The organism is Actinoplanes sp. M2I2 (assembly GCF_023544445.1).
Lineage (GTDB): Bacteria > Actinomycetota > Actinomycetes > Mycobacteriales > Micromonosporaceae > Actinoplanes.
The window spans coordinates 1-114,765 of sequence record NZ_JALPVJ010000004.1 but is presented as its reverse complement, the minus strand read 5'-3'; the positions used below and the strand labels follow the sequence as shown (position 1 = coordinate 114,765).

General features: G+C 71.3%; 105 protein-coding genes, 1 tRNA gene and 1 pseudogene (1 of these 107 only partly in view). 66 read left to right on the top strand and 41 right to left on the bottom strand.

Annotated elements, in window-relative coordinates; genetic code table 11:
* The 5 genes from HJC40_RS08430 to HJC40_RS08410 all read right to left on the bottom strand — a co-directional run.
* Positions 1–582 carry the start of a calcium-binding protein gene (locus HJC40_RS08430; RefSeq protein WP_249999920.1) on the bottom strand. The gene continues 822 nt to the left of window position 1, outside the view, so 582 of the gene's 1,404 nt are visible here — the first part of the coding sequence; it begins with the start codon at positions 580–582; its stop codon lies off the left edge, out of view.
* An 84-nt stretch (positions 583–666) separates the two neighbouring features.
* A complete protein-coding gene (locus HJC40_RS08425) occupies positions 667–1,116 on the bottom strand; it encodes a hypothetical protein (protein ID WP_249999918.1) in 450 nt (149 codons plus the stop codon).
* Positions 1,116–1,751, bottom strand: a complete 636-nt coding sequence (locus HJC40_RS08420; protein ID WP_249999914.1) for an HNH endonuclease family protein — start codon at positions 1,749–1,751, stop codon at positions 1,116–1,118. Before HJC40_RS08420 ends, HJC40_RS08425 begins: the two co-directional genes overlap by 1 nt.
* A 105-nt stretch (positions 1,752–1,856) precedes the next feature.
* The gene (gene leuA / locus HJC40_RS08415; protein ID WP_249999910.1) at positions 1,857–3,545 is read right to left on the bottom strand and encodes a 2-isopropylmalate synthase; all 1,689 of its coding nucleotides are present in this window, start codon (positions 3,543–3,545) and stop codon (positions 1,857–1,859) included.
* A gap of 254 nt (positions 3,546–3,799) precedes the next feature.
* Positions 3,800–4,591: a hypothetical protein gene (locus HJC40_RS08410; protein ID WP_249999907.1), complete on the bottom strand. Its 792-nt coding sequence runs from the start codon at positions 4,589–4,591 to the stop codon at positions 3,800–3,802.
* 206 nt (positions 4,592–4,797) lie between these two features.
* Here HJC40_RS08410 and HJC40_RS08405 point away from each other — a divergent pair, with 206 nt between their 5' ends.
* The 4 genes from HJC40_RS08405 to HJC40_RS46075 all read left to right on the top strand — a co-directional run bounded on the left by HJC40_RS08405 (position 4,798) and on the right by HJC40_RS46075 (position 8,692).
* Positions 4,798–6,063, top strand: coding sequence for an aspartate kinase (locus HJC40_RS08405; RefSeq protein WP_249999904.1), 1,266 nt, complete (start codon positions 4,798–4,800; stop codon positions 6,061–6,063).
* Positions 6,064–6,071: 8 nt separating this feature from the next.
* Positions 6,072–7,127, top strand: coding sequence for an aspartate-semialdehyde dehydrogenase (locus HJC40_RS08400; RefSeq protein WP_249999901.1), 1,056 nt, complete (start codon positions 6,072–6,074; stop codon positions 7,125–7,127).
* On the top strand, positions 7,124–7,447 hold the full coding sequence (cutA, locus tag HJC40_RS08395) for a divalent-cation tolerance protein CutA (protein ID WP_249999899.1): 324 nt from the start codon (positions 7,124–7,126) through the stop codon (positions 7,445–7,447). Before HJC40_RS08400 ends, cutA begins: the two co-directional genes overlap by 4 nt.
* Before the next feature lie 141 nt (positions 7,448–7,588).
* On the top strand, positions 7,589–8,692 hold the full coding sequence (locus HJC40_RS46075; protein WP_249999896.1) for an NADAR family protein: 1,104 nt from the start codon (positions 7,589–7,591) through the stop codon (positions 8,690–8,692).
* 157 nt (positions 8,693–8,849) lie between these two features.
* On the opposite strand, the gene HJC40_RS08385 is transcribed toward HJC40_RS46075, so the two are convergent.
* Positions 8,850–8,926 (bottom strand) — tRNA-Pro (locus HJC40_RS08385).
* Between the two features lie 72 nt (positions 8,927–8,998).
* Positions 8,999–9,895 (bottom strand): metallophosphoesterase, encoded by an 897-nt coding sequence (locus HJC40_RS08380; protein ID WP_249999893.1) that lies wholly within the window; start codon positions 9,893–9,895, stop codon positions 8,999–9,001.
* Positions 9,896–9,921: 26 nt separating this feature from the next.
* Between HJC40_RS08380 and HJC40_RS08375 the strand changes: the two genes are divergently transcribed.
* Both HJC40_RS08375 and HJC40_RS08370 read left to right on the top strand, forming a co-directional pair.
* On the top strand, positions 9,922–10,374 hold the full coding sequence (locus HJC40_RS08375; RefSeq protein WP_249999891.1) for a GatB/YqeY domain-containing protein: 453 nt from the start codon (positions 9,922–9,924) through the stop codon (positions 10,372–10,374).
* 161 nt (positions 10,375–10,535) lie between these two features.
* On the top strand, positions 10,536–11,159 hold the full coding sequence (locus HJC40_RS08370; RefSeq protein WP_249999888.1) for a hypothetical protein: 624 nt from the start codon (positions 10,536–10,538) through the stop codon (positions 11,157–11,159).
* Between the two features lie 110 nt (positions 11,160–11,269).
* Here the strand turns inward: HJC40_RS08370 and HJC40_RS08365 are convergent, their stop codons facing one another.
* From HJC40_RS08365 to HJC40_RS08355, 3 genes are read right to left on the bottom strand one after another with little or no spacing between them, the layout of a single operon-like run.
* On the bottom strand, positions 11,270–11,569 hold the full coding sequence (locus HJC40_RS08365; RefSeq protein WP_249999886.1) for a hypothetical protein: 300 nt from the start codon (positions 11,567–11,569) through the stop codon (positions 11,270–11,272).
* A gap of 60 nt (positions 11,570–11,629) precedes the next feature.
* Positions 11,630–13,837: a bifunctional diguanylate cyclase/phosphodiesterase gene (locus HJC40_RS08360; protein WP_249999883.1), complete on the bottom strand. Its 2,208-nt coding sequence runs from the start codon at positions 13,835–13,837 to the stop codon at positions 11,630–11,632.
* 3 nt (positions 13,838–13,840) lie between these two features.
* Positions 13,841–15,001 (bottom strand): FIST signal transduction protein, encoded by a 1,161-nt coding sequence (locus HJC40_RS08355; RefSeq protein ID WP_249999881.1) that lies wholly within the window; start codon positions 14,999–15,001, stop codon positions 13,841–13,843.
* A 92-nt stretch (positions 15,002–15,093) separates the two neighbouring features.
* Between HJC40_RS08355 and pyrE the strand changes: the two genes are divergently transcribed.
* From pyrE to HJC40_RS08330, 5 genes are all read left to right on the top strand, one after another.
* Positions 15,094–15,618, top strand: a complete 525-nt coding sequence (pyrE, locus tag HJC40_RS08350; RefSeq protein WP_249999877.1) for an orotate phosphoribosyltransferase — start codon at positions 15,094–15,096, stop codon at positions 15,616–15,618.
* A 39-nt stretch (positions 15,619–15,657) separates the two neighbouring features.
* Entirely contained in the window at positions 15,658–15,972 is a 315-nt protein-coding gene (locus HJC40_RS08345; protein ID WP_249999874.1) for a PadR family transcriptional regulator, read from the top strand.
* Positions 15,969–16,721 (top strand): hypothetical protein, encoded by a 753-nt coding sequence (locus HJC40_RS08340; RefSeq protein ID WP_249999872.1) that lies wholly within the window; start codon positions 15,969–15,971, stop codon positions 16,719–16,721. Before HJC40_RS08345 ends, HJC40_RS08340 begins: the two co-directional genes overlap by 4 nt.
* Positions 16,722–16,785: 64 nt before the next feature.
* Positions 16,786–17,856, top strand: a complete 1,071-nt coding sequence (locus HJC40_RS08335) for a Gfo/Idh/MocA family protein (protein ID WP_249999870.1) — start codon at positions 16,786–16,788, stop codon at positions 17,854–17,856.
* On the top strand, positions 17,853–18,113 hold the full coding sequence (locus HJC40_RS08330; protein ID WP_249999868.1) for a hypothetical protein: 261 nt from the start codon (positions 17,853–17,855) through the stop codon (positions 18,111–18,113). Before HJC40_RS08335 ends, HJC40_RS08330 begins: the two co-directional genes overlap by 4 nt.
* A 49-nt stretch (positions 18,114–18,162) precedes the next feature.
* On the opposite strand, the gene HJC40_RS08325 is transcribed toward HJC40_RS08330, so the two are convergent.
* A complete protein-coding gene (locus HJC40_RS08325; protein WP_249999865.1) occupies positions 18,163–20,565 on the bottom strand; it encodes a transglycosylase domain-containing protein in 2,403 nt (800 codons plus the stop codon).
* 347 nt (positions 20,566–20,912) lie between these two features.
* Here HJC40_RS08325 and HJC40_RS08320 point away from each other — a divergent pair, with 347 nt between their 5' ends.
* Positions 20,913–21,215 (top strand): WhiB family transcriptional regulator, encoded by a 303-nt coding sequence (locus HJC40_RS08320; protein ID WP_249999862.1) that lies wholly within the window; start codon positions 20,913–20,915, stop codon positions 21,213–21,215.
* 9 nt (positions 21,216–21,224) lie between these two features.
* On the opposite strand, the gene HJC40_RS08315 is transcribed toward HJC40_RS08320, so the two are convergent.
* The 3 genes from HJC40_RS08315 to HJC40_RS08305 are packed head-to-tail and all read right to left on the bottom strand — an operon-like array spanning position 21,225 to position 24,191.
* Positions 21,225–22,391: an ArsA family ATPase gene (locus HJC40_RS08315; RefSeq protein ID WP_249999859.1), complete on the bottom strand. Its 1,167-nt coding sequence runs from the start codon at positions 22,389–22,391 to the stop codon at positions 21,225–21,227.
* A gap of 49 nt (positions 22,392–22,440) precedes the next feature.
* Entirely contained in the window at positions 22,441–23,394 is a 954-nt protein-coding gene (locus HJC40_RS08310) for an ArsA-related P-loop ATPase (RefSeq protein ID WP_249999857.1), read from the bottom strand.
* A 23-nt stretch (positions 23,395–23,417) separates the two neighbouring features.
* A complete protein-coding gene (locus HJC40_RS08305; protein WP_249999854.1) occupies positions 23,418–24,191 on the bottom strand; it encodes a hypothetical protein in 774 nt (257 codons plus the stop codon).
* A 343-nt stretch (positions 24,192–24,534) separates the two neighbouring features.
* Here HJC40_RS08305 and HJC40_RS08300 point away from each other — a divergent pair, with 343 nt between their 5' ends.
* From HJC40_RS08300 to HJC40_RS08280, 5 genes and pseudogenes are all read left to right on the top strand, one after another.
* Positions 24,535–24,690, top strand: a complete 156-nt coding sequence (locus HJC40_RS08300) for a DUF4177 domain-containing protein (protein WP_249999851.1) — start codon at positions 24,535–24,537, stop codon at positions 24,688–24,690.
* Positions 24,687–25,172: a RidA family protein gene (locus HJC40_RS08295; RefSeq protein WP_249999849.1), complete on the top strand. Its 486-nt coding sequence runs from the start codon at positions 24,687–24,689 to the stop codon at positions 25,170–25,172. Before HJC40_RS08300 ends, HJC40_RS08295 begins: the two co-directional genes overlap by 4 nt.
* Positions 25,173–25,281: 109 nt before the next feature.
* On the top strand, positions 25,282–26,088 hold the full coding sequence (locus tag HJC40_RS08290; RefSeq protein WP_249999847.1) for an MBL fold metallo-hydrolase: 807 nt from the start codon (positions 25,282–25,284) through the stop codon (positions 26,086–26,088).
* Positions 26,085–29,735 (top strand): adenylate/guanylate cyclase domain-containing protein, encoded by a 3,651-nt coding sequence (locus tag HJC40_RS08285; protein WP_249999844.1) that lies wholly within the window; start codon positions 26,085–26,087, stop codon positions 29,733–29,735. The genes HJC40_RS08290 and HJC40_RS08285 overlap by 4 nt, the downstream gene beginning before the upstream one ends.
* Before the next feature lie 31 nt (positions 29,736–29,766).
* Positions 29,767–30,574: pseudogene (locus tag HJC40_RS08280) on the top strand (serine/threonine-protein kinase); the annotation flags it as partial.
* 110 nt (positions 30,575–30,684) lie between these two features.
* Here HJC40_RS08280 and HJC40_RS08275 read toward each other — a convergent pair.
* From HJC40_RS08275 to HJC40_RS08265, 3 genes are all read right to left on the bottom strand, one after another.
* On the bottom strand, positions 30,685–32,691 hold the full coding sequence (locus HJC40_RS08275) for a biotin carboxylase N-terminal domain-containing protein (protein WP_249999838.1): 2,007 nt from the start codon (positions 32,689–32,691) through the stop codon (positions 30,685–30,687).
* Positions 32,688–34,019, bottom strand: a complete 1,332-nt coding sequence (locus tag HJC40_RS08270) for a carboxyl transferase domain-containing protein (RefSeq protein WP_249999835.1) — start codon at positions 34,017–34,019, stop codon at positions 32,688–32,690. Before HJC40_RS08270 ends, HJC40_RS08275 begins: the two co-directional genes overlap by 4 nt.
* Positions 34,020–34,240: 221 nt before the next feature.
* On the bottom strand, positions 34,241–34,918 hold the full coding sequence (locus tag HJC40_RS08265) for a Crp/Fnr family transcriptional regulator (RefSeq protein ID WP_020515203.1): 678 nt from the start codon (positions 34,916–34,918) through the stop codon (positions 34,241–34,243).
* Between the two features lie 205 nt (positions 34,919–35,123).
* On the opposite strand from HJC40_RS08265, the gene HJC40_RS08260 reads away from it, so the two are divergent.
* The 5 genes from HJC40_RS08260 (at position 35,124) to HJC40_RS08240 (ending at position 40,049) form a co-directional block, all read left to right on the top strand.
* Positions 35,124–36,329, top strand: coding sequence for a CapA family protein (locus HJC40_RS08260; RefSeq protein ID WP_284042892.1), 1,206 nt, complete (start codon positions 35,124–35,126; stop codon positions 36,327–36,329).
* A 44-nt stretch (positions 36,330–36,373) separates the two neighbouring features.
* Entirely contained in the window at positions 36,374–37,171 is a 798-nt protein-coding gene (gene nth / locus HJC40_RS08255; protein ID WP_284042921.1) for an endonuclease III, read from the top strand.
* Positions 37,172–37,212: 41 nt separating this feature from the next.
* Positions 37,213–37,860, top strand: coding sequence for a TlpA disulfide reductase family protein (locus tag HJC40_RS08250; RefSeq protein ID WP_249999829.1), 648 nt, complete (start codon positions 37,213–37,215; stop codon positions 37,858–37,860).
* 217 nt (positions 37,861–38,077) lie between these two features.
* The gene (locus HJC40_RS08245; RefSeq protein ID WP_249999826.1) at positions 38,078–38,803 is read left to right on the top strand and encodes a CoA pyrophosphatase; all 726 of its coding nucleotides are present in this window, start codon (positions 38,078–38,080) and stop codon (positions 38,801–38,803) included.
* Between the two features lie 64 nt (positions 38,804–38,867).
* A complete protein-coding gene (locus HJC40_RS08240; protein ID WP_249999823.1) occupies positions 38,868–40,049 on the top strand; it encodes a MarP family serine protease in 1,182 nt (393 codons plus the stop codon).
* 363 nt (positions 40,050–40,412) lie between these two features.
* On the opposite strand, the gene mycP is transcribed toward HJC40_RS08240, so the two are convergent.
* Both mycP and eccCa read right to left on the bottom strand, forming a co-directional pair.
* A complete protein-coding gene (gene mycP, locus HJC40_RS08235; RefSeq protein WP_374271323.1) occupies positions 40,413–41,726 on the bottom strand; it encodes a type VII secretion-associated serine protease mycosin in 1,314 nt (437 codons plus the stop codon).
* A gap of 130 nt (positions 41,727–41,856) precedes the next feature.
* Positions 41,857–45,825 (bottom strand): type VII secretion protein EccCa, encoded by a 3,969-nt coding sequence (gene eccCa, locus HJC40_RS08230; RefSeq protein WP_249999821.1) that lies wholly within the window; start codon positions 45,823–45,825, stop codon positions 41,857–41,859.
* A 161-nt stretch (positions 45,826–45,986) separates the two neighbouring features.
* On the opposite strand from eccCa, the gene eccD reads away from it, so the two are divergent.
* Entirely contained in the window at positions 45,987–47,423 is a 1,437-nt protein-coding gene (gene eccD, locus HJC40_RS08225; protein ID WP_249999819.1) for a type VII secretion integral membrane protein EccD, read from the top strand.
* A gap of 125 nt (positions 47,424–47,548) precedes the next feature.
* Here eccD and HJC40_RS08220 read toward each other — a convergent pair whose 3' ends face one another.
* Entirely contained in the window at positions 47,549–48,052 is a 504-nt protein-coding gene (locus tag HJC40_RS08220; RefSeq protein WP_249999816.1) for an inorganic diphosphatase, read from the bottom strand.
* Between the two features lie 471 nt (positions 48,053–48,523).
* Between HJC40_RS08220 and dacB the strand changes: the two genes are divergently transcribed.
* The 6 genes from dacB (at position 48,524) to folE (ending at position 56,058) form a co-directional block, all read left to right on the top strand.
* Positions 48,524–50,323, top strand: coding sequence for a D-alanyl-D-alanine carboxypeptidase/D-alanyl-D-alanine-endopeptidase (gene dacB / locus HJC40_RS08215; RefSeq protein ID WP_249999812.1), 1,800 nt, complete (start codon positions 48,524–48,526; stop codon positions 50,321–50,323).
* 53 nt (positions 50,324–50,376) lie between these two features.
* A complete protein-coding gene (locus HJC40_RS08210; RefSeq protein ID WP_249999810.1) occupies positions 50,377–51,438 on the top strand; it encodes a zinc-dependent metalloprotease in 1,062 nt (353 codons plus the stop codon).
* The gene (gene tilS / locus HJC40_RS08205) at positions 51,438–52,379 is read left to right on the top strand and encodes a tRNA lysidine(34) synthetase TilS (RefSeq protein ID WP_249999807.1); all 942 of its coding nucleotides are present in this window, start codon (positions 51,438–51,440) and stop codon (positions 52,377–52,379) included. Before HJC40_RS08210 ends, tilS begins: the two co-directional genes overlap by 1 nt.
* 138 nt (positions 52,380–52,517) lie before the next feature.
* Positions 52,518–53,093: a hypoxanthine phosphoribosyltransferase gene (gene hpt, locus HJC40_RS08200; protein WP_249999805.1), complete on the top strand. Its 576-nt coding sequence runs from the start codon at positions 52,518–52,520 to the stop codon at positions 53,091–53,093.
* Between the two features lie 305 nt (positions 53,094–53,398).
* Positions 53,399–55,414 (top strand): ATP-dependent zinc metalloprotease FtsH, encoded by a 2,016-nt coding sequence (gene ftsH, locus HJC40_RS08195; RefSeq protein WP_249999803.1) that lies wholly within the window; start codon positions 53,399–53,401, stop codon positions 55,412–55,414.
* Positions 55,411–56,058 carry a GTP cyclohydrolase I FolE gene (folE, locus tag HJC40_RS08190; protein WP_250000733.1) on the top strand — a complete coding sequence of 216 codons (648 nt, stop codon included), beginning with the start codon at positions 55,411–55,413 and terminating at the stop codon, positions 56,056–56,058. The genes ftsH and folE overlap by 4 nt, the downstream gene beginning before the upstream one ends.
* Here folE and HJC40_RS08185 read toward each other — a convergent pair whose 3' ends face one another.
* Positions 56,059–56,511 (bottom strand): carboxymuconolactone decarboxylase family protein, encoded by a 453-nt coding sequence (locus tag HJC40_RS08185; protein WP_249999800.1) that lies wholly within the window; start codon positions 56,509–56,511, stop codon positions 56,059–56,061. It abuts the gene before it with no gap.
* 179 nt (positions 56,512–56,690) lie between these two features.
* Here HJC40_RS08185 and HJC40_RS08180 point away from each other — a divergent pair, with 179 nt between their 5' ends.
* Together HJC40_RS08180 and HJC40_RS08175 are read left to right on the top strand one after the other, a co-directional pair.
* Positions 56,691–57,158, top strand: a complete 468-nt coding sequence (locus tag HJC40_RS08180) for a MarR family winged helix-turn-helix transcriptional regulator (protein WP_249999797.1) — start codon at positions 56,691–56,693, stop codon at positions 57,156–57,158.
* Positions 57,159–57,341: 183 nt separating this feature from the next.
* On the top strand, positions 57,342–57,743 hold the full coding sequence (locus tag HJC40_RS08175; protein ID WP_249999795.1) for a RidA family protein: 402 nt from the start codon (positions 57,342–57,344) through the stop codon (positions 57,741–57,743).
* Here HJC40_RS08175 and HJC40_RS08170 read toward each other — a convergent pair.
* Together HJC40_RS08170 and HJC40_RS08165 are read right to left on the bottom strand one after the other, a co-directional pair.
* Positions 57,736–58,419 carry a hypothetical protein gene (locus tag HJC40_RS08170; protein WP_249999792.1) on the bottom strand — a complete coding sequence of 228 codons (684 nt, stop codon included), beginning with the start codon at positions 58,417–58,419 and terminating at the stop codon, positions 57,736–57,738. The genes HJC40_RS08175 and HJC40_RS08170 overlap by 8 nt on opposite strands.
* Positions 58,416–61,004, bottom strand: a complete 2,589-nt coding sequence (locus HJC40_RS08165; protein WP_374271509.1) for an FtsK/SpoIIIE domain-containing protein — start codon at positions 61,002–61,004, stop codon at positions 58,416–58,418. The genes HJC40_RS08170 and HJC40_RS08165 overlap by 4 nt, the downstream gene beginning before the upstream one ends.
* 154 nt (positions 61,005–61,158) lie before the next feature.
* Here HJC40_RS08165 and HJC40_RS08160 point away from each other — a divergent pair, with 154 nt between their 5' ends.
* Entirely contained in the window at positions 61,159–61,704 is a 546-nt protein-coding gene (locus HJC40_RS08160; protein WP_249999787.1) for a hypothetical protein, read from the top strand.
* 2 nt (positions 61,705–61,706) lie between these two features.
* Here the strand turns inward: HJC40_RS08160 and HJC40_RS08155 are convergent, their stop codons facing one another.
* From HJC40_RS08155 to HJC40_RS08125, 7 genes are all read right to left on the bottom strand, one after another.
* A complete protein-coding gene (locus HJC40_RS08155) occupies positions 61,707–62,312 on the bottom strand; it encodes a hypothetical protein (protein WP_249999785.1) in 606 nt (201 codons plus the stop codon).
* Positions 62,309–63,424, bottom strand: coding sequence for a M23 family metallopeptidase (locus tag HJC40_RS08150; protein ID WP_249999782.1), 1,116 nt, complete (start codon positions 63,422–63,424; stop codon positions 62,309–62,311). The genes HJC40_RS08155 and HJC40_RS08150 overlap by 4 nt, the downstream gene beginning before the upstream one ends.
* Positions 63,421–63,966, bottom strand: a complete 546-nt coding sequence (locus HJC40_RS08145) for a hypothetical protein (protein ID WP_249999779.1) — start codon at positions 63,964–63,966, stop codon at positions 63,421–63,423. The genes HJC40_RS08150 and HJC40_RS08145 overlap by 4 nt, the downstream gene beginning before the upstream one ends.
* Before the next feature lie 4 nt (positions 63,967–63,970).
* Positions 63,971–65,956 carry an MFS transporter gene (locus tag HJC40_RS08140; RefSeq protein WP_249999776.1) on the bottom strand — a complete coding sequence of 662 codons (1,986 nt, stop codon included), beginning with the start codon at positions 65,954–65,956 and terminating at the stop codon, positions 63,971–63,973.
* A 1-nt stretch (position 65,957) separates the two neighbouring features.
* Positions 65,958–69,749: an ATP-binding protein gene (locus HJC40_RS08135; RefSeq protein WP_374271313.1), complete on the bottom strand. Its 3,792-nt coding sequence runs from the start codon at positions 69,747–69,749 to the stop codon at positions 65,958–65,960.
* A gap of 103 nt (positions 69,750–69,852) precedes the next feature.
* Complete coding sequence (locus tag HJC40_RS08130; protein ID WP_249999774.1) at positions 69,853–70,215, bottom strand: hypothetical protein; 363 nt, start codon at positions 70,213–70,215, stop codon at positions 69,853–69,855.
* A gap of 1 nt (position 70,216) precedes the next feature.
* The gene (locus HJC40_RS08125) at positions 70,217–70,510 is read right to left on the bottom strand and encodes a hypothetical protein (RefSeq protein ID WP_249999772.1); all 294 of its coding nucleotides are present in this window, start codon (positions 70,508–70,510) and stop codon (positions 70,217–70,219) included.
* Positions 70,511–70,851: 341 nt separating this feature from the next.
* Between HJC40_RS08125 and folP the strand changes: the two genes are divergently transcribed.
* From folP to HJC40_RS08095, 6 genes are all read left to right on the top strand, one after another.
* Positions 70,852–71,703 (top strand): dihydropteroate synthase, encoded by an 852-nt coding sequence (gene folP, locus HJC40_RS08120; RefSeq protein WP_250000731.1) that lies wholly within the window; start codon positions 70,852–70,854, stop codon positions 71,701–71,703.
* A gap of 5 nt (positions 71,704–71,708) precedes the next feature.
* The gene (gene folB / locus HJC40_RS08115; RefSeq protein WP_249999769.1) at positions 71,709–72,071 is read left to right on the top strand and encodes a dihydroneopterin aldolase; all 363 of its coding nucleotides are present in this window, start codon (positions 71,709–71,711) and stop codon (positions 72,069–72,071) included.
* On the top strand, positions 72,068–72,595 hold the full coding sequence (gene folK, locus HJC40_RS08110; protein WP_249999766.1) for a 2-amino-4-hydroxy-6-hydroxymethyldihydropteridine diphosphokinase: 528 nt from the start codon (positions 72,068–72,070) through the stop codon (positions 72,593–72,595). Before folB ends, folK begins: the two co-directional genes overlap by 4 nt.
* A gap of 35 nt (positions 72,596–72,630) precedes the next feature.
* A complete protein-coding gene (locus HJC40_RS08105) occupies positions 72,631–73,110 on the top strand; it encodes a DUF3180 domain-containing protein (RefSeq protein WP_250000730.1) in 480 nt (159 codons plus the stop codon).
* A 137-nt stretch (positions 73,111–73,247) separates the two neighbouring features.
* On the top strand, positions 73,248–74,486 hold the full coding sequence (locus HJC40_RS08100) for an ABC transporter permease (protein ID WP_249999763.1): 1,239 nt from the start codon (positions 73,248–73,250) through the stop codon (positions 74,484–74,486).
* A gap of 31 nt (positions 74,487–74,517) precedes the next feature.
* Positions 74,518–74,802, top strand: coding sequence for a hypothetical protein (locus HJC40_RS08095; protein WP_249999760.1), 285 nt, complete (start codon positions 74,518–74,520; stop codon positions 74,800–74,802).
* A 49-nt stretch (positions 74,803–74,851) separates the two neighbouring features.
* On the opposite strand, the gene HJC40_RS08090 is transcribed toward HJC40_RS08095, so the two are convergent.
* Positions 74,852–75,856, bottom strand: a complete 1,005-nt coding sequence (locus HJC40_RS08090) for an ATP-binding cassette domain-containing protein (protein ID WP_308200869.1) — start codon at positions 75,854–75,856, stop codon at positions 74,852–74,854.
* Between the two features lie 2 nt (positions 75,857–75,858).
* On the opposite strand from HJC40_RS08090, the gene HJC40_RS08085 reads away from it, so the two are divergent.
* From HJC40_RS08085 to HJC40_RS08070, 4 genes are all read left to right on the top strand, one after another.
* Positions 75,859–76,596 (top strand): ABC transporter permease subunit, encoded by a 738-nt coding sequence (locus HJC40_RS08085; RefSeq protein ID WP_249999758.1) that lies wholly within the window; start codon positions 75,859–75,861, stop codon positions 76,594–76,596.
* Positions 76,572–77,306 (top strand): ABC transporter permease, encoded by a 735-nt coding sequence (locus HJC40_RS08080; RefSeq protein ID WP_249999756.1) that lies wholly within the window; start codon positions 76,572–76,574, stop codon positions 77,304–77,306. Before HJC40_RS08085 ends, HJC40_RS08080 begins: the two co-directional genes overlap by 25 nt.
* 138 nt (positions 77,307–77,444) lie before the next feature.
* A complete protein-coding gene (locus HJC40_RS08075; protein WP_249999754.1) occupies positions 77,445–78,443 on the top strand; it encodes a glycine betaine ABC transporter substrate-binding protein in 999 nt (332 codons plus the stop codon).
* Between the two features lie 116 nt (positions 78,444–78,559).
* Positions 78,560–80,434: a hypothetical protein gene (locus HJC40_RS08070; protein ID WP_249999752.1), complete on the top strand. Its 1,875-nt coding sequence runs from the start codon at positions 78,560–78,562 to the stop codon at positions 80,432–80,434.
* Positions 80,435–80,619: 185 nt separating this feature from the next.
* Here HJC40_RS08070 and HJC40_RS08065 read toward each other — a convergent pair whose 3' ends face one another.
* Positions 80,620–81,762, bottom strand: a complete 1,143-nt coding sequence (locus HJC40_RS08065) for an NADH-quinone oxidoreductase subunit D (protein WP_249999750.1) — start codon at positions 81,760–81,762, stop codon at positions 80,620–80,622.
* A complete protein-coding gene (locus tag HJC40_RS08060; RefSeq protein WP_308200868.1) occupies positions 81,762–82,727 on the bottom strand; it encodes an SAM-dependent methyltransferase in 966 nt (321 codons plus the stop codon). Before HJC40_RS08060 ends, HJC40_RS08065 begins: the two co-directional genes overlap by 1 nt.
* Positions 82,728–83,143: 416 nt before the next feature.
* On the opposite strand from HJC40_RS08060, the gene HJC40_RS08055 reads away from it, so the two are divergent.
* The 10 genes from HJC40_RS08055 to HJC40_RS08010 all read left to right on the top strand — a co-directional run bounded on the left by HJC40_RS08055 (position 83,144) and on the right by HJC40_RS08010 (position 94,853).
* Positions 83,144–84,010 (top strand): Rossmann-like and DUF2520 domain-containing protein, encoded by an 867-nt coding sequence (locus HJC40_RS08055; RefSeq protein ID WP_249999745.1) that lies wholly within the window; start codon positions 83,144–83,146, stop codon positions 84,008–84,010.
* Complete coding sequence (gene panC, locus HJC40_RS08050) at positions 84,007–84,849, top strand: pantoate--beta-alanine ligase (RefSeq protein WP_249999743.1); 843 nt, start codon at positions 84,007–84,009, stop codon at positions 84,847–84,849. The genes HJC40_RS08055 and panC overlap by 4 nt, the downstream gene beginning before the upstream one ends.
* Entirely contained in the window at positions 84,849–85,277 is a 429-nt protein-coding gene (gene panD / locus HJC40_RS08045; RefSeq protein WP_249999741.1) for an aspartate 1-decarboxylase, read from the top strand. The genes panC and panD overlap by 1 nt, the downstream gene beginning before the upstream one ends.
* 165 nt (positions 85,278–85,442) lie before the next feature.
* Complete coding sequence (locus tag HJC40_RS08040; RefSeq protein WP_249999738.1) at positions 85,443–86,360, top strand: septum formation family protein; 918 nt, start codon at positions 85,443–85,445, stop codon at positions 86,358–86,360.
* A gap of 62 nt (positions 86,361–86,422) precedes the next feature.
* On the top strand, positions 86,423–88,072 hold the full coding sequence (locus HJC40_RS08035; protein WP_249999736.1) for an L-aspartate oxidase: 1,650 nt from the start codon (positions 86,423–86,425) through the stop codon (positions 88,070–88,072).
* A 14-nt stretch (positions 88,073–88,086) separates the two neighbouring features.
* The gene (gene nadC, locus HJC40_RS08030) at positions 88,087–88,938 is read left to right on the top strand and encodes a carboxylating nicotinate-nucleotide diphosphorylase (RefSeq protein ID WP_249999734.1); all 852 of its coding nucleotides are present in this window, start codon (positions 88,087–88,089) and stop codon (positions 88,936–88,938) included.
* Between the two features lie 62 nt (positions 88,939–89,000).
* Positions 89,001–89,759 carry a type III pantothenate kinase gene (locus HJC40_RS08025; RefSeq protein ID WP_250000728.1) on the top strand — a complete coding sequence of 253 codons (759 nt, stop codon included), beginning with the start codon at positions 89,001–89,003 and terminating at the stop codon, positions 89,757–89,759.
* Between the two features lie 72 nt (positions 89,760–89,831).
* Complete coding sequence (gene lysS / locus HJC40_RS08020; RefSeq protein WP_249999732.1) at positions 89,832–91,337, top strand: lysine--tRNA ligase; 1,506 nt, start codon at positions 89,832–89,834, stop codon at positions 91,335–91,337.
* A gap of 163 nt (positions 91,338–91,500) precedes the next feature.
* Positions 91,501–91,857: an Lsr2 family protein gene (locus HJC40_RS08015; RefSeq protein ID WP_249999730.1), complete on the top strand. Its 357-nt coding sequence runs from the start codon at positions 91,501–91,503 to the stop codon at positions 91,855–91,857.
* Positions 91,858–92,330: 473 nt separating this feature from the next.
* The gene (locus HJC40_RS08010) at positions 92,331–94,853 is read left to right on the top strand and encodes an ATP-dependent Clp protease ATP-binding subunit (RefSeq protein WP_249999728.1); all 2,523 of its coding nucleotides are present in this window, start codon (positions 92,331–92,333) and stop codon (positions 94,851–94,853) included.
* Between the two features lie 66 nt (positions 94,854–94,919).
* Here the strand turns inward: HJC40_RS08010 and HJC40_RS08005 are convergent, their stop codons facing one another.
* On the bottom strand, positions 94,920–95,816 hold the full coding sequence (locus HJC40_RS08005) for an A/G-specific adenine glycosylase (protein WP_249999726.1): 897 nt from the start codon (positions 95,814–95,816) through the stop codon (positions 94,920–94,922).
* A 21-nt stretch (positions 95,817–95,837) separates the two neighbouring features.
* Here HJC40_RS08005 and HJC40_RS08000 point away from each other — a divergent pair, with 21 nt between their 5' ends.
* The 5 genes from HJC40_RS08000 to HJC40_RS07985 all read left to right on the top strand — a co-directional run bounded on the left by HJC40_RS08000 (position 95,838) and on the right by HJC40_RS07985 (position 98,257).
* Positions 95,838–96,341, top strand: a complete 504-nt coding sequence (locus HJC40_RS08000) for an ACT domain-containing protein (RefSeq protein ID WP_249999723.1) — start codon at positions 95,838–95,840, stop codon at positions 96,339–96,341.
* Entirely contained in the window at positions 96,338–96,874 is a 537-nt protein-coding gene (gene def, locus HJC40_RS07995; RefSeq protein ID WP_249999721.1) for a peptide deformylase, read from the top strand. Before HJC40_RS08000 ends, def begins: the two co-directional genes overlap by 4 nt.
* 82 nt (positions 96,875–96,956) lie before the next feature.
* Entirely contained in the window at positions 96,957–97,739 is a 783-nt protein-coding gene (locus tag HJC40_RS07990) for an adhesin (RefSeq protein WP_249999719.1), read from the top strand.
* The gene (locus HJC40_RS46070) at positions 97,740–97,949 is read left to right on the top strand and encodes a hypothetical protein (protein WP_308200867.1); all 210 of its coding nucleotides are present in this window, start codon (positions 97,740–97,742) and stop codon (positions 97,947–97,949) included.
* Positions 97,880–98,257, top strand: a complete 378-nt coding sequence (locus HJC40_RS07985) for a 2'-5' RNA ligase family protein (protein WP_308200865.1) — start codon at positions 97,880–97,882, stop codon at positions 98,255–98,257. The genes HJC40_RS46070 and HJC40_RS07985 overlap by 70 nt, the downstream gene beginning before the upstream one ends.
* An 871-nt stretch (positions 98,258–99,128) precedes the next feature.
* Here the strand turns inward: HJC40_RS07985 and HJC40_RS07980 are convergent.
* The 5 genes from HJC40_RS07980 to HJC40_RS07960 form a co-directional block, all read right to left on the bottom strand.
* Complete coding sequence (locus tag HJC40_RS07980; protein WP_249999716.1) at positions 99,129–99,746, bottom strand: DUF6518 family protein; 618 nt, start codon at positions 99,744–99,746, stop codon at positions 99,129–99,131.
* Between the two features lie 91 nt (positions 99,747–99,837).
* Positions 99,838–101,028, bottom strand: coding sequence for a DNA integrity scanning diadenylate cyclase DisA (gene disA / locus HJC40_RS07975; protein ID WP_249999714.1), 1,191 nt, complete (start codon positions 101,026–101,028; stop codon positions 99,838–99,840).
* Positions 101,029–101,101: 73 nt separating this feature from the next.
* Complete coding sequence (gene radA, locus HJC40_RS07970; RefSeq protein ID WP_249999712.1) at positions 101,102–102,520, bottom strand: DNA repair protein RadA; 1,419 nt, start codon at positions 102,518–102,520, stop codon at positions 101,102–101,104.
* Positions 102,521–102,561: 41 nt separating this feature from the next.
* Positions 102,562–103,344: a hypothetical protein gene (locus tag HJC40_RS07965; protein WP_249999710.1), complete on the bottom strand. Its 783-nt coding sequence runs from the start codon at positions 103,342–103,344 to the stop codon at positions 102,562–102,564.
* A 116-nt stretch (positions 103,345–103,460) separates the two neighbouring features.
* Complete coding sequence (locus tag HJC40_RS07960; RefSeq protein WP_249999707.1) at positions 103,461–104,288, bottom strand: UbiA family prenyltransferase; 828 nt, start codon at positions 104,286–104,288, stop codon at positions 103,461–103,463.
* 46 nt (positions 104,289–104,334) lie between these two features.
* Between HJC40_RS07960 and HJC40_RS07955 the strand changes: the two genes are divergently transcribed.
* The 4 genes from HJC40_RS07955 (at position 104,335) to HJC40_RS07940 (ending at position 107,812) form a co-directional block, all read left to right on the top strand.
* Complete coding sequence (locus HJC40_RS07955; RefSeq protein ID WP_249999705.1) at positions 104,335–105,060, top strand: methyltransferase domain-containing protein; 726 nt, start codon at positions 104,335–104,337, stop codon at positions 105,058–105,060.
* Positions 105,057–106,211, top strand: coding sequence for an acyl-CoA dehydrogenase family protein (locus HJC40_RS07950; protein WP_249999702.1), 1,155 nt, complete (start codon positions 105,057–105,059; stop codon positions 106,209–106,211). The genes HJC40_RS07955 and HJC40_RS07950 overlap by 4 nt, the downstream gene beginning before the upstream one ends.
* An 81-nt stretch (positions 106,212–106,292) precedes the next feature.
* Positions 106,293–107,357 carry a type III polyketide synthase gene (locus HJC40_RS07945; RefSeq protein ID WP_249999699.1) on the top strand — a complete coding sequence of 355 codons (1,065 nt, stop codon included), beginning with the start codon at positions 106,293–106,295 and terminating at the stop codon, positions 107,355–107,357.
* Positions 107,354–107,812: a DUF6023 family protein gene (locus HJC40_RS07940; protein ID WP_249999696.1), complete on the top strand. Its 459-nt coding sequence runs from the start codon at positions 107,354–107,356 to the stop codon at positions 107,810–107,812. Before HJC40_RS07945 ends, HJC40_RS07940 begins: the two co-directional genes overlap by 4 nt.
* A gap of 60 nt (positions 107,813–107,872) precedes the next feature.
* On the opposite strand, the gene HJC40_RS07935 is transcribed toward HJC40_RS07940, so the two are convergent.
* The gene (locus HJC40_RS07935) at positions 107,873–108,643 is read right to left on the bottom strand and encodes a hypothetical protein (protein WP_249999691.1); all 771 of its coding nucleotides are present in this window, start codon (positions 108,641–108,643) and stop codon (positions 107,873–107,875) included.
* Between the two features lie 336 nt (positions 108,644–108,979).
* On the opposite strand from HJC40_RS07935, the gene HJC40_RS07930 reads away from it, so the two are divergent.
* The 4 genes from HJC40_RS07930 to HJC40_RS07915 all read left to right on the top strand — a co-directional run bounded on the left by HJC40_RS07930 (position 108,980) and on the right by HJC40_RS07915 (position 111,955).
* Positions 108,980–109,465, top strand: a complete 486-nt coding sequence (locus tag HJC40_RS07930; RefSeq protein WP_026206027.1) for a CarD family transcriptional regulator — start codon at positions 108,980–108,982, stop codon at positions 109,463–109,465.
* Between the two features lie 51 nt (positions 109,466–109,516).
* Positions 109,517–110,221, top strand: coding sequence for a 2-C-methyl-D-erythritol 4-phosphate cytidylyltransferase (ispD, locus tag HJC40_RS07925; protein WP_249999688.1), 705 nt, complete (start codon positions 109,517–109,519; stop codon positions 110,219–110,221).
* Positions 110,222–110,230: 9 nt separating this feature from the next.
* Positions 110,231–110,704, top strand: coding sequence for a 2-C-methyl-D-erythritol 2,4-cyclodiphosphate synthase (gene ispF / locus HJC40_RS07920; protein WP_249999686.1), 474 nt, complete (start codon positions 110,231–110,233; stop codon positions 110,702–110,704).
* A 75-nt stretch (positions 110,705–110,779) separates the two neighbouring features.
* A complete protein-coding gene (locus tag HJC40_RS07915) occupies positions 110,780–111,955 on the top strand; it encodes a hypothetical protein (protein WP_249999682.1) in 1,176 nt (391 codons plus the stop codon).
* 34 nt (positions 111,956–111,989) lie between these two features.
* Here the strand turns inward: HJC40_RS07915 and HJC40_RS07910 are convergent, their stop codons facing one another.
* Entirely contained in the window at positions 111,990–113,171 is a 1,182-nt protein-coding gene (locus HJC40_RS07910; RefSeq protein ID WP_249999680.1) for an ROK family transcriptional regulator, read from the bottom strand.
* Positions 113,172–113,387: 216 nt separating this feature from the next.
* On the opposite strand from HJC40_RS07910, the gene HJC40_RS07900 reads away from it, so the two are divergent.
* The gene (locus HJC40_RS07900) at positions 113,388–114,599 is read left to right on the top strand and encodes a chitosanase (RefSeq protein ID WP_284042890.1); all 1,212 of its coding nucleotides are present in this window, start codon (positions 113,388–113,390) and stop codon (positions 114,597–114,599) included.
* The last annotated feature ends 166 nt before the right edge of the window (positions 114,600–114,765 follow it).

Genomic DNA, 114,765 nt, shown 5'->3' with positions numbered 1-114,765 from the left:
GCCGTCGTTGCCGGTCCCGCCGTCCAGCGTGTCGTTGCCGGTGCTGCCGGAGAGGGCGTCGTTGCCGTCGCCACCGGTCACGGTGTCGGTGCCGGCATCGCCCCGCAGGTGGTCGTTGCCGCCGAGGCCCGACACGATGTCGTTGCCGTCGCCGGCGTAGACGTCGTCCTTCTTCGCCCCGCCGGTGATCTTGTCGTTGCCGGCCCGGGTGCGTGCGGTCATGCCCTGGTTGGACTGGTTGACCACGCTGTCGTTGCCGTCACCGAGGTCGACCCGGATCCAGTTGACGGGGACCTTGGGCGTACAGCGGATCTTGGTGACGTCGCCGCTGACCGCGGCGCAGCCCGCTCCGGCCTTGACGGCGGTGGTGTCGTCGACCGTGATCGTGTTGCCCGACTGGGTGAGGACGACGTTGTTGACCCGGCCCGGGTTGGCCGTGTAGGTGACGACATTCGTCTCGACGACGGACACGATCCCGGTGGTCGCGGCCTCGGCCGGCAGGGCGATCCAGGCGGTGCCCGCGACGGCGGCACCGCCGATCGCGACCGTGGCGACCCGGACTGAGCGCTGACGGAAATTCACGGTCGTTCCTCCCCTAAGGACACGAAGCCTCAGGAGTTTAGGACGGTACGGGGGCGTTCCGCTGCCCCGTACCGTCCTCGCGGATCAGCCTTCCGGACGGTTCAGGAGGCCCACGACGACGGCGTGGATCGCGCCGGCGTCCTTGGGGTCGTGCAGCGGAGCCTTGGCGCCGGTCACCGTGTACCACTCGTCGGCGTCCTTGTACTGCACCCGGACGGCGACGTCGTAACCGTCGACCTCGGTGCGCAGCGTCAGGTCGCCGGTCACCACGCCGACCTCGTCGGTCATGACGCCACCGGGACCGGCCACGATGTCGGTGGCGGGCGGTGCGGGCGCCTCCGTGGGGCTCGCCGGGGACTCGGCGGCGGACTCGGCCGGAGCGGCGCCGGACTCGGCTGCGGCGGACTCGACCGCAGCGGCCTGAGCTGCGGCAGATTCGGCAGGCGGTTCGGCGGCGGGCGGGGTGGTGGCGGGCTCGGTGTCCGCAGGCTCGGTGGCGGCTGCGGGCACGGGCTCGGCGGGGGAGGTGGTCATCAGCACTTCTCCAACATGTCCTCGAGCGCGGTCTTCTCCTTGGTGGTGACCGTCAGCTTCCACTTGGTCTTCACCGCGACCCAGTCTTTCGCATAGTCGCACCAGCTGCCGGTTTCCGTGGGTTTCCAGGTGGACGGGTCCTGGTCGCCCTTCGATCGGTTGGAGGAGGCCGACACGGCGATCAGCTGCGGGTCGTCGAGATCGTTGGCGAAGTCCCCGCGCTTGGCGTCGGTCCATTTCGCGGCGCCCGAACGCCACGCGTTGGCCAGCGGCACCATGTGGTCGATGTCGACCTTGGTCGGCGAGTTGAGCACCTGACCGTCGTAGAGGCTGGTCCAGCTGCCGGCGACGACGTTGCAGCCGGAGTACTTGACGTTCTTGCCGTCGCGCTTGAGCACGGAGTCGCGGACGTCGCAGTTCTCCCCGGTCGTACGCCAGTGCGGGAACCGGTCGCGGCTGTACTTCGCCATCGAGCCGGCCTTGGCGACGGTCAGGGCGTCCAGTTGCTTCTGCGTGGTGGTGACGTCCTGAGTGGAACGCGTGGAGGGCGGCTCGGTGGGCTCCAGGGAGACGCCCTCACACCCGGTCAGGGCGAGCAGGGCGGCGGCGAGGACCAGCGGGATACGAGGGGGCACATGCCCAGAGTAGGAGGGCTACGCCCGTTCTGCCCGAGTCGTGCCCCGTGAGTGGATCATCCCGCGTGCCGCCGCTCGTACGGGAGGCGGCACGCGGGTGAAAACTCAGCGGGCGCGGTTGACCGCGCTGGTGACTGCCTTGATCGAGGCGCTCACGATGTTCTCGTCGATGCCGACGCCCCACACCGCCTGATCGCCGACCTGCACCTCGACGTACGCCGCGGCCTGCGCGTCGCCGCCCGAGGTGAGCGCGTGCTCGTTGTAGTCGAGCACCCGCGCGGTGATCCCCAGCGGCTCGATGGCCTGGGTGAACGCGTCGATCGGGCCGTTGCCGACGCCGACCAGCGGACGCCGCTGACCCCGGTGGAAGATCTCCACGTCGACCTCGACCTTGCCGTCGCGGATCGAGGTGGAGTAGGTCTCGATGGTGAACGCCTTGGACGCCTGGTGCTCGACCAGGTACTCGCCGGCGAAGATGTCCCACATCTCCTGCGGGCTGACCTCGCCGCCCTCGACGTCGGTGTGGTGCTGCACCACTCCGGAGAACTCGATCTGCAGCCGTCGCGGCAGGTCGAGCTTGTGCTCCTCCTTCATGATGTACGCGACGCCGCCCTTGCCGGACTGCGAGTTGACCCGGATGACGGCCTCGTAGTTGCGGCCCAGGTCCTTCGGGTCGATCGGCAGGTAGGGCACACCCCAGGTGAACTTGTCGATGTCGACCCCGGCCGCGTCCGCGTCGGCCTGCAGCGCGGCGAAGCCCTTCTTGATCGCGTCCTGGTGCGAGCCCGAGAACGCGGTGTAGACCAGGTCACCGACGTACGGGTGGCGCTCGTGCACGGGCAGCTGGTTGCAGTACTCGACGGCCCGCTTGATCTCGTCGATGTCCGAGAAATCGATCATCGGGTCGATGCCCTGGGAGAAGATGTTGAGCCCCAGGGTCACCAGGTCGACGTTGCCGGTGCGCTCGCCGTTGCCGAACAGGCAGCCCTCGATGCGGTCGGCCCCGGCCAGCAGGCCCAGCTCGGCCGCGGCGACCGCGGTGCCGCGGTCGTTGTGCGGGTGCAGCGACAGCACGACCGACTCGCGCCGGGGCAGGTTGCGGTGCATCCACTCGATCGAGTCGGCGTAGACGTTGGGGGTGGCCATCTCGACCGTGGCCGGCAGGTTGATGATCAGCGGCCGGTCGGGCGTCGGGTCGATCACGTCGATGACGGCCGAGCAGATCTCGAGCGCGTACTCCAGCTCGGTGCCCGTGTAGGACTCCGGCGAATACTCGTAGAAGATCTCGGTGTCCGGGGTGTGGATCTCGGCGTACTTCTGGCAGAGCCGCGCCCCGGTGGTCGCGATGTCGGTGATGCCGTCCTTGTCGAGGCCGAACACCACCCGGCGCTGCAGCGTGGACGTCGAGTTGTAGAAGTGCACGATCGCGCGCTTGGCGCCGCGGATCGACTCGAACGTGCGGTCGATCAGGTGTTCCCGGCACTGCACCAGGACCTGGATGGTGACGTCGTCGGGGATCAGATCCTGCTCGATGAGCTGACGGACGAAGTCGAAGTCGGTCTGGCTGGCCGCCGGGAAGCCGACCTCGATCTCCTTGTAGCCCATCTGCACCAGCAGCATGAACATGCGCCGCTTGCGCTCGGGGGACATCGGGTCGATCAGGGCCTGGTTGCCGTCGCGCAGGTCGACCGCACACCACCGCGGGGCGGCCTCGACGTGCCGGGCCGGCCACTGCCGGTCGGGCAGGTCGATGGCGAACTGCTTCTGGTACGGGACGTAGCGCTCGAACGGCATCGAGCTGGCGCGCTGGGTCGCGAACGGGCCGGCAGAGTTTGCTACTGAGGCTGAGTCTTCTACAGACATGTGGAACTGCTCCAAGAAAAAGGACGAGGCGAGAAGGCGGCGCGCGTCAACTCCGCGACGAGGTGCCGGCCTGGGATGGGGCCTCGTCGCGGCAGCGAAGAAGAAGGAATGCCTGCCACATGTCGAAATGACCCTACGTGAAGGGTTGGACCGTTGCCAGCCGTACGCCCGGATGGTGGGAAGGGTCAGGCCGAGGGGGCGAGCCCGGACGGCTGAAGCGGCTGGACCGGCTGGACCGGCGGCGCGACCGGGGTGTCCATGCCCATCGGCGGCCCCGCCACCTCGGGTCCGGGCAGCGGCACGGTGGCCGGACCCTCGACCTGGCTGATCACCTTGATCATCCCGAAGCCGACCCGGGCCGCGCTCAGCACCCCGTCCTCGGCGTAGCAGTAGACGCCGATGTCGACCGGGTCGGCCAGCGAGGCCGAGATGGAGTCGATGGAGTAGCAGTTGCCTTTCGCGCCGGCCAGCGGCTGGACCTCGGTGACGGCCAGCGCGGCCTGCCGATCGGTGAAGACACTGAGCCACTGGCGGAACAGGCGCTCGACCTTGGGGTCGTACTCGTCGGGAACCGGCTTGCCCGGCTTGGCGACCTTTACGCAGGTCGAGGCGATCGGGTTGGACTGCGACCCGAGGGTGCACTGGAAGACGCCGGCCGCCGTCGAGGCGATCGTCACGTCGGCCGTGCCGCCGAGCGCGCCGCCGCTGACGTCCACCCGCCAGGTGCCGTCCCGGCCGACGGTGGCCACCACGTTGCGGGGCTGCCCCCGGCCGTCGTCCAGGGAGTAGAGAGCCGCGTACGCCTTGTCCATCGCCAGCGCGGCCCGGGCGGCCAGGCTTTCGCGGGCGTCGGAGGCGGCCGGGCCGGTCGGGGCGCTCGACGAGGGCGGCGCCGCCGCTTCCGGGGCGCCGCCGCAGGCCGCCACGCCCGTCAGGAGAAGGGCGGCGGTGGACAGAAGGATCGAGCGAGGGCGCACCGAGACATTCTCGCCTCCAACGGCCGTATCGCCCTGGCATCGAGCGCGATCGGCTTCGGCGTGTCGCGCGTGTCCGGTCAGCGGCCGGGCCCGTGGCGGCCGGATTCTGGGATCGCCTGTCGGGGCCGGGCCCCACCGCGGCTACTGTGGTGGCGATTGTCCTGACCGGCGTCGCCGGTACGCACAGCCGAAGGATTGGTTTCGCCGTGGCACTGGTGGTGCAGAAATACGGTGGCTCGTCGGTCGCGACCGCCGAGCGCATCAAGCGCGTCGCCGAGCGCATCGTCGCCGCCCGCAAGGCCGGCGACGACGTGGTCGTCGTGGTCTCCGCGATGGGCGACACCACCGATGAGCTGATGGATCTGGCCAACCAGGTCAGCCCGCTGCCGCCCGGCCGCGAACTCGACATGCTGCTCACCTCGGGCGAGCGCATCTCGATGGCCCTGCTCGCGATGGCGATCCACAATCTCGGGTACGAGGCCCGGTCGTACACGGGCTCGCAGGCCGGCGTGCTGACCACCTCGACGCACGGCCGGGCTCGCATCATCGACGTCACGCCGGGCCGGCTGCGCAGCGCGCTCGACGAGGGCGCGATCGCCATCGTGGCCGGCTTCCAGGGCGTCTCGCAGGACACCAAGGACATCACCACGCTCGGCCGCGGCGGCTCCGACACCACGGCCGTGGCCCTGGCCGCCGCCCTGCACGCCGACGTCTGTGAGATCTACACCGACGTCGACGGGGTCTTCACGGCCGACCCGCGGATCGTGCCCGACGCCAAGCACATCAAGCAGATCACGTACGAGGAGATGCTCGAGCTCGCCGCCGGCGGAGCGAAGGTGCTGATGTTGCGATGCGTGGAGTACGCGCGCCGCTTCAAGGTGCCCATCCACGTACGCTCTTCGTATTCACAGAAGCCCGGCACCCTGGTCACCGGATCGATGGAGGACCCTGACGTGGAACAAGCGATGATCACCGGGGTCGCTCACGACCGCAGCGAAGCCAAGATCACCATCGTCGGCGTGCCCGACGAGCCGGGCGCCGCGGGCCGCATCTTCGACACCGTCGCCCAGGCCGAGATCAACATCGACATGATCGTGCAGAACGTGTCGACCGAGGGCACCGGGCGCACCGACATCTCGTTCACGCTGCCCAAGGCCGACGGCCCGACCGCGATGACCGCGCTCGACAAGATCAAAGACCAGATCAAGTTCAAGAGCCTGCTCTTCGACGACCACGTCGGCAAGGTCTCGCTGGTCGGCGCGGGCATGCGCTCGCACCCGGGGGTCGCCGCGTCGTTCTTCGCCTGCATCGGCGAGGCCGGCGTCAACATCGAGATGATCTCCACGTCCGAGATCCGGGTGTCGGTCGTCTGCCGCGACAGCGACCTCGACACCGCGGTCCGTGCCGTGCACGACCAGTTCGAGCTGGGTGGCGGCGACCAAGCGGTGGTTTACGCGGGCACCGGGCGGTAAGCCCACTCATGGCGCAGCCCACGCTCGCCGTCGTCGGGGCCACCGGCTCCGTCGGCACGGTCATGCTCGAGCTGCTGTCCTCGCGGCGCAACGTCTGGGGCGAGATCCGGCTGATCGCGTCCTCGCGGTCGGTCGGCAAGCAGCTGAGCTGCCGGGGCGACCAGCTCACGGTGGCCGAGCTGACCCCCGAGGCGTTCGACGGCGTCGACGTCGCGATGTTCGACGTGCCCGACGAGGTCTCGCTGCAGTGGGCGCCGATCATCGCCGCCCGCGGCGTCACCGTGGTCGACAACTCGGCCGCGTTCCGCATGGACCAGGACGTGCCGCTCGTGGTGCCCGAGGTCAACCCCGAGGCGCTGAGCTACCGTCCGCGCGGCATCATCGCCAACGCCAACTGCACGGTGATGGCCATGATCATGGCGATCGCGCCGCTGCACCGTGAGTACGGCCTGCGCGAGCTCGTGCTGGCGTCGTACCAGGCCGCCTCGGGGGCCGGGCAGATCGGCGTCGACACCCTGCACGACCAGCTCAGCAAGGTGGCCGGCGACCGGCTCCTGGGCTCCCGGCCGGGCAACGTGCGCCAGGCCGTCGGCGACGATCTCGGCCCCTTCCCGGCGCCGCTCGCGCTCAACGTGGTGCCCTGGTCGGGCGCGCTGGAACCGCTCGGCTGGTCGTCCGAGGAGCTCAAGCTGCGCAACGAGTCCCGCAAGATCCTGGCCCTCCCGGCGCTCAAGGTCTCGGCCACCTGCGTCCGGGTCCCGGTGGTCACCGCCCACTCGATCGCCGTCCACGCCGTCTTCGGCTCCGAGGTCACCGCCGAGGGCGCCCGGCAGGAGCTGCGCAACGCGCCCGGCGTGATCCTGGTCGACGACCCCGAGGCCGGCGAGTTCCCGATGCCGATCGACGCGGTCGGCACCGACCCGTTTTGGGTCGGCCGCATCCGCCGGGCGATGGACGACCCCCGCGCGCTCGACCTGTTCGTGACCGGCGACAACATGCGCAAGGGCGCCGCGCTCAACACGGTGCAGATCGCCGAGCTGATCGCCAAAGAACTCACCCGGTGACCGGCGTCGTCGAGGTGGTCGTCACCGCCGCCGATGCCGACTGGCTGGCCGCGTTCACCCGCCGCCTGGTCGACGACCGCCTGGCCGCCTGCGGTCACCAGACCACCGCGATCCGTTCGATCTACCGCTGGGCCGGCGAGGTCCACGACGACAGCGAGGCGCGGGTCGCCCTGCACACCCGGGCCGCCCTGGTCGATCGCATCGTCGAGCGGGCCAACGCCGAGCACCCGTACGACGTACCGTGCGTCCTGGCCCTGCCGGTCTCGGCCGGCAACCCGGCGTACCTGGAATGGGTGCTGGCCGAGACGGCCGACCCCTGACCCGGATGGCACGATCCGTGGGTAAGGCGTCATGGCGCCACAGCGGGCCGGCCGCCACACTCGGGCCATCGGAGAAGGGGCTGGCCCGTTGACTGCGGTCTGCCCGGGTTCAGTGCTCCAGGAGCGACCTACACTGCGCCGGTGGCATCCAACAAGAGGACGTATCGGGTTGTCGATGGTGAACAGATCGAGGGCACCTGGCGGCCGATTTTCATCCGCAACGGTCCGACCTACTTCCTGACCGATCTGCTGATCTTCGCTGACGGAGCGATCAACTGCTGGGACTGGGTCGATCTCGACGGCCTACGGCAGAAGCTGGAATCGGGATGGGTCGCCACACACCTCGAACCTGGCGTGGAAGTCTCGGCTCACGACCTCGCGAACTGGCGCTTCGACGAGCCGCAGATCTGGGTCACAGCCGACGAACTCCTCGGAGAGGTTGCCGACGGGATCGATCAGCTCAACGGCCGGCCCGATTCGACCGGCCGCTGCCTACAGGCCTTGAACCGATACCTCGAGACACGGACGGAAGCCGACCGGCAGCTACTTCGCGCGGCCTACTTGGCCGTTCCCGAACACGTACGGCTCTATGCGCTCGGCGACATGGACGCGAAAGACCAGCCCCTGCGAGTGCTGTGCACACCGATCGGGGAACACACGACTCACGACGAGCTCGTAACCGAAGGGATGCACACTCACGCCCACGAGTATTTCGAGGAACGTCGGAGGTCGGTCGAGGAGTGGCGCGAATCCCGGCCCGCTGACGGCCCGGAGCAGGCACAGGATCCCACGGTCAAGCTGGCATCGATTCCCGGCACGTGGCGAACAGAGCCAGGGATCGAGTGCCTGCGCAACGAGTACCCGACCACGATCTCCATCGGCGGTGACACCTACGCCAGCGCGGTGCACGCCTACTGGGCTCTGGCCGCCACCGACGAGAGCACCCGTGCAGCGATCCACCGCGCCGCGACTGCCCTTGCCGTCGAGCGTGCTGTCGGCCAGGCGCCGCTCCGGCCGGATTGGCCTCACCTTCGCCTGGCCGCTATGCGCGCAGTTCTGCATGCCAAGTTCAGTCAGCACCCGGAACTCGCGGACGTCCTCGTGGCGACCGGCGATGCCCGCATCGAGTACAACATCAGCTCGGCGTACTGGAGCGGTGGCACGAAGGGCCGCAATTGGCTCGGCCGGCTACTGGAACTTGTCCGGTCCGAGATCGCGGCCGAACGAGCGGGCTTCGCCCCGTAGCCGGCCGGCCGAGCGCCAGAAGGCCGGGCCTGCGGGCGCGAAGACCCTCGCCGGGCGCCGTGCTCGACCGAACGCTGAGTCGTCTCCCGAACGGCCGTGGAAACAGTTGAGGGCCGGGCATCGTCTCCGATGCACCGGCCCTCAACTGGCCAAACTCTGGTCGGGGTGGCCGGATTTGAACCGACGGCCTCTTCGTCCCGAACGAAGCGCGCTACCAAGCTGCGCCACACCCCGAGCTGCCTGGAAATACTATCCGACGCCGGGGCGGACGCGAAATCGGTATCCCCAGAAGCGTAAAACCGCAGGTCAGCGCGGTATCAGCGTGAGGACCGAGGCCTCCGGGCGGCAGGCGAAGCGGATCGGGGCGGTGGGGTGGGTGCCCAGGCCGGCCGAGACGTGGAGCCAGGAGTCGGAGGTGGGCCAGCGGTGCAGGCCCTTGGCCATGTGGTGGGGCAGGTCGCAGTTGGTGGTCAGGGCGCCGTAGAACGGGACGCACACCTGGCCGCCGTGGGTGTGGCCGGCCAGCAGGAGCTCGAAGCCGTCGGCGGCCATGGCGTTCAGCACCCGGGAGGCGGGGGTGTGGGTGACGCCCAGGTGCACGTCGGCGGCGGGGGAGACCGGGCCGGCCACGGCGGCGTACTCGTCGCGGTTGATGTGGGGGTCGTCCACGCCGGCCAGCTCGATCGAGCGGCCGCCGGCCTTGAGCACCGTGCGGGCGTTGTTCAGGTCGGCCCAGCCGGCGTCGGTGAGCGCGTGGCGCAGGTCCTCGGCCGGCAGGTCGGCGTCGCCCTGGACGTACTCGCGTTCGGGCATCAGGTAGAGCAGCGGGTTCTTCCAGCGGGGGCCGCGGTAGTCGTTCGAGCCGAACACGAACGCGCCGGGCACCGACAGCAGCGGGTCGAGGGCGCGCAGCACGCCGGGCAGGGACTCCGGGTCGGCCATGTTGTCGCCGGTGACCACGACCAGGTCGGGGTCGACGCCGGCCAGCGCGGCCACCCACGCCTGTTTGCGGCGCTGGTCGGGCATCATGTGCAGGTCCGACAGGTGCAGGATGCGCAGCGGCTCGGCGTCGGGTTCGAGCACCGGCACGTCGAAGCGGCGGAGCGCGAACAGGTTGCGTTCGATCAGCGAGGCGTAGGCGAACGTGGCGGCCCCTGTGGCGAGCACCGCGGAACCGAGGGTGAAAACAGAGCGCTTGCGCATGGGTAGCAAGGGTAGTTTCTCCGTCCATGGGAACGCTGAAGGACCGCCTGAACGATGACCTGCACACGGCGATGAAGAGCCGCGACGAGCTCACCACGGCGACGCTGCGGATGGCGCTGGCCGCCGTGCGCAACGCCGAGGTCGCCGGTTCCGCGGCTCGTGACCTCTCCGACGACGAGGTCCTCGCCGTCCTCAACAAGGAGTCGAAGAAGCGTCGCGAGGCGGCTACGGCGTTCGGCGACGCGGGGCGGACCGAGCAGGCGGCCAAGGAGCGGTCCGAGGGCGAGGTGCTCGAGCGTTACCTGCCGCAGCAGCTCGGCGACGACGAGATCGCCGAGCTGGTGGCCGGGGCGCTCGCGGCGGGTGGCTTCACCGGCAAGGCGCAGATGGGTCCCGCGATGAAGGCCGCGCAGGCCGCGGTCGCGGGCCGGGCCGAGGGTGGCCGGGTCGCCGCCGAGGTGCGCAGGCAGCTCGGCTGAGGGTGCGGGCCGTCGGTCGCCGGCGGCTCCTTTCCCACCCTTTCTCGTACGTGGTGAGCTGTTCAGCCGGGGGCGGGGGTCACCGGGCGATTCGCTCAGGTCGGTGGGTTGCGAGTCGATTGCGGAGATCGACCCCGACACCCCCCGGAAGAAGAACATCGATGACCTGCGTGAACTGCGGCTCGACGGCGATACAGCCGAACGGCTGGTGCAGCGCCTGCGGCCGCCCGGCCTCCCCTTATCCGCCGCCGGACCCGGCCGCCGCGGGGTGGCCCCCGGCCCAGGGCGAGCAGCAGTCATGGCCGCCGGCACCGGCTCAGCAGCAGTCCTGGCCGCCGCCGCAGCAGGGGCAGCAGCCGTCGTGGGCGACCGATGCGACGACGACGTTCGGCGTTCCCGGTCAGGTCCCGTCGAGCGCCCCGCCCGCGAACGCCTATCAGCAGCCGGCCGCCTATCCGCCGCCGATGGACGCCACGGCCGTGCAGGGCTACCCGGCCTACCCGCAAGGCCCGGCCGGGCCCGGCTTCGCGCCCCCGCCCTATCCGAACAGCCCGTACCCCGCCCCGGCGCGGGCCGCGAACACGTTCAGCATCATCGCCTTCGTGCTGGCCGGCCTGGCCGTCCTGATCCTGCCGATCGTGCTCTCCCCGCTGGCCGCGATTTTGGCGTTCGTCGGCATCCGGCGGCACGAGCGCCTCGGCCGGCTGGCCCTGATCCTCGCGGTGGTCGGCGGGCTGGCCGGCGCGTTCCTCGGCATCGTCTTCCGCTCGCTGATCACCGGCTGACCGGCGTACGGGTCGCTGATCACCGGCTGACCGGCGTACGAGACCCGCGTACACAAGCAAAGCGGGGGTGCGGCCACCGGCCGTACCCCCGCGGTCCGGACCTGGAGTAGTCAGAGGGCGAGCTGGGGCCGCACCGGGACAGCCGTGACCGCGGGGCTCGAGCTGCGCCCGGGCAATTGCTGCTGTGGCACCGCGTAGGGACCGAGCATGGATTCGATCGCCGGTGCGATGGCCGGCCGGTCGTTGAGCTGGATGAGCCGCGCGGCGCGGGCCAGGGAGCCGGTCTCCCCGTCGCGGAACCCCTCGCGGTAGCCCTTCTCGTAGCGCTCCCCGCGGCCGAGGGCCCGGCCGAGAGCGAAGCAGGAGGAGCCGGCGAGGGCGAGGAGGAAGAGCAACGCGAAGGGTGTCACCGTTATTTTCCTTCCGGGGTAAATGTCTTAATTAGGCGAAAAGTACCCCTAGAGCATGGCTCATGCGGTAGAGCGGTGATCAAGTACGCCAACGGGTGACTCCCCTTGCGCCTCGGCGAGTCGCGCGGGAATCTCTTCCGGGTCGACCGGCCGGCACAGGTGAAAGCCCTGCCCGTAGCCGCAACCGAGCCCGCGCAACGCGGCCAGTTGCGCGGCGTTCTCGATCCCTTCGGCCACCACTCGCAGACCGAGAATCTGGGCCAGCTGGACGATCGTGCGAACCAGGGCGAGGTCCTCGGCGGTCAGCTCGGCGCGCGCGATGAACGCCCGGTCCACCTTGAGCTCGTCCACCGGCAGCTCGCGCAGGTAGGCCAGCGACGAATAGCCCGTGCCGAAGTCGTCGATCGAGAGCTGGACGCCGAGCTCGCGCAGCACCTGCAACGCCGACCTACCCAGATCCGGCTCGCTGACCAGCACCGATTCGGTCAGCTCGAGGGTGACCGCGCTCGACGGCAGGCCGGCCATGCCCAGCGCCCGCATCACGTTGTCGGCGAAGCGCGGATGCACCAGCTGGTGTCCCGAGACGTTGACGTTGAGTCCCAGCTCGGGGAAGTCCCGCCGCCATCGGGCCACCTGGGCCGCGCTCGTCTCCAGCACCCACTGCCCGATGTCGACAATCAACCCGAACTCCTCGGCGATCGGGATGAAGTCGACCGGCGAGACGAAGCCGCGGGTCGGGCTGTGCCACCGGATCAGCGCCTCGACGCCGGCCGGCCGACCGTCGGCCAGCCGGATCAGCGGCTGGTACTGCAGCCGGAACTCGCCCTCGCGCAACGCCCGCTGCAGATCGCCCCGCAGGCTCAGGTGGTCGAGCGCCTCGGCGTGCATGTAGGGCTGATAGAGCAGCACCCGGCCCGGACCCTCCTTCTTGGCCCGGTACATCGCCACGTCGGCGTTGTGCAGCAGCTCTTCGGATTTCTCGTCGTCCTCGCGCGAGATCGCGATCCCGACGCTGGCGCCGATGAAGACCTCACGCCCGGCCACCCGGAACGGCTCCTTGAGGGTGGCGACGATGCGCGCGCCGACGACCTCGGCCGCCTCGGCCGGGGAGTCGTGCAGCAGCGCCGCGAACTCGTCGCCGCCGAGCCGGGCGGTGGTGTCGCTGGCCCGGACGCAGCCTCGCAGCCGCCGGGCGACGAGCGCGAGCAACTGGTCGCCGGCGTCGTGCCCCAGGCTGTCGTTGACCGCCTTGAACCGGTCGAGGTCGATGAACAGCACGCTCGTGGGGTCGGCCGTCGTGTCGCGGGAGGCCAGCACCCGGTTGAGGATCTTGAGGAACAGCGCGCGGTTGGGCAGTCCGGTGATCAGGTCGTGATGGGCCTCGCGGACCGCCTCGACCGTGCGCGCGTCGGTCAGCGCCAGGCTCACCTGCTGGGCGAAGGCGGCCAGCTGGTCGCGCTGCTCGTTCTGCCCGGACGTCGTCGCGGGCAGCCGGGCGACCAGGCTGCCGGCCATCTCGCCGGTGACCCGTACCGGGGCGGCGATCAGGCAGCCGCCGTTGTCGGGTCGTATCAGCGCGGCCCCGCCGGCCATCGCCGCCCGGGCCAGACTCTCCGGCGGCGCGGCGGCGTCGCCGCAGGTCGAGGCGACCGTCAGCCGCCGGTCCGGTCCGCCCTCGGCGAGCATCAGCGTCACCGTGGCCCCGGCCAGCAGCTCGGCCGCCCCGCCGGTCACCGCGTCGAGGATCTCGGGCAGCGGGCGCCGCGCCGAGATCGCCCGCTGGATGGTCAGCAGCGACTCGACCAGCCGCTGCCGGGTCTGCGCGCTGGTCGCCTGCTGCTCCTTCTCGGTCCGCAGACGGCGTTCCGCGGCGAGCACCCGGATGCTGCGCAGGGCCAGCCCGAGCACCTGGCCCATGCCCTGCAGCATCTGCCGTTCCGAGGGCTCGAACGGCTCGCCCATCCGGGCCACGATGAGCGCGTCGCCGCTCTCCGCGCCGAGCGGGTTGCTGATCGCGTGCATTTCACCGACGTACGGGACGACGAGGATCGGTTGCCCGGCGGCCACCTCGTGCAACGCCGCCTCGGGCACCACCGGCCCGAAGCCGTACGCGCCGGAGATGCGACCCTCGCGCACGACCGCGCCCACCTCGGCCTCGACCATCTCGGTGGCCCGCTCGACCGCGCCCGCGATCGCCGTCGCCTCGTCCTCCGCCGCGTTCACCGCGGTGAAGTACTCCGTGAGCTGATGCGTCGACCACGACTCCATCGGTCAGGCCAGGGCCAGCGTGACGAGGGTCAGCGCGTGGGTGCCGAGCGCGCCACGGACCCGGGCTATCTCGCCGAGCGTGTAGAAGCCGGCGAACGGCGCGTCGCTCAACGCCGTCCGCATCGCCTGGATCTCCTGGTCCAGCCCGCCCTCGACGAGCCCGGCCCAGCGGCCCCCGCAGTCGAAGGCGAGCACGCCGAGCGGCGGCAGCCCGTCGAGCCGGGCGATCGCCTCGGTGCACGACCACGCCGCACCGTCCAGCATCGACTGCCGGTCACCCTCCATCAGCCAGACCAGCGCGCCCTGCGGCACGTCGGCGGTGCCCCAGATCGAGCGGGCCTCGTCGTCACCGGCGTGGATCACCCGGATGTCCTCGCCGCTGCGGCGGGACAGGCCGAGGGGCTGCAGCGCCCGGCCACGGTCGAAGAGGTCCTCGGCCGAGCCCTCCAGCTCGTTGCGGCGCAGCAGCACGTCCAGCGCCGGTTCGCCGTCGAGCTGGTAGATGTGCGGGCCGCTGGCCTTGGTCACCACCATCGGCGGTTCCTTGCGGCGCCAGCCGTGCGCGACCCCGATGCCGATCGGCCCGTCCGAGCCGAGCGCCAGTCCGACGACCGCGCCCGTGAGCACCTCGTCGCCGAGGAACTGGTAGGTCTGCCGGAACCGCCGGTCGTCCGCCGCGAACCCGCCGACCAGCGGGACGCTCGCGCCGATCGACGAGTACGCCCCCCGGACGATCTCGTGCTGCTGCCCCGACAGCCCGTCGGCCAGGAGGACGAGCACCTGATTCTCGTCGTCCAGGCCGTGCAGCGCCTCGGCCGCCGCCGCTCCCGCGGCTCGTGGATCGGACCGGTGGATCTGGGCGGCCCGGACCTGCACCGTGAAGCCGTCGCCGCCGAGGGCCGCTACGGCGATGCCGCCGTCGGTGGTCCCGGCGCTGCCCAGCTCGCCCATGGTGGTGGCGCCGACGATCTCGGCATCCGGCCCGGCTTCCATCCGTACGCCCTTGAGCAGCGCCGGAAGGTCGTGAGCGACCGACGCGAAGACGAAGACGGCCTTGCTCTCTCGCCCGCCGATCGCCTCGGCCGCGGCCTCGGCTCCCGCCTTGCGGGAATCGGGCGCGCTGCTCTGGCCCACGCCGAACCACCGGTGCGGGGTGCTTTGCATGATCCTCTGATCGGCACCGCTTGTCGGTTGCTGAGAGGTTGCTTGTGGGGTGCCGTCCGGTGTCCGCGGGCGGCCTGACAGGCTTTGTCCTTGTGACTGACTCTGACCTTGCGCGGCAGGTCCGCGCCGTGAGCCGGCTGACCGGCGAGTTCACCCTGCGATCGGGCCGCGTCGCGAACGAGTACTTCGACAAGTACCAGTTCGAGGCCGATCCGGAGCTCCTGGACAGGCTGGCCGAGGAGATGGCCGTGCTGATCCCGGAGGGCACCGAGGTGCTGGCCGGCCTGGAGATGGGTGGCATCGCCGTCGTGACCGCGGTCGCCCGGCACGCCAAGCTGCCCACCGCCTTCGTCCGCAAGCAGGCCAAGCAGTACGGCACCGCGCGGCTCGCCGAGGGCGCCGAGGTGGCCGGCCGGCGCGTGCTGGTCGTCGAGGACGTGGTGACCTCGGGTGGACAGGTCGTCATCTCGACCAAGGACCTGCGCAACCTGGGCGCGCACGTGGATCACGCCCTGTGCGTGATCGACCGCCAGGAGGGCGGCGCCCAGGCGCTGTCGGCCGAGGGCATCCAGCTGCGCGCGCTGCTGACCAGGGCCGACCTCGAGGCCGTCGCCTGACCTGTTTACATATGTAACTCAACAACATATGTTGGCTCCGTGAGGGAGCCGACGTACTTCATCCTGGCCGCGCTGCAGGACGAGCCGGGTCACGGTTACGCGATCATGAGCCGGGTGGCCGCCCTGTCCGGCGACCGGGTGCGGCTGGCCACCGGCACGCTCTATCAGGCCCTCGACCGCCTCACCAAAGAGGAGCTGGTCGAGGTCGTCCGCGAAGAGGTGGTCAACGGCCGGGCCCGCCGCCACTACGCGCTGACTCCGGACGGCCGCTCCGCTCTGCGGGCGGAGGCCGCCCGGATGGCCGCCGCGGCGCGCGTCGTGCTCCAGCCGCGGGCCCTCGGGGGCCTGGCATGAGCGAGCGGGTGTACGCGGCTCTGCTGCGCCTCTATCCGGCCGGCCATCCGCGCGACGAGATGCTCGACGTGCTCCTCACGGCCGGCCGGCCGATGGGGCGCGAGCTGCCCGCGCTCGTGCTCGGGGGCCTGCGCGCCCGCGCCGGCGGCGATCAGCCGCTGAGGGTGCGGTGGCTCTACGCGGCCCGGGCGGCCGCGCTCCTGCTGCTGATCTTCAGCGCCGTGAGCACGGGCCGCCAGGTCGCGTCGGGCTGGCTGCCGCTGAGCACGGCGCAGACCCTGGTGTGGGCGGCCGTCGTCCTGGCGGCCGGCGCGATCGTCGCCGGCTGGCGGGTGCCCGCGGCGTTGTCGGCCTTCGCGGCCTTCGTGCTGGCCGCGGCCAACGGGACCGACTGGCGAGCGGTCACCGGCTATTCGCTGGCCGCCGTCCTGCTGCTGCTTCCCGGGCCCCGCACCCCCGTCCGCAATCCGGCGCTGCTGGCACTGCCGCTCCTGCCGATCGACGCCGTGGCGCTCGGCACCCCGGCGCTGTGGTGGGTCGGTCTGGCCGTCCTGCTGTGGGCGGCGGTGGACGAGCGCGTCGCCCTCGCGGTCGGGCTGGCCTTCTGCGCGGCGTTCCTTCAGGCCGTCGCCGACCTGCCCGGCGCCGACGCGCGCGGGGTGTTCCTCCTGGCCGTGACCCGGGTCGGTTTCGTCGCTGTCTTCCTGGTCGTCGGCGGCCTGGTCGCCCGGCGCCGGTTCAGCGTCTGACCGGTCCGCCACCGGGCCGCACGCGGTCCGGCTCCTGAGTCGACAGTCCCCGTACGGTGTGGGGGTGTCGAGGTTCGTACTCATCGGTTTCGGCTTCCGGGCGGCGGCGTTCCACCGCGTATCGGAGGCCCTGCCCGGCGTGCGCTGCGTCGGCGCCGTGGTGCGGGAACCGCGGCGGCGGGCGCTGCCCGTGCCGGCCTACGGTGACCTGACGGAGTGTCTGCGACAGGCTCGGCCGGACTTCGTGGTCACGGCCGTTCCGCGGATGGCCACTCCCGGGGTCGTGGCCGAGGCCGTCGGACTGGGCCTGCCCGTGCTGGCCGAGACGCCGCCGGCCGCGGACCTGGCCGGTCTGCGGGCGCTCTGGGCGACGGCCGGCCGATCGGCCCTGGTGCAGGTGGCCGAGCAGTATCTGCTGATGCCCGCGCACGCCGCCCGGCTCGCCGCCGTGCGGTCCGGCATCATCGGCACGCCCACTCAGGTGCACGTCTCGTCGACGCAGCAGTACCACGCGATGTCGCTGATCCGGGGGCTGCTCGGCGTCGGTCACGACCCGGCCGCCGTCCAGGCCGTGCGGACCGTCGCGCCGCTGCTCGACCCGCTCGACCGGGGCGGGTGGACCGATGACACCGAGCCCAGGCCGGCCACCACGACCATCGCCACGCTCGACTTCGGCGGCGGCCGATCCGCGGTCTACGACTTCACCACCAATCAGACCCGCAACCTGCTGCGCTCGCGGCGGCTCCTGGTCCGGGGCACCCACGGCGAGCTGAACGACGACGAGATCGTGCACCTGCCCGCGCCGCGGACCATCGCCCGCACCGCGCTGACGCGCCGGCAGAGCGGTCACGACCTCGACCTCAACGGCTTCGACACCGAGACGATCACCCTGGGCGGTGAGGTGCTCTACCGCAACCCGTACGCCGGGGCGCGCCTCAACGACGACGAGATCGCCACGGCGACGCTGCTCGACGCGATGGCCGCCTGGGTACGGAACGAGGGTCCACCGCCCTACCCGCTGGCCGAGGGCGCCCAGGACCATCTGCTCGCGCTGGCCGTCGAGGATGCGGCGGCCGGCGGACAAGAGATCACCACGACTGTGCAGGCATGGTCGACGACGGAAGGCGAAGGATGAACGACGACGACCCGGCCGAGCTGCGCGAGCGAGTCGCCATGGGCGACGGGGACGCGACCGGTCAGCTGGTCGAGCTGGCCGGTGAGCGTGGCGATCTCGAGGAGCTGCGGCGGCTGGCCGCGGCCGGCAGCAGCGACGCGGTGGATGTGCTGGTCGAGCTGGCGGCCGAGCGGGACGACCTGGACGAGCTGCGGCGGCTCGCGGCCGCCGGGAGCGGGGACGCCCGGGACGTGCTGACCGAGCTGACCGGGGAATGAGGAAAGGGCGGGACACCCATGTGGGTGTCCCGCCCTTCCTGACGGTGCTCTACCGCGGCGGGCTGCCGGACGGCGGGGTGCTGCCCGGTCCGCCGGGGGTCTCGGCGCGGCCCTTGCTCGGGTTGATGGTCACGAAGCCGCCCTTGATGGTGCGGTTGCCCGGGCTCGTGCCGGCCGCGGTGCCGGCCGGGCAGTCCGACTCGACGTCGCTGCCGATCGAGACCTCGAAGCCGGCGTCCTCGATGCGGCTGCGGGCGTCGTCGATCGCATCGCACTCGACGTTGGGGATGGACTTCTGGTCGCCGTAGGCGATCTTGCGGTTTTCCGGCTCCTTGAACTGTTCCTTCGGCTTGCCCTTCATGAAGTCGCCGAGGGTCTGGTAGACGGCCGGGTTGACGACGTCGTGCGACATGCGGTCGCGGTGGTCGGGCCAGTCGGGGTTGACCAGGTAACCGGCGACGACCAGGGATGTGGTGCCGGCGATCAGCGCGGCCGTCTTGTCGGCGTCGGTGGTGCCGGTCTTGCCGAACACCGGGTGCTTGACCGTCGACTTGGTCTGGCGAGCCGTGGCGCCGTTGCAGCGACCCATCTGAGCCGAGTCGCCGACCGGGCAGCGGGCCGCGTCGAGGGCCGCCCGGGCCACGTCCTTGCTGGTCGCCCGGATGCAGCGCGGCTTGCCGATGTCGAGCTTGTTGCCGTCCTGCGTGCTGATCTGCTCGATCGGGGTGGGTTCGCAGTACATGCCGTCACCGGCCAGCGTGGCGTACGCGTTCGCCATGTCCAGCGGGGTCGACGCGGACACGCCGAGCGTGAACGCTCCCCACTGGTTGGCGGACGCCGGGTCGTTCGCGTACTTGGCGTCCTGCGGCACGCGGAACTGCACGCCGAACCGCTTGGCCACGGCCACCACGTTCTCGGCGCCGACCTGTTGCTCGAGCGGCACGAAGTACGTGTTGATCGATTTCGCGAAGGCCGAGTGCATGTCGTAGAGGCCCTCACCGCCGCCACCCGAGTTGCTGGGACACCAGAAGTGCGTGCCGGGACAGGCCGAGTCGTTGCTCGAGCTGATGATGTATTCCGACTTGAACCGCTTCTCCGCCTTGATGGGATAGGCGAGCGGGTAGCCCTTCTCGAGCGCGGCGATGATCGTGAAGATCTTGAACACCGAGCCGGCCTGGTAACCGCTGATGTCGCCACCGCCGCTGAGCAGCGGGTTGGTCGTGTTCGGGTAGGTCGCGCGGACGCCCGCCCTCGCCTTCTTCTTGTCCGAGGACAGCGGGTTGGGGTTCGCCGCGTCGGGCAGCTTGTACTTGCGGTTGGCCGCCAGCAGCCGCACCTTGCCGGTGCCCGGCTCGGTCGCGGCGAGCAGCAGGGCGTTCTTGTCGTTGTCCTCGATGCGCTTGTTGATGCGCTTACGGGCGTCGGCCTGGGCCCCGAGGTCGAGCGTCGTGATGATCCGGTAGCCACCGCTCTTGAGGCGTCGCTCCCGGTCGTACGGGGTGGCGCCGAAGGCCTCCTGGCTCATCCACCAGCGGTAGAAGTAGTCGCAGAAGAAGCCCCAGTTGTTGTTGGCGACCGAGACGCAGCCGTTGCCGACCGGCTTGACCTGGCGCGGGATCGCTTCCTTCTTGGCCTTGTCGGCCTCGGCCTGGGTCAGCTTTCCCATCTCGACCATGGCCGGGAGGATGTAGTTGTCCCGGCGCTGCTTGATCAGCTTGTAGCCCTCGGCGCTGGTCGGGTTGAAGCTGGAGGGCGCCTTGACCATGCCGGCGAGCATCGCGGCCTGGCCGGCCGTCAGGTCCTTGGGCTTCTTGTTGAAGTAGACCTGGCTGGCCGCGTAGACCCCGTAGGCCTGGTTGCCGAACGGCGCGATGTTGAGGTAGCGCTCGATGATCTGGTCTTTGCTCAGTTCCTTCTCGACCTGGATCGCGTACTTCATCTCGGTGATCTTGCGCTTCGGCGTGTCCTTGGTGGCGTCGACCACCTCCTGCGGGTTGGTCGCCGAGTAGGCCAGCGACATCCGCACGTACTGCATGGTGATGGTCGAGGCGCCCTGCTTGGACTCCGACTTGCCGCTGTTGCTCACGAACGCGCGGGCGACACCCTTGAGGTCGACGCCGTTGTGGTTGGCGAACTCGCGGTCCTCGGCGGAGATCATCGCGGCGGGCATGTGCTTGGACATGTCCTTGAGCGGGACGTCGCTGCGGAACTCGTCGTAGAACTGCGAGATCTGCGTCTTCTTGTCCGCCGCGTAGATGCGGGTGATCTGCGGGGAGCTGTAGTCCTTGAGCTCACTGGGCAGCTGCGCGAACGTCTCACCGCCGGCCTTGGCGGCCAGGCCGGACATGGCGGCGGCGGGGAAGGCGGCGGCCGCCACGACGACGCCGGCCAGTAAACCGCAGATCAGCAACGACGTCGCGTTGGCGAAGATGTTGTGATCGCGTCTGCGCATCCAGGAGGTCACCTGAGCAGGGTACGCGAAGAGAGCACGCGACCGCCCATCGGAAAGGTCACGCTTCGCCCCGATTCATTGTGCCCCGCGTGGTCAGATCTTGGGGAGTTTTGCCGGTACCCCGCCGATGCCGCACCGAAGCTGATGCCATGGGCCCCGTGGCATTCGCCCGGAACAACCGAGCTGTACGTATTTCAGGTACAACGTTGCGTAATCGCCCGACTACAGAGCATGATGGTCCGGCGAGCTTGTCGCACGACGTCTGCGCCGCTTGGGGACTGAACTCAGCTGAGGGGCATGAGCAACGCGGGCGTCGAGGGGGGTAACGCAAGGGGGGACGTTTACACATGGGGATGATCAGCGACTGGCCCAGCATGGCGGCGTGTCAGAGTGGCGACCCTGACGCGCTTTTCGTGCAGGGCGCCGAGCAGAACGTGGCGAAGAGGATCTGCCGCAGCTGCCCGGTCCGCTACGAGTGCCTCGCCGATGCCCTGGACAACAGGATCGAATTCGGCGTCTGGGGAGGCATGACCGAGCGGGAGAGGCGCGCGCTGCTGCGCCGCCACCCGCACGTGGCGAGTTGGCGCAAGATGTTCGAGGCCGCGATGCGGGACAAGGGCGCCGACAAGGTGCTCGTCCCCACCCGCTGACGGCGGCGGTCACGCCAGGAGCGCACCGATCGTCCGCAGCCCGTCGACGTCGTGAACGTCGGCGGGCTGCGCCGTGACCGAGACCGTGGGCACCGCCGGGAAGGCGTCGGTGAACTTCGCCGCGACCCGCTCCTCGCGCTCGGTCTGGCTGACCAGGTTGGCGTGGATGAGCAGCGCGTCGGCGGTCAGCGGGTGGTCACCGGCGGCGGTCAGCGCCTCGGCCGCGGCGAGCGAGGCCTCGGCCGAGAGGCCCGGCGCCGCGGACCGGTGCATGCGGTTGAGCACCAGACCGGCGAGCGGCATCCGCTCGGCGACCAGGCGCTCGGCGAAATAGGCGGCCTCGCGTACGGCGTCCCGCTCGGGCGCGGCCACCAACAGGAACGCGGTCTGCGGGTCCTGCAGGATCCGGTACGTCTGGTCGGCCCGCTGCCGGAAGCCGCCGAACATCGAGTCCAGCGCGGCCACGAAACCCGATAGATCGGTCAGCAGCTGGGCGCCCAGGACCTTCTGCACGGTCCGCGAGAACAATCCGAACGACGCTGTGACCAGGCTGAACATGCTGCGGCCACCGCGCGCCGGAGCGAGCAACATGCGCAGCATGCGACCGTCGAGGAACCGGGACAGCCGGGCCGGAGCGTCGAGGAAGTCGAGAGCGGACCGCGACGGCGGCGTGTCGACCACGATGAGGTCCCACTCGTCGGTGGCCCGCAGCTGGCCCAGCTTCTCCATCGCCATGTACTCCTGCGTGCCGGCGAAGGTCGAGCTCATGGCCTGATAGAACGGGTTCGCGAAGATCTCGGTGGCCCGCTGCGGCGTGGTGTGCTGCTGCACCACCTCGTCGAAGGTCCGCTTCATGTCGAGCATCATGGCGTGCAGCTCGCCGCCGCTGTCGCCGTCGATGCCCTTGACCTGGCGCGGGGTGTTGTCGAGCTCGCTGAGACCCATCGACTGGGCCAGGCGGCGGGCCGGGTCGATGGTGAGCACCACGGTGCGCCGCCCGTGCACCTCGGCCGCCCGCAGGCCGAGCGCCGCCGCGGTCGTCGTCTTGCCGACCCCGCCGGCGCCGCAGCACACGACGATCCGGGTGGACGGGTCGGCGAGCAGACCATCGACGTCGAGTCGTGCCGAGCTGTCGAATTCGGCACTCGCTTCAAATTCGGCGCTCACGTCAGCCACTACTCAAGGGTAGTCCGAAGTTGATCCGACGCACGGCGACTGTGGCCGGTCACGCACTCATCAGCACCTCGGCCAGCTCGTCGAGCCCGGCCTGATCGACCCCGCGGGGCAGCAGCGGCAGCTCGACCAGGGGGCGGCCGGTCTCGGTCAGCTCGGTGCGCAGCGACTCCTCCAGCTCCCGGCGGGTGAGGTGGTCGCGCACCTCGGTGGCCAGCCCGTTCACGGTGGCCGCGTCGGTGGCCAGCCCGGCCTCGGCCAGACCCCGCTTGAGCTCGGCCTTGGTCACCTTGCCGCCGGTCACCAGCGCGGGGCGGGTGGCGTTGAGCACGATCCGGCCGACCGGGATGTGCAGCGCGCTGAGCTCGGCGATCGCGTCGAGCGTCTCCTGCACCGGCATCTCCTCGAGCAGGGTGACGACGTGCACCGACGTGATCGGCGAGCGCAGCAGGGAGGCGACCCCGTCGCTCTGGGTCTTGATCGGGCCGACCTTGGCCAGCTTGGCGGTCTCGGCGGTGACGTTGAGGAAGCGACCGATGCGGCCGGTCGGCGGGGCGTCGAGCACCACGGCGTCGTACGCCCGGCGCCCGTCCTGGGAACGGGTGGTCGCCTCCTTGACCTTGCCGGTGAGCAGGACGTCGCGCAGCCCGGGGGCGATCGTGGTGGCGAAGTCGATGGCGCCGACCTTGCGCAGCGCCCGGCCGGCCGCGCCGAGGTGGTAGAACATGTCGAGGTATTCGAGGAGGGCCTCCTCGGGGTCGACCGCGAGCGCGCGCACCTCACCGCCGCCGGCCACCTTGGCGATGCGCAGCTCCTGGTAGGGCAGCGGCTCGGTCTCGAAGAGCTGGGCGATGCCCTGCCGGCCCTCGACCTCGACCAGCAACGTGCGCTTGCCCCCGGCGGCCAGGCCCAGAGCCAGAGCCGCGGCGACGCTGGTCTTGCCGGTGCCACCCTTGCCGGTCACCACATGCAGTCGTGCCGGCCATCTGCTGACGTGCTCGCCCATGGCCTCAACGGTACGGCGACCGGTCAGCCGGTCACCTCGCAGACCAGCCATCCGGTCTTGCGGATCACGGTGAACTCGAGAGCCTGCGACGACGTCTTCTCGTCGGCGGTGGACAGGGTGAGCTCGACCGTGACCAGGGCGCGGTCCTCGGAGGCGTCGGAGACCTGGGGATCGGCCCAGCGGAAGACCGGGTCGGTGTAGCCGGCGGCGTACGCCTTGATGTCGGTGACCCGGTCCGAGATCTTCGTCTCGTCCCGGGCCTCGCGGCAGACCAGGTCGTCGGCCGCGGTGGCGTCCTGCTCGGTGTAGACGGCGGTGAGGAAGCGGTCGACCGCCGTGGCCGGGTCGGGCGAGCCGGGGTTGTCGGCGTCCCGTAGCAGGAAATAGGCCGAGACGGCGCCCCCGCCACAGAGGAAGAGGGTGCCGGCCAGCGCCAGCGAGACCCAGAGCGCGCCCCGGCGGCGCGGAGCGGCCTCGGCCGGCAGCTGGTAGGGCTGCGGCCCGCCGGACCAGATCGGCTCGGGCGCCGGAGTCTCGGCCGGGATCGAATGCTGCCAGGCCAGATGCTCGGGCGGCGTGGTCTGCCACTCGCCGGGCGCCTCGTGCTGGGCGTGCCAGGGCGAGGTGGCCGGAGCCGGCTGCCAGCCGCTCGGCTCGGTCGGGATCACCTGGGTGCTGTCCGGGCCGCCGGACGAGAGGTCCTCGGCGCCGGGTGACGGGCTCTCGTCGGCGAAGGCTCCGGGCGGCGGGTAGGGGGCGTCGTCCGGCGCGGGGCCGGCGTCGATGAAGTCGCCCACCGGCCTGGGCTCGGGAGCGGAGCTCGGTGCGGGCTCAGCGAAGCTCGGCGTCTGCTCAGCGAAGCTCGGTGTCTGCTCAGCGGAGCTCGGTGTCTGCTCAGCGGAGCTCGGTGTCTGCTCAGCGAAGCTCGGTGTCTGCTCAGCGGAGCTCGGTGCGGGAGGCGGCCACTCGTGGGGCAGCTCGAGCGGGGGACGACCCGGCTCACCGCCCTGCGGGTGCGTCATGTCGCCCTCCGTGTTCTCCCGGTGATCGTCCGCTCCGCGGCTCGCTCAGCCTAGCCAAGGCGGCCTCGTCGCGGGCCCTAAGCTGATCGAGGTTCCGACGATTAGGGAGTAGGCAGCGATGCAGAAGTGGGAGTACGTGACCGTGCCCCTGCTGGTCCACGCGACCAAGCAGATCCTCGACAACTGGGGCGAGGACGGCTGGGAGCTCGTCCAGGTGGTGCCCGGCCCGAACGCCGAGCAGTTGGTCGCTTATCTGAAGCGGCCCAAATCATGACGACGCCGATCAGTGGCGAGGGTGGCGTCGACGCGTACGCGCGGCTGGCCGAGCTGGGCCTGACGCTGCCCAAGGTCGTGCCGCCGCTGGCGTCGTACGTCCCGGCCGTGCAGACCGGCAACTACGTGTACGTCTCCGGTCAGCTGCCGCTCGTCGAGGGCAAGCTGCCGCAGATCGGCAAGGTCGGCGCCGAGGTCACCGCCGAGCAGGGCACCGAGCTGGCCCGGCTGTGCGGGCTGAACGCCCTCGCGGCGATCGAGTCGCTGATCGGCCTGGGCAGGGTCGTGAAGATCGTCAAGCTGACCGGCTTCGTGGCGTCGGCTCCGGGCTTCACCGCCCAGCCCGCGGTGATCAACGGGGCGTCCAACCTTTTCGGTGACGTCTTCGGCGAGCAGGGCCGGCACGCCCGCAGCGCCGTCGGCGTGTCCGAGCTGCCCCTGAACGCGCCGGTCGAGGTCGAGGTCATCGTCGAGGTGGCGTGAGCCCCCAGCCTGATCGTCCGTTCCGGTTGCAATGCGTGACCTGAGCGGACACTGAGATCGCACATCCGGTCCTCTTGTTCAACCCCATGCGCGACGTAGGATTTCGCGCATGGGGGGTGCTGCGCCCGAGGGGCTGCCGGGCTGGGTGACGCTGCTGCGTGCGCCCAACCCGGGCCCGATGACGCTGGACGGCACCAACACCTGGGTCCTGCGGGCGCCCGGTGACCCGTACGGGGTCGTCGTCGATCCCGGCCCGCTCGACGAGGGCCACCTGCGCCGGATCGCCGACCACGGTCCGTACGAGATGGTGCTGATTACCCACGGTCATCATGATCACGTCGAGGGCGCCGCGCGCCTGTCCGAGATCCTCGGCGGCACCCCGGTGCTCGCCGCCGACCCGGCGCACCGCATCGGCAGCGCGGCTCCGCTGACGTCGCTGAGCGTCGGCCGGCTCACGATCACGACCGTCGACACACCCGGACACACCTCCGATTCGGTGTGTTTCCTGGTCACCGACGGGGACTCGCGGGCGATGCTCACCGGCGACACCATCCTCGGTCGCGGGACGACGGTCGTTGCCCATCCGGACGGCGACCTGCGTGCCTATTTGGGCAGCCTCGAGCTTCTCCGGGCCTACGAGCAGGTTCCGATGCTGCCCGGGCACGGTCCCGCACGTCCGGACGTGTCGGCTCTCGCGCGGGACTACCTCGACCATCGCCGTGAGCGGTTGGCGCAGGTGGAGGCCGCGCTGGCGGCCGGCGCGCGCACGGCCGAAGAGGTCGTCGCCATCGTCTATCCCGACATCGATCCGGCCGTGCGATTCGCGGCCGTCTGGTCGGCCGCCGCGCAACTGGATTACCTGAATCACACAATCGGGGAATCAGGAACACCCGCAGGCAGGTTGGATCCGCTGTGACCTGTCCTGTGTGTGGAACCGTCGCCGTGCCGGGCGCCCGCTTCTGCCACAACTGCGGCGCGGCCCTTCCGGCCGCCGCGACCCTGCCGGCGGCCGAGCGGCGCATCGTCACCGTGCTCTTCGGTGACCTGTCCGACTTCACCTCCTGGTCGGAGGACCTCGACCCCGAACGGGTCGGAGCGGTCACCGACCGCGTGCTGGCCGCGCTGGCCGGTGCGGTCAAGACCTTCGGCGGTCACGTCGACAAGCTGACCGGTGACGGCATCATGGCGGTCTTCGGCGCCCCGGTGGCCCACGAGGACGACGCCGAGCGGGCCGTCCGGGCCGCGCTGAGCATGCAGCGGGCCGTCCGCCGGGTCCTCGACGACGAACGCGGCGGCGGAGCCCCGCTCGGCCTGCGCGTGGGTCTCAACACGGGCGAGGTGGTCGCCGGCATCCAGGCCGCGATCGAGTACACCGTCATCGGCGACACCGTGAACACGGCCGCCCGGCTGGCCGACGCGGCCGCGGTCGGCGCCGTCTACGCGGGCTCGCGCACCAGCGGTGGCACCCGGCACGTGGCCTCCTGGCGTCAGCTGCGCCCGCTGCGGCTCAAGGGCAAGCGCGAGCCGGTGCCGGCATTCGAGCTGCTCGGCCTGCACGACGCGCCGGGTACCCGTTCCGGCCTGGGCGACGAGGCGCCCTTCGTGGGCCGCGAGACCGAGCTGGGCCGGGTGGCCGGCAGGCTGGCCGAGGCCATCGACTCGGGCACGCCGCGGGTGATGGTGATGACCGCCGAGGCCGGTATCGGCAAGTCCCGGTTCGCGGGTGAGGTCAAGCGGCTCGCCGCCGGCTACGACGTGGGGAACGGGCGGTACCCGGCCCACACCGGCGCCCGGGTGCTGCGGGTCCGCTGCCGCGCGTTCGGCGAGCGCCGCCGGTTCGCGCCGCTGGCCGATCTCGTCCGCAAGGCGGTCGGCCTGCCCAAGGACGTCGTCTCCACGGTCGGCCGCTCGGTGGTCGAGGAACGGCTGCGCAAGCTGGCCAACCGGCTCGGCCACGACGGCGAGCCGGCCGTCATCGACATCGACCGTCTGCTGGCGCTTCTGGGCTACGGCGAGGCGCCGGCCAACCCGGTGGGCCCGGCGGCCGACGCCGACTGGCAGCCCGCCACCAAGCGGGCCGACGCCGAGGCGATCTCCGCCGCCGTGGCCGAGCTGCTCAGCGCGCTGGCCGCCGAGGCGCCGCTGGTGGTCATCGTGGACGACCTGCACGACGCCACCGCGTCGACCGTGGACGCGCTCGGGCGGACGCTCTCGCTGCTCGACGGCCCGGTGGTCGTGCTGCTGCTCGGGCGGCCCGAGCTGGTGCGCACGGCCGGCGCCCTGACCCGGCTGGCCGATGCCGAGGTGCACACGCTGCCGCCACTGCGCGGCGCGGACGCCTCCCGTCTGCTCACCTCCTATCTGAACGGCGGCAAGCTGCCGCAGCCCGACACCGACCGGCTGCTGGCCACCGCGCAGGGCAATCCCTTCTATCTGGCCGAGATGGTCACGCTGCTCATGGAGCGGGGCGCGCTGACCCCGGCGGTGGGCGCCAACGCGGCCGGCAAGTGGCAGCTGGCCGACGGCTCGCTCGGCCGCCAGCTGCTCTCCCGTGACCTGGCCGCGGTGCTCGCGGCCCGGATCGACGCGCTGCCGCCCGAGCCTCGCTCGGTGCTGCGGGACGCGGCCGTCGCGGGTGACCGGGTGCCGGCCGGCGTGATCGAAGCGCTCCGCGAGCGCCGGGCGTCGAGCGACGCCCGGCCCGGAGCGGTGGCCGCGGTCGAGCTCGAACGCTCGATCGACGAGCTGCTCCAGCGCCGCATGCTGCACCGTTCGCGGGGCGGTTACGCCTTCGCGACGCCGCTGATGCGCGAGGCGGCGTACTCCGGCATCGGCAAGGCCGACCTGGCCGAGCGGCACGCCTACCTGGTCAAGTGGGCCGCGCCGGAAAATCTGGAGCGGGTCGGCTACGACAGCGCGGTCCGGCTCAACCTGACCGACAATGAGCGCGACGCCTTCGTCGCCACCCACGCCGAGTGCGCGGTGGAGCTGGCCGACGCGGTGCGGCTGCGGCCCGAGGCCACGGTCCGCGAGGTCGCGCCGCTCGGCGTCAGCGCGCTCAGCCGGCTGGCCCGTCGCGCGCTGGCCAACATCGAACCGGCCGCCTCGATCGAGTACGCCGAGCGGGCCGCCGCGCTGACCCCCGAGGGCCTGCCGCTGCCCGACCAGCTGGTGCACGCCCGTGCGCTGCTGCGCCTGGGCCGGGCCGAGGAGGCGCTGGCCCAGGGCGAGCGGATCGCCAAGAACGCCGCCGACGAGCCGGTCAACAAGGCCGAGGCGCTGCTCGTGGTCGGCCGGGCGCACGAGGCGCTGGGCGACAGCGGCCACGCGGTCGCCGCCTGGCAGGAGGCGCTCGAGGTCGCGACCGAGGCCGAGCTGCTGCCGGAGCGCGCGAACGCGATGCGCCGCCTGGGCATGGCCGACTTCCTGACCGGCCGGCTCAGCCAGGCCAGCAGCCGGTTCGCGGCGGCCTACCAGGTGACGCTGGCCGCCGGCGACCGGCACGGGCAGGCCTGGGCGCTGCAGAACCTGGCCTGGGTGACCACCACCCGGGGCGACTTCGCGGGCACCGACGCGGTGCTCGGCCGGGCGGCCCGTCTCTTCGCCGAGCTGGGCGACCCGGTGGGCCGGTCGTGGCTGCGCGGCACCACGGCCTTCGCCCGGCTGCTCTCCGGCCGGCTGCAGGAGTCCCGCCGGCTGGCCCGGATCTTTTTGCCCTTCGGCGACCGGGTGGGCGAGGCCTGGGCCGTCGGCACGCTGCGGGCGGTCGAGGCGTACGCGGCCTCGGAGCTGGGCGAGCTGGCCGAGGCCGACGGCGAGGCGCGCCGGGCCTACCGCGACTTCAACGCCGTCGGCGACGACTGGGGACGGGGTCTGGCGCTCGTCGTGCGCGGCGCCATCGCCCGCGGCCTGGGCGAGCTGGACCACTCGTACGACCTGCTCACCGACGCCCTGGCCTACGCCGACCGCACCGGGCACCCGCTGCTGCTGGGGATGGCCGGCACGGTGCGGGGCTTCGTCTCGCTCAACCGCGGTGACCTGCCCGGGGCCGAGGCCGACGCGCGCCGGGTGATGTCGGCCGTCGAGCCGCACAACCCGATGGCGCCGGCCCAGGTCGGCCCGCGGGTGCTGCTGGCCGAGGCGCGGCTGCGGACGGGTGACGCGACGACCGCGATGGGCCTGCTCGCGCCGATCGCCACCGACACCGGGGTGCCGTCGCTGCTCTTCTCGCGGCGGCACGCCCTGGCCTCGTACGCCGCCGCCCTGCTGGCCGACGGCCGGGTCGACGCCGCCCTGACCTGGATCGAGCGCGCCCGTCAGGTCAAGGCCGAGGACGTCCGCAGCGGGGTGCTGGCCGCGATGGTCTACGCCCGGGTGCTGGCGGCGGCCGACCGGTGCGAGGACGCGCGATCGGCTTCCGAGGAGGCCGTGCTGCTGGCGTACTCGACCGAGCAGGTCAGCGAACGGACGGCCGCCGAGGAGCTGCGGGCCGCGCTCGCGAGCACCGGGGTGGGACCGGCTCCCACGGCTTCTGTCGCCTACGCGTCCGACGTGCCCGGATGATCGCCCGGGCCGCTGGCGTATTTTCAACTTCATGACCGAGACACCGCGCGGAGCCCTGCCCGCTCCGTACGTGCCTGGAATGTCCGGTTTAACCGTGATGGCGCGAGGTGGGTATGCCACCGTCTACAGCGCCGTGCAGGATTCGGTCGGTCGCGAGGTCGCCATCAAGGTGGAAAATCGCCGCCTGGAGAGTGACCGTGACCAGGCCCGCTTCCTGCGTGAGGCGCGCGCGGCCGGGCGCATGTCGTCGCATCCGCACGTGGTCGACCTCTTCGACGTCGGTGTGACGATCGACCAGCACCCCTACCTGATCATGGAGTTGTGCGACGGGTCGTATCTCGACCGCATGCGCCGCAGTCCGCTCGGCGCGGCCGAGACCCGCGACCTGGGTGTCAAGATCGCCGACGCGCTGGTGCACTCGCACGCCAACGGTGTGCTGCACCGCGACGTGAAGCCCGCCAACATCCTGTATTCGCAGTTCAACTCGGCCGTGCTGGCCGACTTCGGGCTGGCCGTGCTGGGCGAGATGCGCGACTCCTCGGTGACCCTCGAGGTGCTCACCCCGGCGTACGCCCCGCCCGAGATGTTCCGGCACGACGAGCCCAGCGGCGCCGTCGACGTCTACTCGCTGTGTGCCACGCTCTATGCCGTCATGCGCGGGCGCCCGCCGCGCTGGGACGGCGACCGCAGCCCCAGCCTGCTGACCCTGATGGACCTGTTCAACCAGCCGATCCCCGACCTGCCGGGCGTGCCCGCGGGTCTGGTCCAGGTGCTGCGGTACGGCATGGCCAACGACCCGGAGGCCCGGCCGACCGCCCAGCAACTGCGTGAGATGCTCACCGCGGTGCAGCTCAACCCGCCGCATCAGGTGCCGCCGCCGCGGTACGCGCCCGGCGACGACACCCCGACCGTCAGCAACCCCCGGCCGCCCAAAAAGAAGTGGTTCGGCCTACTCGGGAGCGAGAACCGCTAGCAGTTCACCGGTGTCCACCTCGGCGCCCGGGTGCACCGGCAGCGAGGCGACCACCCCGGCGCTCGGCGCGTGCACCGGGTGTTCCAGCTTCATCGCTTCCAGGGTCAGCAGCAGCTCCCCGGCCCGCACCCGCTGACCCGGGACGACCAGCACCCGGCGTACGGCTCCGGGCAGCGGCGCGATCAGCGAGCCCTCGACCGCGTCGGGAGCGGGCAGCGGGAACCGGGACAGCGCGCGCAGCGCCACCGACCCCTCCGGGCTGTCCACGTACGAGACCTCGCCGACCCGGTGCACGTTGAAGGTCAGCCGGATGCCGTTGACGTCGAGCACCACCCGCTCGTCGCCCGCGTGCACGACCACCGTCTCGGGGTAGTCGGCCGACACCGGCGCCTGACCCAGCCCGGCCAGGTCGAGCTCCTCCGGGTCGACCGTGCGCACCCACCAGCCGGCCAGCTCGCCGTGCCGGTTCATGCGGTAGCCGACCTCGACCGGACCGGCCGGCCCGTCGTAGACCGCGGTCTGCGAGCCGGACGGCACGTTGCGCCAGCCCGACGGCAGCGAACCGAGCACCATCGCGGCGGCCCGGCGGGCGGCCGCCCCGGCCAGGGCGGCGGCCAGGCACGAGAGGCGGACGGCGTCGACCGCCGACAGCAGCGGCGCGAACACCTCGGGCCGCCGATCCAGGAAACCGGTGTCCACGTCGCCGGTGCGGAAGGCGTGGTGGCGCAGGGCCCGCACCAGCAGGTCCCGGTTCGTGGCCACGCCGTGCAGCTGGGTGCGGGTCAGCGCCGAGGCGAGCATGCGGGCCGCCTCCTGCCGGGTGGGCGCCCAGGCGACCAGCTTGGCCAGCGTGGAGTCCTGGTGCGCGCCGATCACCGAGCCGTCCTCGACCCCGGAGTCGAGCCGCAGGCCGGGGGCGGGCAGCGGGCGGAAGCGGCCGGCCACATCGGGCACGGCGAACCGGTGCACCGTGCCGGTGACCGGCAGCCAGGCGTACGCGGGGTCCTCGGCGCACAGGCGCACCTCGATCGCGTGGCCGCGGATCGGCGGCGGGCCGGGCATCGGCAGGCTGCCGCCCTCGGAGATGAGCAACTGCAGGCGTACGAGGTCGTAGCCCGACACGCACTCGGTGACCGCGTGCTCGGCCTGCAGCGTCGGCGTGAGTTCGAGGAACCAGAAGTCGCCGTTCGCGTCGAGCAGGAACTCGACCGCACCGGCGCCCACATAGCCGAGCGCCCGGACCGTGACGATGGCCGCCCGGCAGAGCTCCTCGCGCAGCCCGGGGTCGACGGCGGGGGACGGGGTCTCCTCGACGATCTTCTGATAGCGGCGCTGGATCGAGCACTCGCGCTCGCCGAACGGGATCACGGCCCCGTGCTCGTCAGCGATGATCGGCACTTCGATGTGGCGCACGTCCTCGACGTACGGCTCGCAGTAGACCTCGCCGCCCACCTCGCGACGGGTCGACGCGAGCGCCTCGACCAGCGTCGCGGCGTCCCGGACGACCCGCAGGCCGACCCCGCCCGACCCGGTGTCCGGCTTGATCAGCACCGGGAAGCCGGGCACCTCGGACGGGTCGCCGAAGCTGGGCAGCACCGGCACCCGGGCCTCGGCCACCAGCGCCTTGGTCTCCCGCTTGCTGCGCAGCACGCCCAGCGTCTTGGCCGGGGCGCCGACCCAGATCAGGCCCGCGTCGGCCACCGCCGCGGCGAAGTCGGGATCCTCGGCCAGCTCGCCGATGCCGGGGTGGATCGCGTTGGCCCCGGAACGCTGGGCGGCCGTGATGATCAGGTCGCCTCGCAGGTACGACGAGCGGGGCGTGTCGCCGTCCAGACGTACGGCATAGTCCGCCTCGCCGACGTGCGGCGCGTCGGAATCGACATCGGCGTAGACGGCGACCGTCTCGATGCCGATCAGGCGGCAGGTGGCGAACACCCGGCGCGCGGTCTCGCCGCGGTCGGCCACCAGAAGCCGTCGGATCACTGGTCCACCTTTCCGGAACGGAACACGCCGACGTGCCCGGCGCCCTCGACAGCCGCGCTGTGCACGGCGGAGAGGCAGAGGCCGAGCACGGTGCGCGTGTCTCGGGGGTCGATGACGCCGTCGTCGTCGCCGTCGGCCTCCGGGCCGTCGGCCGGCCAGCGGAAGGCGAAGCGAGGGTCGCCGGTGCGCCCGGTGTTGAGGGCGAGCAGCGGCACGGTCGAGTGGGCCAGCGCGTCGATCGCGCCGGATCCGAGGACGCCGGTCCCGCCGGGATGGATCAGCAGCAGCGAGGTGTCGGTGGCGTTGGCGAGTTGGATGAAGTGCACCGCCTTCTGGGTGTCGGCCGTGGTCTGCGGGCCGATCGACGCGGCCAGGACCCCGACGGGGTAGCCGTGCAACTCGCCCCAGCCGGCCAGCACGGCCGCGCCGACGGCCGGCTTGAACTCGTCGAAGTCGCTGCCGTCGAGGATGCGGGCGAGCACCTCCCGGGGCTCGATCAGGGCGGGCCGGGCGCTGCCGGCCAGGGCGAGCAGGTCCTCGGCGTCGTACTTGGGCGCCGAGGGCGGGAACGTGCGCGGTGGCGGGCCGCTTTTGCGCCAGTTCAGACGGCGTACGCATTGACGGGCCAGGCGGAGGGCGTCGCGCTCGTCCTCGGCCAGCTGATCGGCCGGCGCGACCACGGCACGGACCTCGGCGCCGTTCGTGCCGCCCCGGGGCAGCAGCTTGGCGTGCCCGCTCACCATGATCGTGTAGTCCGACAGGGCCGGCAGGTAGGCGGCGTCCCCGTTGGTCGGCCCGAAGACCACGCCGATCGCGGGCACCCGCGCGGCCGGCAGGCGGCTCAGGTCGCGGGCGATGCCGCCGCCCGGCGGTGACCCGCCGCCGACGGCCTCGGTGGCCGACTCGACCAGGTTGACCAGGGGCAGGCGGTTGGCCGTGGCGATCCGGACAGCCCGGCGGATCTTCTCGACGGCGTACGGGTTGACCGAGGCGCCCTCGACGGTCGGGTCGGTGGCGATGATCATGCACTCGACCGCCTCGACCACACCGATGCCGGTGACCACGCCGGCGCCGACCGCGAACTCGGTGCCCCAGCCGCAGACCGGGGAGAGCTCCAGGAAGGGCGCGTCCTGGTCGAGCAGCATCTCGATGCGCTCCCGGGGCAGCAGCTTGCCCCGGGCGTGGTGCCGGGTGACGGCCCGCTCGCCGCCGCCGGCCCGGGCCTCCTCGATCGCCGCCTCGAGTCGTTCCAGCCGGTCGAGCGTGGTGTCGCGGCCCTCGTGGTAGCCGGGGGTACGCGTTTCGATGGCGGTGTCGAGCACGGTCACGTCGGCACCCCGATGCGCTGTACGACCCCCACCATGTTCAAAGCCGCGCCCTCTCGTATCCGCCGGTGCCTCTCGACCACCTCCGTAACGAGTGGTCGAGCAGGTGCGACACGGATGCAAATGCGGCTGGTTTGTAGCCTTTTCAGGGGGTATGTACGCTTTGGTGGCGCAGACAGAGCAGGGGCCGCCCCGATGGGACGGCCCCTAAAAGTGGCTCCGGGTCAGACGCGGGCGCGCCGCGCGAGACGCTCAGGATCCAGGATGATGACGCTCTTGCCGTCGAGCCGCAGCCACGCGCGGGAGGCGAAGTCGGCCAGCGCCTTGTTCACCGTCTCGCGGGACGCCCCGACGAGCTGGGCCAGCTCCTCCTGGGTGAGGTCATGGGTCACCCGCAGGACGCCGCCGTCGCGGGTGCCGAACCGGCCGGCCATCTGCAGCAGGTTTTTCGCCACCCGGCCGGGCACGTCCGTGAAGATCAGGTCGGCCAGCGCGTCGTTGGTGCGCCGGAGCCGGCGGGCGAGCACCCGCAGCAGCTGCTCGGCGATCTCGGGGCGGTTGTTGAGCCACGGGCGCAGCGACGTCTTCTTGAGCCGGGCCAGCCGGGCGTCGGTCACCGCGGTCGCGGTCGCCGTCCGGGGGCCGGGGTCGAAGAGCGAAAGCTCGCCGACCATGTCGGACGGGCCCATGATCGAGACGAGATTCTGCCGGCCGTCGGCGGCGCGCCGGCCCAGCTTGATCTTGCCGGACAGCACGATGTACAGGCTGTCACCGGCCTCGCCCTCGTTGAACAGGACGTCGCCCTTGCGGACCTCGACCGTGTCCATCTCCTTGGCGAGCGCCTCGGCGGCCTCCGGGTCCACGCCCTGGAAGATCCCGCTGCGCGCCAGTACCTCATCCATCGCCGCACCTCCGAACACGCGCAACGCCTGCGCTCGATCAGTCTAGGCGCACGCGGGCAAGAATCGGGCGGGCACCCCTTGATCCAGATACCGCAGGGTAACCGCCGCAACCGTGACGGGCAGTGTTCCCGGTCGTCGAGTGTGGGCGACGACCAGCCTTTTGACGGTTCTTCCACGTGGCCACCTGAAGGTATCGTCGCCGTCGATGAATTCCCACCCCTCGCATGAACGACCGGGCCTTTTCGGGCGCCCCGTCCTTACTGTCGCTATTGTCCTGGCGGTCTTGGCCGCCGTCGGTGTCGGAAGCGTCGCTTATGCGAAACGTGACTCCGCGGATACGGCAGCCACCTGGTCCGAGCCGGTCGTGACCGCGTCGTCCCGGGGCGCCTCCGCGCCGGCCGCGGCCGAGCCCGCCGACGCTACCGAGGAGTCGGCGACCACTGAGGGCACCGTCACACTCTCGGCGACCGGCGACATCATGATGAGCAACGCGCCGAGCCGCATGCCGCCGGCCGACGGTGCCGGGTTCTTCGACTCGGTCAAGGCCGGGCTGGCCGCCGACCTCGTGATGGGCAACCTCGAACAGCCGCTCACCGCGGACACCGGCACGTCCAAGTGCGGGGCGGCCGCCACCAACTGTTTCGCGTTCCGGTCCCCGCCGTCCTACGCCAAGCACCTCAAGGACGGCGGATTCGACCTGGTCAACACGGCCAACAACCATTCCAGGGACTTCGGTACGCAGGGTGCGCTCAACACCCGTGAGGCGCTGGACGAGGCCGGTGTCAAGGCGACCGGCAACGCCGACGAGATCACCGTCGCCGAGACCAAGGGCGTCAAGGTCGCGGTGGTCGGCTTCTCCTCGTACGCCGGGGCCAACAGCCTGCTCGACCTCGACCAGGCCCGGTCCGTGATCGAGAAGGCCGAGGAGCAGGCCGACCTCGTCGTGGTGCAGGTGCACATGGGGGCCGAGGGCGCCGACGAGCAGCACGTCAAGCCCGGCACCGAGACGTTCTTCGGCGAGAACCGCGGGGACCCCGTCCGGTTCAGCCACGCGGTGATCGACGCGGGCGCCGACCTGGTCGTCGGGCACGGGCCGCACGTACTGCGGGGCATGGAGTTCTACAACGGCAAGCTCATCGCGTACAGCCTGGGGAACTTCGCCGGTGGCGGGCGCACGCTGTCCCGTACGGGGGTGCTCAAGTACGGCGGCATCCTGCGGGTCACGCTCGGGCGGGACGGGTCGTACGCGGGTGGGAAGCTGGTCTCGACCTACCTGAACGCCAACGGCCTGCCGACCCGCGACTCCTCGGCCGACCAGGGCCGGAAACTGGTGGCCCGGCTGAGCGAGGCCGACTTCCCGGACACCGGCGCGACGATCGGCCCGGACGGGTCGATCAAGCCGTCGGCCTGACGAGATGGGTTGTCGGAGGGGCGACGTACTCTGTAGCGGTGACTCTGGTGGCGCGGTCGGCTAAGCGGTTCGCGGCGGAAACGCCCATCGGGCGCAAGCGGCGAGCCCGCAAGATGGCCCGGGTCCTGGCCGACACCCATCCCGACGCGCATGCCGAGCTCGACTTCACCACGCCGCTCGAGCTCGCCGTGGCCACCATCCTGTCGGCCCAGACCACCGACGTGCGGGTCAACACGGTCACTCCCGAGCTGTTCCAGCGCTACCGGTCGGCGGCCGACTACGCCGCGGCCGACCGCACGGCGCTCGAGACGCTGCTCAAGCCCACCGGTTTCTTCCGGGCCAAGACCGACTCGCTGATCAAACTGGGCCAGGCCCTCCTCGACCGGCACGACGGCGTCCTGCCGGCCACGCTCGACGAGCTGGTCGCCCTGCCCGGCATCGGCCGCAAGACGGCCAACGTCATCCTCGGCAACGCGTTCGGCGTCCCCGGCATCACCGTCGACACCCACTTCCGGCGTCTCACCAACCGCTTCGGCTGGGTGTCCGAGGACGACCCGGTCAAGATCGAGTTCCTGGTCGCCGACCTGATCGAGAAGCGCGACTGGACGATGCTGTCGCACCGGGTGATCTTCCACGGCCGGCGCGTCTGCCACGCCCGCAAGCCGGCCTGCGGGGCCTGCACGCTGGCGACCATGTGCCCGTCCTACGGCACCGGCCCCACCGAGGCGGCCGCCGCGGCCAAGCTGCTCAAGGGCCCGCGCGCCCGCGAGCTGGCGGTCGCCGCCGGGATCGACCCGGCCCTGGTGCCGGCGGCCGCCGTCGTGGCGCCGGAGGCTCCGTGAGGTTCCCGCGGCGATCGGGGCGGCCGCTCGTCACTCGTCCGATGCGACTGTTCGCCGGCCCGTTGGTCCTGCTGGTCGCCGTGGCCACCGCGGCCTGCGGAGACGACGAGCCCGCGGTCGCCTCGCCGTTCGCGGATTGCTCGACGGTCACCGCGCCGCCGCCCTCGGCCGCGTCCGGCCCGTCTGGTGAGTCCGGCCCGTCTGGTGGGTCCCGCCCCTCTGCTGCGTCCGGCTCCTCTGCCGCGTCCGGCCCCTCCGCCGCCGGTGGCATCGATCTGCCCGATCTTGAGCTGCCCTGCTTCACCGGCGACGACGACCGGATCGCCCTCCGTCAGATCCGCGGGCCGGCGGTGATCAACATCTGGGCGTCCTGGTGTCAGCCGTGCCGCACCGAGTTGCCGGTCATGCAGAGCCTGGCCGACCAGGCGGCCGGGCGGCTGACCGTGCTCGGCGTCGACTCGGGCGATCAGCGCGCGAAGGGCGCCGAGTTCGCCACCGACAAGGGCGTGCGGATGCCGACGCTGTTCGACGAGAAGGGCGCGCTGCTGAACGGGCTGGGCCGCGTCAACCTGCCGGTCACCGTCTTCCTCGACGCGTCCGGTCGCTCCTACGTGCACCCTCTGCCGCTCGACGCCCAAGGTCTGGCCGAGCAGGTCCGCAAGCACACCGGTGTGACGGTGATCCCATGACGGGACGCCGATCCATGACCAGGGCCGGCCGTGGTCTTGTCGCGCGGCCCGGGGCTCGGGCGGGGCAAGGCCTTGTCGTGCGGTGTGGTCTTGTCGCGCAGCCTGTGCGTCGGGCGGGTCATGGCCCTGTCGTGCGCGGAGGTCAGGTCGCGGGTCGGGGCCCGGTGGCCGGCGGCGGGTTCGTCGTGCGTCGCGGGGATTTGCCGGGGGCTGGGCGGTGAGCCGGGGACGTCTGCTGGAGCGGCCCGCCGGGCTGCCGTCGTGGTTCGAGCCACTGCTGACGCGGGTGGGCGACAGCCGTACCGAAGACTTCACCCCGCTGCGGCCACCGGCCCACGGCGGGCGGCCCAGCGCCGTGCTCGTGCTGCTCGGCGAGAGCGAGCCGTCGGCCGACACCCCCGGCGGGCCCGACCTGCTGGTGCTGCAACGGGCCGCGACCATGCGCAACCACGCCGGCCAGCCGGCCTTCCCCGGCGGCGGCACCGACCCGGAGGACGCCGACGCGGTCGCCACCGCGCTGCGGGAGGCCCAGGAGGAAGTGGGACTCGACCCGTCCAGCGCCGAGGCGCTGGCGCTGCTGCCCGACCTCTACATCCCGGTCAGCTCGTTCGTCGTGACGCCGGTGCTGGCCTGGTGGCGACGCCCGCACCCGGTGAGCCCGCTGCAGGCGGCCGAGGTCGCCCATGTGGCCCGGCTGCCGATCAGTGAACTCGTCGACCCCCGCAACCGTATCCGGGTACGGCACCCCAGCGGCTGGGTCGGCCCGGCCTTCCAGGTCCGGGGCATGCTCGTCTGGGGCTTCACGGCAGGGGTGATCTCGAAGGTGCTCGACATGGGTGGCTGGGCCCGGCCGTGGGAGCCGGGCGCGCTCGTCGCGCTGCCCGAGGCCAGCGCCCCGGTCCCGGCCACCCGTGGCGGAGCCCCCGACGAGGTGCTGCCGTGAGAGCTTTTGCCGTCGGAGCTTCCGCCGGGAACAGCCACTGGCCCGCCACTTCTACTCTGGGTGAGTGTCCGTGGTCGATGGCATCCTGATCCTGCTCATGCTGGTCTTCGCGATCAGTGGCTACCGCCAGGGCTTCGTCATCGGCGCGCTCTCGTTCGGCGGCTTCTTCAGCGGAGTCCTGATCGGTCTGCAGGTCGGTCCGCTGATCGCCGACCGCTTCACCGATCCGACCGCTCGGCTGGTCGTCTCGCTGGTCACCATCTTCGCGATCGCCGTCCTCGGGCAGACGCTGGCCGGCTGGCTCGGCACCCACCTGCGCCGGGCGATCCAGAGTCAGCCGCTGCAGCGCCTCGACGACGCCGGCGGCGCGGCCGTCTCGCTGGTCGCGGTGCTGCTGGTGGCCTGGTTGATCGCCGTTCCGCTGGGCTCGACGCCGTTCCCCGGCCTCAACTCCGCGGTCCGCAACAGCGCGATCCTCGGTGGCATCAACAGCCTGATGCCCGAGCGGGCCCAGGCGCTGTCGTCGGCCCTGAGCGACACCCTCGACACGAGCGGCTTCCCCGACGTCTTCGGCGGGCTGACCCCGACCAAGGCCAAGGACGTGGCGGCGCCCGACCCCAAGCTCAAGGGCTCCCAGATCGTCGCCCGGTCGAAGCGCTCGGTCCTCAAGGTGCTGGGCACGGCGCCGAGCTGCTCGCGGCGCATCGAGGGCTCGGGCTTCGTCTACGCCGACGAGCGCGTGATGACCAACGCGCACGTCGTGGCCGGCACCAAGCAGACCGAGGTCGAGATCGAGAACGGCCGCCGCGTCGACGCCAAGGTGGTCGTCTACGACCCCGACCGCGATCTGGCCGTGCTCTACGTGCGCGGCCTGAAGGCCCCGGTCATGCCGTTCGTGAGCAAGCAGGCGGCCACCGGCGCCAGCGCGATCGTGCTCGGCTACCCCCAGGACGGTCCGTACGACGCGCAGTCCGCCCGGGTCCGCGACGTCGGCCGGATCACCGGCCCCGACATCTACGACGCGGGCGACGTGACCCGCGAGATCTACACGATCCGGGCCCTGGTCCGCAGCGGCAACTCCGGCGGCCCCCTGATCAGCACGGGCGGCCAGGTGCTGGGCGTCATCTTCGCCGCGGCGGCCGACGACAAGAACACCGGCTTCGCCCTGACCGCCGCCGAGGCCGCCCCGGTGGCTCAGGCCGGCGAGTCCCGCACCCGAGGCGTCCGCACCGGCGACTGCGCCTGACCCGGAACCCGCCGCCGCGGGGAGGGCGCTTGACCGGAGCTCGGTAACGCGCGGCGAGGGTGTTTGATCCGGAGCTCGCTGACACGCGGACGGCGCCTGATTCGGAGCCCGCTGCCGCGGAGACGGCGCCTGATCCGGCTTGCTGGCGCGCGGAGATTGCGCTTGACCCGGAGCCCGCTGCCGCGGGGAGACGGCGACGCCGTCGAGCCGGCAGGGAGAGAAACCAAAGCGGTTCAGCCACGTCCAGGAGTCGAGGCGGGGTGCGCTGGAACGGCTGACGGTTAGGTGGTGTGCCCGGGAAGCGGCTGATCAGGCTGACGGTCAGGTGGGCACGGATCGTGCGGATCTCGGCTGGGCTGACGGTCAGGTGGTGCCGGCGAAGCGGCGGATCGTGAGGACCGCGGCCAGGGCCGAGACCAGGAACAAGGCCGCGGCGGCCCACCAGGCCCGGTGGGAGGACGTGGACGGGGCGGCCACGGTGGCCGCGCCGGTGGTGGCGCCGGAGGGTGAGGCCGGGACCAGGCCCTGGGTGGTGCTGTCGGGAGCCGATTGGGCCTGGCCGGGCACCGGCGCGCTGCCGAAGCGGGCGACGCCGGGCGAGGGCGCGTCGTCGAGCGGGTTCTCGAAGATGGGCGGCACCGATGCGGTCAGGGCGCCGACCGGGTCGATCAGGCCGAAGCCGAACTGGGTGTCGCGGCCGACCGGGCCCTTGTCCTTGGCCGTGCGGATGATGCGGTTGATGACCTCGCCGGCCGGCATGTCGGGCCAGCGCGAACGGATCAGCGCGGCGGTGGCCGAGACCATGGGGGCGGCGAAGCTGGTGCCCTGCACCTTCCAGTAGTCGCCGCCGGTGTTCGCGCCGACCAGTTGGGTCGCGGGGGCCGTGACGACGGTTTCCTTGCCGGTGATGGAACCCGACCACAGGGCGGTGCTGTCGCGTTCCATGCCGGCGACCGCGATCACGCCGGGTTCCCGGGCCGGATACCACACCCCGCTGGTCGACGAGGCGCTCGTGTTGCCCGTGCAGGCGACGACGACCACGTCCTTGGCGAACGCGTAGTCGAGCGCGGCGGCCAGCGCGGCGCTGCTGCCGTTGCCGCCCAGCGAGAGGTTGATGACCTTCGCGCCGTGGTCGACCGCCCAGCGCACCCCCTGGGCGACGATCAGGGCGTCGCTGTAGCGATTGTCCTCGTCCAGGACCCGTTCGGGAAGGATCTTGGCTTTGGGGGCGATGCCGACCACGCCGGCTGTGTCGTCGTTGCGGCCCGCGATGATCCCGGAGACCGTGGTGCCGTGGCCGACCAGATCGGTGTCGCCGTCGCCCTTGGCGTTGACCAGGTCGAGGCCGGGCAGCACCTGGCCGCGCAGGTCGGGGTGGTCGGCGTCGACGCCGGAGTCGATGACGGCGACCGTGATGCCGGCGCCGTCGGAATAGCTCCACGCCTCGGCGACATCGAGCGTGCCCAGGTGCCACTCGTCGGCGCGCACCGAGTCGCCCTCCAGCGGGCTGGGCTCGGCGCGGAACGCGACCGGGGCGAACGAGGGCGCGGCCTGAGCAGCCGGGGCAACCGGCAGACCCAGCGCGAAGAACCCGGCAGTCGCGGCCGCGGCGACACGGCGGCCCCTCACCAACGGGCACCACGCCATCGCGGCCCGGCGGGCCGGCTGCTCACCCATTCAGCGCTCACGGTTTCGCATCGCCATTCTGGATCCTGGATGGTCGATGCAGATTACTCCGAAACAGGCCCGTACGGCTGCTGTCTGTCTATGCCTATCGCACCGCTTGTCTGTTAATTCCTTGCGCATGTCAGTACGGCGCCAGGTGGGCCAACTGGATCAACCGCAGGCCCTCACGCCGGGTGAGCAACCGACCACGGCCGGGCGGCAGCAGCGCGGGGCGGACGGCGCCGATCAGCGGTCCCTCGTCGGACGGCCCGGACATCACGAGGCCGGGCGCCGACAGCTCGCGCAACCGCTGGATGATCGGTTCGTAGAGCGCCCGGCTCGCGCCGCCGGCCCGCCGGGTGAGGATGAGGTGCAGGCCGACGTCGCGGGCCTGGGGCAGATACTCCAGCAGTGGGGTGAGCGGGTTGGTCGGACCGGCCATGACCAGGTCGTAGTCGTCGACCAGGACGAACAGCTCGGGTCCGGTCCACCACGACCGTTCGCGGAGCTGCTGGGCAGTCACGTCGGGACCGGGCAGGCGGCGTTCCATGTAGCCCGCCACCGACTGCATCAGCTCCAGCGTCTTCTGCGCCTGGATCCCGTACCCGATGCGGTGGTCCGATTCGGGCAGGTCCATCAGCGATCGCCGGTAGTCGACCAGGATCAGCCGCGCCTGTTCGGGAGCGAAGCGCTGCGTGATCGTGGTGGCCAGCGCGCGCAGGAACGTCGACTTGCCGCACTCGGCGTCGCCGAAGAGCAGGAAGTGCGGGTCCGACGCGAAATCGATCTCGACGGGCTGCAGGTCGGCCTCGCTGATGCCGATCGGCAGGCGCAGGCCGGTGCTGCGGTTCAGATCCAGATCCGTGTACGGGACGAGGGCCGGGAGCAGCCGCACGCGCGGCGCCGGAGCCCCGTGCCAGTTGACCGCGACGTCCTTGACCAGGTCGGTCGTGTCGGCCAGCGTGCTCAGTTCGGGACGAACCGTCAGCAGGTGCAGGAATTTGTTCTTGTCGGTCGGGTGCTCGATGATGCCGCGGCCGGCCTTCTCGGGGACGGTCATCGCGGCCCGGCGGTTGACCGTGGAGTCGCTGGGGTCGCCGAGCCGCAGCTCGAGCCGCGAGCCGAACATGTCGCGGATCGCCGGGCGGAAGTCCATCCATCTCGAGGTGCCGGCGACGACGTGGATGCCGTACGACAGACCGCGGGTGGCGATGTCGGTGATGACCGGTTCGAGTTCTTCGTACTCCTTGCGCAGCGTGGCCCAGCCGTCGATCACCAGGAACACGTCGCCGAACGGGTCGGTGTCGGTGCCCGGGTTGGCGGGATTGGCCCGGCGGCGACGGTAGGACGCCATCGAGTCGATCCCCATCGCGGCGAAGCGGGCCTCCCGCTCAGCCAGCAAAGTGGACATCTCACCCACCGTACGGCGGACGCCCACCGCGTCGAGCCGGCTGGCCACCCCACCGACGTGCGGCAGATCGCGCAGCGTGCCGAGCCCGCCACCACCGAAATCGAGGCAGTAGACCTGCACCTCGGCCGGGGTGTGGGTGAGGGCCAGCCCGCAGATCATCGAGCGCAGGGCGGTCGACTTGCCGCTCAGCGTCGCACCGACCACCGCCACGTGCCCGGCTGCGCCGGACAGCTGCAGCCACATGACGTCGCGGACCTGCTCGCGGGGCTTGTCGACCATCGCGATCGGCACCTGCAGGGCGCCGTGCAGCTCGGGGTTGGCGAAGGTCAGACCGCGCACCGGGTCGGCGACCACCGGGCCGAGCAGCTCGTCGAGCGCCGACGACTGGGTGAGCGGGGGCAGCCAGACCTGGTGGGCCGGCGGTCCCTGCCCGCCGAGGCGGTCGACCATCACGTCGAGCACGCTCTCGCCGGTCGGGAGCTCCTCGGGCTCCGGCGTCACCGGTTCGACCGGCTCGGGCGCCGGGACGTACCTCGTCGAGTAGGGCAGCACCTGCGGGTCGGCCCCGGCGCCACCGGCGGCGGCGCGCGCGCCGGCCCTGAGCATCGGCCCCGAGACGTACGCCGCCTTGAAGCGCAGCAGCGGCTCGGTGCCGAACTTGAGGTAGCCGTGCCCGGGCGACCGCGGCAGCTCATAGGCGTCCGGGACGCCCAGCACGGCCCGCGACTCGAGCGCCGAGAAGGTCCGCAGACCCACCCGGTACGACAGGTGGGTGTCCAGCCCGCGCAGCCGGCCCTCCTCGAGCCGCTGGCTGGCCAGCAGCAGGTGCACGCCGAGCGACCGGCCCAGCCGTCCGATCTGGACGAACAGGTCGATGAAGTCGGGCTTGGCCGACAGCAGCTCGGAGAACTCGTCGCAGATCACCAGCAGCGACGGCAGGGGCGGCAGGGCGGCGCCACCGGCCCGCGCCTTCTCGTAGTCGCGCAGGCTCGCGTAGTTGCCGGCCTTGCGCAGTACCTCCTGCCGCCGGATCATCTCGCCGTCGATCGCGTCGACCATGCGGTCGACCAGCGGCAACTCGTCGGCCAGGTTGGTGATCACGGCGGCGGTGTGCGGCAGCCGGTCGAGCGAGGCGAAGGTCGCGCCGCCCTTGAAGTCGATGAGGACGAAGTTCAGCATCTCGGACGAGTGCGTCGTGGCCAGGGCCAGCACCAGGGTGCGCAGCAGCTCCGACTTACCCGAACCGGTGGCCCCGATGAGCAGGCCGTGCGGACCCATGCCGTCCTGGGCCGACTCCTTGAGGTCGAGCTCGATCGGCGCCCCGTCGGCGCCCACGCCGATCGGCACCCGCAGCTTGTCGCGGTTGGGCCGGGGCAACCAGGCCCGGGCCACGCTGAAGGTGTCGGGCTCGCCGATGCCGAGCAGGTCGGCCAGCCCCATCTCGGTGGCCAGCGGGGTGTCGGACGACTTGGACATTGCGGCCAGCCGCAGCGGGGACAATCGCCGCGCGACCGCCTCGGCCTCCTCCACGCTGAGCCGGTCGGGCGTGCCGACCTCGGCCTCGTGCTCCATGGAGTAGGTGTTGAGCACCCGTCGTCCGCCGTGCTGGGCCACCTCGAGCACCAGCAGCGACCGGTCGAGCAGCCGCGGCGGCTGCTCGTCGAGATCGAGCACGGTCACGCCGTCGATGCCGTCGTCGAGCTGGGTGGCGCCCCGCAGGTCGGCGCCGTCGAGCACGATCACGACGTGCGGCGTGCTGACGCTGTGGCCGGCCGGGTTGAACCGCGGCCGGTTGCCGATCACGTCCTCGAGCAGTTCCTCCAGTTCGGGACCGGTGCTGGCGACCAGCCGCACGTGGCCGAGCGCGTCGGTGCGTGCCGGGTGCAGGTTGTGCGGCAGCCACTTGACCCACTCCCACGACGAGCGCCGTTCGGGCCCGGCGCAGACGGCGACGATCAGGTCGTCGGGCGCGTGGAACGTGGCCAGCTGGGCGATCACCGCCCGGCTCAGACCGCGTACGTCCTGATCGGTGCCGGCTCCGCTGCCGCGCAGGAAGACCCGGGCGAACCCGCGCAGCGACGCGGCCACCGGCAGATCGGGCACCACCGAGTACGCGTCGAGGAAACGGCGCAGGGCGCCCGCGGTCATCGGCTCCAACTCGTCGAGCGGGCGGGTCACCGGTGGCAGCAGAGGAGTCGCCAGCGTCTGCGGTCCGACCGCGAGCCGGACGACGCCGAAGTCGGGGTCGCCGGTGCGGCGCTCCCACACCCGGTGGCTGCCGGCCGTCGACCACAGCTTGCCGGGGTCGGGATGGCGGTAGAGCAGCCCGACGCGCTGCTTGCGGGCCGTCTCGCGAACACGTTTGCGCAGCCCGGAGAGATGGCGCAGATATTCGCGGCGGGCCGCCATCATCTCCGCCTTCTTGGGGGAGCCGCTCGAGCTGAAGCTGGTCGCCAGCATCGCGATCGAGGAGATGCCGAAGAGGCCACCGATCACATAGGAGAACGCGCCGCCGCTGCCCCGGCCCATCATCATCGCCATCGCGGCCGAGCCGCCCAGCATCGGCAGCGCCATCACCGCCTGCTGCCAGCGGCCGCCCGTGGCCTGCGGGATCTCGGGCGGCGGCTCGACCGCGATCTCCCCGGTCGGAATCTCCGGCGCGGGTCGCCGGGCCGACCGTTTGATCACCACCGTGCTCATGCCGCGTCTTGTCCCTTTCGTCCACAAGGGTGTGATGGTCACTCCCTGTGCGCCACGCCGTTGCCGGACGTCGCGTCGGCCCCATGGTAGGTAAAGTCTGCTCGCGTCCGCAGCCTCGTCATCTTCGATCTCTGCTGCGGCCCGCGACGGGGAGGCGATCCATGAGCATCGGTCTGGCGCGGGTGACCATCAGCGCGCCGCAGCGCCGCATCGACGTTGCCCTGCCCGAGCACGTGCCGCTGGCCGAGCTGCTGCCCGAGGTGCTGCGGCACGCGGGCGAGGGGCTCGCCGACGACGGTGAGAAACATGGTGGCTGGGTGTTGCGGCGCACCGACGGCGTCGCGCTGGCCCCGGCTCAGGGTCTTTTTCCGCAAGGGGTGCGCGACGGCGAGATCCTCCACCTCGTGCCGGCCCACGACGAGTGGCCCGAGCTCGAGTACGACGACGTGGTCGAGGCCATCGCCGAGGGCGCGCGCCGGCGCGGCAGCGCCTGGACGCCCGCCTCCACCCGCACGGCCACCCTGGTCGGCGCCGGTGTCCTGCTCGCCGTGGGACTGCTCGCGGTCCTCGCCGCCGGCCCCGGCTGGGGCGGTGCGGCCTTCGCCGGGCTCGGGCTCGCGGTGCTGCTCGCCCTGGCCGGGGTGACCGCTTCCCGGGCGTACGGCGACGCCCGCGCGGGTGCGGCCCTCGGCGCCTATGCGATGCCCTTCGCCTTCGCCGGCGGCGCGGTCGCCGTCGCCACCGGCGACCGGGTCGGTGTCCTCGGGCTGCTGCCCTGGCTGGGCGGCCCCGAGCTGCTGGCCGGGTCGGTCGCCCTGCTGCTGATCGCGGCGCTCGGCGGGGTCGGGGTGGCGGCCCGGTTGCGGCTGTTCACGGCCGGCGCCGTGGCCGGCCTGCTCGGCGCGATCACCGCCCTGGTCAGCATGGTGACCACGGCCGCCGGCTCGGCCGCGGTGCTGCTCTCGATCCTGGTCTGCGGCATCGGCGCGCTGCCGCTGCTGGCCATCCGGTTCGGCAAGATGCCCACGCCGCCGGTCACCCTGCCCACCGGGGCCGAGGCGGCCGAGGGCTTCACCGCCACCGGCCCGGCGGGCGCGCTCGACGCCGCCCGGGAACGCCCCGACCGGGCCACCGTCTTCGCCGCCGTGACCCGCACCGAGGAACTGCTGGCCGGCATGCTGCTCGGGCACGCCGGGCTGGCCGCGGCCGCGTTCGCCGTCCTGGCCGTCGCGGGCACCCTCTCGGCGCGCATCCTGATCGCGGTCTCGGCGGCCGCGTTGCTGCTGCGCTCGCGGCTCTTCATCACCCTGCGGCAGCGCGTGCCGCTGGTCGTGGGCGGCCTGGCCGGGGTGGCCGCGCTCGGCGTGGATCTGCTGCGCGGCGCGAACGCGTCGTTGCTGCTCGGGGTGACCGGGGCGGCGCTGGTGCTGGCGCTGGTCACGGTGGTGGCGGGCGCGACGTACTCCCGCAAGCCGCCCTCGCCCTACCTGGGCCGGGCCGCCGATCTGCTCGACACGCTCGTGGTCGTGGCGGTGATCCCGGTGGCCTGCGCGGTCGTCGGCCTCTACGACGCCGTGGGCGACATCAGCCTGACGTGACGGCGCAGGAGGCAACGCAGCTAAAAGCAGCGCGCGGGCGGCCGGAAGCCGCCCGCGCGTGCGGGAACGTACTGGCCGCGCGACGTCGGCGGGCGACGGCGGGGCGCGGCTGAGCTGGGATCAGATCAGTGCTCGTGGCCCTCGGCCTCGGCCGCCTCGGCCCGCTTGAACGAGGCCCGGATCTCCTCCTCGGCCTCGACCCGGCCGGTCCAGGTCGCGCCCTCGACCGACTTGCCCGGCTCGAGGTCCTTGTAGACCGTGAAGAAGTGCTGGATCTCCATCCGGTCGAACTCGCCCAGGTGGTGGATGTCGCGCAGGTGCTCCTGACGCGGGTCCTCGAACGGGACGCAGAGGACCTTGTCGTCGCGGCCCTTCTCGTCGCTCATCCGGTACATGCCGATCGCCCGGGCCCGCACCAGGCAGCCGGGGAAGGTCGGCTCCTGGATCAGCACGAGCGCGTCGAGCGGGTCGCCGTCCTGGCCCAGGGTGCCTTCGATGAAGCCGTAGTCGGCCGGATACTGCGTCGAGGTGAACAGCGTCCGGTCGAGGCGGATGCGACCAGTCTTGTGGTCGACCTCGTACTTGTTGCGGTGGCCCTTGGGGATCTCAACCACTACGTCGAAATCCATCATGCGCTCCCTTGTTCGCCCGCTTTTCAGATGCCGGTCCGGGCGAGAACACTGCGGCCATGGGACGGCCGACAGGATCCGCGCGCGTCGGTGTGCCGGATGTCGCTAGTCTCCCCTAAGTCGTACGCCGTGCTCTAGGAGGGGCTCGTGAGGAGGCAAGATTCACACGACAGTCCCGGATACGACGGCGTGTCCGAGTCGCGCCAGGGCCCCGGAAACGGTAACCCGGGCGACCACCCGGCCGGTGGTGCTTCGCCGCAAGCGGACGGGACCGTCGACCTCAGGGCTCACGCGCGGCCACAACCGCCCCGGCAATCACCCGAACAGGCCGGGGAGGGCGATCGGACGACCGGGCCGGCGCCATCCGTTCGGCCGGCGTCGATGCCTGGTCGGGCACAGATTCCGGAGGAAGTCGGGGCACGATCGGGGCAATCGTCGCCCATCGACCCGCTCGAGCCGGAAAATCGGCTGATGCAGCCGCAGACGTCTGGCCCGGATTCCGACAATTCCGGCGGTCAGAGGACGCGTGACCTTTCCGCGCCTCCCGGCGGCAGTGCGAGCCCGGCCGACGCCACCGGCGGCAGTTACGGACGAGCCTCCGTCCCGCTCAACAACGTGCCGCAGACCAACGTGCCGCAGACCAACGTGCCGCAGACCAACGTGCCGCAGAAGCCGGTGGCGCGGAACCCGGTGCCGTCGAACAACGTGCGTCCCCTGTCGCCGGCGAGCGGACCGGCGCCGTCGGTTCCGGCCGGCGGGAGCCCCGGGCAGGTCGCCGGCGGGCCCGCCGGGCCCGACGACGGTGGCGGCCCGGCTGCGGCGACCGGGAGCTCCTCCCGTACGCGATGGATCTGGGCTCTCTCGGTCGTCGTTGCTCTGGTGCTGGCGGCCGGAGTGGTCGGGCTGGTGCGGCCGGGACCGGTCGACCGCTGGCTCTCGGCCGCACCGGCGAGCACGCCCACGCCCGCACCCGCGCCGACGACCCCGGACCCGTCACCGACCCCGGTGCTCGCCGCGGCCGCCGGCGGCGGTTCGGCGCCGAGCGCGCAGGGCGTGACCCGAGCGATCGATCCACTGGTGAAATCGGCCGCGCTCGGCACCAAGGTGCACGTCGCGGTGCTCGACGTGGCTTCGGGTGACGTCCTCTACGCCCGCAACGCCGACACCATGACCACGCCCGCCTCGACGACGAAGCTGCTGACCGCGGCGGCCGTGCTCGACGCGCGCGGGCCGTCCTACCGGTTGAGCACGCGGGTCGTGGCCGGCGCCGCGCCGGGCGAGGTGGTGCTGATCGGCGGGGGCGACCCGACGCTGTCGACGACGAGGAACCGGCTCTTCCCCGGGGCGGCCCGGCTCGATCTGCTCGCGGCCCAGGTCAAGAAGTCGCTCGGGGCGACCCGGCCGGCCCTTCTGCGGTATGACACGTCCCTGTTCAGCGGCCCCGAGACCGCCAAGGGATGGGACTCGACGGACATCACCTACGGCCAGGTGTCGCGCATCCAGGCGCTGATGGTGAACGCGGGCCGGATCCGGCCGATCCACAACGAGTTCGGTGGTGACCCGCGATCGTCCGATCCGGCCGACGCGGCGGCCAAGGCGTTCGCCAAGATGCTGGGCCTGCCGTCGTCGGCCGTGCGCAAGGGCAAGGCGCCGGCGGCGGCTCCGGCCCCGCCCTCGGGCGCCGCGGCCGGTCTCGCGCCGGGGCAGCAGCTCGGCGTCGTGCAGTCGCCGCCCATGGTGCAGCTCACCGACTGGATGCTCGAGCAGAGCGACAACACCGCGGCCGAGGCGCTGAGCCGGCAGGTCGCGATCGCCGACGGCAAGCCGGGCACGTTCGACGACGCCACCGAGGCGATCGTCGCCCGGATGCGCGGTCTCGGGCTGCCGTCGGACGAGGCCGACCTGTACGACGCGAGCGGGCTGTCGCGCAACAACGGGATCAGCCCGACCATGCTCACCCAGCTGCTCGCGCTGGCCGCGTCGGGGCGGCAGCCGGCCCTGTCGTCGCTCTTCGGCGGTCTGCCGGTGGCGGGCTGGTCGGGGACCATGGTCAAGCGGTTCGTCTCGCCGGCGCCCCACCAGCGCGGCCAGGGCGTGGTGCGGGCCAAGACCGGCACGCTGAGCGGGGTCAACACGATGGCCGGAACGCTCACCACGGCCGACGGCCGGCTGCTGGTCTTCGCGATCATGGCGAGCGGCTCGGGCAGCGCCCTGACCGGGCGCGCCGCCCTCGACGCGGTGGCCACCAAGCTCGTCTCCTGCGGCTGCTGATCTCAGGGTTCCACCGGAGGGTGGGCTGGATTTCCGCGGGTACGGTGGTGGGCATGGCGCAGTTCGTTGACTGGGATCTGGCCGCCGCCACCGCCGGCGCGCTGTCGAAATCGGGCCCCGCGGTCTCTTACGAGGACGCGATGGCGGTGGTGTCCGAGCTGCGTGATCTCACCGACGAGGCGGCCGGCCACGTCGCCGCCTACACGGGACTCACCTCGCAGGTCGAAGTGCCGCCGGTGCGGGTGGTCGACCGCAAGGACTGGGCCGCGGTCAACATCGAGGGCCTCAAACAGGTGATCATCCCGCTGGTCAGCCGGCTCTCCGGCGACAAGCAGCCGAGCGGGCTGGCCGACGCGATCGGCTCCCGGGTCACCGGTGTGCAGGCCGGCACGATCCTGGCCTACCTCTCCGGCCGCGTGCTCGGGCAGTACGAGGTCTTCTCCAGCAACCCCGGCCAGTTGCTGCTCAACGCGCCCAACATCGTCGAGGTCGAGCGCAAGCTGGGCGCCGACTCGCGCGACTTCCGGCTCTGGGTCTGCCTGCACGAGGTCACCCACCGCACCCAGTTCACCGCCGTCCCGTGGATGCGCGGCTATTTCCTGGGCGAGGTGCAGGCGTTCGTCGACGCCTCCCAGAGCACCGAGCACATCCTCGAGCGCATGCGCCGCGGGGTGGCCACGCTGTCCGACGCGCTGCGCGACCCGGAAAGCCGCTCGTCGGTGCTCGACATCGTGCAGACCCCGGGACAGAAGGCGGTGCTCGACCGGCTGACCGCGCTGATGACCCTGCTCGAGGGTCACGCCGAGTTCGTGATGGACGGCGTCGGCCCCGACGTGATCCCGAGCGTCGAGTCGATCCGGTCCAAGTTCAACCGGCGTCGCGAGAGCGGCAACCCGCTGGAGAAGGCGGTCCGTCGCCTGCTCGGCATCGAGGTCAAGATGCGGCAGTACGCCGAGGGCCGCAAGTTCGTCCACGGCGTGGTCGAGCGGGTCGGCATGACCGGCTTCAACAAGATCTTCGACTCGCCGCTGACCCTGCCGCGGCTCGACGAGCTCGGCGACCCGGACGCCTGGGTGGCCCGGGTGCACGGCCCGCAGCCGGCGATCGGCGGGTAATGGCCCGCATCCCGCCCGCTGTCGCCGCGGTGCGGCTGGCCGTGCGGCGGGTGCTCCCGGCCGGCGGTCCGGTGCTGGTGGCGTGCTCGGGCGGGGCCGATTCCCTGGCTCTCGCGGCAGCGGCCCGCTTCGTGGGCAGCTCGGTCGGGCTGGTCACGGTCGACCACGGGTTGCAGGCCGGGTCGGCCGGCCGGGCAACCGAGGTCGCCGGGTGGGCGTCGTCGGCCGGCTTCGATCCGGTGATCGTCGAGACCGTGTCGGTCGCCGGGCTGCCCGGTGGGCCCGAGGCGGCCGCGCGGACGGCGCGATACGGGGCCCTGAGCGCGGCGGCGGCACGGACCGGCGCCGCGGCTGTGCTGCTCGGGCACACGCGCGACGACCAGGCCGAGACGGTGCTGCTGGCGCTGGCCCGGGGAGCGGGGCCGCGCGGGCTGGCCGGGATGCCGGCCCGCAAGGGGATCTTCCTGCGCCCGTTGCTGGAGGTCGCGCGGGCCGACACGCGCAAGGCGTGTGCGGCGCTCGGTCTCGTGCCCTGGGAGGACCCGCACAACAGCGATCCGGCCTTCGCGCGGTCGCGGGTGCGGGCCTCGGCCCTGCCGGCGCTGGTCGAGGCCCTGGGCCCGGCCGTGGTGGCCAACCTGGCCCGCTCGGCCGAGCTGATCGCGGCCGACAACGAGGAGCTGGATCGGCTGGCCGCCCGGGCGCTGGGCTCGGCCGCGGACGTACGCGTCGCCGACCTCCGCGACCTTCCCCGGGCGATCCGCCGCCGGGTGCTGCACATGTGGGTCCGGCAGCTGGGCGCTCCCGGCAGTGCGCTTTCGCATCGGCACGTCGCTGCCCTCGACGCGCTCGTCACCGAGTGGCACGGCCAGGGCGCCGTCCATCTCCCGGGCGGCATCAAGGTCGCGCGTGCGAAGGACGTACTCGTTCGGGTGCCCTGAGATCCTGTGAGAGTTGTCACTCACTGTGTCCGCATTCCCGGGCGTCGAGGGCGGAACCGCCCGATTCCCTGCGGTTCCGCGGTTCTTGATCGCTGCCCCGTGCGACAGCCCGCAACCTTCATGCGGCAGTCTGGGACCATGGCTGAGGGCACCTGGTACGACGCCGACATCGACCACGTGATCATTTCCGAGGAGCAGATCCGGGAAAAGATCACCGAGCTGGCGAAGCAGGTCTCCGCCGACCACGCGGAGGCAGAGGGCGGCATCCTGCTGGTCTGTGTGCTCAAGGGCGCGGTCATGTTCATGGCCGACTTCGCCCGCGCGCTGGGCCACCACGGCCCGTCGACCGAGATGGAATTCATGGCCGTCTCGTCGTACGGGCAGGGCACCACGTCCTCGGGCGTGGTCCGCATCCTCAAGGACCTCGACCGGGACATCACCGGCCGGCACGTCGTCGTGGTCGAGGACATCGTCGACTCCGGCCTGACGCTCTCCTGGCTGATGAAATACCTCCAGTCGCGCTCGGCGGCCAGCGTCGAGGTGGTCGCGCTGTTCCGCAAGCCCGACGCCGTGAAGGTGCAGGTGCCGGTGAAGTACGTGGGGTTCGAGATCCCGAACGAGTTCGTCGTCGGCTACGGTCTGGACTTCTCCGAGCGCTACCGTGAGCTGCCCTATGTCGGGGTGTTGAAGCCCGAGGTCTACGCCCGTAGCTGAACCGTTTCTCAGCCCCTTCTCAGAAATCAGTCCTTATGGGCGGTTTTGCCAGCAAAGCTGGCTGAACGGGCGGCGGCCGGGAAGTGTCCGGGCCACGGGCTCACGGGTTCGCGACGGGCACCCACGGTGTACCGTCGAGTGACCGAAGGCGCGCTGTCACATGCGCCGGAGGGGCCGGAAAGATTTCACCGCTTCGGTCTCACCGCGACGGCGGGGTTACAAACCCGGGGCCGCCGGTGAGCGGCACGTTGAGGTGACCAGGACGCCGATCAGGAGGGTCCGGGCGCTTGGCGCCCGACAACAGTATGGAACGTACGCGTTTCTTCCGCCGCCCGGTGGTCTGGATCATTCTGGTGATCGCCGGCGTGATTGCGCTGAGCTCCTTCTTCACCAGTGGTCCGAGCTACCAGCGCGTAGATACCTCGGTGGCTCTCGAGCGCCTGAATCAGCCCGGCATCGCGAAGGTTGTCCAGAAGGACAAGGAGCAGACGCTCCAGATCGACCTCGCCACGCCGGAACGGTTCGAGGGCAAGAGCACCGACAAAATCGAGACCCAATATCCGTACGAGGTCACTCAGACGATCTGGAACGAGGTCCAGGAGGCCAAGACGGCCGGCCGGATCACGGGCACGATCAACACGACTGTCTCGGGCGACAACATCCTGTTCAGCCTGCTGATCAACCTGCTGCCGATCGCCATTCTGGTGATCCTGCTGCTGCTCTTCATGTCGCAGATGCAGGGTGGCGGCTCGCGGGTGCTCAACTTCGGCAAGTCCAAGGCCAAGATGCTGACCAAGGACATGCCGAAGACGACCTTCGCCGACGTGGCGGGGGCCGACGAGGCCGTCCAGGAGCTGCACGAGATCAAGGACTTCCTGCAGAACCCGGCCAAGTACCAGGCCCTCGGCGCCAAGATCCCGAAGGGCGTGCTGCTGTTCGGCCAGCCCGGTACGGGTAAGACGCTGCTGGCCCGGGCCGTCGCCGGTGAGGCCGGGGTGCCGTTCTACTCGATCTCGGGCTCCGACTTCGTCGAGATGTTCGTGGGTGTCGGCGCGAGCCGCGTCCGTGACCTCTTCGAGCAGGCCAAGGCCAACGCTCCGGCGATCGTCTTCGTCGACGAGATCGACGCCGTCGGCCGGCACCGCGGCGCCGGCATGGGTGGCGGTCACGACGAGCGCGAGCAGACGCTCAACCAGCTGCTCGTCGAGATGGACGGCTTCGACACCAAGGGCGGGGTCATCCTGATCGCGGCCACCAACCGGCCCGACATCCTCGACCCGGCGCTGCTGCGCCCGGGCCGCTTCGACCGGCAGATCCCGGTGGACAACCCGGACATGGAGGGTCGCAAGGCCATCCTGCGGGTGCACGCCAAGGGCAAGCCGTTCACGCCCGATGTCGACCTCGACTCGGTGGCCCGCCGGACCCCCGGTTTCTCGGGCGCCGACCTGGCCAACGTCATCAACGAGGCCGCGCTGCTGACCGCCCGTAACGAGAAGCGGGCGATCTCCAACTACTTCCTCGAGGAAGCGATCGACCGGGTCATCGCCGGTCCGGAACGACGGACCCGGGCGATGAGCGACAAGGAAAAGAAGATCACCGCGTACCACGAGGGCGGGCACGCGCTGGTGGCGTACGCGCTGCCGCACTCCGCCCCGGTGCACAAGGTGACGATCCTGCCGCGTGGCCGTTCGCTGGGCCACACGCTGGTGCTGCCGACCGAGGACAAGTACACCCAGACCCGCGCCGAGATGATCGACACCCTGGCGTACGCGCTGGGTGGCCGGGCCGCCGAGGAGCTCGTCTTCCACGAGCCCACCACCGGCGCCGGCAACGACATCGAGAAGGCCTCGGGCCTGGCCCGCGCCATGGTCACCCAGTACGGCATGAGCTTCAAGCTGGGCGCCGTGAAGTACGGCACCAGCGGGGACGAGCCGTTCATGGGCCGCAACATGGGCCACGAGCGCGACTACTCCGACTCGGTCGCGGCCGACATCGACGCCGAGGTGCGCGCGCTGATCGAGCTGGCGCACGACGAGGCCTGGGAGATCCTGGTCGAGTACCGCGACGTGCTCGACAGCATGGTCCTCGAGCTGATGGAGAAGGAAACCATCACCCGCGAGGACATGGACCGGATCTGCGCGCGGGTGGTCAAGCGCCCGCCGATGTCGCCCTTCAACGGCTTCGGCAAGCGTCTTCCCTCCGAGGCCCCGCCGGTCCTCACCCCGGCCGAGCGCGAGAAGCTTCGCACCCAGGCCGCGGCGGACGGGCAGATCGCCGTCGGACCCAACCCGAACGGCAGCAGCGCGGAAAGCAGTAACTGATCATCGACGACGACGAGCTGGACTATCTTGCCGCCCGCCTGGTCGACGGCAAGCTCACCGGTGCTCCGGTCGAGCAGGCCGTCGACCTCGGGCGGATCGAGAAGGCCGTTCGTGAGATCCTCATCGCGATCGGGGAGGACCCCGATCGCGATGGTCTCGAACGCACTCCGGCCCGGGTGGCCCGGGCCTACGCCGAGCTTTTCGCCGGCCTGCGGGTCGACCCGGCCGATGTGCTGCGGACCAGCTTCGAGGCCGACCACGAAGAGATGGTCCTCGTCCGCGACATCGAAGTGATGAGCATGTGCGAGCACCACCTGCTGCCCTTCAAGGGCGTCGCACACATCGGTTACATCCCCGGCCCCAACGGCCGGATCACCGGGCTTTCCAAGCTGGCCCGGCTCGTCGAGGTCTATGCCCGGCGGCCGCAGGTGCAGGAGAGGCTGACGTCGCAGATAGCCGACCTGCTGATGCAGAAACTGGATGCTCGCGGGGCGATAGTGGTGCTCGAGTGTGAGCACCTCTGCATGGAGATGCGCGGCATCCGCAAGGTCGGCGCCCGCACGGTCACGTCGGCGGTCCGGGGCGCCTACCAGACCGATGCCAAGGTCCGCGCCGAGGCGATGGCCCTCATCAACGCGCGCTGATCACGCTCTGACCATCCGGTTGGCCAAAGTCGACATCGTGTACGTGCCGATGCCCAGCACCACTTCGAGCGCGTTGCGCGTGGTGTAGCCGGCCGCCAGGAAACCGGCCAGTTCCTCGTCGGGCACCTCACCGGCCGTCTCCAGCACCCGATTCGTGAAGGTCCACAGCGCCGCCAGCCGTTCCTCGGCCGGCGGCGTTCCCGTTCGCAGGGCGGTGATCAGCCCGGCCTCCGCGCCGAGCCCCCGCAGGCGGCCGGTGTGCAGGGACAGACAGACCCGGCAGTCGTTGCGCGCGGCGATCACCATCACGACGACCTCGCGGGCCAGCGGGTCGAGCGTGCTCCGCTCGAAGAGGCCGCTGGCGTGCAGAAAGCCCTCCAGCATCTCGGGCGACTCGGCCATCAGCGCGACGGAGTCCGGCAGGCGACCGAAGTGTGCGGCCGTCGAAGCCATCAACGGCCGGGAACCCTCCGGCGCCGACTCGACGGTGTGGTGAAGAAACATCTTTCCTCCGGTAAACTCGTCAACGTGGTTGACCAATACCGTAAACCAGGTTGTCGAGTTCGCCAAGGGGCCGGTGGTTCCGGCCGGGCACCGGCGCACGACGATGCCGGCCCAGAGCGGTCAGCGGCATGACCGAGGCCGACCCTCCCGGTTTTGAGCTGCCGCTCCTGCTCTTCGCGGGTTTCCGTTCGCTCATCGACGAGTTGCACGCCGAACTGGCTCAGCAAGGGCATCCCGACGTCCGGCCGGTGCACGGCTTCGCGTTGCAGGCCATCGGACCGCGCGGCGCCTCGGCCAGCGAGATCGGCCGGCGGCTCGGCGTCTCCAAGCAGGCGGCGGGCAAGACCGTCGACCGGTTGGCCGCCCTGGGCTACGTCGAACGCGCCGACGACCCGGCCGACGCGCGCCGCAAGCTCATCCGCCTCACCCCGCGCGGGCTCGACGTGCTGACCCGATCGGCCGAGATCTTCGACAGCCTGCGCGCGCGATGGGTCGCCACGCTCGGCCACGAGCGGGTCGTCCAGGTCGAGTCGTCCCTGCGGACGGTCGTACCGGCGGCCGGCTTCCCCGTCGACGTGCCGGGATGGTTCGGTTGAGGCCCGCGACCCTGATTCACTTACCGGCACGCCACGGCCGGCCCGGCCACACACCACCGGCGGGCCGCTACCGGCGGGCCGCTACCGGCCCGCCCTGGAGGAGCTGCCGGGCCGGGCCGACGCGCCTGATCGGCCGAGGCGCCTTATCGGCCCGCCTCTCGAAGGCGTCGCGATACTGGCCGGATGCTGGAAAAGCTCAACCCCGACACCGTCCATCAGCCGCCGGGCTACTCGCACATCACGATCTCGCCGGCCGGGCGGCTCGCCCACCTGGCCGGGCAATGCCCGCTCGATCTCGACGGCAACGTGGTGGGCGAGGCCGGTGACTTCGACGCGCAGACCGACCAGGTGATCACCAACTGCCTCGCCGTGCTCGAGGCCGCCGGGGCCACGCCGGACGATGTGGTGCGATCGGTGATCTATGTGGTCAGCTCGGAGACGGCGGTGCTGGCGGCGGTCTGGGACCGGCTCGTCGCGTCGCCGCTCGGGCCCGCCTTCTCCACCGCCTCGACGCTGCTCGGAGTGGCCGCGCTGGGCTTCGGAGGCCAGCTCGTCGAGATCGACCTGACGGCCGCGCTCAGTTGAGGAACGACGTCAGGCCGACGCCCATGCAGGTCAGCAGGACCGGGGTCAGGCAGGCGACGGCGCCGACGATCGGGGTCCGGTCGACGCCCTCGGGATCGCCGCCGTAGACGAAGCCGATGGTGACCCAGCCCAGTCCGAAAGCCAGCACCGGCATGCTGAGACCACACAGCAGCGCGTAGGTCGGCACCGACCCCGGCGACGCGACCAGGTAGAGCACGATCTGAACGATCAGCACGACCGCCGCGAACGGGCCGTAGATCAGCAGGTTCCGGGCCCACGGGCGCCATCGCCGGGCCGGGACCGCCTCGGTCAGCAGGGCGTCGCCGGCCTCGGCGGTGCGGCGGGCCTGTTGCAGCGCGGCCAGCGCCGCGGCCGGCCCCCCGGCGGCGGCCCGTGCGGCCACCTCGCGGTCGACGGGCAGCGGCGTGAGCTCGGCCGGCGGCACGGCCAGTTCGCGGCTCAGCCGGGCCTCCTGGGCCACGAGCCGGGCTCGTACGGCGGAAAGCTCGAGCCTCGCGGACGTGACCGCGGCCTGATGCTCGGTCGCGGCCGCGCTGGCGGCGCGGCGCACCGCGTCCAGCCGTTGCGCGGTGGCCAGGTAGTCGGCCCAGGGACCCGGCGCCGGAGGAGTCGGCTGAGCCGGGACCGCACCGGTGGCTTGCTGCTGGTCGGTCACGGGAGGTCACCCTGATCGCCGGGCACACCCGGGTCCAGGAACGGTACGACCGTGACCGTGCGCCCGTCCCGCCGGTCGTGCAGCAGCGCCCGGTTGGGCCGGGGCAGCCACGTGACCGGCCGGCCGATCATCGCCGCCACCTCGGCCGGAGGCAGGTTGAGGAAGAGCAGACCGCCGACGTCGTCACGGCCGCCGGCCTCGTCGGTGAACCGGTGCGGGTCACGCCACCAGGACAGCAGGTGGGCACCTTGGGCCGGGCCGTCACGGAGCAGCGCGGGCAACCCGGGCAGGCTGCCGGGAGCCGTCGCGTCCATGCCGAACACCACGCGATAGCCGGGCCGATCGGGATCGAGCTCGGCGGCCAGGCCGGCCGCGTTGACCAGCGCCACCTCCTGCCGGTGACCGATCTCGGTCGCGAGCGCCTCGGCCAGGCGGTCACCCTCGGCGACGAGCGAGGCGATGATGAACCGGGCCGTACGGGGCTGGTGGAACGCGGCGACGCTGCGAGCGGCGGCGTCGAGCACCTCGGACGCCGACGCCTGCGTCCCGAAGATGGCGAGGTGCCGTCCCGGGGCCGGGTCGAGCGGGAACGACGCGGTGGTCAGGCCGACGTCGAGCAGCCGGCCCACCAGGGCCGCGGGCTGCGCGCCCCGGCCGGCCAGCGCGACCCGGTAGGTCGGGTCGTCGGCCAGGTGCTGGTGGGCGTAGCCGGCGAAGACCCGCGGCGGCTGCGACTCGGGATCACGCCCGCCCCACAGCCGGTGCCGCAGGTCGCTCAGCAGATCGTTGTCGGCGTGCGGGTCGGGGAAGCGGATGATGCGCTCGTGACCCCGGGTGGCGCCCCGCGGCCCGCCCAGGCCGCCGGCCGTGTTGACCACCGCGGTGCCCAGGGGCAGGCCCGCCGCCGAGTCGTTGGCCGGCTCCAGCACGTCGCCGCCGCCCGGCAACGCGATGCGTACCGGGAACTGGCCGAAGAAAGAATCGCGCTTGGCGTAGTGCGCCTCCAGCCCGGCGATGTTCTGGCTGGCCAGCACCAGGTGGATGCCGCACGAGCGGCCGGTGCGGGCCAGCGACTCGAGCAGCGCGGTCGCCTCGGTCGCCACCGGGTCGTTGCCGGCGAGCAGCACCGGGAACTCGTCGATCACGCACAGGATGCGCGGCAGCGGACGTTTCAGGCCGTCCTCGGCCGCCGCGGCGCGCAGCTCGGTGAGACGCGAGACCCCGGCCCTCTCGTACGCGATGGACCGGCGCGACATCTCGGCGTTCAGCTCACGGAGCACGGCCAGGCCGTACTCCCGGTCGGCCTCGACGCCGACGGCACGGGCCTGCGGCAGCCACGTACGGTCGCGCTGGGTCGGCACGAACTCGGCGAAAGTCACCCCCTCCTTGAAATCGAGGAGGTAGAGCGCCAGCTCGGCCGGGCTGTAGCGGGCACACAGCCCGTAGAGCACGTTGACGAGGAAAGCCGTCTTGCCCGCCCCCGAGCGGCCACCGACCATCCAATGTGGGGTGAGGTCGTTGAAGCGCAACGCCAGCGGGGTGTCCCCGTCATGACCGACGACCGTGCTCAGCCCCTCACCGCCGTCGGCGGCCCACAGCTGGTCGCTCGGCTCGGGTAAGAGATCGGCCAGTGTCACCCGGGACGCGGCGGCCGAATGGGCGACCAGCTCGCGGCACACGGCCTCGACCAGGTGAGGCGGCGGATCCTCGTCGAGGAAGACCGGGGCGTTCAGCCACGAGACGTCCGGCGTGGAGCCGAAGGTCGAGCCGGGCGGATCGCCGATGACCGCGTACGGGTTGCGGACCGACACCATCGTCGTGCGGGGCAGCGGCGCCTGGGTGGTCTCCGCGGTCAGCGGGGGCGGCGGCCAGCCCGCCACGATCAGATGCAGGCCCGAATCGGGGCCCTGCTGCGCGAGCGCGGCGATGCGGCGCAACTCCTCGCCCTCGGTCAGCTCGGGCAGGCTGGCGATCACGACCAGCATCATGCGGTCACGACGACTCCGCCGGGGGGCGGCCCCGCGGCCCGGCCGCAACCACTTCTCGGCCTCGGCCAGCACCTCCCGCAGCCCCTGCCGGTCGGTGGCCGACGGCGACAACAGACCCGCGTCCCGCAGGTCGGCGAACGGCGCGAAGACCTCACCGCCGCCGGTGCCGTCGACCGCGCGCACCAGCAGCGACCCGGCCGGCGCGGCGGCCAGCAGACGCAGCAGGATCGAGCGGAGCAGACCGAAGACGCGCGCGTCGGTGGCGGTGGCGTCGATCGTCAGGTGGCCGGTGCCGAGCAGCGGGATGATGGCCGGGAACCGGGCGTCGTCGAGCGGCTGGGCGACCCCGAGCCGGACGAACTGCGGCGGATAGACACCGCCCAGCGGCGTCGTGGCCGACTGCGCGTCGAGCGGCGACCCGAGCCAGCCGGGAGCCAGCGCGCCGGCCGCGGCCCGCAACTCCTCGGCGATGCGGTGCTGCTCGAGCGGGTCGCTGCCGGCGGTCTCGGCGTCGAGCGCGGACGAGGCGGCGTCGGTCAGAGCAACCGCCTGCCGGTGCAAAGCGGCAGCCTGCTGGACCCGCAAAGCCGAATCCACCACCGCTCCCACCTCCTGTGTGCGGGTAAAACTTATCCCAGACGGCGGCGGGCTTCGCGATCCCGGTGCCCGGATCGATGTCCGCGTCGTACGGATCGTCCCGCCCAGGGTGCGGTTGGGGTGACCCGTGTGCGGAGGCACTACTGTCGTATGTGTGCAGCCGCAGGAGCCCGGAACCGGACCGATGCCCCCCGAACCGGGCGCATCGACCCCACCGGGCGAGCCGCCGAAACGCCGCAACCGCCGACTCCGGTTGTGGTTGGCACTGGGCGCGGGGGTACTGAGCCTCCTCTGCCTCGGCGGCGCCGGTATCGCCGTGCTGCTCTACGACGAAGAAACAAAAGTCGAACGCGCCGAACCCGACCAGGTGACGTCGAGCTTCCTACGGGCATACCTGGGGAATCGCAACGACGAAGAGACGGCGCTGTATACCTGCAGCAGCGGGGCTCGGCTGGACCAGCTAGCCGCCCTCCGCGCCGAGATCATCAACAGAGAAAAGCGATTCGGGTCATCAGTCTCTGTTGTCTGGGAGTCGCTGATCGTAGGCCCTGTATCGGGAAACGCGACGTCCGTAAGCGTTGATCTCGTGATCGCGGGCTCGAAGAACGGTGCGCAAACCAGCAGTCGCACAGAGCCGTGGTCCTTCGAGCTGACCGATCAAAACGGTTGGCGAGTCTGCGGGGCAACCAAACGGTCCTGACCTCATTCGAGCCAGAGAATATGCACCGCGACCTCCAGGGTCCGCGGTGCATGGCCGCTCCAACCCCAGCGATACCAATCGAGTTCCTTCGTTACGCGAGCGCAGACACTTCCCTCGCTGTTGGTATGGATCTCCGTGACTGCCCGCAGGTCACGCTCCTCGGTGCCGTCCTCTCGCAAACGCACGACGCGGCGTCCCGACAGGGAGTGCGCGTCCAGTGCGGCTTGCGCAGAGCGTCGCGGTGGTTCGTCCAGCGAAACGAGCCTCGATGTCATGTCATCAACGCGTAGGGAGATGCCTGCTACGCCGTATTCCTCGACCCATACCCGCTCGACCGGCACCAGCGGAGCGAAAATCTCGGTCTGCTCGGCTTCGGCCCTGTACCACTCGCCCTCGGGCATGATCGGCACGTAAGTGCGGCTGCCTTGGACGACTTTCTCATCCGCTCGAAGGTCTGAGCGCCATCCATGTCCAGGTAGCCCGATCAGGACTCGTCGGCCCCGGAGTTGTCCCGTCATGGTCGCGGGTGTCGGCACCACCGGACGAGGCGGATTCAGTTCCCACTCGGGGTGTCCGGCGAACGGGTCGGGCAGTGACTCGCCGCTCATCCCGCGCCTCCCAACGGACTGCCTTGCTCGCGCATGAAACGGACCGGGTCGATGGCGCCGGCACTCGACCGGTCGTTGTTGAGGTGCACCTCGAAATGCAGGTGCGGGCCCGACGAGTTGCCGCTGCTGCCCACCCGGCCGATGACCTCGCCGGCCGTGACCTCCTGGCCTTCCCGGACGAACGGTCTCACGATCAGGTGGCAGTACCTCGTCATGACGTTCCCAGCGTGCTGGATCTCCACCATCCAACCGCATCCACCCTTACCCGGGTAGCCGTCGACGTTGCAGGTCTGCCGCCCGTTGTGGTCCTCGTCGCACTTGACCCTGGAAACGATGCCGCTGGCCGCGGCCGTGATCGGGGTCTGCTTTCCAGCGATCAGATCAACGCCTTGGTGAGTGGGACGCGACGCCGTGCGGAACCCGGAGCCGACGACCGCACCGACCGGCCGAGTCCAGCCGGAAGCGGCGATCTGCTCGCCCGAGGCGCAGACCATCTCCAGCGAATCGCCGGCCGCGTTCGCCGCACCGTCAGCGAGTTGGTTGACGATCTGAGTCGCGGTCGGCTCGTGCTTGGCATAGGCGTCCGGGTAGGCGCTGATCTGCACACGCTGAGCGGCGCGCGTGAGCGACATCCTCTCCCAGCCCGGAATCGTCTTGAGCTTGTTGTAGAACTTCGTCGACGCGTAGACCGGGTTACGGACCTGCGTCGCCGAGCCCCAACCGGAGCTCGGCCGCTGCTGGAACAGGCCCTGCGAATCGTGGTCGTTTCGAGCACCCAGATGGCCTAGATTGTTGAGCCTGGATTCTTGCATCGCCGTGGCTACCGCGATGACCCACGCGCGGGGCGGCATCTTAAGGTCAGCGCCCACGTTGATGATGACGGCAGCGTTCCGGATCTGCTCCGCACCGTACGGTCGAATGCGGGGGAGCTTGGTGTCGGGATCAACCGGCCCGCCCTTGCCGCAGCCGAGCGCAGAGTTGAGGTTGTTCTGGCCCTCGTCGGTGAAGCCGCTCATGAACAAAGCAGTGACGCTACCGCCACAGCACAGCAGGGTCAGCGTCGCGACGATGGCGACGAGGAGGACTATCTTTCGCGGCCGAGGAACGCTCACGCCGGGTTCCAGTCGATCCCGTCGACACGCCAGTGCCCATCGGGGGCAACCAGGCGCAAGCCGAGCTTCCCGGTGTCCATCGTGACGACCGCGTTCACAACGGTCTCGCTGACCGGCACGAGGCTGGGACGGCCGATGACGCGCTCGGCCGGGACACCGGCCGGGTCCACTCCCTCGAGTTCGTCGGCGATTTTCGTTGTGGAGTTTGGCAGCAGTTGAGCGCGCCAGGCCTTCGGGGTGACGTTCTGGTGATCGACCCACGCGGACGCGAAGGCGTAAGCGACGGCTTCCGGCTTCGCCCTCCCAGGGGTGGTCGACGGGCTGGGGGGCGGCTCCGTGTTGACGATGCTGTCGTCGTCCTTCGGGTCGACACTGACCACCGGGCCCGGCGACGCCGTGCCGAGTGAGGGCTGCGAGTCGTCGCCGTCGGAGAACAATCGGGCGAGGCCGACAATGGCCAGCACAATGACACCGAGGACGACAGCCACGCCCCAGCGCGACCGGAAAATCCGGTTGAGGCCTAATTCAAGAGAACGGGGCATGCGATCACTTGGCCTCGGAACGAATGCGCGGGGTGGCCGGCTCGGCGGTGGTGCTGCCTGTCTCAGGCCGATAGATCGCGTAGGACGAGGCCTGTTCGCTCACATCAGGCTCGGTCCAGCCAGTAGCGCCGCGTGATCGATTCGTCTGCCCGGCGGCCGGAGTAGCACCGGCGACGGGCGCCGTGACCACCGGCGTGTGGTTGTCGCGCACCGACTCGTTGCCATCGGGCCTGATCGGCGCCGATGCCCCGGTAGAGCTGCCTGAGGTTGCCGGTGACAGGTTGCTGCGGTTCGCCGAATGGGAAGGATCTTCGAGGCGGGCCTCGGGTCGCAGATTGGTCTGATCGACATAGACCGTTCGGCCGCCCTTGCCGATTACCTGCCCCCGCTCGTCAACCCCATCGGAACCGTCAAGCTTGGAGGCCGCACGAATGTCCCGGAAGAAGTTGCGGTGCCAGGAGCCGGTGGCGATAGTGCGGGCGCCGTCCTTGCCGCCGAGCTGGGTGATGCGCCGGTAAGGACGAAGCAGCAGCCAGCCGACCACGCCGCAGAGCCATACCAGCACCACCTGCAACCAGCCGGGCAATGTCGCCGTGTTCATGATCAAGTCGACCGCGAAGAGGTAGATCGCTGCGCCCGTACCGAAGATCGCGATGTTGAAGACGGCAGCGATAACGGCGTTACCGAGGCGCTTGATACCTGAGTTCGCTGGGCGTAGCAGGCCGACGGTTCCGAGAATCGGTGCCGCGATCACGGCCCATCGGAAGATCAAGAAGCCGAGAAGCACAAGAATCGACGCTGTCAGGTCGAACATGGCGAACATGACCGCTGCAAGGACGGCGATGAAGCCCGCCCCGATCCGGTCCATCCCGTTCTGACCCTGTAGGTACTGATAGGCCTCTGGGTCTTCGGTCTTGATCTGTTCGGCGACTTTCTCCCACTGCGTGTTTTTTGCGGTGATGGTCGCGTCGCGGTCACTGGAGTTCGTCCGCAGGCGTTCCGCATCCCGCCAGGAGAAAGAACGTGCGTCGTAGAGAGCTCGGCCATACTTCTGGGCGGTTTCACTGTCTGCGGATCCGAGCAGCCCTCGAAGCCAGTTGCGATAGAGCATTGTCTCGGTGGCCGTGTCGCTCGCGCGGACAGCCGGCGGCCGGTTGTCGTCGCACGCTCCGGGCGTCGGGTCATCACACAGATCCGCAGGAGTGTCTGCGGCTCTCGGACCAACGGCATCGTGCACGACGCTGAGGGTCGTCACGAGACTCTGGTCGGCGATGTTCGCGGACCGCACGGGCCAAGCGGCAATGGCCGTCACGCCCACCATGACCAGGATCGCCCAGCCGGCAGTTGTTGTGGCGGCTCCCATGTCAGCCTGTCGGGAACGCCAGAGCAGATAGAGGCCCACAATTCCCAGGGTGATGACGCCGAAGACGCTGAACACCTTTTCGTAGACTGCCTTCGTGGCTTGGTCGACCAGCGTGTCGGCCCATCCCCACAGGGAGGCGGGATCCCATGCGCGCTCCCGAAGGGCATTGGAGGCGCCGATGACGGCGGTGGCAATCATGAACTCGCCGTTGGCGATGGTCGTCTCGAACTTGTAGTCGGGATTGACCAGAGTGGAGGCGCACCCACTCTCGAGGTCATACGTGGTGTAGCTGTATCCGGCGTACCCGTACTGGCTGTAGAGACCCTGCGGTCCGTTCTTCGTCGAAGACGCGGGACGCTCGGCGAACCATCCAGCAAGTCCTGAATCCGGGGTGCTCGGGGTCGGAGGATTCAGACAGGTCGCTCTGCTTTCGGCGACAGCAGTCAGTCGGCCGACACACCCCGTGACGTTTTGCTGCCACTCCTCGAGGCTGCAGGCGCCGCCCGGCGCCCGGGACGGCAGTTCCACCGGCGCGGCCGAGGCCGCCGGGGCGGCCACCGCCCACGCGATCGACGCCACGACCATGACGGCCATCGTGGCCAGCAGCGCCAATCCCCGCCGCACCATCTCAAACCTCCAGGTCGGACGGCGACATCGCAATGGCCGAGGGCGTCGCCTTGGCGGCCGCCGGCGTCGTGTCGAGGTGCTCCAGCAGACCTTCAACGTACGACACGTCGACACGCACCTTCTGGACGCGACCGTCGACATCCCGCATCACGAACTCGCGGAATCCGAGCCTCGAGGACGACGACGTGTCCACCTGGGACAGTGAGGCCAGCGTCGCCTCGTAGCCGTCGTGCACGGGCACCCGCAGCAGCCTCAGGGCCTCCGAGGCGATCTCCTGGTCCTCGGCGATGCGGCCCACGAAGACCGTGGACACCAGGTTCTGCACGTCGAGGCCCAGGATGTCGCGCGGGTTCTGCGACGCGACCAGGGCGGCGAGGTTCCACTTCCGGGAGTCGCGGGCCAGGCGTACGAGGAAGGAGCGCCCGGACCGCCAGCCCTCCATGAAGTGGGCCTCGTCCAGGCCGACCATCTTGCGGGACGACATCGGGCCGCCGTAGCAGCGCCGGACCGCCAGACGGTGGGCCGTGTGCAGCATGGGCAGCGCCAGTGATTCCTCGGCCGACCAGTACTCGCGCTCGATCTTGAGGTCGGGCAGCCGGAGCCCGGCCATCGTGATGACCGTGAGGGCCGCGTCGGCGCCGAGCAGGTGCTGCGGTGGCGAGCCGAAGAACAGCAGCGCCAGCGGCATCTCGGCGGTGTCCAGGAGCAGGTTGGCCAGCTCCTTGCCGTCGTCGTCGAGGCCCTGGAGGGTACGCACGACGTCGTCGAGGGTGGACGTCTCCTCGGCCGGCACCTGGCGGACGGCGTGCCGCAGCAGCGTCGCCGTGGACGCCTCCTTGGCCACCTGCGGCGGCACCAGCATCGAGCAGATGTCCTGCACCAGCATGCGGCGCTCGGCGCGGGCGTTGGAGACCGCGATCTCGAACTCGCGGTCGCCGGACGGGCCGGTGGCGAACTCCGACCGTACGGGGGTGGGGATCAGCGCGTACGGGGCGAGCGTGCCCTGTTCCGAGCCGGTCAGGTTGAGGACCCGCGAGTAGGGGCGCAGCTCCGGCATCTGGCACAGCCGGGCCAGCGGTCCGGACGGGTCGAGCAGGGTCACCTGCACGCCGCGACGGGCGTTGAGGTAGCCCAGCGCGCCCATCAGCGTCGACTTGCCACCGCCGGGCTCGGCCACGAAGACGCCGAGGCCGGATCGTTCGCGCACCTCCATCGGGAAGTGCAGGTCGAGGAAGACCGGGCGGCGGCACGTTCCCGAGGTTCGGCCGATGAGGTCGCCCCGGCGGTCGCCCACCGTCGACGCCGCCTGCGGCACTGCCGCGGCCAGCAGCTTGACCGGCATGCGGCGCACGTAGCCGGTGTTCGCGATCGGCTCGCCGGGGATGAACTCGCGGGCCAGCTGGTCCTGGTTCTTCGGGTGCTGCAGCGAGATCCGCAGCTCCCGGGAGTAGAGCTGGATGAGCCGGCGGGCCCGTTCCAGGCATTCCTCGCGGGTGGCGCCGCCGACGGCGATGCGGTGCCAGCCGTGCGCCCGGGCCGATTCGACCGGCAGGCCGGTGGTCATCTCGTCGCCGATCACCAGCGCGCGCTTGGCCAGGCGTTCCAGCTCGGGCGGCGCGTCGATGCCGTGCTCGGCGTAGTCGAGCTGCTGCGACCGGATCATCCGGAGGCGGTGCTCCAGATTCTTGAACGAGCTGCCCGAGCCGAGGATGTCGATCCGCGACGAGAGCTCCATCGGCCAGGGCAGGCGCTCGTGGAAGTGCATCCACGGCTCGTGCTTCTCGGGGATCTCCAGCGGCTCCATCCGGCCGACCGAGAGCACGGCGACGTGCCGTTCCTCCCCGGTCATCCGGTTGACGAGCTTCACGGTCGAACCGTACGGCGTCCGGTAGCGCTCCACCTGCTCGGTCAGGGCCAGCAGGTCGCCGGTGTCCCACTGCCCGTTCGTGACCGGCGACAGCGGTCCGGGCGGCGCCATGCAGAGCGCCACCGAACGGAACAGCAGCCACTCCAGCTCCTGCGGGGTGACCCGCCGGCCGCGCATGCCGAACGCGTTCAGCACCTCGTCGAACTGCTCGACCGCGCGGTTGAGCTTGCGCCGTTCGCCGTCGGACGTGCCCTTGCCGAACATCCGCAGGATCCGCTCGGAGAACGTGTCGCCGAGCGAGCGCCGCGCGAACGTCACTCCCAGGTAGGTCTGCCCCTCGGCGTGGTTGACCGAGAGCAGGTGCCGCTGGGCGGCCACGAGGTGGTCGGACCAGGAGGTGCCGCCGCGCACGTCGGGCAGCGGCTTGGCCGTGAACGAGTCGACCGTCCGGGCCCACTCGTCGGCCGGGAACGGCCGGTTGGTGCGGCGCAGGTGCAGCCGGAATCCGGCCAGCCCGGCGTACTGCTCGGAGATCGCGCTGAGCAGCGCCTCCCGTTCGGCGTCGGGCCGGAACGCCCAGCGCACCTCGGGCAGGAAGTACCAGGCGGTGACCGTGCTCTGGGTGAAGGTCAGGTGCCCGGCGATCTCACTGATCTCGAGCTCCATGACCGGGTCCCGGTCGTTGAACTTCAGCTTGTTGGGCCGCAGCGTCAGCGACTTGGGCGTCTTGATGTCCCGCTGGGCGGGCACCTCTTTCTTGCGCCGGGCCGGGGACTTCTCCTTGCGCTTGGCCGGCGCGCGGTCGGTGGCCGGTACGGGCAGAGGGGTCTCAGCCGGGGGCGCCTGCGGGGCGTACGCCTCGACCGGCCCGGTCTGCGCCGGCGTGACCTCGTCGTGGCGTACGGGGGCCGGACCGCCCACGGTCTGCCACAGCGGCGGAGTCGACACCGGCGGCGCGGAGACGGAGGGGGACGGCGTGGCCGCGCCCGCCCGGGGCGTCGGCGGCCAGTCGTCGAAGTCGGGCCAGTCCTCGAAATCAGCGTCGGCCGCGGTGGCGCCGTTCGGCCCGCCGCCGTTCTCCTGGAAGTAGTCGGCCTGGGGCCCAACCGGCGCCCGGCTGAACGACGGCGGCTCGGGCGCGGCCCAGCGCTCGGCCGGCCCGTCGAAGTCGGTCGCGGGCGTGTGCGGGGGTGACGACACCGGCGCGTCGACGGCGGGCGCCGACGACGCAAGGGGCAGAGCGATCGGCGGGGACGACACCGGCGGCTCGTCCACCGGGGGCAACGCGACCGCAGGCTGAGTCACCGGGGGCTGAGTTACCGGGGGGCCGGCCACGGGCGGCCCGGCGAGGGGAGTGGGAGCCGGGGCGAACGCGACCGGGCGGGGCTCGGCGGCCTCTCCCCGCACCGGTTCCGGCCCGGGCGCCGCCGGCAGCGGAAGAACCGGCTCGACCTCGGGCAGAAAACGCGGCGGCGAAGAAGCAGGCGGTGCGGAGACCGGCGTCTGCGAGACAGGCGGCGCGGAGACCGGCGTCTGCGAGTCAGGCGGTGCGGAGACCGGCGTCTGCAAGACAGGCGGCGCCTCAGGAGCGTGCGGCGTCTCGGCGGCCGGTGGCGACGAGACGGAAGCCGCGGGCCGATCGTCGAAGTCGAATCCGAAGTCGAAATCGAAGTCGGGATCGGTTTGCCGGTCGTCGGCGCGGGAATGCCCCGGATCGATGGACTTGATCGGTGTGGGCGGGGCGGCCCCGCCGAACAGATCCAGGAACGGCGAATCGATGTCGAGTGCCGGATCGACCGCGCCACCGCCCCGGCGCACCGGTTGCGGCGACTGGAAGACCCCGACCGCGCCGTGCCCCGGCGCGGCGACGAATTCCTCGGCGGGCTCCTCCGCGGACTCTGACGAGGAGTAGTGGTTCGAGCGCACTCCGTTACTCTGCCTGCCCTGCGTGTCGGCATCCGCGCGGGGACGCCCGTGCGGAAGGGGTCCGGTCATGCGTCAGCCCCGTAGGAGCGTGCGAATGAACTGGTCATACCAACTCCTCCCGAACCCGGATGCGAGTGGCGACAAGTCTCGGATCGCGTCGTTCGACCGCGGGCTCGCGGGTGCGGCGCCAGTCGGTGAGAGCGGTCCGGATGACGACCCGGGCCGGACGGTCGGGGTCGACGTGGCGGAACACGTACGAGGTCGTGACCATGGCGAGCGCGATTTCCCAGGCCGGGAAGGGATCGAACTCGAAGGTCATCAGGTAGTGGACGAACATGAAGAGCGGGACCAGCGCCACGAACATGCCGTACTGCGCGTACGGCAGGTGGATGGGCAGGGTGTAACCCGGGGGGCCCAGGTATACGAGGCGCGCCCGATAGATGTCGTCGTCGGTACGAAGCCGCATCTCAGTTGAAGATCAGCTTGATCAGGGCGTCGCCGACGAAGAACAGGGTCGCGGCGCCGGCGATGAAGGCCAGGCCCACGATGGCGATGGCCGAACTCGTCAGCACCTTGGAGATCTCGCCGCGACTCGCCCGGCCGATGAAGATCACGCCGAGGACGGCGAGCAGGATCGGCGCGATGTTGCTGGCGAAGAAGGTGACGATGCCTTCGGTGTTGATGCCCTTGGGTTCGGGTGCGGCGAGCGTGGCCTGCTCCAGCATGGCCGCTGCCTGCGTGGCGAGCTCAGTGGCGATCATCGGTAAACCTCCCCGTGCCCGGCTAGGGGGTTTCGGGCACGCTGCAGTTGTGAAGCTTCACGGCATCGCCCATATCGTGCTACTTCCCACCCGGCGCGTCGAGTGAGCCGTTCGGGCATTGCCATGCTCGTCTGCTCTCTCCGGTTCCTGCAAATGATGCCTGGTTCCGAAGCGTACGGCCCGTCGTTCTTGGCTACAAGCGTCGGAAACGTTACGGAAGGTGATGGCGTGCATGAAGTTGAGTTACCGGACATCGTACGCACGTGCGACAACCACGCCCGCCGTACCCTCGTGGCGTGACGACTGAGCCGACGGATGCGCAGGTCGCGGGGCGCGCACTGATGCACGTGGATCACCCGGTCGTGATGGGGATCCTCAACGTCACGCCCGACTCCTTCTCGGACGGCGGGAAATACACGGACGTGGAAGCCGCCGTCCGGCACGGTGTCGAGCTGCATCGGGCCGGCGCGGACATCGTGGACGTGGGTGGCGAGTCGACCCGGCCGGGAGCCGAGCGAGTGGACGCCGAGACCGAGATCGCGCGCGTGGTGCCGGTGATCGCGCGGCTGGCCGCGGCCGGCGTGCCGCTGAGCATCGACACCACCCGGGCGGCGGTCGCGCGGGCGGCTCTCGAGGCGGGCGCGACCGTGATCAACGATGTGTCGGGCGGGCTGGCCGACCGGGGCATGGCCGGCGTCGCGGCCGAGGTCGGCTGCCCGTGGATCCTCATGCACTGGCGGGGCCACTCGCGCCACATGACCCAGCTCGCCGTCTATGCCGATGTCGTCGCCGAGGTGCGCGACGAGCTGCTCGACCGGGTCGGCGACGCGCTCGCGGCCGGGGTCGACCCCGGACAGATCATTCTCGACCCGGGACTGGGATTCGCCAAGACGGCCGAGCACAACTGGGCGCTCAGCGCCCACCTCGACGTCCTCGTCGGCCTGGGCTACCCGGTGCTCTTCGCGGCCAGCCGCAAGACCTATCTGGGCCGGCTGCTGCCCGGCCCGGACGGGAGCCCGCGCCCGACCGAGGAGCGCGAGGCCGCGACCCTGGCCACCTCGGTGCTCGCGGCGGCCGCCGGGGCCTGGGGGGTGCGCGTCCACGACGTCACCGCCACCGCCGACGCGCTCGCGGTCTGGCGCGCGACCGGCTCGCCGAGGCTGCGGACAGTGTCCGAGAATGAGAAGGAGTGAACGCGGTGGAGGGACAGATCACGCTGACCGGCCTGCGCGTGCGCGGGCGTCACGGCGTCCTCGATTTCGAGCGCGAGCAGGGACAGGACTTCCTCATCGACGTACGTCTGGAACTCGATCTGGCTCCGGCGGCCGCGAGTGACGACGTCGCTGACACCGTGCACTACGGCGAGCTGGCCGGGCGGCTGGCCGAGATCGTCGGCGGCGAGCCGGTCAACCTGATCGAGACGCTGGCCGACCGGCTGGTCACCGCCTGCCTGGCCGACGCGCGGGTCGCCGCGGCCGAGGTCACCGTCCACAAACCGCAGGCGCCGATCCCGCTCGAGTTCGCCGACGTCGCGGTCACCCTGCGCCGGAGCCGCGCGTGACCCGGGCGATCCTCTCCCTCGGCAGCAACCTGGGCGACCGCGCGCAGCATCTCCGGCAGGCGGTGAGCCTCCTCGGGCGCCACGTCGAGCGCTGCTCCGGCATCTACAAGACACCGCCGTGGGGCGACGCCGACCAGCCCTCGTACCTCAATGCCGTGGTGCTCGTCTCGGACCCGGCCGCCGGGCCGCACGACTGGCTGGAACGGGCCCGCCGGGCCGAGGCCGCGGCGAACCGCGAGCGCGACTCCCGGCGCCGCTTCGGTCCGCGCACCCTCGACGTCGACGTGATCGAGGTCCGGGACGCCGACGGCCGGCCGGTGCTCAGCGACGATCCGGAGCTGACGCTTCCGCATCCGCGCGCTCACCTGCGCGCTTTCGTGCTGCGGCCCTGGCTCGACATCGAGCCGGAGGCCGAGTTGCCCGGGCACGGTCCGATCGCCGTCCTGCTGGCCGCGCCGGCGTTGGCCGACGACGTCGCCGGGCTGACCCCGCGACCGGATCTCACACTAGAGTTCTCGGTGTGAGCAGCAACCCACAGGCGCCCAAGTCGGACCCGTCGATGCGCCCGACCAGCATCTCGGTGCTGGTCGTCGCGGGCCTCGCCGCCGCGGCCGTGGGCTGGCTGCTGCTGAGCCTGTCCTATTCGACCCTGCCCCACCTGCCCTGGTCGCCGGTGATCGTGCTGGCCGTGCTGGCCGTCGCCGAGGGACTGCTCGCGCAGAACACGGCGGCCCGCATCCAGCGCAAGCCCGGAGCGCCGCGGGTCGACCCGCTCGCGGTCGCCCGTTACGTCGCCCTGGCCAAGGCCTCCTCCCTGGTCGGCGCCATCTCGACCGGCTTCTCGGTCGGCCTGCTGGCCTGGCTGGCCATGGAGCCCACCCAGGCCGCTCGCGACGATCTGCCCGTCGCCATCGGCGGCGTGGTCACGGCGGTCGCCCTGGTCGCGGCGGCCCTCTGGCTGGAACGCGCGTGCCGCATCCCGGAGCAGCCGGACTCCAAGGACGAGAACGACTCGGGTCGACCCACCGGCCTACTCTGAGCGTGCCCGGTCGCCCCGGATTCCGGCCTTGAACTGAGACCGGCTCGGATCCGTATGCTCTGGGCGCGGGGCACGCGCCCGGCGGACTTCGGCGTGCGCCTTCCCCGCACGGTGGGCGCACACGAGGAGGCGCGACGATGGCGTACGACGAGCCGACCTACCGTCGGCAGACCGAGGAACCCACGCCCACCGATCCGGCCGCCTACCGGGCCAACACGCTGGCCGCGGCCGAACAGCGCCGGCGGGCCGAGGAGCTCGACGGGGTCGGCGACACGACGGCCGACGTGCTGCGCCGCCCCGACGCCGACGAGGACGGCCGTGACCGGCTCGGCATCCACCTCGGCTGGGAGGTGGTGCTGCTGGTCGCCGCGGCGGCGATCGGCCTGCTCCTCTGGCGCCTCGAACCGGAGAGCTTCCAGCGTCCCGGCCTCGACGACCTGCTCACCACCGGGGCCGCGATCGGCCTGCTGGCCCTGGGCGCGGGCCTGACCCTGCGGGCCGGCGTGCCCAACCTGGCGCTCGGCCCGATCGCTCTGGCCGCCTCCCTGCAGTACGCCGAGCAGGGCGACAAGAGCCTGGTCGAGGCGATGGTGCCCGCGCTGGTCCTCGCCGCGGCCGGCGCGATCGTGCTCGGCGTGGTCGTCCTCGTGCTGCACGTGCCCGGCTGGGCGGCGACGCTGGCCGCCGCCCTCGGCGTGGTCGTCTTCAATCAACTGCGGGTGGCCCCGGTCGCCGTGCAGGGCACCTACGACCCGACCGACCAGGCCTTCTTCCTGTTCGGCGGGTTCGCGCTGCTCGCCGTGCTGGGCGGGGCCCTGGGCACGATCACGCCGGTGCGGCGCTGGCTGGGCCGGATGCGCCCGGCCGGCGACCCGGCCCGCCGCCGGGGCATGGCCGTCGCCGCTCCGGTGATCGGCTCGCTGCTGCTCTCCTCGGTCTTCGCCGTCGCCGCGGGCACGCTCTTCGCCGCGGCCTCCGACGCTCCCGTCGTCCCGGGCACCGGCCTGGAGTGGACCGGCATCGCGCTGGGCCTCGCCCTCCTCGCCGGCACCAGCGCGTACGGGCGGCGGGGCGGCATCTTCGGCACCCTGTTCGCGGTCGCGGGCCTGACGCTGTTCCTCGACTACGCCGAGCGGCGCGACTTCGACATCTCGCTGTTCGCGATCGCGGCCTGCGTCTTCGCGGCCGGCCTGGTCGTCACCCGGCTCGTCGAGACGTACGGGCGTCCGTTGCCCGCGGCCGGCCCGGCCGACTGGACAGCGCCCGCGACGAACGGGGCCAACTGGCAGCCCGACCTGCCCGAAACCTGGTCGACCGGGTCCACGACGCCGCGTCCGGACCGCTGGGACTCGGGTCCCTGGGGCACAGGACGATGATCGTCCGGCCCTTCCCCCTATGCTTTTGTCCATGACCACTCCGAGCTTCGCCGAGCTGGACGCCCTGCCCACCGAGGAGCTGCGCGAGCGCGCCTTCGCCCGGGCGCGGGAGCGGCGCGACATCGGCTTCTTCTGGTCGGTCTTCAAGCACCTCCCCGACGCCGACGAGGCGTCCCAGCTCGACGGCGCGCCCAACTCGATCGGCCCGACGGTCGACGAGGCGGTCGCGCTGTGGCGTGAGCTCGAGGGCCACGGGTACGGCGAGAGCGAGCCCCTGCTGCGCGCGGCCTTCATCGACTACCTGCAGAAACACTGATCATCCGCACAGGCGGGGGATCTGCCGCCGTCGTTTGAAGCGAGCGCGGTCAGGACGCCGGGTGGGTCTCGTGGCTGTGCTCCTCGAAGAGGGCCGTCCGTGAGACCGTCCCGATCGGCCGGCCGTCCTCGACCACGGCCACCTCGGCGACGTCGGAGGCCAGCATGGCGGCCAGCGCGTCGTAGAGGGTGCCGCCGGCGTCCACGGTGGGCTTGTCGCCCGCCGTCCCGGACGGGTTCAACGCCGTACGGATCGGGGTTACTGCCAGCCGGCGGATGCCACGGTCGGCGCCCACGAAGTCGGCCACGGCCGGGGTGGCGGGCCGGCTCAGCAGCTCGGCCGGTGGCGCGTACTGCCGCAGTTTGCCGCCCTCACCGAGCACGGCGATCCGGTCGCCCAGCCGTACGGCCTCGTCGATGTCATGGGTGACCAGCACGATCGTCTTGCGCACGGTGGCCTGCAGCCGGAGGAACTCCTCCTGCAGGCGGCCGCGGGCGATCGGGTCGACGGCCGAGAACGGCTCGTCCATCAGCAGCACCAGCGGGTCGGCGGCCAGCGCCCGGGCCACGCCGACCCGCTGCCGCTGACCGCCGGAGAGCTCGTGCGGATAGCGCTTGGCGTACCGGGCCGGCTCCAGGCCGACCAGCTCGAGCAGCTCGTCGGCGCGGGCCGCGACCTTGGCCCGGTCCCAGCCGAGCAGGCGCGGCACGGTGCCGACGTTCGTGCGGATGTTCTGGTGCGGGAAGAGCCCCACGTTCTGGATCACGTAGCCGATGTGCCGGCGCAACTCGACCGGATTGCGCTCGAGGATGTTGCGCCCGTCGATGAGGATGCGGCCGTGCGTCGGCTCGATCAGCCGGTTGATCATGCGAAGGATCGTGGACTTGCCGCAGCCGGACGGACCGATCAGCACGGCCAGTTCGCCGGCCCGCACCTCGAGGCTGAAGTCGCCGACCGCCACCGTGCCGTCGGGGTACGTCTTTCCCACGTCCTCGAGGGTGATCGAGGCCGCGCTCCGGTCGCGCCCGGGCTCGTTGATCGCGGTAGCGTCCACGTATGTCCTTCCTGTCGTGGGGCCCGGCGGCCGCTGCGCTCTCCGGCGCAGTGCCGCTGGCCGCACCCGCCGATGACGGGCCAGGCAATCCGTGGTTCTCCTGGCAGTACGTCCGGGACAACGCCGAGACCCTGCGGGACGCGCTCGAGTTCCACGCGGGGCTGACCGCCCGTGCGGTCCTCCTCGCACTGGTCGTGGCCCTGCCACTCGCCGTGCTCGCCTACTGGATCAAACCGTTGACCGGCCCCATCCTCGCACTCTCGGGCGTGCTGTACACGATTCCGTCGCTCGCCCTGCTGGCTCTGCTGGCTCCCGCGGTGGGCACCACGACCGACACGTCGGTGCTGATCGCGCTGGTGCTCTACGCGCTGCTGGTGCTCGTCCGTAACGCCCTGACCGGCCTCTCCCAGGTGCCTGACGAGGTACGGGACGCGGCGACCGGGATGGGCTACGGGCGGTTCGGCCGCCTGCTGCGGGTGGAGTTGCCGCTCGCGCTGCCCGGCATCATGACCGGGCTCCGGCTGGCCACGGTCTCCACCGTGGCGCTGGTCACGGTCGGCTCGCTGATCGGGCAGGGCGGCCTCGGCGACCTGATCCTCGGCGGGTTCCGCAACAACTTCTACAAGGCCGAGATCGTCACCGGCTCGGTGCTCTGCCTGGCCCTGGCCCTGGTGCTCGACCTGCTGCTGGCCGGGATCGGCCGCCTCCTCACGCCATGGGCCCGGGGGCGGGCCTCGTGAACTACCTCAGCGAAGCCGTCGTCTGGCTCAACGACCCGCTCAACTGGACCAACCCGGGCGGCCTGCTCGACCGGCTCTCCGAGCACCTGCAGATCAGTTTCTGGGCGGTCCTCATCGGCTGCCTGGTGGGCTGGCCGATCGGCATCTGGCTGGGCCACCGCGGGCGGGGCGGGTCGGCCGTGATCACCTTCGCCAACCTGACCCTCGCCCTGCCCACGCTGGCCCTGCTGACCATCCTGCCGCTGACTCCGCTGGGCTTCGGCAAGCCGCCGGTCGTGGCCGCGCTGGCCGTCTTCGCCATCCCGCCGCTGCTCTCGAACGCCTACACCGGCGTGCGCTCGGTCGACTCCGAGATCCGGGACGCGGCCAAGGGAATGGGCCTGTCCGGTTCCCAGGTGTTGCTGCGGGTCGAACTGCCGCTGGCCGTCCCCTATCTGGCCGCCGGGCTGCGCACCGCGGCCGTCCAGGTGGTCGCGACGACCACCCTGGCCACGTTCGTCAACGGCGGTGGGCTCGGCGAGATCATCAGCGCCGGTTTCGGGCTGGGCATCAGCGTCGGGGGCAACCAGATCGTGGCCGGCGGGCTCTTTGTGGTGCTCCTCGCACTCGCCGTCGAAGGAGTGCTCGCGCTCGTCCAACGCCTGGTCACACCCCGTGCGCTACGGGCCGCCAGGCGCCGCCGGCCCACCGCGGCGACACCGGCCGGGTAACGGACCGGCCGATCGCTGGAAGTTGTCCCACCCGGCGAGTAGAAGTGGCAGAGCAGGCAAACGGGCAACGCACTTCTCCAGCCCGTCGGACACGCGGCGCGATCGCCTTGATCGAGCCGGGACACAGAAGGCGGCACCATGCGTCGACAGCTCATCCTGATGGCCGCCACTGCGACGGCGGCCGTCGTCTCCCTCGCCGGGTGCGGCGGCGCCGGCTCCTCCGGCACCGAGGCCCCGCCGTCCGCGGCCGGCGGCGCGGGCTGCGCTCCCGCGGCCGGCGACGCCCTCGTCGTACTCGAGGACGACAAGAAGCTGCAGAACACCGACAACGTCATTCCCGCCGTCAACAAGAACGCGTCGTCCCCCGAGCTCATCGCCGCGCTCGACAAGGCGTCGGCGGCGCTCGACACCACCAAGCTGATCGCGCTCAACAAGGCGGTCGCCGTCGACCGGAAGTCGTCCAAGGCTGCGGCCCAAGAGTTCGCAAGTGCGAACAATCTGACGGCCGGCATCACCAAGGGCCCGGGCGGTCAGCTCACCATCGGCGCCGCCGACTTCCCCGAGAGCGCCACCCTGGCCGAGCTCTACGGCGTGGCCGCCACCGCGGCCGGCTACACGGTCAAGGTGCAGACGATCGGCAACCGGGAGCTCTACGAGCCGGCGCTGGTGAAGGGCGATCTCGACATCGTCCCCGAGTACGCGGCGACCCTCGCCACGTTCCTCGCCGGCAAGGTCGAGGGCAAGAACGCCAAGGACCCGTCCTCCTCCGACCTGCAGACCACCGTCACCAACCTCACCGCGCTAGGTGAGAAGCGAGGCCTGGTCTTCGGCAAGCCCTCCGCAGCTCAGGACCAGAACGCTTTCGCGGTGACCACCGCGTTCGCCGACAAGAACGGTGTGAAAACTCTCTCCGACCTGGCCGCGAAATGCTCCGGCGCCGCCACCGTCCTCGGTGGCCCGGCCGAGTGCCCGCAGCGTCCGAAATGTCAGCAGGGCCTGATCGACACCTACGACTTCAAGGCCGGCAAGTTCAGCAGCCTGGACGCGGGCGGACCCCTCACCCTGACCGCCCTCAAGACCGGCACCGTGAGCGTCGGTCTGGTGTTCAGCTCCGACCCCGCTCTGGCCAGCAGCTAGTCATCTCACGCGCCACCGCGTGACCCGATAAGTCCAGATTCGCCGGGCTTCAGGCCATCTGAAGCCCGGTGATCGAACAGTTGCTCGATCGGGGAGTCTGGGTAATATCGGCGCCCATGCCGGATCAGGACCCCGTAACGGGTAACGCGCGCCTGCTTCGCGGCCTCAATTGGGCGGGTGTTCTGATCGCCCCGGTGGCCGCGGCTGTCGTGCTGCTCGGCCAGAGTTCCAACACCGTGCGGTTCGCGGTGCTGCTCCTGGCCGTCGCCGTCGTGCTGGTCGGCGCCTCGGCGCTGGTCCGCACCGACCCCGAGCTGGGCCGCCTGGCCGCCGAGGAAGCCGTGGCCGACCAGATCGTCACGCTGCGCCGCGAGCTGCGGGCCGAGTTCGGCCACGGCGGCGTGGCCCGCGGCCCGGCCCCGCAACGCGCCGCCGCCCCGCCCCCGCTCCCCGCGGAGGAGTCGGGCTTCTTCGCCGACGCCCCGTCGATGTACCCGGACGACGACCCGTTCCCCACCACCTACGGCTCCCCGCAGTTCGCGGACCAGCCCGACTTCCCCGCCCCGGCCGACGACTACCCACCCCAGCCCGCCGCCCCCCGCGTGCTGCAGTCCGCCGGCCCCCACGTGCTGCAATCCGCACCCCCGCACATGTCGCAGACCGCCGTCTCCCACGTTCCGCAGGCAGCCGGACCGCATGCCGGTGGACCGCATGCCGGTGGACCGCATGCCGCCGGACCGCATGCCGCCGGACCGCATGCCGCCGGACCGCACGCCGCCGGACCGCACGCCGCCGGGCCGCAATCGGCCGGCCCGCATGCGATGCAGCCGGCCGGGCCGCCCCCGACCGGGTCGGCCCGTCCGCCCGTCCCCGCCGGTGGCCGGGCCGGGGTTCCGGTGGCCTCGGCCGCCGTGCGCCCGCCGGCTCGCACCGGACCGGGCATGACCACCAATGCCCGCCCCGCCAGGCCCGCCGGCCCAATCGGATCCGCCGGGCCCATGGGATCTGGCCCGGTCGGATCGAGCGGCCCGATCGGATCCAGTGGCCCGGTCGGATCCGGTAGCCCGATGGGGCCGGGTGGACCCGCAGGGCCTCTCGGACCGGTTGGGCGCGAGCCCGACGCCTCCACCGGAGACCGACCTGTCGCAGCCGCCGCGGCCGTGGTGCCGCCATCGTCACCGCAACAGATTCCCCGGCAACGCGGCGCGGCTTCCGTGCCGCCTCCGCCACCGCAGGGTCCGCCACGTGCCTCGGCCGCCGTCCGTCCGGGCGGCCCGTTCGGAGGCCAGCCGGAGTCCCTCGCCGACGATTTCGGCGCCGCCAGTGGCTACGCCGCCCAACCGTCCGCCAACGGCTACACCGCCCAGCCGTCCGCCGACGGGTACGCCGTCCCAGCGCCCAGTGACAGCTATGCCGCCCAAGCATTGGGCGGCGGTTACGGCGCCCCTGCATCCGGTGACAGCTATGCCTCCCAAGCCCTCGGACACGGTTACGGCGCCCCGGAACCCGGTGACAGCTATGCCGCCCAGGCGCCCGGCGACAGTTACGCCGCCCCGGCGCCGGGCGACCTCTACGGCACTCAGCCCGGTGAGGGCTACGTCGCTCAGCCGGAAGATGACGGCTACACCGCCCCGGCGCCCGGGGTCTACGGCACACCGCCCGGCGGAAACACCTACGGCGCCGCGACCACCTACGGCAGCTCGAACGACGACTTCGACTCCGACGCGTACAACGGCTACGGCGCACCGCGATACGGCTCCGACCAGAGCGAATACAGCTCCGACGAGGCCGGCTACGCCTACGGGGAAGGTGACGGCTACGGGTCCGACGGCGACTACGACGCCGCGGACGAGCCCGGCACCACGACCGGCGATCCCGCCTACCGGGCCCGCCGCCACCGCCCGTCGGCCAACGACACCAACGTCGGCTCGCTCAGCGACTTCGCCTCATACGGCGGCTACTCCTCCGACGAGACCGGCCGCCGCCGCTGAGGCTCGTCCGAGGACCGTGCCCCCGCCACGCCCAGACCAGACAACCCCGCGCGGTCCCGCCCCGCGCGGTCCCGCCCCGCGCGGTCCCGCCCCGCGCGGTCCCGCCCCGCGCGGTCCCGCCCCGGCCGTTCCCGCACCGCCCCGCCCGGTCCCGCCTCGCCCAGTCCAGCCGAGCGGGCCCGGCGTCACTTGTCGACGTCGCCGACCACGAAGAACATCGACCCGAGAATGGCGATCAGGTCGGGCACCAGGCAGCCCGGGATGAGCGTCGACAACGCCTGCACGTTGGCGAAGGACGCGGTTCGCAACTTCATGCGCCACGGCGTCTTCTCACCCCGCGACACCAGGTAGTAGCCGTTGATGCCCAGCGGGTTCTCCGTCCAGGCGTACGTGTGCCCCTCCGGCGCCTTGACCACCTTGGGCAGCCGCACGTTGACCGGCCCGGCGATCCGATCGACGCGGTCCAGACATTGCTCGGCCAGGTCCAGCGACGCGTACGTCTGGTCGAGCAGCACCTCGAAGCGGGAGTGGCAGTCCCCGGCGCTCCGCGTCACCACGGGCACGTCCAATTCGTCGTACGCCAGGTAGGGCTCGTCGCGCCGCAGATCGAAGTCGAGTCCGCTGGCCCGCGCCACCGGACCGGAAGCTCCGAAGGCCGCCGCCTGCTCAGCCGTGAGCACCCCGACCCCGACCGTGCGGGCCAGGAAGATGTCGTTGCGCCGGATCAGATTGTCGAGATCGGGCAGCCGCTCGCGGACCACACGGATCGCCTCACGGGCCCGTCCCGTCCAGCCGGCCGGCACCTCTTCCTTGAGCCCGCCGACCCGGTTGAACATGTAGTGGATGCGACCGCCGGAGACCTCCTCCATCACGGCCTGCAGGGTCTCGCGCTCGCGGAACGCGTAGAACATCGGCGTGATCGCGCCGATCTCGAGCGGGTAGGAGCCCAGGAACATCAGGTGGTTGAGCACCCGGTTGAGCTCGGCGAGCGCCATCCGCAGCCAGGTCGCGCGCTCGGGCACCTCGATGCCCATCAACCGTTCGACGGCGAGGGCGACGCCCAGCTCGTTGGAGAACGCGGACAGCCAGTCGTGCCGGTTGGCCAGCATGAGGATCTGCCGGTAGTCGCGCACCTCGAACAGCTTTTCGGCGCCGCGGTGCATGTAGCCGATGATCGGCTCGCAGGTGACCACCTGCTCGCCGTCGAGCGTGAGCTTGAGTCGCAGCACGCCGTGGGTCGAGGGGTGCTGCGGGCCGATGTTGAGCACCATGTCGGCGGTCTCGAGCCCGGCGCCCGTCCCGACTGTCATCTCACGCAGCGCGTCCATCAGAGGATGCTCCCATGCTCGCCCAGCCCGATGCTGTGCAGCAGCCACCAGTGGCCGCCGAGCCCGGCCGGCTCGATCAGCTCGGCCTCGGCGCCGGCCGCGGCCAGCGCCCGCACATATCCCGCCGGGTCAGTGCGGGCCAAGGCGATCGGCGGCCGGGCGCCGACGACCCCGAGCGCTTTCAGCGCCTGACGCTGGCGGATCAGCGAGTACGGGGTGCCGGCTGCAGCCGCCACCGCGTCGATCGCCACGTGTGCGGTGACGTCACAGGACCCGTCCGGAACCGGCGCCACCTGCCGCCCACCCCGGAACCCGGCCAGCGTGCCCAGCACCGGCCGTTCGTCGCGCCGATGCCCGTAGTCGATCGCCAGCGCACACCCGCGCCGCACCTGCCCCACCGCGTCGGCCCAGGCAGCGTCGCGCGGCCACCCGATCTCGACCCGCCCGGCCTGCGGCCACCATCGCCGCGCCCAGAACTCCTCGGCCGGGTCGGCGAGCCCGCCCAGCGACTCGGCCCCGGTCGCCGGATCGACCAGCACCTTGCGCAGCCGCCCCGCGTCGTCCAAGTCGGCGATGTCGAGCGGCACGTTGTCCAGCCATTCGGTAGCGATGAGCAACCCGACGATGTCGTCCGGCACCTCCCGGCGCCACGCGATGCCACCCGGGAGCTGCGCCGGCCGGGGCGCGACCTCGACAGCGGTGAGCCGCACCCGCTCCGGCAGCAGGGGCCGCAGCGCACTGAGCAACTCGCCCCGCCCCGCGCCCACGTCGACCAGGTCGAATGCCGGAGGGCGGCCCAGAGCGGCATCCACCCGCTCGATCAGCCGCAGCAACGCCCCGGCGAACAGCGGGGAGGCGTGCACACTCGTCCGGAAATGGTCGGCAGGCCCTCCGTCAGCACGCACGAAGAAGCCGCCCGGCCCATAGAGCCCGGTCTGCATCGCAGCACGCCATCCCGCTTTCACAACGGCAACCCTAGGCGCTCCGAACGCTCCGAACCGACCCTGTGGACGACGCCGCTCCGGCCGCGAACGCTCCCGATCGGCCTGTGGACAACTCGACTCCAGACCCGGCACGAAAAAGTAATGTCGCCCCTGCCCCGGGAGGGAGGGGGCTCGGGATGGCCTGGGGGGAGGGGGCTCGGGATGGCCTGGGGGGAGGGGGCTCGGGATGGCCTGGGGGGAGGGGGCTCGGGATGGCCTGGGGCGGGGTGAAGCGGCTCGGGATGGCCTGGGGCGGGGTGAAGCGGCTCGGGATGGCGCGACCGGCCCGCGTCCGAGTTGAGCGGTGATGGGGTTGTTCACATGGTCTTGTCACGGGCATGTTTCGGCGGCGCATACTTGCGCTCGACCGGTACCCGTCTTGAGGACTGGATCTTGATATGAGCGCATCGTCGTCCCTGACCGTCGGTGTTGTCGGAGCGGGCCGGGTGGGCGCCGTTCTGGGCGCTGCCCTGAACGCCGCGGGCCACCGTGTGGTCGCCGCCGCCGCCGTTTCCGCGGCCTCCCGCGACCGGGCCGCGCGCCTGCTGCCCGGCGCCGCGATCCTGCCCGCCGACGAGGTCGCCCGCGCGGCCGGCGACCTTCTCCTGCTCGCCGTTCCGGATGACGCTCTGGCCGGCGTCGTCTCCGGCCTGGCCACCACCGGCGCGCTGCGCCCGGGCCAGATCGTGGCGCACACCTCGGGAGCTCACGGGCTCGCCGTCCTGGGTGACCGGCCCGGCCTGGCCCTGCATCCGGCGATGACCTTCACCGGAACCGCCGTCGACCTGGAACGCCTGCCCGGCATCGCCTGGGGGATCACGACAGCCGACCGGGTCTTCGCCGCCCGGCTCGTGGCCGACCTGGGCGGCATCCCCGAGTGGGTCGCCGAGGACGCCCGCCCGCTCTATCACGCGGCTCTCGCCCACGGCGCCAATCACCTGGTCACGCTGGTCAACGAGGCCTCCGACCTGCTCGGCGCCGCGGGCATCGCCGAGCCGTCGCGGATCCTGTCACCCCTGCTGCACGCCGCGCTCGACAACGCGCTGCGGCTCGGGGACGCGGCGCTGACCGGCCCGGTCTCGCGGGGCGACGCCGGCACCGTCGGCAAGCATCTCGACCGCCTCCCGGCCGAGGCCCTGCCCGCGTACCTGGCCCTGGCCCGCCGGACGGCCGACCGGGCCATCGCCTCCGGCCGCCTGCGCCCGCAGGACGCGGCCCTGCTGCTCGACGTCCTGTCCCGCGCCGCGGTGGGGAGCCCCTCATGACGTACGTGATCCACACCCGCGCCGAGCTGGCCGCGGCCACCCGGGAGGCCGCCGGGGACGAGGCCACGACGGCCGTCGTGATGACCATGGGCGCCCTGCACCAGGGCCACCGGCAGCTCATGCGGGAGGCTCGCGCCCGGGCCGGCTTCGTGATCGTCACGATCTTCGTCAACCCGCTGCAGTTCGGGCCGAACGAGGACTTCGACAAGTACCCGCGCACGCTGGCGGCCGACGTCGAGGCGTGCCGGGCCGAGGGCGTCGACCTGGTCTTCGCGCCCAGCCGGGACGAGGTCTACCCGGGCGGCGCGCCGTCGATCACCATGAACGCCGGAGCGCTGGGCGAGATCCTCGAGGGCGCGAGCCGGCCCGGCCATTTCGCCGGGATGCTCACCGTGGTGCAGAAACTGCTCATGCTGACCGGCGCCGACGTGGCCTACTTCGGCGAGAAGGACTTCCAGCAGCTCGCCCTGATCCGCCGGATGGCGCACGACCTCGAGCTCGGCGTCGAGATCGTGGGCGTGCCGACCGTACGCGAACCGGACGGTCTGGCCATGTCGAGCCGCAACCGCTACCTGTCGCCCGACCAGCGTCGGTCGGCTCTCGCCCTCTCGCAGGCGTTGCGTGAGGGCGCCGAGCACACCGACGCCGATGCCGCGCTCGCCGCCGCCCACAAGATCCTCGCCGACGAGCCGGGCGTGCGGGTCGACTACCTGGCGCTGACCGGGACCGACCTGGGCGCTCCGCCGGCCGAGGGACCGGCCCGCCTGCTGGTCGCCGCCCGCGTCGGCTCCACCCGACTGATCGACAACGTTCCGCTGACTTTGGAAAAGGCCGCCTGATGTTCCGCACCATGCTCAAGTCGAAGATCCACCGGGCGACCGTCACGCAGGCCGACCTGCACTACGTCGGGTCGGTGACGATCGATCTGGACCTGCTCGAGGCGGCCGATCTGCTGCCCGGCGAGCAGGTCGCGATCGTCGACGTGACCAACGGCGCCCGGCTGGAGACGTACGTGATCCCGGGCGAGCGCGGCAGCGGCGTGATCGGCATCAACGGTGCCGCCGCCCACCTCGTGCACCCCGGCGACCTGGTCATCCTCATCTCGTACGGCCAGATGGACGACGCCGAGGCGCGGGCGTACGAGCCGCGGATCGTGCACGTGAACGCCGACAACAAGATCATCGAGCTGGGCGCCGACCCGGCCGCGGCGGCCGACGGCATGCCCGGCGGCCTGGTCCGGGGCGACCGCACACTGTCCGCCGCCTGACCCGGCCGAAGCCGCCTGACCCGGCCGAAGCCGCCCGACCCGGCCGAAGCCGCCTGACCCGGCCGAAGCCGCCCGACCCACAAACGCCAATCTCCGCCGATCCCGCTTTCCTCACCATATGATAGGAAATCGGACATCGGCGGCGCGTGGGAGAGGCGTGGGTTCATGCGACACCGGCTCGGCCTCCGGTTGGGGATCACCGCCGTCCTGAGCTCTGTGCTGCTCGTCGCGGGTTGCGGCAAGCCGGGCGGCGTCGACGGCGACCTGACCGACGGCTGGGGCGCGATGGCCCCGGCGACCGGCTTCGAACCCAACAACGGCGCCTGCCACAACGCCAACTTCAACCCGGTGGGCCCGCGCGGCACCTACGAAGAGGTCGACTGCTCGGCCAAGCACCGGACCGAGACCGTGCACGTCGGTACGTACGAATCGCCGGCCGCCGACGCCGATGTGCCACCGGCCGACGGCTCGGCCGGCGCCAAGGCCGTGTACTCGATCTGCGACCAGAAGACGACCACCTTCGTGGGCGGGCCGTGGCGCACCGCCCGCCTGTGGATCGGCGTCACCCGGCCCACCGAGGCGGCCTGGAGCGGCGGCGCCCGCTGGTACCGCTGCGAGGTGATCGAGCTCAACTCGGTCGAGGACGACGGCGGCCTCGTGCAGCGCGCGGGCAGTCTGCGTGACGCGCTCGCCGACGGCACCTCCGACGTGCTGCTCACCTGCTACGCGATCCAGCTCGACGGCAACGGCGCGATCGCGACCATGCCCGCGGTGGGCTGCGGCGCCAAGCACAACGGCGAGTTCGTCGGGGTCTGGTACGCCAAGGATCTCGACTACCCCGACGACGACGCCACCTGGGCGAAGTTCCACGACGGCTGCCGCAACCTGATCGCCGATTATGTCGGCGTGCCCAAGGACGAAGACCTGCAATTCCGTACGGGCGTGGTCTCGCTGCCCGGCGGCGCCGACGTCTGGGCGCAGGGCGACCGGGGCGTGCGCTGTTACATGTGGCTCGACGGCGTGGAACTCACGTCGACGCTCAAGGGCAAGGGCGTCAAGAGCCTGCCCGTGCAGTACAAGTAACGGTGACCACGAATGCCCGACCCCGGCGCCGAAGTGTCGTACCGGCGGAGTGTACTGAGCTCATGTTTGTCGCCGACCTTCCGGAGCTGCCTCGTCGGCTCGCCGCGGCCGACCCCGGCTGGAGCGAGACCACCGACGTGCTGGTCGTGGGCTCCGGCGTGGCCGGGCTGACCGCCGCGCTGCACCTGCGCGAGCAGGGCCTGCACGTCACCGTCGTCACCAAGGTCAATATCGACGACGGCTCGACCCGGTGGGCCCAGGGCGGCATCGCCGCGGTGCTCGACCCGCTCGACACCCCGGCCGCGCACGCCAACGACACCGAGATCGCCGGCGTCGGCCTGTGCGACCCGGCGGCGGTGCGTGTGCTGGTCGAGGAGGGCCCGGCCCGGGTCCGTGAGCTGATCCGGCTCGGGGCGTCCTTCGACCGCAACGCCGACGGCTCGCTCATGCTCACCCGCGAGGGCGGCCACCGGGCCGACCGCATCGTGCACGCGGGCGGCGACGCGACCGGCGCCGAGGTGCAGCGCGCCCTGCACGAGGCGGTCCGCCGCGACCCGTGGATCCGCCTGGTCGAGCACGCCCTGGTGCTCGATCTGCTGCGCACGGCCGACGGCCGGGCCTGCGGCCTCACCCTGCACGTGCTCGGCGAGGGCTCGGAGGACGGCGTGGGCGCCATCCTGGCCCGCGCGGTCGTGCTGGCCACCGGCGGCCTGGGCCAGATCTACTCCTCCACTACCAACCCGTCGGTGTCGACCGGTGACGGCGTCGCCCTGGCGCTGCGGGCCGGCGCCGTGGTCACCGATGTGGAGTTCGTGCAGTTCCACCCCACGTCGTTCGTCACCGCGAGCGTCACCTCGGTGCAGCGGCCGCTGATCTCCGAGGCGCTGCGCGGCGAGGGCGCCCACCTGGTCGACGAGACCGGCGCCCGGTTCATGGTCGGGCAGCACGAGCTGGCCGAGCTGGCCCCGCGCGACGTGGTCGCCAAGGGCATCCACCGGGTGCTGCGCGCGACCGGCGCCGACCACGTCTACCTGGACGCCCGCCATCTCGGCCGTGAGTTCCTCGAGCAGCGCTTCCCGACCATCGTGGCGTCCACCCGAGCGGCCGGCGTCGATCCCGCGACCGAGCTGATCCCGGTCGCGCCGGCCGCCCACTACGCGTCCGGCGGCGTCCGCACCGACCTGCGCGGCCGCACGAGCATCCCGGGGCTCTACGCCTGCGGTGAGGTCGCCTGCACGGGTGTGCACGGGGCCAACCGCCTGGCCAGCAACTCGCTGCTCGAGGGCCTGGTCTTCGCGAGGCGCATCGCCGACGACATCGCCCGCGACCTTCCCCCGCAGGCCGAGCCGGCTCATCCGGCGGCCGACGCCGGCCCGGGCTGGGTCGTGGCCCCGGCCGTCCGGGCCGAGTTGCAGCGCACGATGACCCGCGGCGCCGGCGTGCTGCGCTCGGCCGACTCGCTGTCGGCCACCGCCAAGGAGCTGACCCGCCTGGCCGAGCAGCGCGACGTCCCCCGCAACGCCGCGTGGGAGGCGACCAACCTGCTCACTGTCGCGACGGTGCTGGTCGCGGCGGCGCGCACCCGCCGCGAGACACGCGGCTGTCACTGGCGTGAGGACTTCCCCGGCGCCGAGGACGAGTGGCGGGGGCACCTCCTGCACACCCTCGACCGCCGCGCCCGTCTTGACCAGTCCTTCGAAGAGATGACCTGACCACAGGGGGATCGATGAACGAGCTGGACGTCGCCGAAGTGGAATTGATCGTGCGCACCGCGCTGGCCGAGGATCTCGGGTCGCCGCCGCGCGACGTGACCAGTGAGGCCACGATCCCGGCCGACCAGGTCGACACCGCCGAGCTGGTGGCCCGGGCCGACGGAGTCGTGGCCGGGCTCCCGGTGGCCGCGGTCGTCTTCAACGACACCTCGGGCGGCGCCGACGTCTTCGACCAGCGCGTGGCCGAGGGCGCCGCGGTCGTCCGGGGCGACGTGCTGGCAGTGATCACCGGCCCGACCCGCGCGTTGCTGACGGCCGAGCGCACGGCGCTCAACCTGCTCAGCCGCCTGTCCGGAGTGGCCACCCACACCCGCCGCTGGGCCGAGGCCCTGGCCGGCACCAAGGCCACTGTCCTGGACACCCGCAAGACCACGCCCGGCCTGCGCTACCTGGAGAAATACGCCGTCCGCGTGGGTGGCGGCACCAACAAGCGCATGGGCCTGTACGACGTCGCCATGATCAAGGACAACCACAAGCTGGCCGCGGGCAGCATCACCGCCGCCTACCGCCTGGTCCGCGAGAAGTTCCCCGACGTGCCGGTGCAGGTCGAGGTGACCACGGTGGCCGAGGCCCGTGAGGCCGTGGAGGCCGGCGCCGGCTTCCTGCTCTGCGACAACATGACCCCCGACCAGCTCCGTGCGGTCGTCACCGAGGTCGGCGACCGCGCCGAACTCGAGGCCACCGGCAACCTGCGCCTGGAAACGGCGGCCGAGTACGCGGCCACCGGCGTCGACTACCTGTCGGTCGGCGGCCTGACCCACTCGTCCCCGATCCTCGACATCGCGATGGATCTGCGCCCCCGATAGCACCGGGCGCGGAGCTCCCAGGATCTTCCTGGAACGATAGAAAGAAATCCTTGGAGGATTCCGTGCTCCTCTGCATCGACATCGGCAACACCAACACCGTGCTGGCGACCTTCGACGGCGACAAACTCGTCCACAACTGGCGCATCAAGACCGATGCCCGTTCCACCGCCGACGAGCTGGGCCTGATGTTCCGCGGCCTCCTGGCCGGTGACGCGGTCGAGGTCACCGGCGTCGCCGCCTGCTCCACCGTGCCGGCGGCGCTGAGGAGTCTGCGCACCATGCTCGCCCGCTACTACGGCGATCTGCCCAACGTGGTCGTCGAGCCCGGCGTCAAGACCGGCGTCCAGCTGGCGATCGACAATCCCAAGGAGGTGGGCGCCGACCGGGTCGTCAACACGCTCGCCGCCCACGCCCTCTACGGCGGCCCGAGCATCGTCGTCGATTTCGGCACGACCACGAATTTCGACGTCATCAGCGAGAAGGGCGAGTTCCTGGGCGGCGCCTTCGCCCCGGGCATCGAGATCTCCTTCGACGCCCTGGCCGCGCGGGCCGCCCAGCTTCGCAAGGTGGAGCCGGCCAAGCCGCGCTCGGTCATCGGCAAGAACACCGTCGAGTGCCTGCAGTCGGGCATGTATTTCGGCTTCGCCGGCCAGGTCGACGGCATCGTCAGCCGCATGATCGACGAGATCGGCCCGGTCCGGGCGGTCATCGCCACCGGTGGCCTGGCCTGGCTGGTCAAGGACGAGTGCAAGACCATCACCGCTCACGAGCCGATGATCACGCTGATCGGGCTGCGGATGGTCTACGAACGCAACGTGTAATCAGTTTTCCGTGGCGAGGGGGCCCTGAGTAGGCTTTCAGGGCCCATCACCAGCCGTACAGAGAGTCGTGCCGTGACCGAGCAGAATGCCGCACCAGACCCCGCCGAGGACCTTCCCGAGCAGATGCGGGTCCGCCGGTCGAAGCGGGACCGGATGCTCGCCGAAGGGGTGTCCCCCTACCCGGTGACTGTTCCCCGGACGGCGACGCTCAAGCAGGTGCGGGAGCAGTACGCCGATCTGCCCATCGACTCCGCCTCGGGCGACCAGGTGTCGATCACCGGCCGGGTCATCTTCGTGCGCAACGGCGGCAAGCTGTGCTTCGCCACCCTGCGCGACGGCGACGGCACCGAGTTGCAGGCGATGTTGTCGCTGGCCAAGGTCGGCGAGGAGCGCCTGGCCGATTGGAAGCAGGTCGTCGACCTGGGTGACCTGGTCTCGGTCACCGGTGAGGTGATCACCAGTCGCCGGGGCGAGTTGTCGGTTCTTGCCGACTCCTGGGCCATGAGCGCCAAGTCGCTGCGGCCGCTTCCGGTGGCCCACAAGCCGCTCTCCGAGGAGACCCGAGTTCGTCAGCGGTACGTCGATCTGATCGTCCGGCCGCAGGCGCGGGACACCGTTCGGGCCCGGGCCACGGTTGTGCGCAGCCTTCGTGAGTCGCTGTTCCGCCGCAATTTCCTCGAGGTCGAAACGCCAATGTTGCAGTTGCTGCACGGCGGCGCCACGGCCCGGCCCTTTGTGACGCACAGCAACGCTCTCGACACCGATCTCTATCTGCGGATCGCGCCGGAACTGTTTCTGAAGAGGGCGGTCGTCGGCGGCATCGATCGCGTCTTCGAGATCAACCGCAACTTCCGCAATGAGGGTATGGACTCGACGCACTCGCCGGAGTTCGCGATGCTCGAGGCCTACCAGGCGTACGCGGACTACAACGTCATGCAGCAGCAGGTGCGCGAGTGGATTCAGGAGGCCGCCTTCGCGGTCGCCGGATCACACATCGTGACGCACTATGACGGCACCGAGTTGGATCTGAGTGGCGAGTGGTCATCGATCACTCTCTATGGCTCGCTGTCCGAGGCGCTCGGGGAGGAAGTCACCCCGTCCACCGATATCGCGCAACTGCTGCGTTATGCCGAAAAGCACGACCTTTCCGTCGACCCGAAGTGGGGGCCGGGCAAGCTCGTCGAGGAGTTGTTCGAGCACCTCGTGCAGCACACCCTGCAGGCCCCGACCTTTGTCCGGGACTATCCGGAGGAGACCGCGCCGCTGACCCGGGCCCACCGCGAAACCCCAGGTCTGACCGAGAAGTGGGACCTCTACGTGTCGGGCTTCGAGCTGGCCACCGCCTACTCCGAGCTCGTCGACCCGGTGGTGCAGCGCGAGCGGCTCCTGGCCCAGTCGCTGCTGGCGGCCGGCGGCGACGCCGAGGCGATGCAGCTCGACGAGGATTTCCTGCGGGCCATGGAGTACGGAATGCCGCCGACCGGTGGTATGGGAATGGGAATCGACCGTCTACTGATGGCGCTCACCGGGCTGGGCATTCGGGAAACGATCCTCTTCCCGCTCGTACGTCCCGAGTAACGTCCCGCGGAGTTTGCCTCCCGGGCACCCCGGCGCCGCGACAAGTGGTCGGAACTCGCCTTCACCGGAAATGTTCCGACCGCCATTGACGGACGATGCCGCCCTGGCGTTATTGTCTGTGCGTTGCATTGGGGAGAACCTGTGTTCGGGAGGATAGCGGCGCGTGGCGAAGCAGATCATTCACAAGCTGGTCGATGACATCGACGGGGGCGACGCCGACGAGACGGTGAAGTTCGCGCTCGACGGCATTCAGTACGAGATCGACCTGTCGGAGAAGAACGCTGCCAAATTGCGGGAGCTGTTCGAGCCGTACGTGGAGGCCGGCACCAAGGCGGCCCGTGGCGGTGTGGTGGTCGGTGGCCGGGCCGCTCGCGGCCGCGGCGGCGCCACCGCCGACCGGGAGCAGAACAAGGCGATCCGGGAATGGGCCAAGAAGGCCGGAAAGGACATCTCCGACCGGGGCCGCATCCCGCAGGAGATCGTCGACGAGTTCCACGCCAAGGGACCGGGCCGCAGCTGATCCCCGGCTGACGCCCACCCGGACGAGAGCAGCAGGCCGGCGCGTGAGCGCCGCCGGTGCGAGGACGCGCCGGCCGTGACGACTGTGCACGCACAGTCGCTGCGGCCGACGCGTCCTCTTGTTGTTCTTGGCGGGTGCGTGCCGGCCGCGCGGACCCGCAGTTTTTTCGGTCGTTCTCCGGTCGGCCGACGTAGGGTTATCCACAGGTGGGGACGATGTTGTCCACAGCCTGTGGATTCCGGTTTCGCGATTTCGCTGTCCGCGTAGCCGTTCCGCTGGGGGAACAGCGGTTGAGCGTGCGAAGTTGGCTTAATCAACGTTGCGGAAGGTTTCAAGGGGCCGCGAGGACCCAGCAAGGCCACCCGGCGGCGATAGAGTTGTCAGTACGGGTATCACCGATGCCCGTGCGCTGGCCCCGCCAGCTGTTGAGACGAGCTCAGCATTGGCGCACGGCACGTGAGGAGCACGAGGGCATGTTCGAGCGGTTCACCGACCGAGCGCGACGGGTTGTCGTCCTGGCCCAAGAAGAGGCCCGGATGCTCAACCACAACTACATCGGGACCGAGCACATCCTGCTCGGCCTGATCCACGAGGGCGAAGGTGTCGCCGCCAAGGCTCTCGAGAGCTTGGGCATCTCGTTGGAGGGCGTCCGGCAACAGGTCGAAGAGATCATCGGTCAAGGCCAGCAGGCGCCGAGCGGGCACATCCCGTTCACGCCGAGGGCCAAGAAGGTGCTGGAGCTGTCACTGCGTGAGGCGCTCCAGCTCGGCCACAACTACATCGGCACCGAGCACATCCTGCTCGGCCTGATCCGCGAGGGTGAGGGCGTCGCCGCCCAGGTCCTCGTGAAGCTCGGCGCCGACCTCAACCGAGTCCGCCAGCAGGTCATCCAGCTGCTCTCGGGCTACCAGGGCAAGGAGCCGGCCGCGGCCGGCGCGGCGGCGGGCGAGGCTGCGCCGTCGACGTCCCTGGTCCTCGACCAGTTCGGGCGCAACCTGACCCAGGCGGCCCGCGAGGGCAAGCTCGACCCGGTCATCGGGCGTGAGAAGGAAATCGAGCGGGTCATGCAGGTGCTGTCCCGCCGCACCAAGAACAACCCGGTTCTGATCGGTGAGCCGGGCGTCGGCAAGACCGCCGTCGTCGAGGGCCTGTCCCAGTCGATCGTCAAGGGCGAGGTGCCCGAGACGCTCAAGGACAAGCAGCTCTACACGCTCGACCTCGGTGCGCTGGTCGCCGGTTCCCGCTACCGCGGTGACTTCGAGGAGCGCCTGAAGAAGGTGCTCAAGGAGATCCGCACCCGGGGCGACATCATCCTGTTCATCGACGAGATCCACACCCTGGTGGGTGCGGGTGCCGCCGAGGGCGCGATCGACGCGGCGAGCATCCTCAAGCCGATGCTGGCCCGCGGCGAGCTGCAGACCATCGGCGCCACCACCCTCGACGAGTACCGCAAGCACCTGGAGAAGGACGCCGCTCTCGAGCGCCGCTTCCAGCCCATCCAGGTCGGCGAGCCGTCGCTGGCGCACACCATCGAGATCCTCAAGGGCCTGCGCGACCGTTACGAGGCCCACCACCGGATCAGCATCACGGACGCCGCCCTGGTGGCTGCCGCGACGCTGGCCGACCGCTACATCTCCGACCGCTTCCTGCCGGACAAGGCGATCGACCTGATCGACGAGGCCGGCGCCCGGATGCGCATCCGCCGGATGACCGCGCCGCCGGACCTGCGTGACTTCGACGAGCGCATCGCTCAGGTGCGCCGCGACAAGGAGTCCGCGATCGACGCGCAGGACTTCGAGCGGGCCGCGCAGCTGCGCGACAAGGAGAAGCAGCTGCTGGGCCAGAAGGCGCAGCGGGAGAAGGAGTGGAAGGCCGGCGACCTGGACGTCGTGTCCGAGGTCGACGACGAGCAGATCGCCGAGGTCCTGGGCAACTGGACCGGCATCCCGGTCTACAAGCTGACCGAGGAGGAGACCTCCCGGCTGCTCCGCATGGAGGATGAGCTGCACAAGCGGGTCATCGGCCAGGAGGACGCGGTCAAGGCTGTCTCCAGGGCGATCCGGCGTACCCGCGCCGGTCTGAAGGACCCGAAGCGCCCGTCCGGCTCGTTCATCTTCGCCGGCCCGTCGGGTGTCGGTAAGACCGAGCTGTCCAAGGCGCTCGCCGAGTTCCTCTTCGGCTCCGAGGACGCGCTGATCCAGCTCGACATGTCCGAGTTCCACGACCGCTACACGGTGTCCCGTCTCGTCGGTGCCCCTCCCGGCTACGTCGGTTACGACGAGGGTGGCCAGCTGACCGAGAAGGTGCGTCGCAAGCCGTTCTCCGTGGTCCTCTTCGACGAGATCGAAAAGGCTCACCCGGACGTCTTCAACACGCTCCTGCAGATCCTCGAGGACGGCCGCCTGACCGACGGTCAGGGCCGCATCGTGGACTTCAAGAACACGGTCATCATCCTGACCACCAACCTCGGCACGCGTGACGTCGCCAAGGCGGTCTCCCTGGGCTTCCAGGCTTCGGAGGACGTCGAGAGCAACTACGACCGGATGAAGGTCAAGGTCAACGACGAGCTGAAGCAGCACTTCCGCCCGGAGTTCCTCAACCGCATCGACGACACGATCGTCTTCCACCAGCTCCGCCAGGAAGAGATCCTCCAGATCGTCGACATCTTCACCTCGCGTATCGAGGGCCAGCTCCGCAACAAGGACATGGGCCTCGAGCTGACCGACAACGCGAAGAAGTACCTGGCCAAGAAGGGCTTCGACCCGGTGCTGGGCGCGCGGCCGCTGCGTCGCACGATCCAGCGCGATCTCGAGGACACGCTGTCCGAGCAGATCCTCTTCAACGAGCTGCGCCCCGGCCAGATCGTGGTGGTGGACTGCGAGGGCGACCCCGAGAACATCGAGAAGTCCAAGCTGGTCTTCCGCGGCGCCGACCGGGGAGTCTCGGTTCCCGACGCGGTGCCGGCCGACCTCGGGGCTGCGACCACCGAGGAGTAGGCACGGCTAGACGACAACGGCCCGGCTGCGTTCGCAGCCGGGCCGTTTCGCGTGTGTCAGCCGCCGCTACAGGGACTGCGGGGACACCCGCGGGGCGTCCCCGGCGAGCACGAAGACGTCCGGGTCGAGCGGCTCGACGAGCCCGTCCTCGACCAGGCCGGCCAGCGCCCGGGCCCGCTGGACGTCGTCGTTCCACACCAGGTCGAGGCGCTGACGCGGCACCGGGCCGGTCGCGTGGCGCAGCACCTCGAGCAGCAGCCCGCGCACCTGGCGGTCGGTCCCCGCGTACCGCTGCGGTTTGCGACTGGGTCCCTCGAGCGCCGGCGAGCCGTTGCGCCGCCACGCGCACACCTGCTCGAACGGGCACTCGTGGCAGCGCGGGGAGCGGGCGACACAGACCAGGGCGCCCAGCTCCATGAACGCGATGCTGGCCCGCGCGGCCCGGGCCGGCTCCTCGGGCAGCAGCTCGGCCGTCGCGATCAGATCGGCGGCGGTCGTGGTCGGGCCCGCATCCGGCTTGCCCTCGACAGCCCGCGACACGACACGGCGCACGTTCGTGTCGACCACCGGGTGGCGCTGCCCGTACGCGAAGGTGGCCACGGCCCGGCCGGTGTAGGTCCCCACGCCCGGCAGCGCGAGCAGCTGCTCGAGATCGGACGGGACCCGGCCGTCGTGCCGCTCGACCATGGCCACCGCGCACGCGTGCAGCCGCATCGCCCGCCGCGGGTAGCCGAGCCGGCCCCACATGCGGATCGCCTCGGACGGCGGGTCGGCGGCCAGGTCGGCGGGGGTGGGCCAGCGGGTCATCCAGGCCCGCCAGGCGGGCTCCACGCGCACGACCGGGGTCTGCTGGAGCATCACCTCGCTCACCAGCACCCCCCAGGCGGTGGTGCCGGGCTGCCGCCAGGGCAGGTCGCGGGCATTCTTGTCGAACCACGTGATGGCGTCATCTGCGAAAGTCATGGCAGGTCTTACTGTAGGCAGGTGCATGAGCTCGCCATCACCGTCATCGGTCCCGACCGGACCGGCATCGTCGCCGACGTGGCCGAGGCGCTGGCCGGGGTCGGCGCCAACCTCACCGACTCCACCATGACCCGCCTGCGCGGCCACTTCACGATGACCCTGGTCTGCACCGGGCCGACCGCCGAGGAGGCGTCGGCGGCCCTGACGTCGCTGACCGGGCTGGTCACCTCGGTGCGCTCGGTCGAGCCCGAGGACGAGGTGAAGACCGGCGGCGAGCCGTACGTGGTGAGCGTGCACGGGGCCGACCGGCTCGGCATCGTCGCGGCCGTGACCCGGGTCGTCGCCGGCGCCGGCGGCAACATCACCGACCTGAGCACCCGGCTGGCCGGGTCGCTCTACGTCCTCCTGGCCGAGGTCGACCTGCCCACCGGCTCGGCCGACGAACTGGCCGAGCAACTCGCCGTCGCCGCGGCCGAGCTGGGCGTCGAGGTGACCCTGCGGCGCGCCGAGTCGGAGATCCTGTGACCGCGTCCGTGACCTGGGACGGTCCGGAAGGCACGGTCCGCCCGGTCGTCACCGCCCCGGCGACGGTGCTCAGCACGATCGGCGACGAGGTCGACCCGGCCGATCCGGCGATCGTCCAGCTCGCCGCCGACCTGGTCGCCACCATGCGCGTCGCGCCCGGCTGCGTCGGCCTGGCCGCGCCCCAGGTCGGCGTGGGCGCCCAGATCTTCGCCGTCGACGTGACCGGCCACCCCAAGGCGGCCACCACCCACGGCACGTTCGTCCTCTGCAACGCCAAGGTCATCGAGGCCAGCCGCTGGAAGGCCGGGCGCGAGGGCTGCATGTCGGTGCCCGACCTGACCGGCGACGTCAAGCGGGCCGGGCGCGTCGTGGTCTCGGCGATGCTCCCCGGCAGCGGAGAAACGATCGAGATGACCACCGACGCCTTCGAGGCCCGGGCGCTGCAACACGAGATCGATCACTGCGACGGAAAGTTGTTCCTCGATCGCGTCGCCGGGGCGCACGCGATCTACCAGCGCAAGGTCTACCTCTAGAACTTATCCGAGCCGTTGTCGCATATGCTCCGGCGCGTCGCGTCGCTCCTCGCGGGCGCGCGGGTTTACGGTGTTGCCCATCATGCGAGCGACGGTTGGTTCCCTTCCACCCGCTGTCTATTGGCGGCGTCGTGCGATCGTGCTGGGCGCAGTGCTGCTCGGCATCATCGTGCTGTTCGTTTCCTGCACCGGTGACGACAAGGACGACCCGAAAAGGGGCCAGAGCCCGACCTCGGCATCGACACAGCTGCCCAGCTCTCAGCCGGCGTCGTCCGGGCCGGCCTTCGTCGACGGGGTGCCCGGCAACGACGGTCCCTCGCTTCCCGCGCCCGGCGACCTGCAGGCGCAGCCGTCCGGCGGCGACACCCCGCCGCAGCCGACGTTGCCGCCCACCGGCGGCGCGACCGGAGGCGCCACCGGCGGCGCCACCGCGGCCGGACAGAACAACAACGTCAACGTGCCGGCCGACGGCTCCTGCGCCGACGGCGAGCTGGCTGTGACCCCGATCCCGGCCGGCACGAACCTCAAGCGCGGCGCGCCGGTCCAGATAGAGCTCAAGATCAAGAACATCGGCCAGCGGGCCTGCGCCCGTGACGTCGGTCCCGATCCGCAGGAGCTCTACCTCGACCAGGGCGCTCAGAAGTTCTGGTCCTCGGACACGTGCAGCACCGCCAAGGGCGGCGACGTGCGGCAGCTTCCGCCCGGGCAGGAGCTCACGTACAAGGTGACCTGGAACGGCCGCCAGTCGAGCACCTGCACCGGCGGCTCACCGGCCGGCCCCAACCCGCCGCCCGGCCAGTTCGAGCTGCGGGCCCGCCTCGGCACCCTGGTGAGCAAGCCGGTCACGCTGACCATCACGTCCTGAGTGGTCGCCGCACTCGAGCTGTATCTGGACGTGGACGCCACCCGCCGGGTACGAACGCTGTGGCGGTCGCTGGAGGCCGAGGGCATCCCGACGCTGGCCTCCCTGCTCAACGAGAAGCACCGCCCGCACTGTCGCTGGCCGTGGCCCGGACCCTGCCGCCGACGGCCGTCCTGGACGCCCTGGCCGGTCTGCCGGTGGGCCGTGGTCTGACCCTCGACCTGGACTACGTCGGCCAGTTCGTGGGTCGCGTGCTGTGGCTGGGCGTCACACCCACCGCCGCGCTGCTGGACCACCATCGCGAGGTGCACGACCGCCTGGACGCCGCCGGGGTCCAGGGATGGGATCTCTACCGGCCGGGCCGCTGGGTCCCGCACTGCACGATCTCGATGCGCGTGCCCAACCCGCAGATGGCCCACGCGATCCGCCGCTGTCTCGAGATGCTTCCCGTACGGGCAACGGTCGTCGGCGCCTCGGTGACCGACCACGCGAACGGCATAGCCGAGCCCCTGCCCTCCTGACCGCCCCGCGGACAGCTCTCGCCGGCGGGCGGCTGTCGCCAGCTCCGAACCGTGCGGCCCTGTGGGCGCCGGTCCGTGATCGCGCAGGTCGCGCCACGGGCGGGACCGGGCGGCTTCGGTCTGCTTCCCTTTCGGGCCGTGGGGCTGACGGCTGTTGTTGCTTTCGAGGTGTGCGGCCTTGGGCAGGGTGGCTGGTCTGCTTCCGTGTGGGCCCTGGGGCTGGCGGCTGTTCGCACGACTAGTCGCGACGTTCTCTGGCCCGATGCTGCCTGCCCTTCGCGAGTCCTGCTTCCAAGCGTGCGGCCCTGGGCAGGGTGGCTGTGGTCTGCCCTCCGCGCAGGGCCCTCGGGCAGGCGGTTGTTACCGGCTCCCGAGCGTGCGGGCCCAAGGCTGGCAACTGTGGTGCACTTCCGATCATGCGGCGGGGAAGGTGGCTATGGTCCGCTCTTCGGCGGGTGGCCCCGTAGCGCTTGGCCAAGGTCCGCTCAAGGGTGCGATCCAGGCGGCAGATTCAAGCCCAAAGGATCTGGGTGTCGGCCTGTTATGGCTGGGCAACTCTGACACTGGTCGGCCACGTCGCGGCCCGACCGTGGCATCTTCGATCCGGTCCCGGCCACCTCGAACGGTTGCCTGTCGGCTTGGAAGGCTGCTGCGGGCCTCTGCGCGGACGGTTGCGTGAAGCTCTGGTCAGAGGTCGCGCGGAGCTGTGGCCGGACGGTTGCGTGAAGCTCTGGTCAGAGGTCGCGTGGAGCCGTGGCCGGACGGTTGCGTGAGGCTGTGCTCGGAAGGTTGCGTGAGGCTGTGTCCCGAGGCCTGCAGCTTGCCTTTCCCCGGACGGCGGCTCTCAGCGTTCGATTGCCGTTACGGTCGGTCAGCGGAAGCCGGTCACCGACAGCAGGGCGTAGCCGATCGCGGTCAGCGGGAGGGCGATCAGCAGGGCGAGGCCTCGCTGCGGCCACGAACGTCCGACCAGCAGGGTGATCGCCAGGCCCAGGGCGGCCAGGACGGCTGCGAACCCGACCAGCTCACCGGTGGAATAGGACGGGTCGCCGATCCGCCGGGCCTGGATCAGCGCTTCGGCGAAGAGAACCGCACCCGGCACCGCCATGGCCGCGGTCTGGAGGCGTCCGGGCGTGCGGGCCATCGCGCCGGCGGTTCCGAAGACGACGCCGGCCACCACGCCGAGACCCATCCAGGCGATCGCGGTGGTGTTGTACAGGGTGGACACGCTGTCGTTCTGGATCAGCACGGCCGCGAGGTAGTAGCTGGGAACGGCCACCACCAGGGCGAGGACCGCGCCGGCGATGCTCACGGGCAGCGACCACCGGAAGCGCAACGTCAGCAGGAACGCCACCACCGCCCAGACGGCCAGCGAGTTGCCCAGGCTGCCGAATGGCGACGGCACGTACTTGATCCAGACGAAGTCGAGGACCCCCAGCAGCACGCCGGCGACGAGCGCCACCCCGACCACGTTCCGGTTGTTTCCCATGAAGATCGATCTTAGGAACGCCTGATCCGGCGCACATCGAACTCCGGGCGGACCGCACCCCTTTGTGATCAACCGAAAGGAAGAGCGGCCCTCAGACGTAGCGCTCGAGGATCGACGCCTCGGCCAGACGCGACAAACCTTCCCGTACGCCCCGGGCCCGCGCGTCACCCACGCCGTCCACCGCCTGCAGGTCTTCGACCGTGGCGCCCAGCAGGCGCTGGAGGCTGCCGAAGTGGTCGACCAGGCGGTCGACGATCTGGGTGGGCAGGCGCGGCACCTTGGCCAGCAGGCGGAAGCCCCGCGGCGACACCGCGGCGTCGAGCGAGTCGCTGGCCCCGGGGTAGCCGATCGCCTTGGCCACGGCCACCAGGTCGATCATCTCGGTGGCGGTGAGCAGGTCGAGCTCGACCAGCGCTTCGTCGAGCGTGCGGGCCTTGCGACCGGTGGGCAGGTAGTCGCGGATGACCAGGGTGCGGTCGGAGTCGACGCCGGCCATCAGCTCGTCGAGCTGCAGGGCCAGCAGCCGGCCGTCGGTGCCCAGCTCGACGACGTAGCCCGAGATCTCGTCGGCGATGCGGCGCACCATCTCGAGACGCTGGACGACCGCGACCGCGTCACGCACGGTGACCAGGTCTTCGATCTCCAGCGCCGACAGGGTGCCGGACACCTCGTCGAGGCGCAGCTTGTAGCGCTCGAGGGTGGCCAGCGCCTGGTTGGCCCGGGACAGGATGGCCGCGGAGTCGTCGAGGACGTGCCGCTGACCGTTCACGTAGAGGCCGATGATGTGCATCGACTGGCTCACCGAGATGACCGGGAAGCCGGACTGCTTGGCCACCCGCTCGGCCGTGCGGTGACGGGTGCCCGACTCCTCCGACGGGATGGCCGGGTCGGGCATCAGGTGGACCGCGGCCCGCACGATGCGGGTGCCGTCGCTGGAGAGGACGACCGCGCCGTCCATCTTGCACAGCTCACGCAGCCGGGTCGCCGAGAACTCGACGTCGAGCGGGAAGCCGCCCGTGCAGATGCTCTCGACCACGGCGTCGTGACCGAGCACGATCAGAGCGCCCGTGCGCCCGCGGAGAATGCGTTCGAGGCCGTCACGCAAGGCAGTGCCGGGGGCCATGAGCGCCAGGTTGGCGCGCAGCGGATCGGCCGTCACCCCGCCGCCCGTGAGACCGGGACCTGCTGTGGTGGCAGCCGGACGATGCGCCGAACCGTTGATACCGGGTCGCGGCGTCGGGTTGGCGGCGGCGGGCTTGGAACCATCGCGGTCGAGCGGCACCTGGACATTCTACGGACTGTCATCCAGTGCAACGAGTCGTGGTTCGATGAATGCTCCGTAGCGTGATTAAAGATCACCGTCGGTCACCGCCGGCGGCGGCCGACGCGCGGGCGGCCGACTGCAGAGCGGACCGCAGATCGCTCACCTCGATGACCTCCACCCCCTTGGGCGCCTCGGGTGCGCAGCCGGGTGGCACCAGGGCCACCTTGAAGCCGAGCCGGGCCGCCTCGGCGAGCCGCCGCCCGACCGCCCCGACCCGCCGGATCTCGCCGGTCAGCCCGACCTCGCCGATCGCCACCAGGTGGGGCGCCATCGCCAGATCGAGGCCGCCGGAGGCCACCGCGAGCGCCATCGCCAGGTCGGCCGACGGCTCGGTCAGCCGGATGCCGCCGACGGTCGCGGCGAAGACCTCGCGATTGTAGAGCTTGAGCTGCTTGGTGCGGCGCTCGAGCACGGCCAGCACCATGGCCAGGCGGGCGCTGTCGAGGCCGGAGACCGTCCGCCGCGGCGAGCCCTGCACCTCGGCGCCGATCAGCGCCTGCACCTCGGTGACCAGCGCCCGGCGGCCCTCCATGGCCACGGTCACGCACGTGCCGGGGACGGGCTCGGAGTATCGGGTGAGGAACAGGCCGGACGGGTCGGGCAGGCTCGCGATGCCGCTCTCGTTCATCTCGAAACAGCCCACCTCGTCGGCCGCGCCGTAACGATTCTTGACCCCGCGGACCAGCCGCAACGACGAGTGCTTGTCACCCTCGAAGTGGAGCACCACGTCGACCAGGTGCTCGAGCACGCGCGGGCCGGCGACCTGACCGTCCTTGGTCACGTGGCCGACCAGGACGGTGGCGATGCCCCGCTCCTTGGCCACCCCGACCAGCGCGGCGGTGACGGCGCGCACCTGGGTGACCCCGCCGGGAACGCCCTCGGTGCCCGGAGCGGAGATCGTCTGGACCGAGTCGAGCACCAGCAGGCCGGGCTTGACCGCGTCGAGGTGACCCAGCACCGCGCCGAGGTCGCTCTCGGAGGCCAGATAGAGCTGCTCGTGCAGGGCGCCGAGCCGCTCGGCCCGCAGCCGGACCTGACTCACCGACTCTTCACCACTGACCACGAGCGACGGTGTGCCCGAGTGGGCCGCCCACTGCTGGGCCACATCGAGCAGCAGTGTGGACTTGCCCACACCGGGCTCACCGGCCAGCAACACCACCGCTCCGGGCACCAGGCCGCCGCCGAGCACCCGGTCGAGCTCGCTCACGTTCGTCGGCACGGCCCGGGCCGGAGCGGCGCTGATCGTGGCGATCGGGCGGGCCGGCTCGGCCGGCATGCGTGAGCTGACCACCCGGCCGGCGCCCAGCGGGGTGGTCACGGTGGACTCGACGACCGAGCCCCACTCGCCACACTCGGGACAGCGGCCCAGCCACTTGGGCGGCTGGTGACCGCAGGCGTCGCAGATGTAGGTGGGGCGGGCTGCCTTGGCGGCCGTGCGGGACGTGGTCACCCGGCTAAGTTAGCCGGACGGTACGACAAGAAGCGTCGTACTCAGTTGCCGCCCACTTCCGAGCCCTCTTCGGCGTCCTCGCCCTCGCCGAGGTGATCGTTCGGCGGGACAGTGGCCGGGCGGGAGGCCGGCGACAACGGGATGGCCATCGGCGCGTTGACCTCGAGCGGCTGGGTCTGGCCGCTCACCTCGACCACCAGGCTCAGCGAGTTGCCCGGGGCCAGCCGGTCGCTCAGGCCGAGCGCGAGCACCTTGGCCTCGTCGCCGGGCAGGTAGGTCGCGCTGCTCAGACCCGGGATCGTGATGCGGGCGGGCTGCACCGACGGGCTGGGCGCGATCGACGGCGCGCCCGGCGTGCTGGGCTGGACCGACGGGTTGTCGGGAACGCCACCGGCCTGCTGCGGCGGGCCGGGCAGGGCCGTGCTGGACGGGCGGCTGCCCGACGGCTCGGGGTTGGCGCTGGGCGACGCGGCGGCCGCGCCACCGGTGAGCCCGATCTGCTGGGCCGAGACGATGCCCTCGGTCTCGGTCTGCTGCGGCCTGCTGCTGATCAGGACGCTCAGCGGCTCGGTGGTCTGGTTGTAGAGCGCGAGCTCGAGCTGGGCGTTGCCGTTGGCCGGGTAACCCTCGGGGCTGTTGTAGACCACCTGGAGGTTGCGGATCAGCAGACGACCGTCGGTGCTCTGGGTGTTCAGCCCCGAGATCGGCGCGTCCAGGAGGGCGGTCTCGGCAACCTGGCCGGCCGAGCAGCCGGCCAGCGCGATCACGGCGACCGTGGCGGCACCCGCGGCCAGGGCGACGCGACGGGTTCCCAGGGAGCGCATCACGATCCTCCAAGCTGATCAAGCTCAACACCGATGCGACTCAACACCGATGAACACCACAGGTGTACGTCTCAGCGTAGAGGTCGGCGAACCGGCGCGTGCGGCGACCCGTCCATTCACACCACCCGGCCGCTGGAGACGAGCAGCAGGACGTCGATGAGAGCGACGAGGATCACCGCGCGGAACATGGCGACACCGCGTCCCTTCGCGCGCGTGGTCGCGTACCACCCGAGGGGAAGGACCACGACGGCCGCGGCGGCGCCCACCCAGCCCGGCCACGACGGGGGCCCGGGTGGCCCGAAGACCAGCGTCAAAGTCGCGCTCAGGAGCAGCAGGGCGGCCGCGACGACCGACCCGGTCTCGCCGAGCCGGTGCGGCAGGCCGCGGACGCCGGTGGCCGCGTCGTCGGCCAGGTCGGGCAGCACGTTGGCGAAGTGGGCGCCCGCGCCGAGCAGCGCGCCCGCCGCGACCAGCCAGGCCGGCGGGGCGGGGTGGCCCGGCAGCGACACCACGACGAAGGCCGGCAGCAACCCGAACGCCACGACGTACGGCACCACCGACAGCGCCGTCGACTTCAGCGGCCAGTCGTAGAGCAGCGCGAACACACCGACCAGCGAGATGACGATCGTCGGCACGAGGCCGAAGGGCAGGCCGAGCAGCGGGATGGCCAGCGCGGCGATCAGCCCGGCGATGCCGACCGTGCGGCGCGAGACCGCGCCCGAGGCGATCGGCTTGTCGGTGCGCCCGGTGCTGCGGTCGCGGTCGGCGTCGAGCCAGTCGTTGACCCAGCCCACCGCCAGTTGCGTCGCCCCGACGGCCAGGAACACGCCGAGGATCGACCAGCCGCGGTGACCGACCCCGATCGCCAGCAGGGTCATCGCCACGGTGACCGCGCCGCCAGGCTCCGGATGGGACGATTTGATCACTGAAACCGCTCGTGACATGCGAGCAGTGTGGCGGGTGTGACGGACTCATGCCACGCTCGATCACATGCCGTCGATGCCGCGTAACGATCCGCGTCAGTACGACGCCCTGGCCGGCGAGTGGTGGCGTCCCGGCGGCGGCTTCGAGCTGCTGCACTGGCTGGCCGTGGCCCGCGCCCGGCTGGTCCCGCCCGCTCCCTTCCCCGGCGCCGTGCTCGTCGATGCCGGGTGCGGCGGTGGCCTGCTCGCGCCTCATCTGGCCGGAAAGGGCTACCGGCACGTCGGCGTCGACCTGCGGCAGTCCGGGCTGACCCACGCGGTGGCCCGCGGGGTGCACGGCGTGCGCGGCGACGTGACGGCGTTGCCGCTGGCCACCGGTTCGGCCGACGTGGTGGCCGCCGGCGAGATCCTCGAGCACGTCACCGACCTGCCGGCCACCGTCGCCGAGCTCTGCCGGGTGCTGCGGCCGGGCGGACTCCTCGTGCTCGACACCGTCAACGACAACGCGCTCAGTCGCTTCGTGACGGTCACGCTGGGCGAGCTCGTCGGCCTGGCTCCGGCCGGCCTGCACGATCCGTCGCTGTTCGTCGACCCGCGCCGGCTCGTCGCCGAGTTCGCTTCCCACGGCGTACGCCTCGAGGTGCGCGGCGCCCGGCCCAGCGCGACCGGCCTCATCCGCTGGCTCGGGCAGCGCCGGCAGCCGGACGGCCGGCCGCTGGGCCGCATCGTCCCCACCCGCTCGACCGCCGTGCTCTACCAGGGACGCGGCCGCAAGGCAGAGGAGTACGCATGACCACGGAAGCCCGCCGGCTTGCGCCCCGGTTCGCGGCCCGCGCCGCGACGCACGACCGGGACGGCAGCTTCCCGGCCGAGGACTTCGCCGACCTGCGCGCCGCCGGTCTGTTCGGGCTGATGGTCCCGGCCCGGCTGGGCGGCGCCGGAGCGAGCTTCGCCGAGTACGCGGCGACCGCCCACGAGCTGGCCCGGGGCAACGGCGCCACCGCGCTGATCTTCAACATGCACGCCTCGGTGACCGGCGCCCTGGCCGGTGTCACCGACGAACTGGCCGACGCCCTGGGGTTGCCGCCCGAGGCGCTCCAGGCCCGGGACGACGCCCTGCGGGCCGCGGCCGAGGGCAAGTGGTACGCGGTGGCGATGAGCGAGCGGGGCGCCGGCTCCCGCCTGTCGCAGCTCACCACCTCGTACGAGGTGGTCGACGGGGGATACCGCATCACCGGCTCCAAGACGTTCTGCTCCGGGGCCGGGCACGCGGACGCCTATCTGGTCGCCGCGCGCAGCTCGGCCGACCCCTCGCAGGTGTCGCAGTTCCTCGTGCCGGCCGGGGAGGGGTTGCGCGTCGAGCCCACCTGGGACGCGCTCGGCATGCGGGCCACCGGCTCGCACGACCTGCACGTCGACGTCACCGTGCCGGCCGGCGCGCTGCTCGGCGGGGTCGAGGGTCTGGCCCTGGTCGTGGCCCAGCTGGCTCCGCACTGGATGGTGGCCAGCTACGCCGCCGTCTACGTCGGGGTGGCCCGCGCGGCCGTCGACGCCGCCGTCGAACACGTCAACGAGCGCAAGCTGGGCCACCTGCCGGCCATCCGGGCTCGGATCGGCCGGGCCGACGCCGCCGTCGCCGCCGCCCACCTGGCCGTCCTGGAGGCCGCCCGCCGGGTCGACGAGCAGCCCGGTGAGGCCGAGACGAACCGCTGGGTGTGGCGGGCCAAGCTGCTCGCCGGCACCACCGCGGCCGAGGTGGCGGCCTCGATGCTGGAGGCCGCGGGCACGTCGGCGATGCGCCGCGGCCACCCGCTGGAGCGTCTCTACCGGGACGCGAGAGCCGGATCTCTACAACCGGCGACCAGTGATGTGTGTGCGGACTGGCTGGGGGTAGATGCCCTCGGCGGCGACGCGGACTCGGAGGGTTCGGCGCCGCGCTGGTAGTGGTCGGACCCGTCCCGTCCGGGGGCGGCTCGACAGGAAAGCAGTTGGGTAGGGCGGCGGGGTTCGGCCGGGGAGGCACAAGTGAATCGCAACGCGACCATCGCAGGGCTGGGTACAGCGCTGCCGCCGCCTGCCGCGCAGGATGATCTCTGGGAAGGCTTCTTCGCGAAGCACTACACCGCGGAGAAGCGGGCGCTGGCCAAGCGCATCTTCGCCAACTCCGGGGTACGCACCCGGCAGGCGGCGGTCAGCCCGCTGCTCGAGGACGTCTCCGAGTGGTCGACCGAGCAGCGGATGCGCCGCTACCAGGTCGAGGCCGTGCCGCTCGGCAAGGAGGCGGTGGGACGGGCGCTGACCGACGCCGGCCTCCGGGCCGACGAGCTCGGGCTCTTCGCGGTCTGTTCGTGCACCGGCTACGCGACGCCCGGGCTCGACATCCTGCTCGCCCGCGACCTGGGCATGTCGCCGACCGTGCAGCGGCTCTTCATCGGGCACATGGGCTGCTACGCGGCCCTGCCCGGGCTGGGCACGGCGGCCGACTTCGTGGTCGCCCGGGGCCGGCCCGCGCTGCTGCTCTGCGCCGAGCTGACCAGCCTGCACCTGCAGCCGGCGAGCACCCGGACGGATCTCCAGCAGATCGTGTCGCACGCGCTCTTCTCCGACGCGACCGTCGCGGTCGTCCTGACCCCGGACGACGGTCCCGGATACGTCCTGCGCGACACCGTGGCGGCCACCGACACCACCACGGCCGACCACATGACGTGGGAGGTCACCGACCTGGGCTTCCGCATGGGGCTGTCGCCCCGCGTGCCCGCCGTGCTCGAGCTGCACGTCCGCAAGCTCGTCGACGACCTGCTGGCCCGGCACGGCCTGACCATCGACGACGTGGACGGCTGGGCGGTCCACCCCGGCGGTCCCAAGATCCTCGATGTGGTTCAGCAACAACTCGGTCTCGATGACGAGGCGCTCGACGCCTCCCGGGGAGTTCTGTCGACGTACGGGAACTGCTCGTCGCCGACGGTGTTGCTGGTGCTCGACGAGCTGCGCCGCCGCCCGAGCCCGCCGCGGCGGGTGGTGATGCTGGCCTTCGGGCCGGGGCTCACGCTCTACGGCACGCTGCTGGAGGCCTCTACAGTCACAGCGTGACAGGTGCGCGGGAACGCGGAGCGGTGCTCTACGCCGCCGCCGGGCTGCTGGTCGCCGGCGGCGCGACCTGGTGGTTCCTGTCCGCCCCGCCCGACCGCGCCGACGACCAGGTGCAGGTGTGGCGGACGGCGGCCGAACGGGAGCTGCCCGACACCGACACGCAGGCCGACGCCGGGACCATGGCGCTGGCGCCGGGCGCCGAGCAGTCCTTCGAGACCTCGGTCGAGACCGGCGAGTACCTGGTGTCGGTGATCTGCCGGGGTGGCCCGGAGTCGTACGTGCGGGTCAGCCTCAGCCAGAGCGGCCGGGACAGTGGGCGGGGGCTGTACTGCTCGGCCGAGCGCCCGCCGTACAGCTTCCGGGTCGGCCTGGGTGACGCGATGCGCCTGCACGTCATGGTCAGCGACAAGGGGCCCGTGGTGTTCCGCTACTCCGTGCGGCGCGTCTCCGCCTGATCGCCGCCGGCTTGGCTCCGCCGGTCGCCGAGGGCAGTGACGGCCCGAGGGGCGGCCGGCTCAGAGGCGGGCCAGGTCGGAACGGAAGTCCTCGACCGAGAGCGTGCGGGGCACCACGCGGACGATCGAGGTGCCCCGGTCGACCAGCACGGCGGCGGCCGTGGTGTCGGGGGCGGTGAGCCGCAGATGGGTGCGCAGGCTGCCGGCCGGGTCGGTGAGAACGCGCACAGTCTTGCCGTTCGCCGGCGGCATCGCGCCGGTCGGCGGGGTGCCCGCGGCCGACGCCGACGCGGTCGCGGCCGAGACGGTGATGACGGCGATCTCGGGGCCGACGGCGTCGATCGTGTCGGCGACGAGCCCGGTGCAGGCGCAGCCGTCGACGAGCAGGATGACGGCCGGCAGGCGGCCGCGGAGCGGAACGGTCTGGCCGTCCGCCGACAGCAACTCGAGCGCCGGCAGGGTCGAGGAACGCTCGGGCGTCGTGGTGGCCGTGCGCTGGACGGCCGGCTGGCGGGGCGGCCCGGGCCACGCCGAGGCGAACAGGCTGGCCACGGTGACCAACACGGCCAACGAGATGATCAGGACGGGCGCGCGGAGCGCGGTGGCGGCGACGCGACGCAGCCGCCGCGCGGCGGGCCGGCGGAGAAGCCGCTGCCAGCGTGTGGGCGGATCGGCCAGGCGCAGCTCGGCCCGGATGGCGTCGACCTCGTCGGACAGCCCGGACAGATCGTCCGGGATGACGATGACGCCCCACTCCTCGGGCAGGTCGGGCAGGTCGTCGGGCGAACCGCCATCCGACGACCATCCGCCGTTGTCGCTCGCACCAGCCATGACTCACCCTCCCCCCGGGCCGACCCAGTCGTTCTTCGGTCGGGGACCTTGCACCCCAGCCTTCCTCACGCGCGGCCCGACCGCCAGTAGTGCGCGCTTCCGGACCTTAGCGATAAGCTTGACCTCACAAACGCCGTAGGTGCGGAATATCCGACTCGCACGCTATTGCCGTCACCAAACGATCACCCACCGTCACTGAGGCAGCTCCAAGCGGCGTTGTCAAGCCGCAGAAACGCCCATCACAGGGGCCCTGAGCTGCACTAACAGTCACCGGCTGGGCGGGACATAGCTGCCTGAGCGTGTTACCCTAGACACAGCGAAAGGGGCTTCGAACCTATGGTTTTCAGTGTCGGCGAGACCGTTGTTTACCCCCACCACGGGGCCGCACTCATCGAGGCAATCGAAACAAGGGTCATCAAGGGCGAGCCGAAGCAGTATCTCGTGCTGCGCGTCGCTCAGGGCGATCTGACCGTGCGGGTGCCCGCTGAGAACGCCGAGATCGTCGGCGTGCGTGAGGTGGTTGGCGAGGAGGGCCTGGGCAAGGTCTTCGACGTCCTCCGCGCACCGCACACCGAGGAGCCGACGAACTGGTCGCGGCGTTACAAGGCCAATCTCGAGAAGCTTGCTTCCGGTAACCCCCTGAAGGTTGCCGAGGTTGTTCGTGACCTGTGGCGTCGTGAGCGCGAGCGCGGTCTCTCGGCCGGAGAGAAGCGCATGCTCGCCAAGGCCCGCGACATCCTGGTCGGTGAGGTCGCTCTGGCGGAAAAGAGCACCAAGGACGAGGCTGAGGTTCTCCTCGACAAGGTCCTCACCGAGGCCTGATCCACCCCCCACCTCGACGCGACCAAAAACGTGTTCGCACAGGACCGCGACGTGACCGCGCAGCTCAATGCCCGCGGTGACGTCGCGGTCCTGGTTCTGGCTGCGGGTGCCGGCTTACGGCTCGGCCCCGGCGGACCCAAGGCTCTGCGCCTGCTCGCCGGGGAGCCTCTGCTCGTCCACGCGGTACGCCGGGTGGCCGCCTCCGGGTCGGTCCGCCTCATCGTGGTCGCCGCTCCCGCCGCTGAAGTCGAGGCGGTGCGTTCCCTTCTGGCGCCGGTCGCGCCGGTCACCGTGGTGGCCGGCGGGGCCGAGCGGCAGGAGTCCGTCGCCCGGGCCCTGGCCGTCGTGCCGCCCGAGATCGACATCGTGCTCGTCCACGACGCCGCGCGTGCCCTCACTCCACCCGACGTGATCGAGTCGGTGGCGGCCGCCGTGCGGGCCGGGCACCCTGCGGTGATCCCGGTGCTGCCCGTGGTCGACACCATCAAGGAGGTCGGCCCCGGCGAGACCGTGCTGGGCACGGTCGACCGCTCGGTGCTGCGCAGCGTGCAGACCCCGCAGGGCTTCCGTCACAGTGTGCTGGCCGAGGTCCACGCCTCGGCGGCCGATCCGCTGACCGACGACGCGGGCCTGGTCGAGAAGGCCGGTCTGCCGGTCACCTGCATCCCCGGCTCCGATCTGGCGATGAAGATCACCCGTCCGCTCGATCTCGTCCTGGCCGAGGCTCTGCTCAGGCTGTCCGATGATCCCGCGTAACCTGGCCGCGTGATCAGCCAGCGGGTCGGTATCGGCACGGACGTGCACGCCTTCGAGCCGGGCCGGCCCTGCTGGGTGGCGGGGTTGCTGTGGCCGGGCGAGACCGGGCTGGCCGGGCACTCCGACGCCGACGTGGCCGCCCACGCCGCCTGCGACGCGCTGTTCGGGGCATCCGGGCTCGGCGACCTCGGCAGCAATTTCGGCACGTCCCGGCCCGAGTGGGCGGGCGCCTCGGGCGTCGCGCTGCTGACCGAGGCGGCGCGGCTCGTGCGGGCGGCGTCGTTCGAGGTGGTGAACGTCTCGATCCAGGTGATCGGCAACCACCCGAAGATCGGCAAGCGCCGGGCCGAGGCCCAGCAGGTGCTGTCGGCGGCGGTCGGCGCCCCGGTCACCGTCTCGGGCACCACGACCGACGGGCTGGGCCTGACCGGCCGCGGGGAGGGACTCGCCGCGACGGCGGTCGCCCTGATCGCCCAGATGTGAGCGTTGCGGCGGGTGGCAAGTGAACGGTGCTCACCCCGGGACACGGTATTTCGTGGTAGCGCCTACGCTCGAAGAGTGGCCGCGCCCCTGGAACCAGAGACCACGCCGGAGGAGTACCGCCAGCGTGCGCTCCTGCTCGCCGATCTCGGACGATACGACGAGGCAGCCCAGGAGGTCGCCGCCGGGCTGACGGCCGCGCCCGACGAACCCAGCCTGCTGGCCACGCTGGCCCGCATCCACCTGGCCGCCGAGCAGCCCGGCGAGGCGCTGCGGGCCGCGGAGAAGGCGGTGGCGGCCGCCCCCGACACGATCACCAACCTGGTCGTCCGGGCCATGGCGCTCACCGACAGCCAGAAGTACGGCGACGCGGCCCGCGTGGCCAGCGGGATCCTCGCGCAGTGGCCGGCCGACGCGTACGCCCAGCGGACCGGTGCGGCGCTGCTCAGCGAGTCGCGCAACGGGCAGGAAGCCCTCAACGCGGCCTGGAACGCGGTCCGGATAGCGCCCGCCGACGCCGAGGCGCACCTGGTGCTGGCCGTCGTGGCCGCGCGGCTCCGGCTCTTCGATCTGGCCCAGCGGGCGTACACCCAGTCTCTCGACCTCGATCCGGCGATCGGGGACGCCCAGCACGACATGGGAATCGTCCGGTTCGAACGCCGGCGCTGGGCCAGGGCGCTCGAGGCGCTGGCCGACGAGGCGACGCTGGCGGCGCAGGCCGAGCCGGAGGCGCGTGAGGAGACGGCGGGGGACTATCCCGAGCCGTTCCCGCGGGCCTATCCCGCGCCCGACCGCCCCGAGCCGAAGGAAGAGCCGAAGCGTGGCTCGGCCGGCTGGACCGGCGAGCCCGCGATCAGCCGGCCGTCGGGACCGGTGCTCGATCCCTCCGAGCCGTCGGCCGCCGCGGTGCGCCAGGGCGTGCTCTACGGGGCCAACGCGACGCTGATCACCGGCGTCATGGCCGGCTTCATGACGCTGACCAGCGTCGGGATCTCGCGGGTGTGGGCCGGCCTGGTCGGCGTGCTGATCGTCGTCGGGGTGCTCGTAGCGCTGCGGCGGATGGTGCCCGAGCCGCTCGGAACTGCCCTGCGCCGGCTGCGGGCGAACAACCGGCCGCTGGCCGGCGCCACCTACATCGGCTTCGTCGCGCCGCTGGTCCTCCTGGTCTACGCCCTGGTCGGCGGCATCGTCTCGCTGGTCGCGGCCCTGGTCCTGGCCGCGGTGGCCGAGCTGCTGGTCCTCACCCGGCGCTGACCCAGGTCCCTGTCTCCCGCGCCTACGGTCCGCCTCAGGACGAGCGGATCGAGTTGATGAGGGACTCGTGGACCGCGGTCAGGCCGGCGTCGAGCGCGCCCAGCAGGACCGCGTCGTCCTCGAGGGAGGTCACCGCGATCGAGCTCTCCAGCGGCGCCGCGCGGCGCACCGCGAAGGTCACCGCGGACAGCAGCGGCGCCCCGCCGGCCTGCGCGATCGGGCCGGAGAGCACCACCAGGTACGGGTCGAGCACGGCGATCACCGCGGCCAGGCCGATCACGATGCGGTCGGCCAGAGCCATCAGGAAGTCGCCGCCACCGGCCGGATCGGCCGCCGCCGCCCGGACCGCCTCGGCCGGCGTCCGCCCCGGAACGCCGCTGTCCCGGGCGAGGTCCAGAATGGCCGCACCGCCGAAGAGGTCCTGCAGGTCGAGCTTGCGGTGCGAGGAGTCGGGCGAGTAGAGCGGCATGTAGCCGATTTCACCGGCCCCGCCCCGGGCACCGCGCATCAGCGTGCCCGCCATGTCGATGGCGAGACCGAGACCCTCCTGACCCAGCCAGAGCAGGGCGAAGCCGTCGGCGTCGCGTCCCACACCCCGCTGCCGCTCGGCGATCGCGGCCAGGTTGACGTCGTTGTCGACGCCGACCCGGGTGCCGAGCGCGGCGGCCAGCTGCGGCACCAGACCCGTACGGCCGAAGCCGGGCACGTCGACGTGCCGGATCGTCTCGGTGTGCGGGTCGTAGGAGCCGGCCACGCCGAACTGCACGTGCCGGATGCGGTCGGCCGGGACGTCGGCCTCGTCGCGCAGCCGGCCGACCACCTCGACCAGCGCGGTCAGGGGGTCGGAGGTGAGGAAGTCGATGCGCGACTCGATGCGCCCGCGCACCTCGCCGGTGAGGTCGCAGAGCGCGGCGACCACCGAGGGCGCGCCGCTGGCGCCGATGTCGCGCACGGAGACGGCCGCCGCGTAGGCCGCGTCGGGGTTGGCGTTGTAGATCTCGGCGTTCGGCCCGGGCCGCCCGCTGTTGTGACCGACCACGGTGACCAGCCCGGCCTCGGTCAGCCGGCGCAGCACCTCGGAGATCGTCGGCGTCGACAGGGCCGTGAGCTTGCGCAGGTCGGCCCGCGTGAGCATGCCGGGGTCCAGCAGGTGGGCCAGGGCCGCGCTCTCGTTCATGGCGCGCAGCAGTTTGGACGAACCGGCCAGACGGCTCACGGCGGCTCCCGGTGCGAGGGGCGATCAGGTGACGAAGCGATAGGCAAACCGGCTAACAGTTAGCCCGGACGCTAGGCGGACCGCAAACGGGTGTCAAGGGTCGCCGCCAGCGTAGAGCAGTCGATCGAGACCTATTGATAAACCTTTTTAACTGTTCTAGCGTCTCTCCTCATCGCGCGATCCATCCCCGTGAATCCCCCTCGCTCGAGGAGAGCCATGATCCGCGCAAGGAGAGTCCTCTACGCCACCGTCGCCCTGGCCGTCCCCGGAGCCGCCCTGATCTACGGGCTGCTGCCGGCCGGCGCCGCGACCTCCGGCCCGATCCAGGGCCTGGGTGGCAAATGTGTCGATGTGGCCGGTGCCAGCCCGGCCAACGGCGCCGCCATCCAGCTCTACGACTGCAACACCTCGGCGGCCCAGCATTGGACCGTCGGCAACACCGACGGCACCATCCGCGCGCTGGGCAAATGCCTGGACGTCACGGCAGCGTCGACGGCCAACGGCGCCAAGATCCAGCTGTACGACTGCAACGCCACCGGCGCCCAGAAATGGTCCGTGTCGGGCACAGCGCTGGTCAACACCGGCAGCGGCAAGTGCCTCGACGTCACCGACAAGAGCACGGCCAACGGCGCCCGCCTGCAGATCTGGACGTGCTCCGGCACCAGCAACCAGACTTGGAGCCTGCCCGGCGGAACGGCCCCCACCACCCCGCCGACCACCGCTCCGACAGGAACGAACTTGGACAACCCGGCGAAGAAAGACGTCGCGATGCAACTCGTGTCCGCGGCGGAGAACTCGTCCCTCGACTGGCGGGCCCAGTTCCGCTACATCGAGGACATCGAAGACGGGCGCGGCTACACGGCCGGCATCATCGGCTTCTGCTCCGGCACAGGAGACATGCTCGAGCTGCTCCAGGCCTACACCAACGCGGTGCCCGGCAACGTGCTGGCCAAATACCTGCCCGCGCTGCGCACCGTCAACGGCACCGCGTCCCATGCGGGCCTGGACCCGAACTTCACCAACGACTGGCGTACGGCGGCGGCGGACAGCCGATTCCAAGCAGCCCAGGAAGCCGAACGCGACCGCGTCTACTTCAACCCCTCGGTGCGCGACGGCAAGAACGACGGAGTGCGGGCGCTGGGCCAGTTCGCCTACTACGACGCGGCGGTCATGCACGGCTACGAGGGCATGCGAGCGATCCGCAGCCAGGCACTGAAGCGGGCGAAGCCGCCGGCCCAGGGCGGGGATGAGCGGGCCTGGTTGAACGTCTTCCTTGATGAGCGGGTGCTCGAGATGAAAAAGGAGGAGGCGCATTCAGATGCGTCTCGTGTGGACACAGCCCAGCGCCGTTTCCTGAATGCGGGGAATCTCGACCTCAATACGCCGTTGGAGTTCGCTGTTTACGGGGAGGGGTTCCGGATCGGCTGAGTCGTCGGATCTCTAGGGAGCGGGGGTGGCCTGGTTTGTTGGCTGGTCCCGCTTTCTGCTGCGGGGATCGGTTGGTGGGCTGGACTTTCTTGCGGGGGACGGGTGGGGCCGGGGGGGGGCCAACCCCGCCCGGAAAACAAAAAAGACCGGCGGTGTGAACCCCCCC

Bases quoted from the DNA above. Each gene is read 5' to 3' on its own strand.
- HJC40_RS08010 (WP_249999728.1), top strand. From the start codon at position 92,331: ATGTTCGAGCGGTTCACCGACCGAGCGCGACGGGTTGTCGTCCTGGCC.
- HJC40_RS08295 (WP_249999849.1), top strand. From the start codon at position 24,687: ATGACGACGCCGATCAGTGGCGAGGGTGGCGTCGACGCGTACGCGCGG.
- HJC40_RS08070 (WP_249999752.1), top strand. From the start codon at position 78,560: ATGCCGGATCAGGACCCCGTAACGGGTAACGCGCGCCTGCTTCGCGGC.
- HJC40_RS07935 (WP_249999691.1), bottom strand. From the start codon at position 108,643: ATGGCTGGTGCGAGCGACAACGGCGGATGGTCGTCGGATGGCGGTTCG.
- HJC40_RS08325 (WP_249999865.1), bottom strand. From the start codon at position 20,565: ATGCGCAGACGCGATCACAACATCTTCGCCAACGCGACGTCGTTGCTG.
- HJC40_RS08220 (WP_249999816.1), bottom strand. From the start codon at position 48,052: ATGGATTTCGACGTAGTGGTTGAGATCCCCAAGGGCCACCGCAACAAG.
- HJC40_RS08055 (WP_249999745.1), top strand. From the start codon at position 83,144: ATGAGCGCATCGTCGTCCCTGACCGTCGGTGTTGTCGGAGCGGGCCGG.
- HJC40_RS08210 (WP_249999810.1), top strand. From the start codon at position 50,377: ATGGCGCAGTTCGTTGACTGGGATCTGGCCGCCGCCACCGCCGGCGCG.
- folP (WP_250000731.1), top strand. From the start codon at position 70,852: ATGCACGTGGATCACCCGGTCGTGATGGGGATCCTCAACGTCACGCCC.
- HJC40_RS07930 (WP_026206027.1), top strand. From the start codon at position 108,980: ATGGTTTTCAGTGTCGGCGAGACCGTTGTTTACCCCCACCACGGGGCC.
- nadC (WP_249999734.1), top strand. From the start codon at position 88,087: ATGAACGAGCTGGACGTCGCCGAAGTGGAATTGATCGTGCGCACCGCG.
- HJC40_RS08400 (WP_249999901.1), top strand. From the start codon at position 6,072: ATGGCGCAGCCCACGCTCGCCGTCGTCGGGGCCACCGGCTCCGTCGGC.
- HJC40_RS08250 (WP_249999829.1), top strand. From the start codon at position 37,213: ATGCGACTGTTCGCCGGCCCGTTGGTCCTGCTGGTCGCCGTGGCCACC.
- HJC40_RS08140 (WP_249999776.1), bottom strand. From the start codon at position 65,956: ATGGTGCGGCGGGGATTGGCGCTGCTGGCCACGATGGCCGTCATGGTC.
- panC (WP_249999743.1), top strand. From the start codon at position 84,007: ATGACGTACGTGATCCACACCCGCGCCGAGCTGGCCGCGGCCACCCGG.
- HJC40_RS08175 (WP_249999795.1), top strand. From the start codon at position 57,342: ATGCTGGAAAAGCTCAACCCCGACACCGTCCATCAGCCGCCGGGCTAC.
- HJC40_RS08065 (WP_249999750.1), bottom strand. From the start codon at position 81,762: ATGGACGCGCTGCGTGAGATGACAGTCGGGACGGGCGCCGGGCTCGAG.
- ftsH (WP_249999803.1), top strand. From the start codon at position 53,399: ATGGAACGTACGCGTTTCTTCCGCCGCCCGGTGGTCTGGATCATTCTG.
- HJC40_RS08380 (WP_249999893.1), bottom strand. From the start codon at position 9,895: ATGCGCAAGCGCTCTGTTTTCACCCTCGGTTCCGCGGTGCTCGCCACA.
- HJC40_RS08330 (WP_249999868.1), top strand. From the start codon at position 17,853: ATGAACGACGACGACCCGGCCGAGCTGCGCGAGCGAGTCGCCATGGGC.
- HJC40_RS08100 (WP_249999763.1), top strand. From the start codon at position 73,248: ATGGCGTACGACGAGCCGACCTACCGTCGGCAGACCGAGGAACCCACG.
- dacB (WP_249999812.1), top strand. From the start codon at position 48,524: ATGCAGCCGCAGACGTCTGGCCCGGATTCCGACAATTCCGGCGGTCAG.
- leuA (WP_249999910.1), bottom strand. From the start codon at position 3,545: ATGCCGTTCGAGCGCTACGTCCCGTACCAGAAGCAGTTCGCCATCGAC.
- HJC40_RS08130 (WP_249999774.1), bottom strand. From the start codon at position 70,215: ATGCGGCTTCGTACCGACGACGACATCTATCGGGCGCGCCTCGTATAC.
- HJC40_RS08360 (WP_249999883.1), bottom strand. From the start codon at position 13,837: ATGGAGTCGTGGTCGACGCATCAGCTCACGGAGTACTTCACCGCGGTG.
- panD (WP_249999741.1), top strand. From the start codon at position 84,849: ATGTTCCGCACCATGCTCAAGTCGAAGATCCACCGGGCGACCGTCACG.
- HJC40_RS07965 (WP_249999710.1), bottom strand. From the start codon at position 103,344: ATGCGCTCCCTGGGAACCCGTCGCGTCGCCCTGGCCGCGGGTGCCGCC.
- HJC40_RS08125 (WP_249999772.1), bottom strand. From the start codon at position 70,510: ATGATCGCCACTGAGCTCGCCACGCAGGCAGCGGCCATGCTGGAGCAG.
- hpt (WP_249999805.1), top strand. From the start codon at position 52,518: ATGGCTGAGGGCACCTGGTACGACGCCGACATCGACCACGTGATCATT.
- HJC40_RS08075 (WP_249999754.1), top strand. From the start codon at position 77,445: ATGCGTCGACAGCTCATCCTGATGGCCGCCACTGCGACGGCGGCCGTC.
- HJC40_RS08310 (WP_249999857.1), bottom strand. From the start codon at position 23,394: ATGGGCGAGCACGTCAGCAGATGGCCGGCACGACTGCATGTGGTGACC.
- HJC40_RS08145 (WP_249999779.1), bottom strand. From the start codon at position 63,966: ATGCCCCGTTCTCTTGAATTAGGCCTCAACCGGATTTTCCGGTCGCGC.
- HJC40_RS08320 (WP_249999862.1), top strand. From the start codon at position 20,913: ATGGGGATGATCAGCGACTGGCCCAGCATGGCGGCGTGTCAGAGTGGC.
- eccD (WP_249999819.1), top strand. From the start codon at position 45,987: ATGAGCATCGGTCTGGCGCGGGTGACCATCAGCGCGCCGCAGCGCCGC.
- HJC40_RS08265 (WP_020515203.1), bottom strand. From the start codon at position 34,918: ATGGATGAGGTACTGGCGCGCAGCGGGATCTTCCAGGGCGTGGACCCG.
- HJC40_RS08185 (WP_249999800.1), bottom strand. From the start codon at position 56,511: ATGGCTTCGACGGCCGCACACTTCGGTCGCCTGCCGGACTCCGTCGCG.
- HJC40_RS08370 (WP_249999888.1), top strand. From the start codon at position 10,536: ATGACCTGCGTGAACTGCGGCTCGACGGCGATACAGCCGAACGGCTGG.
- HJC40_RS08005 (WP_249999726.1), bottom strand. From the start codon at position 95,816: ATGACTTTCGCAGATGACGCCATCACGTGGTTCGACAAGAATGCCCGC.
- HJC40_RS08355 (WP_249999881.1), bottom strand. From the start codon at position 15,001: ATGCAAAGCACCCCGCACCGGTGGTTCGGCGTGGGCCAGAGCAGCGCG.
- HJC40_RS08425 (WP_249999918.1), bottom strand. From the start codon at position 1,116: ATGACCACCTCCCCCGCCGAGCCCGTGCCCGCAGCCGCCACCGAGCCT.
- HJC40_RS08085 (WP_249999758.1), top strand. From the start codon at position 75,859: ATGTCCTTCCTGTCGTGGGGCCCGGCGGCCGCTGCGCTCTCCGGCGCA.
- HJC40_RS08300 (WP_249999851.1), top strand. From the start codon at position 24,535: ATGCAGAAGTGGGAGTACGTGACCGTGCCCCTGCTGGTCCACGCGACC.
- HJC40_RS08340 (WP_249999872.1), top strand. From the start codon at position 15,969: ATGAGCGAGCGGGTGTACGCGGCTCTGCTGCGCCTCTATCCGGCCGGC.
- HJC40_RS07980 (WP_249999716.1), bottom strand. From the start codon at position 99,746: ATGGGAAACAACCGGAACGTGGTCGGGGTGGCGCTCGTCGCCGGCGTG.
- HJC40_RS08180 (WP_249999797.1), top strand. From the start codon at position 56,691: ATGACCGAGGCCGACCCTCCCGGTTTTGAGCTGCCGCTCCTGCTCTTC.
- HJC40_RS08290 (WP_249999847.1), top strand. From the start codon at position 25,282: ATGGGGGGTGCTGCGCCCGAGGGGCTGCCGGGCTGGGTGACGCTGCTG.
- HJC40_RS08080 (WP_249999756.1), top strand. From the start codon at position 76,572: ATGGGCCCGGGGGCGGGCCTCGTGAACTACCTCAGCGAAGCCGTCGTC.
- HJC40_RS08035 (WP_249999736.1), top strand. From the start codon at position 86,423: ATGTTTGTCGCCGACCTTCCGGAGCTGCCTCGTCGGCTCGCCGCGGCC.
- HJC40_RS07900 (WP_284042890.1), top strand. From the start codon at position 113,388: ATGATCCGCGCAAGGAGAGTCCTCTACGCCACCGTCGCCCTGGCCGTC.
- HJC40_RS07950 (WP_249999702.1), top strand. From the start codon at position 105,057: ATGACCACGGAAGCCCGCCGGCTTGCGCCCCGGTTCGCGGCCCGCGCC.
- HJC40_RS08375 (WP_249999891.1), top strand. From the start codon at position 9,922: ATGGGAACGCTGAAGGACCGCCTGAACGATGACCTGCACACGGCGATG.
- HJC40_RS07955 (WP_249999705.1), top strand. From the start codon at position 104,335: ATGCCGTCGATGCCGCGTAACGATCCGCGTCAGTACGACGCCCTGGCC.
- HJC40_RS07990 (WP_249999719.1), top strand. From the start codon at position 96,957: ATGCGAGCGACGGTTGGTTCCCTTCCACCCGCTGTCTATTGGCGGCGT.
- HJC40_RS08260 (WP_284042892.1), top strand. From the start codon at position 35,124: ATGAATTCCCACCCCTCGCATGAACGACCGGGCCTTTTCGGGCGCCCC.
- mycP (WP_374271323.1), bottom strand. From the start codon at position 41,726: ATGGGTGAGCAGCCGGCCCGCCGGGCCGCGATGGCGTGGTGCCCGTTG.
- tilS (WP_249999807.1), top strand. From the start codon at position 51,438: ATGGCCCGCATCCCGCCCGCTGTCGCCGCGGTGCGGCTGGCCGTGCGG.
- HJC40_RS08040 (WP_249999738.1), top strand. From the start codon at position 85,443: ATGCGACACCGGCTCGGCCTCCGGTTGGGGATCACCGCCGTCCTGAGC.
- eccCa (WP_249999821.1), bottom strand. From the start codon at position 45,825: ATGAGCACGGTGGTGATCAAACGGTCGGCCCGGCGACCCGCGCCGGAG.
- HJC40_RS08095 (WP_249999760.1), top strand. From the start codon at position 74,518: ATGACCACTCCGAGCTTCGCCGAGCTGGACGCCCTGCCCACCGAGGAG.
- HJC40_RS07960 (WP_249999707.1), bottom strand. From the start codon at position 104,288: ATGTCACGAGCGGTTTCAGTGATCAAATCGTCCCATCCGGAGCCTGGC.
- HJC40_RS08105 (WP_250000730.1), top strand. From the start codon at position 72,631: ATGCGCCCGACCAGCATCTCGGTGCTGGTCGTCGCGGGCCTCGCCGCC.
- HJC40_RS08155 (WP_249999785.1), bottom strand. From the start codon at position 62,312: ATGAGCGGCGAGTCACTGCCCGACCCGTTCGCCGGACACCCCGAGTGG.